90 protein-coding genes, 1 tRNA gene and 1 riboswitch (1 of these 92 running past the window's edge) are annotated in these 108,013 nt (G+C 52.1%); of the genes, 46 read left to right on the forward strand and 45 right to left on the reverse strand.

Annotated features, from left to right (window positions below; translation table 11 throughout):
* Positions 1-66: the 3' portion of a DUF1972 domain-containing protein gene (locus ABD949_RS05815; RefSeq protein ID WP_345241510.1), read on the forward strand. Its footprint begins 1,071 nt before the window's first position; only the last 66 of its 1,137 coding nucleotides appear in the window; its start codon lies beyond the left edge, outside the window; the stop codon is at positions 64-66.
* 29 nt (positions 67-95) lie between these two features.
* On the opposite strand, the gene ABD949_RS05820 is transcribed toward ABD949_RS05815, so the two are convergent.
* On the reverse strand, positions 96-785 hold the full coding sequence (locus tag ABD949_RS05820) for a GAF domain-containing protein (RefSeq protein WP_345241511.1): 690 nt from the start codon (positions 783-785) through the stop codon (positions 96-98).
* A 148-nt stretch (positions 786-933) separates the two neighbouring features.
* Positions 934-1,641, reverse strand: coding sequence for a GAF domain-containing protein (locus tag ABD949_RS05825; protein ID WP_345241512.1), 708 nt, complete (start codon positions 1,639-1,641; stop codon positions 934-936).
* Positions 1,642-1,881: 240 nt separating this feature from the next.
* Here ABD949_RS05825 and ABD949_RS05830 point away from each other — a divergent pair, with 240 nt between their 5' ends.
* Positions 1,882-3,279 (forward strand): undecaprenyl-phosphate glucose phosphotransferase, encoded by a 1,398-nt coding sequence (locus ABD949_RS05830; protein ID WP_345241513.1) that lies wholly within the window; start codon positions 1,882-1,884, stop codon positions 3,277-3,279.
* Between the two features lie 64 nt (positions 3,280-3,343).
* On the opposite strand, the gene ABD949_RS05835 is transcribed toward ABD949_RS05830, so the two are convergent.
* From ABD949_RS05835 to ABD949_RS05850, 4 genes are all read right to left on the reverse strand, one after another.
* Positions 3,344-4,336: a glycoside hydrolase family 16 protein gene (locus ABD949_RS05835; protein WP_345241514.1), complete on the reverse strand. Its 993-nt coding sequence runs from the start codon at positions 4,334-4,336 to the stop codon at positions 3,344-3,346.
* A 322-nt stretch (positions 4,337-4,658) separates the two neighbouring features.
* Positions 4,659-5,138, reverse strand: coding sequence for a low affinity iron permease family protein (locus tag ABD949_RS05840; RefSeq protein WP_345241516.1), 480 nt, complete (start codon positions 5,136-5,138; stop codon positions 4,659-4,661).
* A 363-nt stretch (positions 5,139-5,501) separates the two neighbouring features.
* Positions 5,502-5,906: a response regulator gene (locus ABD949_RS05845; protein ID WP_345241517.1), complete on the reverse strand. Its 405-nt coding sequence runs from the start codon at positions 5,904-5,906 to the stop codon at positions 5,502-5,504.
* 222 nt (positions 5,907-6,128) lie between these two features.
* Positions 6,129-6,202, reverse strand: a tRNA-Met gene (locus ABD949_RS05850).
* 108 nt (positions 6,203-6,310) lie between these two features.
* On the opposite strand from ABD949_RS05850, the gene ABD949_RS05855 reads away from it, so the two are divergent.
* From ABD949_RS05855 to menD, 6 genes are all read left to right on the forward strand, one after another.
* Positions 6,311-6,703 carry an START-like domain-containing protein gene (locus ABD949_RS05855; RefSeq protein WP_345241519.1) on the forward strand — a complete coding sequence of 131 codons (393 nt, stop codon included), beginning with the start codon at positions 6,311-6,313 and terminating at the stop codon, positions 6,701-6,703.
* On the forward strand, positions 6,704-8,212 hold the full coding sequence (locus ABD949_RS05860; RefSeq protein WP_345241521.1) for an LptF/LptG family permease: 1,509 nt from the start codon (positions 6,704-6,706) through the stop codon (positions 8,210-8,212).
* 72 nt (positions 8,213-8,284) lie between these two features.
* Positions 8,285-8,560, forward strand: coding sequence for a 30S ribosomal protein S15 (gene rpsO / locus ABD949_RS05865; RefSeq protein WP_345241522.1), 276 nt, complete (start codon positions 8,285-8,287; stop codon positions 8,558-8,560).
* Positions 8,561-8,712: 152 nt separating this feature from the next.
* Entirely contained in the window at positions 8,713-10,848 is a 2,136-nt protein-coding gene (gene pnp / locus ABD949_RS05870) for a polyribonucleotide nucleotidyltransferase (RefSeq protein ID WP_345241523.1), read from the forward strand.
* A gap of 71 nt (positions 10,849-10,919) precedes the next feature.
* On the forward strand, positions 10,920-11,783 hold the full coding sequence (locus ABD949_RS05875) for a sigma-70 family RNA polymerase sigma factor (RefSeq protein WP_345241526.1): 864 nt from the start codon (positions 10,920-10,922) through the stop codon (positions 11,781-11,783).
* 69 nt (positions 11,784-11,852) lie between these two features.
* Positions 11,853-13,616, forward strand: a complete 1,764-nt coding sequence (gene menD, locus ABD949_RS05880) for a 2-succinyl-5-enolpyruvyl-6-hydroxy-3-cyclohexene-1-carboxylic-acid synthase (RefSeq protein WP_345241528.1) — start codon at positions 11,853-11,855, stop codon at positions 13,614-13,616.
* On the opposite strand, the gene ABD949_RS05885 is transcribed toward menD, so the two are convergent.
* Positions 13,613-14,671, reverse strand: a complete 1,059-nt coding sequence (locus ABD949_RS05885; protein ID WP_345241530.1) for a tetratricopeptide repeat protein — start codon at positions 14,669-14,671, stop codon at positions 13,613-13,615. The two genes, menD and ABD949_RS05885, sit on opposite strands and share 4 nt — an antisense overlap.
* 15 nt (positions 14,672-14,686) lie before the next feature.
* Here ABD949_RS05885 and ABD949_RS05890 point away from each other — a divergent pair, with 15 nt between their 5' ends.
* Positions 14,687-14,935: a hypothetical protein gene (locus ABD949_RS05890; protein WP_345241531.1), complete on the forward strand. Its 249-nt coding sequence runs from the start codon at positions 14,687-14,689 to the stop codon at positions 14,933-14,935.
* A 95-nt stretch (positions 14,936-15,030) separates the two neighbouring features.
* On the opposite strand, the gene ABD949_RS05895 is transcribed toward ABD949_RS05890, so the two are convergent.
* Entirely contained in the window at positions 15,031-16,899 is a 1,869-nt protein-coding gene (locus tag ABD949_RS05895; protein WP_345241532.1) for a M61 family metallopeptidase, read from the reverse strand.
* Between the two features lie 118 nt (positions 16,900-17,017).
* On the opposite strand from ABD949_RS05895, the gene ABD949_RS05900 reads away from it, so the two are divergent.
* The 7 genes from ABD949_RS05900 (at position 17,018) to trmB (ending at position 27,083) form a co-directional block, all read left to right on the forward strand.
* Entirely contained in the window at positions 17,018-20,035 is a 3,018-nt protein-coding gene (locus tag ABD949_RS05900; RefSeq protein ID WP_345241533.1) for a tetratricopeptide repeat protein, read from the forward strand.
* Between the two features lie 26 nt (positions 20,036-20,061).
* On the forward strand, positions 20,062-21,759 hold the full coding sequence (locus ABD949_RS05905) for a TonB-dependent receptor (protein WP_345241535.1): 1,698 nt from the start codon (positions 20,062-20,064) through the stop codon (positions 21,757-21,759).
* A 25-nt stretch (positions 21,760-21,784) separates the two neighbouring features.
* On the forward strand, positions 21,785-22,912 hold the full coding sequence (locus ABD949_RS05910) for an HU domain-containing protein (RefSeq protein ID WP_345241536.1): 1,128 nt from the start codon (positions 21,785-21,787) through the stop codon (positions 22,910-22,912).
* Positions 22,913-22,923: 11 nt separating this feature from the next.
* Positions 22,924-24,066, forward strand: coding sequence for a serine hydrolase domain-containing protein (locus ABD949_RS05915; protein WP_345241537.1), 1,143 nt, complete (start codon positions 22,924-22,926; stop codon positions 24,064-24,066).
* A gap of 124 nt (positions 24,067-24,190) precedes the next feature.
* A complete protein-coding gene (locus ABD949_RS05920) occupies positions 24,191-25,129 on the forward strand; it encodes an energy transducer TonB (protein WP_345241539.1) in 939 nt (312 codons plus the stop codon).
* Positions 25,130-26,422 (forward strand): bifunctional folylpolyglutamate synthase/dihydrofolate synthase, encoded by a 1,293-nt coding sequence (locus ABD949_RS05925; RefSeq protein ID WP_345241541.1) that lies wholly within the window; start codon positions 25,130-25,132, stop codon positions 26,420-26,422.
* A 4-nt stretch (positions 26,423-26,426) separates the two neighbouring features.
* Positions 26,427-27,083, forward strand: coding sequence for a tRNA (guanosine(46)-N7)-methyltransferase TrmB (trmB, locus tag ABD949_RS05930; protein ID WP_345241543.1), 657 nt, complete (start codon positions 26,427-26,429; stop codon positions 27,081-27,083).
* 63 nt (positions 27,084-27,146) lie between these two features.
* Here the strand turns inward: trmB and gap are convergent, their stop codons facing one another.
* A complete protein-coding gene (gene gap, locus ABD949_RS05935) occupies positions 27,147-28,154 on the reverse strand; it encodes a type I glyceraldehyde-3-phosphate dehydrogenase (protein WP_345241545.1) in 1,008 nt (335 codons plus the stop codon).
* A gap of 877 nt (positions 28,155-29,031) precedes the next feature.
* On the opposite strand from gap, the gene ABD949_RS05940 reads away from it, so the two are divergent.
* From ABD949_RS05940 to ABD949_RS05955, 4 genes are all read left to right on the forward strand, one after another.
* Positions 29,032-29,853: a 2,3,4,5-tetrahydropyridine-2,6-dicarboxylate N-succinyltransferase gene (locus ABD949_RS05940; protein WP_345241547.1), complete on the forward strand. Its 822-nt coding sequence runs from the start codon at positions 29,032-29,034 to the stop codon at positions 29,851-29,853.
* Between the two features lie 176 nt (positions 29,854-30,029).
* The gene (locus ABD949_RS05945; protein WP_345241549.1) at positions 30,030-30,476 is read left to right on the forward strand and encodes a helix-turn-helix transcriptional regulator; all 447 of its coding nucleotides are present in this window, start codon (positions 30,030-30,032) and stop codon (positions 30,474-30,476) included.
* Positions 30,477-30,496: 20 nt separating this feature from the next.
* Positions 30,497-30,695: riboswitch (cobalamin riboswitch) on the forward strand.
* A gap of 143 nt (positions 30,696-30,838) precedes the next feature.
* Positions 30,839-32,731 (forward strand): TonB-dependent receptor plug domain-containing protein, encoded by a 1,893-nt coding sequence (locus ABD949_RS05950; RefSeq protein ID WP_345241551.1) that lies wholly within the window; start codon positions 30,839-30,841, stop codon positions 32,729-32,731.
* A 100-nt stretch (positions 32,732-32,831) separates the two neighbouring features.
* Positions 32,832-33,824: a YncE family protein gene (locus tag ABD949_RS05955; RefSeq protein WP_345241552.1), complete on the forward strand. Its 993-nt coding sequence runs from the start codon at positions 32,832-32,834 to the stop codon at positions 33,822-33,824.
* Between the two features lie 329 nt (positions 33,825-34,153).
* Here the strand turns inward: ABD949_RS05955 and ABD949_RS05960 are convergent, their stop codons facing one another.
* The 5 genes from ABD949_RS05960 to ABD949_RS05980 form a co-directional block, all read right to left on the reverse strand.
* Positions 34,154-35,590, reverse strand: a complete 1,437-nt coding sequence (locus tag ABD949_RS05960; protein ID WP_345241554.1) for a tetratricopeptide repeat protein — start codon at positions 35,588-35,590, stop codon at positions 34,154-34,156.
* Positions 35,591-35,661: 71 nt separating this feature from the next.
* Positions 35,662-38,229 carry a DNA gyrase subunit A gene (gene gyrA / locus ABD949_RS05965; RefSeq protein WP_345241556.1) on the reverse strand — a complete coding sequence of 856 codons (2,568 nt, stop codon included), beginning with the start codon at positions 38,227-38,229 and terminating at the stop codon, positions 35,662-35,664.
* 226 nt (positions 38,230-38,455) lie between these two features.
* Positions 38,456-39,316: an alpha/beta fold hydrolase gene (locus ABD949_RS05970; RefSeq protein ID WP_345241558.1), complete on the reverse strand. Its 861-nt coding sequence runs from the start codon at positions 39,314-39,316 to the stop codon at positions 38,456-38,458.
* Between the two features lie 483 nt (positions 39,317-39,799).
* Entirely contained in the window at positions 39,800-41,740 is a 1,941-nt protein-coding gene (gene dnaK / locus ABD949_RS05975) for a molecular chaperone DnaK (RefSeq protein ID WP_345241560.1), read from the reverse strand.
* A gap of 240 nt (positions 41,741-41,980) precedes the next feature.
* Complete coding sequence (locus tag ABD949_RS05980) at positions 41,981-42,562, reverse strand: hypothetical protein (RefSeq protein WP_345241561.1); 582 nt, start codon at positions 42,560-42,562, stop codon at positions 41,981-41,983.
* A 147-nt stretch (positions 42,563-42,709) separates the two neighbouring features.
* On the opposite strand from ABD949_RS05980, the gene ABD949_RS05985 reads away from it, so the two are divergent.
* Positions 42,710-43,156 (forward strand): nuclease A inhibitor family protein, encoded by a 447-nt coding sequence (locus tag ABD949_RS05985; protein WP_345241562.1) that lies wholly within the window; start codon positions 42,710-42,712, stop codon positions 43,154-43,156.
* Positions 43,157-43,184: 28 nt separating this feature from the next.
* Here ABD949_RS05985 and ABD949_RS05990 read toward each other — a convergent pair whose 3' ends face one another.
* From ABD949_RS05990 to ABD949_RS06030, 9 genes are all read right to left on the reverse strand, one after another.
* The gene (locus ABD949_RS05990; protein ID WP_345241564.1) at positions 43,185-45,602 is read right to left on the reverse strand and encodes a patatin-like phospholipase family protein; all 2,418 of its coding nucleotides are present in this window, start codon (positions 45,600-45,602) and stop codon (positions 43,185-43,187) included.
* A gap of 164 nt (positions 45,603-45,766) precedes the next feature.
* Positions 45,767-46,111 carry a 50S ribosomal protein L20 gene (rplT, locus tag ABD949_RS05995; protein ID WP_345241566.1) on the reverse strand — a complete coding sequence of 115 codons (345 nt, stop codon included), beginning with the start codon at positions 46,109-46,111 and terminating at the stop codon, positions 45,767-45,769.
* Between the two features lie 210 nt (positions 46,112-46,321).
* The gene (gene rpmI / locus ABD949_RS06000) at positions 46,322-46,516 is read right to left on the reverse strand and encodes a 50S ribosomal protein L35 (RefSeq protein ID WP_345241568.1); all 195 of its coding nucleotides are present in this window, start codon (positions 46,514-46,516) and stop codon (positions 46,322-46,324) included.
* Positions 46,517-46,644: 128 nt separating this feature from the next.
* Positions 46,645-47,196, reverse strand: coding sequence for a translation initiation factor IF-3 (gene infC / locus ABD949_RS06005; RefSeq protein WP_345241570.1), 552 nt, complete (start codon positions 47,194-47,196; stop codon positions 46,645-46,647).
* A gap of 174 nt (positions 47,197-47,370) precedes the next feature.
* Positions 47,371-49,317, reverse strand: coding sequence for a threonine--tRNA ligase (gene thrS, locus ABD949_RS06010; protein WP_345241573.1), 1,947 nt, complete (start codon positions 49,315-49,317; stop codon positions 47,371-47,373).
* Between the two features lie 104 nt (positions 49,318-49,421).
* Positions 49,422-50,624, reverse strand: a complete 1,203-nt coding sequence (locus tag ABD949_RS06015; protein WP_345241575.1) for a tetratricopeptide repeat protein — start codon at positions 50,622-50,624, stop codon at positions 49,422-49,424.
* Positions 50,625-50,654: 30 nt separating this feature from the next.
* Positions 50,655-51,545 carry a class I SAM-dependent methyltransferase gene (locus tag ABD949_RS06020; RefSeq protein ID WP_345241577.1) on the reverse strand — a complete coding sequence of 297 codons (891 nt, stop codon included), beginning with the start codon at positions 51,543-51,545 and terminating at the stop codon, positions 50,655-50,657.
* 56 nt (positions 51,546-51,601) lie between these two features.
* On the reverse strand, positions 51,602-52,021 hold the full coding sequence (locus ABD949_RS06025; RefSeq protein WP_345241578.1) for an EVE domain-containing protein: 420 nt from the start codon (positions 52,019-52,021) through the stop codon (positions 51,602-51,604).
* A gap of 64 nt (positions 52,022-52,085) precedes the next feature.
* Positions 52,086-52,664 carry a DinB family protein gene (locus ABD949_RS06030; protein ID WP_345241579.1) on the reverse strand — a complete coding sequence of 193 codons (579 nt, stop codon included), beginning with the start codon at positions 52,662-52,664 and terminating at the stop codon, positions 52,086-52,088.
* Between the two features lie 275 nt (positions 52,665-52,939).
* Here ABD949_RS06030 and ABD949_RS06035 point away from each other — a divergent pair, with 275 nt between their 5' ends.
* Entirely contained in the window at positions 52,940-53,488 is a 549-nt protein-coding gene (locus tag ABD949_RS06035; RefSeq protein WP_345241581.1) for an RNA polymerase sigma factor, read from the forward strand.
* Positions 53,489-53,496: 8 nt separating this feature from the next.
* On the opposite strand, the gene ABD949_RS06040 is transcribed toward ABD949_RS06035, so the two are convergent.
* Positions 53,497-54,291, reverse strand: a complete 795-nt coding sequence (locus tag ABD949_RS06040; protein ID WP_345241583.1) for a hypothetical protein — start codon at positions 54,289-54,291, stop codon at positions 53,497-53,499.
* A gap of 237 nt (positions 54,292-54,528) precedes the next feature.
* On the opposite strand from ABD949_RS06040, the gene ABD949_RS06045 reads away from it, so the two are divergent.
* Positions 54,529-57,729, forward strand: coding sequence for a WD40/YVTN/BNR-like repeat-containing protein (locus ABD949_RS06045; RefSeq protein ID WP_425576731.1), 3,201 nt, complete (start codon positions 54,529-54,531; stop codon positions 57,727-57,729).
* Between the two features lie 125 nt (positions 57,730-57,854).
* Here ABD949_RS06045 and ABD949_RS06050 read toward each other — a convergent pair whose 3' ends face one another.
* Positions 57,855-58,127, reverse strand: coding sequence for an acylphosphatase (locus ABD949_RS06050; protein ID WP_345241586.1), 273 nt, complete (start codon positions 58,125-58,127; stop codon positions 57,855-57,857).
* 204 nt (positions 58,128-58,331) lie between these two features.
* On the opposite strand from ABD949_RS06050, the gene ABD949_RS06055 reads away from it, so the two are divergent.
* Positions 58,332-58,916 (forward strand): hypothetical protein, encoded by a 585-nt coding sequence (locus ABD949_RS06055; RefSeq protein ID WP_345241588.1) that lies wholly within the window; start codon positions 58,332-58,334, stop codon positions 58,914-58,916.
* Positions 58,917-58,974: 58 nt separating this feature from the next.
* On the opposite strand, the gene ABD949_RS06060 is transcribed toward ABD949_RS06055, so the two are convergent.
* The 9 genes from ABD949_RS06060 to ABD949_RS06100 form a co-directional block, all read right to left on the reverse strand.
* A complete protein-coding gene (locus ABD949_RS06060; protein ID WP_345241589.1) occupies positions 58,975-59,913 on the reverse strand; it encodes a sugar phosphate isomerase/epimerase family protein in 939 nt (312 codons plus the stop codon).
* A 39-nt stretch (positions 59,914-59,952) separates the two neighbouring features.
* Entirely contained in the window at positions 59,953-61,617 is a 1,665-nt protein-coding gene (locus ABD949_RS06065) for an SMP-30/gluconolactonase/LRE family protein (RefSeq protein ID WP_345241591.1), read from the reverse strand.
* Between the two features lie 22 nt (positions 61,618-61,639).
* Complete coding sequence (locus tag ABD949_RS06070; RefSeq protein WP_345241593.1) at positions 61,640-63,226, reverse strand: serine hydrolase; 1,587 nt, start codon at positions 63,224-63,226, stop codon at positions 61,640-61,642.
* A 36-nt stretch (positions 63,227-63,262) separates the two neighbouring features.
* Complete coding sequence (locus tag ABD949_RS06075; protein ID WP_345241595.1) at positions 63,263-63,718, reverse strand: hypothetical protein; 456 nt, start codon at positions 63,716-63,718, stop codon at positions 63,263-63,265.
* A gap of 30 nt (positions 63,719-63,748) precedes the next feature.
* Positions 63,749-65,914 (reverse strand): polysaccharide lyase family 8 super-sandwich domain-containing protein, encoded by a 2,166-nt coding sequence (locus tag ABD949_RS06080; RefSeq protein ID WP_345241597.1) that lies wholly within the window; start codon positions 65,912-65,914, stop codon positions 63,749-63,751.
* A 65-nt stretch (positions 65,915-65,979) separates the two neighbouring features.
* Complete coding sequence (locus ABD949_RS06085) at positions 65,980-66,282, reverse strand: DUF1330 domain-containing protein (RefSeq protein ID WP_345241599.1); 303 nt, start codon at positions 66,280-66,282, stop codon at positions 65,980-65,982.
* A gap of 76 nt (positions 66,283-66,358) precedes the next feature.
* Positions 66,359-67,240 (reverse strand): sugar phosphate isomerase/epimerase family protein, encoded by an 882-nt coding sequence (locus tag ABD949_RS06090; RefSeq protein ID WP_345241602.1) that lies wholly within the window; start codon positions 67,238-67,240, stop codon positions 66,359-66,361.
* An 84-nt stretch (positions 67,241-67,324) separates the two neighbouring features.
* Positions 67,325-67,915, reverse strand: coding sequence for a DUF1572 domain-containing protein (locus ABD949_RS06095; RefSeq protein WP_345241604.1), 591 nt, complete (start codon positions 67,913-67,915; stop codon positions 67,325-67,327).
* Between the two features lie 383 nt (positions 67,916-68,298).
* Positions 68,299-68,859, reverse strand: coding sequence for a cupin domain-containing protein (locus tag ABD949_RS06100; RefSeq protein ID WP_345241606.1), 561 nt, complete (start codon positions 68,857-68,859; stop codon positions 68,299-68,301).
* Positions 68,860-69,495: 636 nt separating this feature from the next.
* Between ABD949_RS06100 and ABD949_RS06105 the strand changes: the two genes are divergently transcribed.
* On the forward strand, positions 69,496-70,752 hold the full coding sequence (locus ABD949_RS06105; RefSeq protein ID WP_345241608.1) for a PA2928 family protein: 1,257 nt from the start codon (positions 69,496-69,498) through the stop codon (positions 70,750-70,752).
* Between the two features lie 63 nt (positions 70,753-70,815).
* Here ABD949_RS06105 and ABD949_RS06110 read toward each other — a convergent pair whose 3' ends face one another.
* Positions 70,816-73,038, reverse strand: coding sequence for a DNA/RNA non-specific endonuclease (locus ABD949_RS06110; protein ID WP_345241610.1), 2,223 nt, complete (start codon positions 73,036-73,038; stop codon positions 70,816-70,818).
* Positions 73,039-73,234: 196 nt separating this feature from the next.
* Here ABD949_RS06110 and ABD949_RS06115 point away from each other — a divergent pair, with 196 nt between their 5' ends.
* The gene (locus ABD949_RS06115; RefSeq protein WP_345241611.1) at positions 73,235-74,086 is read left to right on the forward strand and encodes a Vgb family protein; all 852 of its coding nucleotides are present in this window, start codon (positions 73,235-73,237) and stop codon (positions 74,084-74,086) included.
* Positions 74,087-74,107: 21 nt separating this feature from the next.
* Here ABD949_RS06115 and ABD949_RS06120 read toward each other — a convergent pair whose 3' ends face one another.
* Positions 74,108-74,818, reverse strand: coding sequence for a DUF2461 domain-containing protein (locus ABD949_RS06120; protein ID WP_345241613.1), 711 nt, complete (start codon positions 74,816-74,818; stop codon positions 74,108-74,110).
* Positions 74,819-74,974: 156 nt separating this feature from the next.
* Here ABD949_RS06120 and ABD949_RS06125 point away from each other — a divergent pair, with 156 nt between their 5' ends.
* The 10 genes from ABD949_RS06125 to ABD949_RS06165 all read left to right on the forward strand — a co-directional run bounded on the left by ABD949_RS06125 (position 74,975) and on the right by ABD949_RS06165 (position 82,851).
* Positions 74,975-77,107, forward strand: a complete 2,133-nt coding sequence (locus tag ABD949_RS06125; protein WP_345241615.1) for a tetratricopeptide repeat protein — start codon at positions 74,975-74,977, stop codon at positions 77,105-77,107.
* 50 nt (positions 77,108-77,157) lie between these two features.
* Entirely contained in the window at positions 77,158-77,403 is a 246-nt protein-coding gene (locus ABD949_RS06130; RefSeq protein WP_345241617.1) for a c-type cytochrome, read from the forward strand.
* Between the two features lie 137 nt (positions 77,404-77,540).
* A complete protein-coding gene (locus ABD949_RS06135) occupies positions 77,541-78,449 on the forward strand; it encodes a helix-turn-helix domain-containing protein (protein WP_425576730.1) in 909 nt (302 codons plus the stop codon).
* Positions 78,450-78,703: 254 nt separating this feature from the next.
* Positions 78,704-80,077, forward strand: coding sequence for an FAD-binding oxidoreductase (locus ABD949_RS06140; protein ID WP_345241621.1), 1,374 nt, complete (start codon positions 78,704-78,706; stop codon positions 80,075-80,077).
* A 181-nt stretch (positions 80,078-80,258) separates the two neighbouring features.
* On the forward strand, positions 80,259-80,405 hold the full coding sequence (locus ABD949_RS30780; protein WP_425576732.1) for a c-type cytochrome: 147 nt from the start codon (positions 80,259-80,261) through the stop codon (positions 80,403-80,405).
* Between the two features lie 60 nt (positions 80,406-80,465).
* Positions 80,466-80,789, forward strand: coding sequence for a hypothetical protein (locus ABD949_RS06145; RefSeq protein ID WP_345241623.1), 324 nt, complete (start codon positions 80,466-80,468; stop codon positions 80,787-80,789).
* The gene (locus ABD949_RS06150; protein ID WP_345241626.1) at positions 80,756-81,745 is read left to right on the forward strand and encodes an endonuclease/exonuclease/phosphatase family protein; all 990 of its coding nucleotides are present in this window, start codon (positions 80,756-80,758) and stop codon (positions 81,743-81,745) included. The genes ABD949_RS06145 and ABD949_RS06150 overlap by 34 nt, the downstream gene beginning before the upstream one ends.
* A 74-nt stretch (positions 81,746-81,819) precedes the next feature.
* A complete protein-coding gene (locus ABD949_RS06155) occupies positions 81,820-82,254 on the forward strand; it encodes a DoxX family protein (protein ID WP_345241628.1) in 435 nt (144 codons plus the stop codon).
* Positions 82,255-82,363: 109 nt separating this feature from the next.
* Complete coding sequence (locus tag ABD949_RS06160) at positions 82,364-82,561, forward strand: hypothetical protein (RefSeq protein WP_345241630.1); 198 nt, start codon at positions 82,364-82,366, stop codon at positions 82,559-82,561.
* A gap of 32 nt (positions 82,562-82,593) precedes the next feature.
* Positions 82,594-82,851, forward strand: coding sequence for a hypothetical protein (locus tag ABD949_RS06165; RefSeq protein ID WP_345241632.1), 258 nt, complete (start codon positions 82,594-82,596; stop codon positions 82,849-82,851).
* Between the two features lie 39 nt (positions 82,852-82,890).
* Here the strand turns inward: ABD949_RS06165 and ABD949_RS06170 are convergent, their stop codons facing one another.
* Positions 82,891-83,928: a spore photoproduct lyase family protein gene (locus ABD949_RS06170; protein WP_345241634.1), complete on the reverse strand. Its 1,038-nt coding sequence runs from the start codon at positions 83,926-83,928 to the stop codon at positions 82,891-82,893.
* A gap of 341 nt (positions 83,929-84,269) precedes the next feature.
* On the opposite strand from ABD949_RS06170, the gene ABD949_RS06175 reads away from it, so the two are divergent.
* The 4 genes from ABD949_RS06175 (at position 84,270) to ABD949_RS06190 (ending at position 86,213) form a co-directional block, all read left to right on the forward strand.
* A complete protein-coding gene (locus ABD949_RS06175) occupies positions 84,270-84,707 on the forward strand; it encodes a GNAT family N-acetyltransferase (RefSeq protein WP_345241636.1) in 438 nt (145 codons plus the stop codon).
* A 97-nt stretch (positions 84,708-84,804) separates the two neighbouring features.
* Entirely contained in the window at positions 84,805-85,053 is a 249-nt protein-coding gene (locus ABD949_RS06180) for a hypothetical protein (RefSeq protein ID WP_345241638.1), read from the forward strand.
* 102 nt (positions 85,054-85,155) lie between these two features.
* Positions 85,156-85,509 (forward strand): PadR family transcriptional regulator, encoded by a 354-nt coding sequence (locus ABD949_RS06185; RefSeq protein WP_345241640.1) that lies wholly within the window; start codon positions 85,156-85,158, stop codon positions 85,507-85,509.
* A 14-nt stretch (positions 85,510-85,523) separates the two neighbouring features.
* On the forward strand, positions 85,524-86,213 hold the full coding sequence (locus ABD949_RS06190; protein WP_345241642.1) for a hypothetical protein: 690 nt from the start codon (positions 85,524-85,526) through the stop codon (positions 86,211-86,213).
* Between the two features lie 7 nt (positions 86,214-86,220).
* On the opposite strand, the gene ABD949_RS06195 is transcribed toward ABD949_RS06190, so the two are convergent.
* The 4 genes from ABD949_RS06195 to ABD949_RS06210 form a co-directional block, all read right to left on the reverse strand.
* Entirely contained in the window at positions 86,221-87,387 is a 1,167-nt protein-coding gene (locus tag ABD949_RS06195; RefSeq protein ID WP_345241644.1) for a glycoside hydrolase family 43 protein, read from the reverse strand.
* Positions 87,388-87,419: 32 nt separating this feature from the next.
* Positions 87,420-90,620 (reverse strand): efflux RND transporter permease subunit, encoded by a 3,201-nt coding sequence (locus ABD949_RS06200; RefSeq protein ID WP_345241646.1) that lies wholly within the window; start codon positions 90,618-90,620, stop codon positions 87,420-87,422.
* 90 nt (positions 90,621-90,710) lie between these two features.
* The gene (locus tag ABD949_RS06205) at positions 90,711-91,820 is read right to left on the reverse strand and encodes an efflux RND transporter periplasmic adaptor subunit (protein WP_345241648.1); all 1,110 of its coding nucleotides are present in this window, start codon (positions 91,818-91,820) and stop codon (positions 90,711-90,713) included.
* 38 nt (positions 91,821-91,858) lie between these two features.
* The gene (locus ABD949_RS06210) at positions 91,859-93,193 is read right to left on the reverse strand and encodes a TolC family protein (protein ID WP_345241650.1); all 1,335 of its coding nucleotides are present in this window, start codon (positions 93,191-93,193) and stop codon (positions 91,859-91,861) included.
* A gap of 185 nt (positions 93,194-93,378) precedes the next feature.
* Between ABD949_RS06210 and ABD949_RS06215 the strand changes: the two genes are divergently transcribed.
* From ABD949_RS06215 to ABD949_RS06230, 4 genes are all read left to right on the forward strand, one after another.
* Complete coding sequence (locus ABD949_RS06215; protein WP_345241672.1) at positions 93,379-95,091, forward strand: glutamine--tRNA ligase/YqeY domain fusion protein; 1,713 nt, start codon at positions 93,379-93,381, stop codon at positions 95,089-95,091.
* A 519-nt stretch (positions 95,092-95,610) separates the two neighbouring features.
* On the forward strand, positions 95,611-98,655 hold the full coding sequence (locus ABD949_RS06220) for a SusC/RagA family TonB-linked outer membrane protein (RefSeq protein WP_345241652.1): 3,045 nt from the start codon (positions 95,611-95,613) through the stop codon (positions 98,653-98,655).
* A 44-nt stretch (positions 98,656-98,699) separates the two neighbouring features.
* Complete coding sequence (locus ABD949_RS06225; protein ID WP_345241654.1) at positions 98,700-100,382, forward strand: RagB/SusD family nutrient uptake outer membrane protein; 1,683 nt, start codon at positions 98,700-98,702, stop codon at positions 100,380-100,382.
* Positions 100,383-100,618: 236 nt separating this feature from the next.
* Positions 100,619-102,106, forward strand: a complete 1,488-nt coding sequence (locus tag ABD949_RS06230; protein WP_345241656.1) for a flavin-containing monooxygenase — start codon at positions 100,619-100,621, stop codon at positions 102,104-102,106.
* Positions 102,107-102,155: 49 nt separating this feature from the next.
* Here the strand turns inward: ABD949_RS06230 and ABD949_RS06235 are convergent, their stop codons facing one another.
* A complete protein-coding gene (locus ABD949_RS06235; RefSeq protein ID WP_345241658.1) occupies positions 102,156-102,695 on the reverse strand; it encodes a hypothetical protein in 540 nt (179 codons plus the stop codon).
* A gap of 388 nt (positions 102,696-103,083) precedes the next feature.
* Between ABD949_RS06235 and ABD949_RS06240 the strand changes: the two genes are divergently transcribed.
* On the forward strand, positions 103,084-103,431 hold the full coding sequence (locus ABD949_RS06240; protein WP_345241660.1) for a hypothetical protein: 348 nt from the start codon (positions 103,084-103,086) through the stop codon (positions 103,429-103,431).
* 114 nt (positions 103,432-103,545) lie between these two features.
* Here the strand turns inward: ABD949_RS06240 and ABD949_RS06245 are convergent, their stop codons facing one another.
* The 3 genes from ABD949_RS06245 to ABD949_RS06255 form a co-directional block, all read right to left on the reverse strand.
* On the reverse strand, positions 103,546-104,016 hold the full coding sequence (locus tag ABD949_RS06245) for a hypothetical protein (RefSeq protein WP_345241662.1): 471 nt from the start codon (positions 104,014-104,016) through the stop codon (positions 103,546-103,548).
* A 223-nt stretch (positions 104,017-104,239) separates the two neighbouring features.
* Positions 104,240-105,439: a DUF2382 domain-containing protein gene (locus ABD949_RS06250; RefSeq protein ID WP_345241664.1), complete on the reverse strand. Its 1,200-nt coding sequence runs from the start codon at positions 105,437-105,439 to the stop codon at positions 104,240-104,242.
* 54 nt (positions 105,440-105,493) lie between these two features.
* The gene (locus ABD949_RS06255) at positions 105,494-105,928 is read right to left on the reverse strand and encodes a YsnF/AvaK domain-containing protein (protein WP_345241666.1); all 435 of its coding nucleotides are present in this window, start codon (positions 105,926-105,928) and stop codon (positions 105,494-105,496) included.
* Positions 105,929-106,248: 320 nt separating this feature from the next.
* Between ABD949_RS06255 and ABD949_RS06260 the strand changes: the two genes are divergently transcribed.
* Positions 106,249-107,418 carry an alpha/beta hydrolase family protein gene (locus ABD949_RS06260; protein ID WP_345241668.1) on the forward strand — a complete coding sequence of 390 codons (1,170 nt, stop codon included), beginning with the start codon at positions 106,249-106,251 and terminating at the stop codon, positions 107,416-107,418.
* Positions 107,419-108,013 lie beyond the last annotated feature (595 nt).

Below are 108,013 nucleotides of genomic sequence, written 5' to 3' on the forward strand. Positions count from 1 at the left end.
GACCACTTCCGAGATATTTACGCCCGGAAAACCGGTAAAGCTGTATCGCAAAATAAAGTCCGCTAAACGGAAGAATTGATTGAAGTCAGTTGTTCTTACAAAGTTGATTTTAGTGACTGTATGGCTTCCTGAATGGAGGTAAGCTGAGGAGCCTGTTCGGGACGGTAGTTGCCGGCTAGCAACGGCTGCAAATTTGTTTCCAACTTGTTGATAAGGAGTTTAGACTGGTCAGGTACCTCTGTGCCTACCGGTGTTGTTGGACCTGTGCTTTGCAGCTCTTCCAGATCAATCCGTGCTTTTCTTAATTCAAGATGAACATTAACGAGGTTGGCAAGTGCCTTTAGCGCTTGTAATTTATTGTCGGGCAGATTTCTGGGCCGGTTGTCGATCACGCATAACGTTCCAAAGGCATGCCCAAGCGGATCAACAATCGGGACACCCGCGTAGAAAATAACTTTAGGATCGGTTAAGATAAGCGGATTGTCATGAAAGCGTTCATCATAGCGAGCATCTTCCACGATCAACATCTCATCCGGGTTGAGAATGGCATGGGAGCAGAATGTAAGCTCTCTGGGTGTATTTGTTACATCCATCCCGTACCTGGATTTTGTCCATTGCCGGTTTTCTTCAACCAAGTTTAGCAGGGCAATTGGCGTACCGGTTATTTCGGCAGCAATCCGTGTTATATCATCATAGGCTTCTTCCGGTAAAGTATCCAAAATCTGGTACTCTCTTAAAGCTCTAAGACGCTCAGCTTCATTGTCGGGTTTTGCAGCGTATTTCATGTACTGATGCTTATCTATTTGTAGTACCTAGAATAACCGATCTGAGAGATGACTGTTTTCCTATTGCGCAATTCGCGTTGAAAACTGCAACATAACAAAATACAGAAGTATCTAAGCACAAGAGCTTTTTACGTGACTTTCCTATTTGTTATCTCGATGAATTCAATACACTTTTAAGCGTAGTTACAGTCTGCTGGAGTTTAGTTAACTGAGAGAGTTGTTCAGGTTCGGGATTGTTGTCAAGTAGGGACCGAAGGTTTGTTTCAATCTGGCTGATCAGGGAAGAGGCTACGACGGGAGCCGCGGAGGTGGTTACCGGAGGGACCTGGTTTACGCCCGAGCGTGTTTGATCAAGTTCGAGTTTAGTCTTTCTCAACTCGAAATGCGCGTTCACCAGTTTCGCCAGTGCTTTAAGTCCTAACAGCTTGTTCTCAGGTAGCGACCGTGGCCTGTTATCAATCACGCACAGACTTCCTAATGCATGGCCACCTGCATCTACAATCGGGACACCTGCGTAAAAAACTATGTGAGGATCACCCGTTGTCAGCGGGTTATCATGAAAGCGTTCGTCGTATCGGGCATCTTCCACTACCATTATTTCATCCGGATTCAGAATGGAATGGGCGCAGAAAGCCTGATCCCTTGGTATTTCGGTAAGATCTATTCCCTGCTTTGACTTAGTCCATTGCCGGTTTTCATCAACCAAATTTAAAAGGGCAATGGGAGTACCGGTAATTTCGGAAGCTATGCGGGTAATATCATCGTAGACCTCCTCAGGTAAGGTGTCCAGAATCTTATATTGAGCCAAGGCTTTCAGACGCTCAGCCTCATTAGGAGGTAAAGGTGCAGGCTTCATACAAAAATTAAGTCTATGTTGTTCTGTAGTACGGTTTACAAGTTTCTAAATAAGGAGTTTACAAAACTCTTATAGAATAGAATGGGCACCAATAGCCCTGCAATAAGCTTTTTTCTGTCTTTGCAAAGATTTAAAACTTGTTAAAATACGATTAGAAGATTGTTATAGAGAGGGATAACAATTTGTTTCATAAGATGGTTAAATCCATTAATATTGAAAGCTAGTTACATCAGTCATCATATGAACAGATCGTTCCTGCGCTCCCTCCAAATCTTTTTTATTATTCTAGATCTATTTGTACTAAACATTATCTATTTAGTCGCAGAGGGAATCTACGAGGAGAGTGCCGAATCAAAAGAGTTTTATCGGTATGTCCAATTTTGGATATTAGCTAACTGGTTCTGGATTACACTAACGGCAATTGGGGGAGTATATGCTGCCCGGAATATTCTGTATTTTGAGCCTTTTATGCGGAGGACCATGCGAATGTTCGCAATATGGGCTCTTCTATCCTTAGCTTACCTTTTTCTGCCCCGGCGTGTAGAACTCTCACAGCCTCTGGTTTTTACAACGGTTGGTTTTTTTCTTTTGGGACTTATTTTTAACCGGTTTCTCTATTTAGGTATCCGCATCTGGATTAAACGAGAGGTGCATTTAAGCCGAAAAATCCTGATCCTTGGTTTTAACGATCTAGCCAGGAGCGTGGCTAAATTTCTGGAAGAGGAACAATTTGGCATTAAGGTAGTAGGCTTTATCGACGAAACCGGCAGAATCAGGAGTGCTGAAACGGCCAGCCATCCAGTATACCCAAATCTTGACGACACTCTACGAGTTTCCAGGCAATTGCGGGTAAATGAGATTTACTCCACCATTATGCCGGAAAACAACGCTAAGGTTTATAAAATTATGGAGCAGGCCGAAAAAGATTTGATTCGGTTCCGGGTAGTGGCTGATTTTCAAAGTTTTATAAATAAGCCTGTCTATGTTGATTTCCTGAGGGATGTGCCTATTCTTTCTGTTCGGCGGGAACCTTTGGAAGAAGTCATCAACCGGTTTAACAAACGCTTATTTGATATAGTCTTTAGTTTATTTGTCACCATATTTATACTCTCCTGGCTCGTACCAATATTGGGCTTGTTAATCTACCTCGAATCACCAGGACCTATTTTATTTGTGCAGATCCGGGGTGGCAAAAACAATAAACCGTTCGGCTGCTACAAGTTCAGGAGTATGACAGTAAATAAGGCAGCCGAAGCTGTACAGGCAACTAAGGGGGATAAGCGAGTCACTAAAATTGGCCGGATTATCCGAAAAACCAGCCTGGATGAGTTTCCGCAGTTTATTAACGTATTAAAAGGGGAGATGAGCATTGTGGGGCCGCGTCCGCATATGCTGAAACATAACAAAGGTTTTGCCCTTATGGAGGAGCAGTACATGATCCGGCAGTTTCTGAAACCCGGAATCACCGGCTGGGCGCAGGTGAACGGCTACCGGGGCGAGATCACCCAACTTGAGCACATCAAAAAACGGGTGGAATACGACCTTTATTACTTAGAGAACTGGAGCCTGTGGCTTGACTTCAAAATTGTGTTCTTAACGGTTTACAATGTCTTCAAAGGGGAGGAAATGGCCTATTAAGAATTTGAGGTCTCAAGTTGTCGCAACTTGAGACCTCAAAAACAAAATCTTTTGATACAGCTAATTATCTGGTATATACTTTCACCCAATCCACCAGCATAGTGTAATTATCAGTGGCTAGACGTCGGTCTTCGATTTCTTGCACTGTTGGGTTGGCGTTAGTGCCGGTAAAATTGTAATAGAAGTTTCCACCAACGGCTAAGTTCAGGGTTACTTTCTGCTTTTTACCAAAAAGGTTTGGTACATAACTCCCGGTATTTTTGGCAACCTGAACACCATCAAGGTAAAAGGTAAGAGCATCTTTTGTCCAGATTACCTCATAGATATGCCAGCAGTCGGTCAGGCTTGATCCAGTGGTGATATACGTTTCCTGATCCCGAACCAGGTTTTGATTAGCCCGTCGACCGTAGAAATAGTTAGTCTGAAACTTAGTTGGCTCATGACCACGGGCTTCCAGGATATCAATTTCGCCATTAGTTGGCCAGTTGTCGCCATATGACCAGAAAGCCGGCCACATCCCAAAACCACTCGGTAGCTTTATACGGGCAACCATCCGGACCTGAGTTTTAGTGGTGTTCGGTCCAACCATTAGTTTTGATTCGATGCGAGCTGCGGTGTAACTAAAGCTAGTAGGAGTCGCGTCTATATCCTGGCGGTATTTAGGTCCTGTAACATTTTCCCGAATCGCCTTTATTTGAAGATAACTGTTTTCTCCATCCTGCGTTACTGTCAAATTTTCCGGATCGGAGGTAAACATCTGCAGTTCATTGTTAAAAGCTCCACCAACCCAGACATTCCAGGGAGAATTTGGATCTTCATTTTTGGGGCTAGTAGTAAAATCATCATTGATTATTGGAGTACCCCAGCCTGTTAGATCGACAGTTTGGATGTCACAACTACCAGGAATAGTAGCGACAAAAGCGTTAGCCTTTGATTTAGGAGTTATTACAGTTGGTTGCACAAGCTCAGGTAGCGGCTCACAACCGATAAGTACTGTACTGATTAAAAAAGGAAATAGCAAAGTTTTCAGAGATTGGGTAAAACGTACAAGGTTCATTACGTATTTGGGTTAAAAAGTTGTTAACCCAAATTTATGGGCCTTTAACCTCGTTTTAATCGAAGTTTTGAGCGAACGGTCCAAATTTGTTTTTTTAACAATATGTTATAAAATATTTTGTGGTTTGCCATTTAGTAAATAAGATATTTTGTTAAATTGCTTGTTTTTCGTTTTAATTAAATTTTAATCGATTCTCAAATTTTTAACTGCTCTATAATCTGGATGATGGCTGTAGCCCACAGCGGACTCCAGAAAATTTGAGGCATACTGCGTTGGGCGAGTTTGTTTACTATAAGTAAATAATACTACTTATTCGGTCTCATTAAACTGGTTTCGCAGATCCATTGGCTGCCTCCTCTTTCAGTTTATCCGCCGTATCCTTAATGGCTTCTTCAACCGAGTGCGACTTGCGCAGGTCGGTGGCTTTTTGGGTGAGCTCCGCCATAGCGCAGTAGTGTTTATAAAGAATATCTAGTTCCTCTTCGGTCAAAGTCTCGGCCGCCACCAGGCGGTTGCTGGCTCCCTTAGTAGCCGCGATCAGCTCATTTAGTTTTAGCTGGACGGATTTGGATTCTTTATTCTGCGCTTTCTGAATGACAAACACCATCAGAAAGGTTACTATGGTCGTACCAGTATTAATGACCAGTTGCCAGCTTTCCGAGTAGCCAAAAAATGGGCCTGTCAACGCCCAGATAATAACAGCCAGCAGGGCTAAAACAAATGCGGTTGAGGTGCCAGTCGCTTTGGCTACCGCTGAGGCAAATCGTTCAAAGAAAGACGATGCCTGATGTTCTCCTTCCATAATGCACAAACGTTAAGTCAACTTTTACATATAACAATTCTTGTGCTAATATGTCCTGTTCTTTTATGTACGGACCCTAATTTGGCCATGTTTCCATATAGACCCGGTGGGAAGGGCTATAAAAAAAACAAACCCGCTGTCAGGCGACGGCGGGTTGTAAGGCATATACTCAACGTTATGAAAACACTATATCTTATCTGTTACGGGGGGTAGAGAAATCAGTTTTTGTTTCCTCTGATTGTCTATGACAAAGGTACGGCCGGAAACCGGACCCGGCATTGAAACGTCATTAAAAATGAAGCCGTTGAAGTTAAAAGGCTATGAAAAGAGGAAGATAGTACCCGCAGAAAAGGGATAGCAGGGCTAAACCTGGTCATCCAGGAAGGAAAACGCCAGTCGCTCCACCAGCTGATTCCACTCCGTGAAGTTGGCAGGTTTGATCAGAAAGCCGGTGGCTCCGTTGTCCAGGGCTTTGAAGTGGCCGGTCGGGTTCAAATCAGAGGACAGCAGGAAGACTGGTACGGGAAAGAGCCGGGGACTCCGGCGAACTTCTTCGACTACCTGTATGCCGTCCAGATCCGGCATGTGCCAGTCTACCAGAATCAGGGAAGGCAGCTGATCAGATTGGCGGAGAAACGTAATCAGGCTTCGGCTGTCGTTGAACGTTTCGACCCGACAGGATGGCCTGAGTAGTCCAAATACCTGCCGGATCAGGTACAAATCATGATCGTTATCGTCCACAGCCAAAATAAGCGGGGGCTGGGCCATAGTCAAAATAGATTACTTAAAGGCGTAAAGGTAGGTATTTTCAGGAAACGCAATAAAGCGGGTCATTATCTTACTAGCTGGTCCTGCGTATAGTAGCTTGCCTGACATAGTATTTTAGTTTGTCCAGATGCGAAAAATTATACATCTATTTTTCAGGATACGCCAGTTAGCTGACAACTGACTGGATACAAATGAAAAAAGCCCTGACCAGAGGGCTTGCAGTAGCGGGGAGCAGGATCGAACTGCCGACCTTAGGGTTATGAATCCTACGCTCTAACCATCTGAGCTACCCCGCCGTTTTGTAGTGCAAATGTAGTAAAAAATAGCGCTCACGCAACGAGAGAGCGTTGATTTTCGTTTTTTTTTTGCTTTACCTTTGCTGCATACCCATTAAATGCCCTGACATGGAGAAGTATAAGTTTGTTGCGGAATATGAGCTTCGAGCCTCCCCTAAAATGCTTTTCCCGTACATTAGTACGGCATCCGGCTTATCGCAGTGGTTTGCTACCAAGGTCAACGTCCTGCCCGATCACCAGTATGACTTTTACTGGGACAATGAAAGTCACCCGGCCCGGCAGGTTTCCCTGCGCCAGAACAAAAGCGTTCGATTCGAATTCCTGGATACAGGGGAGAACGGCTCCGATAACAATTACGTAGACTTCCGGGTCGATGTCAGTGAATTAACCCAATCGACCTTTCTGCGGGTTACCGACTATTCCGCCAACAACGACGCCGATGAACTCAAATCGCTCTGGAACGGTTTGTTAGAAAAGCTGAAAGAGATTGTTGGGAGTTAAATGAAGAAGGTAGATAAACTGGTCATAAAGTCGTTTTGGGGGCCTTTTGTGCTCACACTCTGCGTGGTGATCTTTATTTTCCTCATGCGGCTTTTGATGTTTTATGTCGATCAGTTTGTCTCCAAGGATATTGATCTGATTACATTTGGTCAAATACTGTTTTACTTCTCCCTGAACACCATTCCGGTAGCGCTGCCGCTGGCTGTGCTGTTGTCGTCATTGATGACGTACGGCAACCTGGGCGAATTCTTTGAACTGACAGCGCTTAAAAGTGCCGGCATCTCGCTGACCAGGGCTATGCGGCCGTTGCTGATCGTTGCTTTCGGTATCAGTATTTTTTCGTTCTGGTTTAATAATAAAGTAGCCCCCTGGGCCAATCTCAAAGGGTATAGCCTGCTATATGATATCAAAATGGCCAAGGCTTCCCTGAACCTGAAGGAAGGAATATTCTATAACGATCTGCCCGGCTACAGTATTAAGGTGGAAAAGAAAATGCCCGACGGCGTCACGCTGAAAGGCCTGGTCATCTACAAACATCCAACATCGGGGATCGAAACCGGAAACCGTGAGATCATTCTGGCCGATTCGGGTAAGATGTTTACCGATCCCGACAAAACCTACCTGGTATTTGAGCTGTACAACGGGAATGATTATCAGGAGTACGGGGAGCCTGGCCGGATGTCGTATACAAGTACCGGTACCCAGAGTCAGGCATCCCAGTTTATGCGGAATACGTTTAATCATTATAAGCTTGTGGTTAGTCTGGAATCCTTTGGGCTGAAACGCACGGAAGAGGATCAATTCCAGTACCATGAGTACATGAAGAACCTGAATGAGCTGGCTATGCTCACCGATTCGCTTAAAAAAGATTTCAAGCAGTCAAGCCTGAATGTAGCTAATACCTCGCGGCAGTATTTTACGTACCAGTTCAAGCCCGATGCCGTTACGCAGGCAAAAAAGGTAACGGAGGGGGCCTGGGTTGATTCGCTTCTGGCAAAGCACCGCTTCCGGCCTATGGAACTGAAGCAAACGGCTCTCGGTCAGGCGCAGAATATGCTGTCCCATGCCTCTTCCAACGCACTCTATCTTGTAGAAAAAGAAAAGACGGTTTTCCGGTATGAACTGGAAAGCCACCATAAATTTACGCAGGCTATTTCGGTCTTTATTATGTTTCTGATCGGAGCACCCCTGGGCGCGATTATCCGGAAAGGGGGCTTTGGTCTGCCTGTACTGGTTTCGATCATATTCTTTATCCTCTTATACGTGCTGACGCTGACCGGCGACAAATACGCCAAAGACGGTCTGGTATGGGTGCCGGTGGGAGCTTGGATGGCCAACGTGGTCCTGTTTCCCATTGGCCTTTACTTTATGCGGCAGGCCCGGCATGATTCCCGCCTGTTTGACAAAGACGTATATACCATTGCGCTGGAGCGGCTAAAAAAGAAGTGGCGGGCGCGTTTCGCTTCTGCCCCTGTGGAGACCGCTACGGAAGATAATTTAGTGGAATAAACCTGGCATTTGGCTGCGAAATTTGCTATCTTTGCGGCTGCTAAATTTTTTTGTAACAAACGCTGTCTGCAGATGTATTTAACGACCGAAAAAAAACAGGAAATTTTTTCTAACCAGGGTTTCCAGAAACAAGCAGGAGACACTGGTTCGGCCGAATCCCAGATTGCGCTGTTCACGTACCGGATCAATCACCTGACCGAACATTTAAAAGTTCATAAGCATGATTACAGCACCCGTCAGGGCCTGCTGAAACTGGTAGGTAAGCGCAGAAGACTGTTGGATTACCTGATCAAGAAGGATATTACCCGGTACCGCACTATTATTGCCGAGCTGGGCATCCGGAAATAACCAGCCATTCGTATCGGGGAACTCTGCACTGGGGTTCCCCGATTTTTACATTGCCACGCGGGTGGTGAAAGCGGACACACAGAGAGAACACAAGTAAGTAAGCCGGCTTGCCGGTGCGGTATAAAGCTGTAGAAGGGCGTAAAAACGACACTATGTTTCAAATCACCACACAAACTGTTACCCTCCCCGACGGACGAGAAATTACTATAGAAACCGGCAAACTGGCCCGTCAGGCCGACGGTGCCGTGGTAGTCCGTCTGGGTGATACGATGCTGCTGGCCACGGTGGTAACCAACAAGGACGCCAAAGAAGGCGTTGATTTTCTACCCTTATCCGTTGACTATCAGGAGAAATTTGCCGCTGCTGGTCGCATTCCGGGCAGCTTCCAGCGTCGTGAAGGCAAACTTTCCGATCACGAAGTCCTAATCAGCCGGCTGGTTGACCGGGCCCTGCGGCCGATCTTCCCCGAGGATTACCATGCCGATACACAGGTAAACATTAACCTGATCTCGGCCGATGCCGAGGTATTACCGGATGCGCTGGCTGCGCTGGCTGCTTCAGCGGCCTTAGCCGTTTCGGACATTCCGTTCAACGGGCCAATCTCCGAAGTGCGGGTGGCTAAAATTGACGGGGAATACAAAATCAACCCGCTGACCTCCGAACTGGAGCGGGCGACGCTGGACCTGATCGTCGGCGCTACCGAGCGCGACATCTGTATGGTGGAGGGCGAAATGGAGGAGTGCTCCGAATCCGAGGTGGTCGAGGCTCTCCGCATTGCGCACGAGGTCATTAAGCTACAGTGCCAGGCGCAGAAAGAGCTGGGCGCTAAGGTAGGTAAAACTGAAAAGCGGACCTACAGCCACGAAACGCATGACGAAGAACTTCGTGCGCAGGTGCGGGCGTTCTGCTACGATAAGATCTATGCCGCTGTTCGTCAGGGACAGGCAAATAAAAAAGCCCGCCGGGACGCTGCCAAGGCGGTTCTGGAAGAATTCATGGCCACGTTCCCCGAAGGAACTTTGGTAAACGAAACACTGGTTAAAACTTATTTCCATGATCTCGAATGGGAGGCCTCCCGCCGGCTGGTGCTGGATGAGCGCTACCGCCTGGATGGCCGGAAACTGGATGAAATTCGCCAGATAAACTGCGAAGTGAACTTCCTGCCCATGGCGCACGGTTCAGCCGTGTTTACCCGCGGGGAAACGCAGTCGCTGACAACGGTAACCCTGGGAACCAAGCTGGACGAGCAGATCGTGGACCAGGCCATGCGTCAGGGTTATTCAAAGTTCCTGCTTCATTACAACTTCCCCGGTTACTCAACCGGCGAGGTAAAGCCAAACCGCGGACCTGGTCGTCGCGAAATTGGTCACGGTAATCTGGCGCACCGGTCTATCAAGAAAGTGTTGCCGACGGACGCGGATAACCCGTATACCATCCGGATTGTATCGGATATTCTGGAATCGAACGGTTCTTCGTCTATGGCTACCGTTTGCGCTGGTATTCTGGCTTTAATGGATGCCGGGGTGAAAATAAAAGCACCCGTAGCCGGTATTGCCATGGGTCTTATCACTGACGAGAATTCTGATAAATACGCCGTTCTGTCTGATATCCTCGGTGATGAAGATCACCTGGGCGATATGGACTTTAAGGTGACGGGTACCGAGAAAGGGATTACGGCCTGCCAGATGGATATGAAGGTAAACGGACTCTCCTTTGAGGTGCTGACGCAGGCCCTCGAACAGGCGCGTGCCGGTCGTTTGCACATCCTGGGCGAGATGAAGAAGGCCCTGGAGGCACCACGGACCGATCTGAAGCCGTTTGCGCCACGGGCTACCGTCCTGAAGATTGATCAGAGCATGATCGGTGCCGTAATCGGACCAGGCGGTAAGGTAGTGCAGGAGATTCAGAAAGAGTCGGGTACGACCATTATCATCGAGGAGCGTGATAATTCTGGTTGGGTAAGTATTTTCTCAACCAATAAAGAAGGCATGGATAAAGCCCTGAGCCGCGTGAAAGGCATTGTGGCTGTTCCCGAGATCGGTGAGATTTATGATGGTAAAGTCAAGACTATTATGCCGTTCGGTGCGTTTGTCGAGTTCCTCCCAGGTAAAGATGGACTTTTGCACATTTCCGAGATCAAGTGGGAGCGACTGGAGAACATGGAAGGGGTATTGGAAGTAGGTGAAGAAGTGCGCGTAAAACTCGTAGATGTCGATAAAAAGACCGGAAAATATCGTTTGTCGCGCAAAGTGCTTCTGCCAAAGCCAGTGAACAAAAATCCAGAGTGATTTGTTACTTTTCTGTGTATTGCCGCGTTACCACAATACGTTATATAGCCATAAATCCGGTGTAACGTCCCATGAGACAGCTAAAGATTAGTAAACAAATTACCAACCGCGAGAGCCAATCGCTGGACAAGTATTTACAAGAAATTGGCAAAGTAGATCTGCTTACGCCCGACGAGGAAGTGATGCTGGCCCAAAAGATTCGGGAAGGGGATCAGTTATCTCTGGAGCGTCTGACCAAAGCCAACCTGCGCTTCGTGGTGTCGGTAGCCAAGCAGTACCAGAACCAGGGGCTTTCGCTGGGTGACCTGATCAACGAAGGAAACTTAGGTTTGATCAAAGCGGCACAGCGTTTCGACGAGACCCGGGGTTTTAAATTTATCTCCTACGCTGTCTGGTGGATTCGTCAGTCGATTCTGCAGGCTTTGGCTGAGCAGTCGCGGATTGTGCGCCTGCCGCTGAACCGGGTAGGGTCATTGAACAAGATTTCGAAGACGTTCTCGGATCTGGAACAGAAATTTGAGCGGGAGCCGTCACCGGAAGAATTGGCCGCCGTACTGGATATTACTGCCGCTGAGGTTGTGGATACCCTGAAAATTTCGGGTCGTCACGTATCGATGGACGCTCCGTTCGTGCAGGGTGAAGAAAACAGCCTGCTGGACGTATTGGAAAACGATGGTGAAGACAAACCGGATTCTGGCCTGATCAATGATTCGCTGCGCAAAGAAGTACAGCGGGCGTTGTCGACGCTGACCCAACGCGAAGCCGACGTGATTGCCCTGTACTTTGGCCTTAACGGCGAACACGCTATGACGCTGGAAGAAATTGGCGAGAAGTTTAATCTGACCCGCGAGCGCGTACGTCAGATTAAAGAGAAAGCCATTCGTCGCCTGCGCCATACGTCCCGCTCCAAAGCGTTGAAGACCTATTTAGGTTAATAACCATACAAACGTTTATAGAAAGCCCCCGTCACTGGGGGCTTTTTTGATTTAAAATCAAAAAAGCCCGTGCCCGTCCTGCAACCGATTGTTAATCTGGCCGAACTGCTGTACCAGAAAGGTGTCACTGACGTCATTGTTTCTCCCGGCTCGCGGTCGGCCCCGCTGACGCTGGCCGTTGCCCGGCATCCAAAGCTGCGGGTGCGGGTCATTGCCGACGAACGGTCCGCCGGCTTTATCGCGCTTGGCCTGGCGCAGCAGTGCATCAATAACCGACAACCTCGGCCGGTCGCTATTATCTGTACCTCCGGCAGTGCGGTGTATAATCTGGCACCCGCCATAGCCGAAGCGTACTTTCAGGAGATACCGCTTGTGCTCCTGACCGCCGACCGGCCGCGGGAGTGGGTGCATCAGCAGGACGGCCAAACCATTTTTCAGGCAGGTATTTTTGGTCAGCACGTCAAGCGGAGCTATGATTTGCCGGCCGATTATGGGCATCCGGACGCCCGATGGTATATTGAACGGTCCGTTAACGAAGCGCTGAACCTGAGTGGGTTAACACCGTTAGGCCCGGTCCATGTCAATGTTCCGTTGCGGGAACCCTTCTATCCCAAGGAAGGGGAGACGTTCCACTACGAGCCGGTACGGATCATTGACGCCCTACCCGTTCAGCCGGAACTGCCGGCTTCTGTTTGGCACCAGTTGCTCAGGGAGTGGGAGGGGGCTGAGCGAAAGCTGATCGCGGTGGGGCAGATGTCGTACCATCCGGAGTTGACGGCTATCCTACAGAAAATCAGTGATGAACTGGCCGTACCTGTGGTCGGCGAAATCATCAGTAACCTGCACCAGAATGGGGTTTTTATCACCCAATCGGATACCTTTCTGAGCAGCGCGGCTGGGGAAGACTGGCTACAGAAACTGCGTCCGGAATTGCTGATTACCTGTGGGCATTCGTTTCTGACCCGAAATTTAAAGACATTCCTGCGGAAGAATTCGGCCCCGCAGCACTGGCACATTCAGCCATCGGCCGACCGGATTGTTGATTCGTTTCAGTCCCTAACAAAACTTATCCCCACCGGGCCGCTTTACTTTTTTGAGAAGCTATTTGCTGATCTGGATTACCAGCGGTTTTTGCAGGGGGATGAGGACGAAGAGGAACAGGAATTTTTACAGCGCTGGCAGAATGCCGACCGGCGGGCCGGAAAGCTGGTACAGGATGCTTTACGTCCGGCGGAACCCTTTGTCGAATGGGCGGCTGTGCAGACTATCCTGGAGCAACTGCCGCAGCATTCGATTTTGCACCTGGCTAACAGCATGCCGGTGCGGTACGCGAACCTGTGCGGCATTCGCGCCGACCAGCAAATAGCCGTGTCGGCGAACCGGGGCACGAGCGGCATTGATGGTTGTCTGAGTACCGCCGTGGGGGCCGCCCTGGCTACCGACCAGATCGTAACGATCTTTGTTGGCGATGTTGCCTTTTTTTATGACCGGAATGCCCTCTGGAATCCTTACCTACCCGCCAATCTGCGGATCGTCCTGTTCAATAACCATGGCGGGCATATCTTCCGCATGATCGACGGCTCTGCCCAGCAGCCCGAACTGGAAACCTACTTTGAAACGGAGCAGCCGCTATCCGGACGTGCCTCCGCCGAAGAAGCCGGTATTGACTACCGGAGTTGCCGGACCACCGACGAACTGCTGGCGGCACTAACGGGCTTCTTTGACAAAGGGTCAACCGCCAGGCTCCTGGAAGTCTTTACTGATAAGCGGGTAAACGCCGATATGTTTCAGCCATACAAAGCACAGGTGAAGCAGCAGTTTGGCGGCCGTTAGCGGGCGGAGCAGAAAATAGTCCGTTGTTGTTTAGCCAGGTTATCGCCGGCAATTTCGCCGGTTCGCCAGGCTTCGCAGGCTTTGGTCAGATTGCCGGTTCCCTGGTACGCTTCGCCCAGATGGAAATAAACCTGTTCCACTGCCGGGTCTAGCTGTTCCGCTTTTTTCAGGGCGTCCAGCGCCGGGGCTGGTTGCTTTTGCCGGAGGTAGTAGATACCCAGGTTGCGGTGCGCCCAGCCGTTTTGGTTGTCAAGCCGGATGGATTCCTGCATCAGCGGTAACGCTTCTTTATCCTGGTTGAGCATCATCAGGTAATACGCCTTATTGTTGAGGTAATAAGGCTGATTGGGTTTCTGCTCCAGCGCCCGGTTCACATGGGCCAGCGCCGATTCAAAATTCTTGGTCCGGGCCAAGATCATGCTGAGGTTGTTCAGGGCTTCGTGCTGTTTCGGGTTGAGTTGCAGCGCCCGCTCCAGGTCCAGTTGCGATTGCTCGAAGGCTTTCTGCTGAAAAAGCAGGACACCCCGGTTGGTCAGGGCTTCGGCATTGTTGGGGTCCAACTGAATAGCGCGGTCATAAGCGGCCTGAGCGGGAGCGAGGTTGTTTAACCGGGTATAGGTATCGCCGAGCCGGGACTGGTAAAATGCCGAATCTTTGTAGGTTTTCTCAATGCGCTGGAGGTCAGCCAGGCTGCTCCGGGCGTCGTTCAGGTCGTTTTTTATATCGGCGCGGTTCAGGTAAGCAGATTCAAAGTCGGGATCGATCTCAATGGCTTTGTTAAAATCAGCCAGTGCGCCCTGTGCATCGCCGTTCCGGTATTTGGCTAGCCCCCGGTTATTAAAGGCATCGGCAAAATCCGGCTTTTTTTCGATGGCTTCCGAATAGAAACGGATAGCTTCGCGGTATTCCCGCTTGCTAAGCTGTACATTGCCCTTCAGAAAAAACTGGGCGGCTTCGGCCTGTTTATTATCGGAGCAGCCCGAAACCAGACAAAGGCCCAAAGCCAGCAGGCATTTTAGGGCGAAAAGTGGTTTAGCTTTGAGGAACCATCCCATACGATTACTACTGCTATGCGTCATTTGCGAGATATTGCTCATCCACAGTTCCGGATTTCGGTGTTTGCCTGGAACAACAAGTTTATTGTCAAATTTGAAAACGGGATGCTGGAACAAACCTATAAAATAAGCGAGCTGGACGTTGCCGGCCCGGAAGACGTCGATACCTTGCTGGACCCGCCTTTCCTGGAGCAGGTTTCCCGGCGCTTCCAGGAAATGGATGCGGATTGGGGGGCCAGTATGGAACGGAATGGGGTATCTTGACATTTTTTGTCATCCCGACGCAGGAGGGATCTTAGGCGAAAGCTACCAGCAAGATCCCTCCTGCGTCGGGATGACAAAAAACGCAATGACAAACATTACCTTCCCTCCGTAGCTGAGCCGACCTGATTCTGAATGTTTAGCCAACGATTGAGGAGCGCCCGCTGCTGTTGGGTAGGATTCGGAACCATTTCGAACCGGTAGCTGAGGAGCGGGTTCTCCGCTAAGGTAATGTTCAGTTCACGCTGGATACCATCGCGGTTGACCATAACCCGGATTTTATCACCGGTTCGTTTACCCGCTAATGCGTTGTTCAGGTCTGCACCGACACGAACGCTGTCGACAAACAGAATTTCATCACCGGTATTGAGTCCTCCGTTCCAGGCGGCTGAGTTCCGGCGAACCGAAGACACTGTGAGTTTACCGTTAGCGAACGTGGTAGCCGCTCCCAGGTATCCCTGATTGTTGGGAATTACCGTATTGGCCAGTTGCAGGCCGAAAGGCAGAACGAATGCGTTGTAGTCGATCACCTCGGTGCCGTAGACGTATTTGCGGAAGAAGTCATCCAGATTTCGGTTGGCTACCTGCTCGGCGGCTTTTTTGAATTCTTCGTCGGTGAAACCCCGCTGCCGTTTCTTGTAATATTCGTTCCATAAGAAACGCATCAGGTCATCCAGGTTGCGGGTGCCGTTGGTGTTCGCCAGAATCGTCAGGTTCAGCAGATTGGCCAGCACACTGCCTTTGGTGTAATAGGAAATGGTGCTGTTGGTGGAATTCTCATTAGGCCGGTACGCTTTGATCCAGGCATCAAAGCTGGACTCCGCCACCGACTGTACCCGCGAGCCGGGCTGATTCTCAATGCTATTGATGTCACCGGCTAGAATGTTCAGGTACTGGTCGGGGGTAAAGTACCCGGCCCGGCGCAGGATGTAGTCTTCGTAAAAAGACGTAAAGCCTTCGGACACCCATAGCATACTGGTGTAATTCTCGTTATCGTAGTCAAACGGACCTAAGGCGACAGGCCGAATCCGCTTTACATTCCAAAGGTGAAAATACTCGTGCGCGACCAGCGTCAGGAAGCGCTTGTAATTCGTCTCGTTTTTATACGCTTCCCGTGTGGTCTGTAGCGTAGTGGAGTTCTGGTGTTCAAGGCCACCGCTGGGGTTCCCGAAATGATGCACAATAAAAGTATATGACTGGCAGGGGTGTTCGCCGATAACCGTGGCTGCAGCTTCGCAGACCTTTTTATAATCAGCCGCCAGTTTAGTGGCATCATACTCTACCTCGCCGTACATGGCTACGGTATGGGGTATGCCGGATGCGGTAAAGGTAAATGTTCGGTGATTGCCGATTTCGATGGGTGAATCCACCAGGATATCGTAATTCAAGGCACGGAACGTAAACGGTTGCCCGTTGACCGGCTCCAGGCCGGTGCTGACTTTGTTCCAGCCGGTAAAGGGCTGAATGACTACCTGATGCGGATACCCCTTCAGGTCATTCTGGTACAGAAAAATGCTGGCTCCGTTCAGGTACCCATGGGTGGCATCGAGGTGACTGGTTCGCACCGACAGTTCGTTGGCGTATACGCGGTAGCGGAGTGTTATATTATCGTCAGCCGTAGTAATCCGCCAGGTATTTTTGTTAATCTTCTGAGCCGGTAACGCTTTACCGCCCGATTGAGCCGTAAAGCCTTCGACGTTCCTGGCGTACTCCCGGATCAGGTACGAACCCGGGGTCCAGACCGGCATCTTAACATCGACATAGCCATTTTTTTTGAGACTGGTCAGGCCGGCAAAATTGCTCAGGCGCATTTCTACCTCGAAAAAATGCGTTTGTGGCTGAGGCATGGATAAGGTATAGACGATGGATGGTGCAGGGGCCGTTTCGTTTTCGGCCTGTACCGTTGCTAAGATTCCGACCAGCAGCCAGACCCAGAGTAAAAACACCTCACAGGATTTTTTTTTCATACGGAAATAAGAGTACTTTCGTTTTTAACGTAATCCGACAGGGCTGGCTTACGCAGTCTGTTCAAAATGTCGGCGAAACTACAATGCTTTCAAAGGATTCACAACCTTTGTGTAATCTATGCAACTATCCTCCTTGATTCAGTTACGACGAACTTTCCTGATTGCCGGGACGCTTATTGCTCCCTTTACCGTATCGGCCCAGCGCACCCTTAGTTATACCGAGCCTGATTATCATTACCGAACAGGCGTTGAATTGTTTGAAAAAGATAACTATGCCGCAGCCCGGTACGAGTTCCAGCAATTCCTCGACCGCCGGAAAAATGTGCTGAACACCAACGACCAGAATACCGTTTCGGCCGAGTACTACATCGCCCTCACCAGCCTGTACATTGATGAGCCGGGAGCCGAGGTAATGGTCGACAGGTTTGTGAAGAACCACAGCGAGCACCCCAGAGCCGGGCAGCTTTATGCTGACCTGGGTAATTACTATTTTAACAAGGAAGATTACGGCCGGGCCATCAGTTTCCTGGAGAAGGCCGTTCAGCAGAATAATAACTACACCCAGCAGGCGGAGAACAAGTTTAAACTGGCCATGGCGTATTACAATACGCAGAACTTGCCGAAAGCGTTGCCTTTGCTGAATACGATCAAACAGGATTCTCAGTTGTCGGTGGCCCCGGCAGCATCCTATTATGCCGGTGTCATAAATTTCCGGCAGAACAACTTCCGGGAAGCGGTCAGCGATTTCCGTCGGGTAGAGAAAAATCCCACCTACCAGAACGAGGTGCCCGGCTGGATTGCGCAGGCCTTATATAAGGAACAGCGGTTCGACGAATTGCTGGCGTATACGGAACCGCTGCTTCGTCGCGGAGGGGCCGGTGCTCTGCCGGAGGTCGCCCTGTTTACGGCGGAGGTATTTTATCAGCAGGGGAATTATGCCAAAGCCATTCCTTACTACCGGCAGTATCTCTCCGCGAAAAATGTACGGGTGCCGGCCGCGGTCCGGTTCCGGTACGGTCAGTCTCTGTTTAAAACCGGAGCTTACCCCGATGCCATTGCTCAATTGAAGCAGGTATCCAGCGGAAAAGACACTACGGCGCAATACGCGGCCTATACGTTAGGAATCAGCTACCTGCAAACGCAGAATCCGCAGTACGCGCTAACGTCTTTCGACCAGGCGAGCCGGTTGCCGTTCAACCCGGCCATTCAGGAGGAGGCTGCTTTCAACCACGCCAAGCTACAGCTGGATCTGAACAATGGGGGTGATGCGGCTAAATTATTGACCGAGTTCCTGCGCCGGTATCCGAATAGCAAATTCGAGAACGAAGCCAACGAACTTATCAGCGAAGCGTACTTTGCTTCAAATAACTACCCGGCCGCTATTTCCTACATTGAAGGGCTGAAGCGCCGGACGCCAAAGATCAACGCGACCTACCAGCGGCTGACGTTCAACCAGGCCGTGAATGACTTTAATGCCGAGCGATACGCCCAGGCCATTCAGAACTTTGACAAATCGCTGCAAAACCCGACGGATGCTGAACTTCGCACCGCGGCTACGTTCTGGAAAGCAGAATCATTTTCGGCCCAGAAAAAATACGATGAAGCCATTCCGTTATACAGTCAGGTAGCGCGTAGCGGTGATTTCGGTGCTAAAAGCCAGTATGCGCTGGGCTATGCCTACTATAATAAGAAGGATTACACGCGAGCGCTTCAATATTTCAAAGATTTTATCAGCAGGGGAAACGCTGAAGATCCAAGCATGATTGGCGATGCCGTGGTGCGGATTGCCGATTCTTACCTGGCCAACAAGCAGTATAACGAAGCTATGCGGTATTACGACCAGGCCATAGCGCAGGGTCGGGTTGATAAAGAATATGCTACCTACCAACAAGCCCGAATCCTTAGCTTTATGGATCGGACGGAGGAGGCAAAGGCCATGTTTGATAAACTTCAGCGGCAGTATCCCAACTCCCGATATTCCGACGATGCGTTGTTTCAGGCGGCAAATGTTGATTTCGAAAAAGGATCGTATCAGGTGGCCATCCGCGGATTTACCCGGCTGATCCAGGATAAGCCAAAGAGTGACCTGGTTCCACAGGCGCTTTTAAAACGAGCCATTGCCTACAGTAACCTGCAAACGTACGATCAGGCTGTGGCTGATTACCGCCGGATTCTGAACGAATACGGAAACAGCCCGGAAGCGCAGAGCGCCTTGCTGGGTCTGCAAAATGCCCTGAGCGATGCCGGCCGGGCGGAGGAATTCAGCCGGGAACTGGCGCAGTACAAGAAGGCCAATCCAGGGAGTACCGATGTAGAAAAGGTTGAGTTTGAGAACGCTAAAAGTCTATATTTCAGTGAGAAGTATCCTCAGGCTGTCCAGGCACTCTCTGGTTTTATGCAGGAGTATCCGGCTAGCCCAAGTACCAGCGAAGCCCGCTATTACCTGGCCGACTCGTACAACCGAACTAATGATGCAGCCAATGCACTTCGGTACTACTACCTGATTATTAATGATCGGAATTCAGACTTCACCGTGCGGGCAGCCAGCCGGGCGGCCGAAATCGAATTGGCACAGCGAAACTATGCGCGGGCGGTACGGAACTATCAGGTCGTGCTGGGACAGGCCCGGACCAAGAACGATCAGGTATCGGCCATGCTGGGGCTGATGGATACCTACATGGCTGGAGCTAAGCCGGACTCGGTAACCTATTACGCCCGCGAAATTTTAACGGCGGGTAGTGTGGTACCGGGAGCGCAGAACCGGGCTCAACTGGCCTTGGGTAAGGCCGCGCTTCAGAAGGGGGACCAGAAAAAAGCGCAGGAGGAATTTGAGCGAACCATTGCCCTGGCGAAAGACGTAAACGGTGCCGAAGCGAATTACCTGATTGGGGATATCCAGTACAAACAAAAGAAGTATAAGGAGTCGATTGCAACGCTGCTGAAGTTTAACGAGCAGTTTGGCGAGTTTGAGTACTGGAAAGGGAAAGCGTTTTTGCTGGTCGCGGACAACAATGTAGGCCTGAACGAGATTGCCCAGGCCAGGGCAGTATTGAGTTCCATCATTGAAAATGCTACCCAACCGGAAATTGTCGACGAAGCCCGTCAGAAGTTAAAAGCAATCGAAGAACGAAACTAACCACACGATTGACCGTATATAACCCTATGCCTCGAAGCATCCGGACTGTCCGGCTGACCCAGTTAACCCTGGCGGCTGGTCTCCTTTCTGCCTCTATTATCGCTGAAGCGCAGCAACAACCCCGGCCTACGCGTCCACCCGTGCGGGAAGGGGAAGTCGAAAACCAGGAAATCACGGTGGAGAAAAGCCGGCGCATCGAACTGCCGCCGGCCAACCGGATTTTCAATAAGGTGCCGTCGGTGAAGCAGTCGAATGAGCAGCGGAAGCTGACGTATGAATTTCAGGATCGGAAGCTGTCCGTTGGTGACCCACGAATAAACCTGAATGCGCTGCCGGTATCGGCTACCCAGCCGGAGCAGAATCCGGTGTATAATAACTACGTGAAAGTGGGAGCCGGTAATTACGGGACCTTTTACGGTGAAGGCTTTGTGGGTATCCACAACCAGCCAAACTATGGCGTGGAAGGATCGCTGCGGCACCTGTCCTCCTCCATTGGCCCCGTTGATGGTAAGAACTCTGCCCAGAGCGATACCCGCTTTAAGCTAACCGGTAAGTACCTGACCGACCAGTTTAAGCTGAACGGAACGCTGGGTTATAACCGGGATCAGTATTATTTCTACGGCCGTCGGTTACCCGAAGGCGTTGACCGGGAAACGATCCGGCAGCGCCTGAATACGTATAATGTCAGCGTCGGTATCGAAAACGTAGATCCCGAGAACCTGATCGATTATTCGCTTAAGACGGGGATTCACTCCCTGCGCGACGCCTATAACGCCAGTGAGTTTGATTGGGGAACAAACTTCAACGGGTCTGTGGGCATCACCGATAATTTTGTAGCCCTCGTTGGGGCGGACGCCTATGTGACCCAACGCACCGACGGGCCGGTCGATAACCGGAATGTTTACCGGGTAAAGCCGGCCTTCAAGTACACCTCGCCCCGGTTTACCGCCATGATCGGCCTGACGGCTGCCAACGAGACTGATAAGCGGCAGGGCATCAACAAGACCTATGGCTTTCCGGTGGGCGAAATTGATTTCGTCCCAACGGGAAATATCCACTTTTATATAGGGCATGACGGTGATGTGATCCGAAACACGTTACGCACGTTTTTAGGAGAAAACAGATGGATAGGACCACAAGCCTTACTATCTAACACTGTTAAGCTGTCGGATATCTACGGTGGAACCAAAGGAGATTTGGGGGGAGGCTTCACCTACGAAGGTAAGGTATCGTATGCGCAGTACCGGAATTTCTACGTCTACAACAATACCTGGCCCGATACGTCTAAGTTCTTTCCGCTGTACGATGGCGGTACCGCCAGGGTGCTGACAATCTCTGCCCAATTGGGGTACAACCAGAAAGACAAGTTCCGTTCCATCCTGAAAGGCGATGTGTTCCGGTACGGCCTCGACCGGCTGGAGGAAGCCTGGCACCGGCCGCGCATCGCAGGGCAGTGGTCAAACTCCTACATTCTCAACAAAAAATTATTCATCACCTCCGACTTGTATTTTTACGAGGGTATCCGGGCTAAGAACTTTGTGTCTGGAGAAGCGATAACGCTGAAACCCATCGTTGACCTGAATTTCAAAATTGACTATTTCTTAGGCAAGCAGTTCTCCGCGTTCGTGTCGTTAAATAATGTCTTTGGTCAGAATTACGAACGGTATTTGTATTATAAGGTCCAAGGCCTTAACTTTCTCGGAGGAATTTCATATTCGTTCTAAACCATAACCGGTTGCTGTACCTGCCATGACACCTGTAAGCGCTTACGTCAAAAAACTGCTGTACCAGTACGACTGTATTGTCGTACCGGAGTTGGGGGCTTTTCTGACCCACCAGCTGCCGGCCACCTTTGTGGAAGCAACCGGCCTGTATATGCCTCCGCGTAAGAAGCTGGCTTTTAACGAAGCCCTGCGGCTCGACGATGGCATCCTGACCAATTACGTAATGCTGCACGAAGGCTGTAGCCGGGAGGATGCTCAGCGGCATATCGCAGCGTTTGTGTCTGAACTCAAGCTGGAGGTACGGCAGAGTGGTAGTTTATCGCTGGAGGGTATCGGCTTGTTCACCCAGAACGATGAAGGAAAGCTTCAGTTTGATCCGGAATTGCGCCACAACTTCCTCGGAGAGGTGTATGGGATGCAACCGCTTCAGGTAGGCGAGTGGGTAAAGCAGACAACGACCGAACCTGTATCGCTCGTTCCTGTTGTTACCACGTCCGAGTCCGATGCTATCGAGACCGAAGAAGTTATACGTACAGTGCAGGATGAGCAGCCCCGTCGTGTATACTGGCCATGGGTTGCCGCTGCGGTTTTTGTGGGCGCACTGGCGGGGATTAGTTATTTCTCGGTAATACAGACAAAGGGACCATTGCAGAGCAGTCTGAGTCCGTCTTCGTTGTTCCAGATGTCCTTTATTTTTAACAAACCGGTAGAAGAACCCGTAAAGACAGTGGTGCCCCCAACGACAGAGGCAGATGTTTCATCGGATAAGCTGCTAGCGATGGCCGAACCCCATGAAACGGTCCCTCCGGTAGTTCCGTCTGTTGCCGCAGAAGTTAAGAAACCGGCACCTGTAGCAGCTAAAACGGTACCGGTGACAAACGTTAGCGAAAATGAGGTTAAGACAAAATCGGCTATTGTCCGGCCTCATTTTATAGTGATTGCCGGTAGCTTCTCCAACCGTTTAAATGCCGGCCGTTTTCAGCGGCAGATGCGGAAAGAAGGATATACTGATGCCTACGTTATAAAACCGATGCGCAAAGGTCAGCTTTTTAAAGTCGGTGTCTACAGCAGTGCCAACCGGTTCGATGCTGTAGGAAAACTTGATGAGGTTTCTGAAATTACCGGATTGGAAGCCTGGATTATGGAATACTAGACGCCACATGAATGGCAGATATCCACGGTAGTTGCGACTCCCGATTCAGCGCAATCGCTGAGCGACTAAGTGCCAACGTTGATTCAGGAGCCGATGTTGGTGCTTCGGTGGCGGTCACGTTGGATGGCAATATGGTCGTCGATATATGGGCTGGCTGGGCCGACTCAGATAAAACTATTCCCTGGCAATCCGATACTATTACCAACGTCTGGTCGAGCACAAAGACGGTCACCAGTCTTGCTGCTTTGGTGCTCGTAGACCGGGGAGACCTCGATGTCTACAAGCCAGTAGCCTACTACTGGCCCGAGTTTGGGGTTAACGGCAAAGAGAAAATTCAGATTCGTCACATCTTGTCACACACCTCTGGTGTGCCCGGTTGGGAAAAACCGGTCGAGGTCGCAGACCTTTACGATTGGGAAAAGTCTACCGCCATGCTGGCGACTCAGGCACCATGGTGGGAACCGGGTACTGCATCAGGGTATCACGACCGGGATTTTGGTCATCTGATAGGCGAGGTGATACGTCGCATCACCGGCCGGAAGTTGGGGGAGTTCCTCGCCAGTGAAATAGCCGGACCCTTGGGTGCCGATTTCCACATCGGCCTTAAGCCATCCCAGTTCCACCGGGTGGCGAATGTGATTCCCTTCGAAGGCCCTCTACCGGCCGATATTCATGCGGTAAATCCTGACAGTATAGCATACCGGACAGTTACTGGACCCGCCTGGGAGCCCACAATATCGTGGACACCCGAGTGGCGACAAGCCGACATTGGTGCCGCTAATGGACATGGTCATGCCCGTTCTCTTGCCCGCCTAACGTCGGTCATTGCATGTGGTGGTGAAGTAGATGGTATCCAGCTTCTAAGGCCGGGTACGTGCGACCTGATATTTCAGGAGCAGTCCAACGGGATAGACCTGGTGCTTGGTGCCCCGCTTCGTTTTGGTATTGGCTATGCCCTAAAAAATGAGAGCATCCCTTACCTGCCCGACGGACGCGTGTGTACCTGGGGTGGATGGGGTGGCTCGATTGTCGTAGTTGATGTTGACCGCCGGATGAGTATCAGCTACGTGATGAACCGCATGGAAGGTGGTATGGGTGGGAATCGTGGTCCGGAGTTCGTGGAGGCCGCCTATTCAGCCCTTGGAGTATTGTGATACCACTTGTCTTTTGCTAGATTCACCTTTACATTTTCCTTTTCACGTTTATTTCCCCTTTCCCTTGTTTCATAAACGAAAAAGCCGATTTTCGCGTTAGTACTGCAAGACCCATGTGTACTTAATGAACCGCACTGCATTTGAAAACGAAAAAGAAGTTCGCATCATGGCGCTGGCCGGCTCGTTTGCCTTCAACCTGCTCCTGGTGGCGATCCTGTTGTTTGTAAAACTTTCGTTTATAAAACCACAACCGCCACCGATTGATCTGGTGGAGGTTAATTTCGGGACGGATGCAGTGGGTAGCGGCAATGTGCAGACGTTTAATAAGCCCAGTCCCTCGCCCAGAGCGGTTGATGTAAAGCGGGCGGAGAACAAGCCTAACCCTAAAATTACAACCACGCCCCGTGTTGAAAAAACGCCAATTACGCCCGTGCCTAAAGTGGAGCAGGCAAAACCCAGCAAAGTCGTTTCCGAAAAGCCGGTAATCGCCAGTAAATTGGAGAGTCCCGTCAGTGTACCGGAAAAAGCTGAGCCCAAAAAAGCAGAAGCAACGGCCCCGAAGCCAACCCCGGCTCCTCCAAAAACTGAACCAGCCAAGAAGGTAGAAAGCGTAGACCCAAATGCGCTATTTAAGCGTACCTCTGGGGGAGGAGGGTCAAACGGTACGGTGGGGCGGGCTGCTGGTGAGGGCGGTAACAATAACGGTGATGACGCCAGTGGTGTCGGAGATAAGGGAAATCCCAACGGTAAAGTGGATGCCAAAGGGCTTTACGGAACACCGGGGGGGACCGGTTCAGGGGTAGCATTCGATGTGTCGGGTTGGTCACTGGCGGGACGTCCAAACGTAAATGATAACTCCGACGAGACCGGTAAAATTGTCTTTCAACTAAAGGTCGATCAGAGCGGAGATATTATTTCGGTACGGACGATGCAGACGACCGTAAGTCCGTCGGTCGTTGAAGTATACCGTAAAGCGGTAGAGCGGCTGCGCCTGATACCTAAATCGTCAGTGACGCCACCGGTTTCTACCGGAACCATAACGTTTATTATTAAATCCAGATAAATGCAGTATTCGGAAGCGCTGGCTTATCTGTACGATAGGCTGCCGGTATTCCACCGTATAGGGGCCAGGGCTATAAAACCAGGCCTGGATAATATCGAGAAACTGTGTGCGGCTCTGGGACAGCCGCACACGCGTTTTAAGGCCATTCATGTGGCAGGTACCAATGGTAAAGGCAGTACCTCTCATATGCTGGCAGCCATTTACCAGACTGCCGGGTACACTGTTGGGCTCTATACTTCCCCCCATTTAAAATCCTTTACCGAGCGTATACGATTAAACGGACACCCTATCCCGGAGGAGGACGTTGCTCAGTTTGTGACCCGGTACCAAAACCTGATTGAAGAAGTAAACCCATCGTTCTTTGAGGTTACCGTTGCCATGACCTTCGAGTATTTCGCCCGGCAGGCTGTCGACATCGCCGTAATTGAAGTGGGCCTGGGCGGGCGGCTTGATTCGACCAATATTATCAAGCCAGTGCTATCGGTCATTACCAATATCGGTTGGGATCACATGGATCTTTTAGGCGACACGCTGGGACAGATTGCTTTCGAGAAGGCAGGCATTATAAAGGCGCAAGTACCGGTAGTAATAGGAGAGAAGCATTCGGAAACGGAAGCCGTTTTTCGTAGTAAAGCGGAGCAGGAGCAGGCAGCTGTTTATTTTGCCCAGGAGCGCTACGATATAACCGATCAGGGTATACAAGCAGGTAAGCGGCAGATTCAGGTTCTTGAGCGATCAACGTATGGGCAACCAATGCGGTTTGAGCTTGATTTGTTGGGCCACTACCAATTGCATAATCTGCCGGCCGTGCTGCAATCCGTTTCTCTTTTACAGCATACGTTTCCGGTTACGGATGAGCAACTACAAACGGCTTTGGGTTCAGTGACCAGGCTAACCGGACTAAAGGGCCGCTGGCAGGTATTGCGGCAACACCCGTATGTAGTAGCAGATACCGCCCATAATAAGCCGGGTATTCAGAGCCTGCTGGAGATGATCCAGGGAATTCCTCACCGGCAGCTACACCTGGTTATTGGTTTTGTGCAGGATAAGGATATAGAATCGGTATTGGCGCTCCTACCTAAAACGGCAAAGTACTATCTTTGCCAGGCGCATACACCCCGCGCCCTTAGTGCCGATGACCTTTACCAGAAAGCTACAGGAGCCGCGTTGCAGGGGCAGGTTTTTCCTGATGTGAATGACGCCCTGGCAGCAGCGGTAGCAGCAGCTTCGGCTGAGGATCTAATAATAGTGACAGGCAGCACCTATGTGGTAGCTGAACTGCAAGATTTGTAAGTAGGTGAGAAGAAAGTTATTTCGTTTTCAGCAGAATTGGGAAAGCCCCAACGTCATAGAAACCGGTAAGCCGCTGTATACGACCATTAAGGGCAACTGGCGTACCGTTTATTTTCAGAATAATAATCCAATTGTGTTGGAACTGGCCTGTGGTAAAGGGGAGTACACGGTTGGACTTGCCAAAGCCTATCCTGACAAAAACTTTATCGGCGTGGACGTAAAAGGCGATCGGATCGCCCGTGGATCACAGGCTGCTCTGGCAGAAGGGCTTACCAACGTTGCTTTTTTACGGGCTGATATCCGGTATTTGCTGGAGTTTTTTGCCGCCGGCGAAGTGAACGAGATCTGGATTACGTTTCCTGATCCTCAGCCCCGCGCCAAACAGGAAAAACATCGCCTGACATTTCCCTCGTTTCTGGCGCTTTACCGCACGATACTGGCACGGGAGGGACGTTTGCACCTGAAGACGGATAATACCGATTTCTTCGACTATAGCTTATCGGTACTACCGGAAAATGGGTTTACTGGCCTGGTCTATACCTATGACCTGTATAACTCTTCGCTGAACAATATTCATCTCGGTATCAAGACCAAGTATGAAGAGATGTTCTTCAACAAAGGCTTCTCCATTAAATACTTGCAGACTAAGATTAGCCGGTAGCGTTGGCTTTGGGTGTTTATAAGCAAAAAGGGCGGCCTCGATGGCCGCCCTTTTTGCTGTACTTTACGCAGGTTGTGTCTGCATCAGTCGGGTCATCAGATCAGCGATCCGGCTTGAGTAGCCGTACTCGTTATCATACCAACCTACCACCTTAGCAAAGTTACCATTCGCTGCCGTCAGCTTTGAATCGAATATGCAGGAATGCGGATTACCCACTATATCAGCCGACACAATAGGATCGACACAATACTCCAGAATACCTTTTAACTGATTGTCGGCAGCAGCTTTCACCGCGTTATTGATTTCTTCTACGGTTACTTCGCGCTTCAGAATAACGGTGAAATCCGTAAGTGACCCATCGGGTACAGGAACACGCATCGCGTTGCCGTCCAGTTTACCTTTCAGGTGAGGTAAGACAAGACCTACTGCTTTCGCTGCACCAGTGGACGTCGGTACAATCGACAAGGCAGCAGCACGGGCTCTGCGCAAGTCGGAGTGTGGGGCATCCTGGAGATTCTGGTCAGCGGTATAGGCATGGATTGTAGTCATGTATCCTTTTTCAATGCCGAAAGCATCGTCCAGAATTTTTGCCATTGGAGCCAGGCAGTTCGTTGTACACGAAGCATTGGAAACGATAGTTTCTTCCCCGGTCAGGGTATCTTCATTGACGCCTAATACAACAGTAGGTATATTGCCTTTAGCAGGGGCGGAGATCACCACCTTTTTAGCCCCTGCCTGAAGGTGCATACCGGCACCGACCTCATCAACAAAACGTCCGGTTGATTCCAGTACTACATCGATATTTAAATCTTTCCAGGGCAGATTTTTGGGATCGCGTTCTGCGTAAGCGTTAATACGGATGCCATTTACAGTAAGACTATCGTTATCCGAAGAAATGTCTCCGTTAAACCGGCCATGCACTGAATCATATTTTAAAAGGTGCGCCAACGTGGCATTATCCGTTAAATCATTGATGGCAACTACCTCGATATTTTCTTTTTCGAGTAGAGCTCTGAATGATAAGCGGCCGATTCTGCCGAATCCATTAATGGCAACTCTTATTTTGTCCATTCCGATAATATAGTTTGGTTCTACGGCTCAAAGATAGTAAAGGCTGTAGTACCAGAATACTGTTTATTGTTAGTATTTTACTAATGTTTAAACCATTAATTTTAGTAAATCTTAGTATTTATACTAAATAAGTTAACATATTTTGCTAAAAATTACTAATTATAATGGTATTAGTATATAGTTTTACTAAAATTATTTTTATTGCTCTACCTTAAGGATCGGAGAGAAGTGTTCTTCTGAAATAAGTAAAGCTAAAGGCTTGAATTAAGGTTTCTGTAAAGACTTAATGTATCACAAACCACTTCGCTAACCTATAAGCTCGGAAGCCCGGCATCGAGCCGGGCTTCCGAGCTTTACAAGTAATCCAACTAATACTATTTAATACCGAAACCAACTCTAGCCGGTTATAGGCACGTCCTTCAACTTCTTTGCCACGAGCTTAATACTCGGTCCATTTCGCTCAACCGACCGTTCAACGGCACAGCTGCGTTAAGTACCAGGACAGTTTCATAACCATACCTGCTAATCGGTTCGATTATCTGGTACACTCTCTGATCAACCTTATATATTCATTTGACTTTGCTTGACCTTCGAACTACGCCTAATTCGCCAGACAATCACTGCACTCAATATTAATTGACATATTGTCAACTTACATCGACCTTATAAATTCATTAAGAAACAGCCCACTTCCAATAAACCCCTTATTATTGCACTCAAAACCAAAACAAGCGTACTAATTCTAACTGCTCCTAATGTCTTTATGGGGGTCCAAATAAAATTCTGTTTATTTTAAGGCCGCTTTTTTTCATAAGGTTAACAGCTGTGATTTTGAATCAGTTAGCATTAGTTACCTACACTTTTTCTTTATCTTATTATGTCTTACCAAAGCACAATCGAGCAAGTCTGGACCGACAGAAATTTGCTTTCTGCACCCTCATCACTGACTGCAATCCGCGAGGTGGTCAGCCTATTGAACAATGGGGAAATTCGCGTTGCCACACCACCTGCCAGTGAAGGCGATAGCTGGGTGGTGAATGAATGGGTGAAGAAAGCCATCCTGCTTTATTTCATCAGTCAGCAGATGAATCCTGAGGAAGTGGGTATCTTCACCTTCCACGACAAGATTCCGCTAAAGCGCGACTTCCAGGAAAAGAAGGTCCGTGTAGTGCCGCCGGCCGTTGCCCGGTTTGGTTCGTTCCTGGCGCCTGGCGTAATTCTGATGCCGTCGTATGTTAACATCGGAGCCTACGTTGATGAGCGGACAATGGTTGATACCTGGGCTACCGTAGGCAGTTGCGCACAGATTGGAAAAGACGTTCACCTGAGCGGTGGCGTTGGAATAGGGGGGGTTTTAGAGCCACCACAGGCAGCTCCCGTTATTATTGAGGACGGAGCCTTTATAGGCTCCCGCTGTATTGTTGTAGAAGGCGCACACATTGGTAAACGCGCCGTACTTGGAGCAGGGGTAACGATCACCGGCTCGTCTAAAATTATTGATGTGACAGGATCAACTCCCACGGAGTACAAGGGATTTGTGCCTGCTAATTCAGTCGTAATTCCGGGCAGTTATACTAAAGAATTCGCAGCTGGTTCCTTCCAGGTGCCCTGCGCGCTGATTATCGGCCAACGGAAAGAATCCACAGATCTAAAAACATCTCTTAATGATGCGCTCCGCGAGAACCAGGTGGCTGTATAAAACTTCCAAATAATTACAAATGTAATTTACATTAATATTATGCATTTAAAGCCGTGATTTATCTTGTTAAATCACGGCTTTTTAATTTTGTAATCTAATTTAACATTATAATAAATTTATGTTTGTAATTTAATATCATAAATTTACTTTTGTTTCAAAACATAAAATTTACAAGCATGAACATCAATGACAAAATTAAACAGATCCTGATTGACAAGCACTTATCTCCTTCATACTTTGCCGATGAGATCGGTGTACAACGGTCAAGTATCTCACATATTCTTTCCGGGCGGAACAGACCCAGTTTCGATATAATTCAGAAAATAATCCGCCGTTTTCCTGATCTGGGTTATGATTGGATACTCGAAGACGATTCACAATCGTCAACTAACACGGCAAATCCTGCACCAAAACCGGTTTCCAGACGCGAAGAAACAGCCTCAGTATCGCCCTGGGAAAACAATTTATCCGCTGCCATTCCGCGGCAACGTCGGGTTGAAATCACACCCGTTAGTACGCCACCACCTGCGGCCGAAACCACAACCCCCAGGCAGGATAAGAAAATTGAGCGTATTTTGATATTTTACACCGACGGAACCTTTCGTGAATTTTCTCCGGAATAAAACCTGCTAAAGTTTCCTTACTTTTGTGTTGTCAGTACGGTGTCCGGAATCTATCATGTTTTCCGGGCTTAATAGGGAAACCGGTGCAAGACCGGTGCTGTCCCCGCAACTGTATGCTAGTAACTGTCGGCTTCTGACACTTCATGCCACTGCCCGTTTGGGTGGGAAGGCACCAGCCGATATGCAAGCCAGGAGACCTGCCGTATAGATTCCGACGTTCGATTGTTTCGGGTGTAGACCAACGAACTGTATGCTTTATTACTTTATATATGGTAGTAGCCGGCAATAACCGGGATAAGCTACGGCATGGCCGGACAATTCGATTGCATTCCTTAATCCCGGTCTGGCTGACCTCAGCAGGAATGGCTTTCGGACAGGAAATGATTTCTGATCGTACGTTGGATACCGTCCGTATTACCGAACGCGCCCAGAAAACGTTTACCGTTGGTCGATCCGTGACGGTACTGGATTCAGCACAATTACACCTTGCGACCCTTACTCACCTGGGTCAGGCGCTGGAGCAATTCTCGGCTATACCCATCCGGAATTACGGAAACGGCATGTTGAGTGTTCTGTCTGTTCGGGGAACCGGCTCCGGTCATACAGCTGTTAACTGGAACGGACTATCCATCAATTCGCCCATGCTCGGGCAGCAGGATTTATCCCTTATCCAATCCATTTCCTTCGACCAAGCTTCCATTCAGTGGGGCGCTACCAGTACATTAGTGGGCACCGACGCCGTTTCGGGAGCGGTTTTACTAAGTTCAAAACCGCACTGGCAATCCGGCCTCAACGCTCAGGCATCGGTGCAGGCGGGCAGCTTTGGCCGGAAAGGTGTACAAGTTGCGGCCCGGTATGGCAACAATCTGGCTCGGCTGACCGGTCGAACCGGCTTTGCCTGGCTGGATATACAGAATAATTTCCCTTACCGGAACACCTCGCGTTTTGGGCAGCCGGTGGAGCGCCAAAAACACGCTGGTATACGCCAGTTCTCGGCCGTTCAGGATCTTTATAGCAAGCTTGGCGACCGGTACTATGTATCCCTGAACAGCTGGTACACCGGTGCCGACCGGCAACTGCAGCCAGGAATTGGCATAACGGGCCAGGAAACCCAGAAGGACGATGCCCTCCGCCTGGTTGTATCCCTGGTAGGCAGCCACAACCGGCGCAGTTCGCTTATACAGATAGGGCACACAACCGAATCCATTCATTATACTAACCCCATTGTCCGCACCAACGACCACTCCGTAGCCAACCAGACCCAGTTACGGCTGGAAGAACAATGGCAGCTGCGGGATCACGTAGCAATATGGCAAGTCAAAGCCGGCGTAGAAGGAGCAGCTGCAACAGCTAACGTTCCGGCCTATCAGGTTAAACAGAATCAGTGGCGGGCTGATGGCTATGGTATGGCCACCTATGAGAACAACCGCCTGAGGGTATCCGGTCAATTGCGTAAAGGCTGGGTTACCGGTTTTGATCCACCGGTCGTCCCCTCATTGGGGGCAGATTATCAGCTGGTATCCGGTGATAAACTAACTTTGCTGGCTAAAGTTCATCTGTCACGGGTATACCGGGTCCCTACGTTGAACGATCGATACTGGCGACCGGGTGGAAATTCAAATTTACGTCCCGAAACCGGCTGGAGTCAGGAGGGAGGAGTGTTGCTTTCCAGTAAATCAGCGCTATCAACTACCTCCGCATCTGATTGGGAAGCGTCTGCTACCGTTTATCATGCCCTGGTTTATGACTGGATACTCTGGAGACCCAATGCTAATGAAGGTTACTGGTCGGCGCAGAACCTCCAGACGGTACGTAGCCGGGGGGTAGAAACGTTCTTTTCTGTCAGGCAGCGTACAGGCAAGGGACATCTCACTAGCCGACTCCACATCAACTACAACCGGATCAGCCAGGCGCATAATACTGGAGCGGCACACGCACCTGCAGCGGGTAATCAATTATTGTATGCCCCCCTGGTTACTATAAACCAGCAAAATCGCTTCGTATACAAGGCTTGGGAAGCAGGCATCCAGACCAACTATACTAGCCGCCGGTATACATTAACAGATAACAGTACTTTTTTACCGGGCTTTATGATGGTAAACGCTCAGTTGAGTCGGGAAATATACTGGGGTAAAAAGTTACTACGATTGTTTTTCTCAGGCTATAACCTGACTAATGTAACATACCAGACTGTTGAAAACCGGGCTATGCCGGGCTTGAATTATAACATCACACTTTTCGCTAATTTTAATTAGATTAATTCTAAATATAATAATGAAGAAAATATCCATACACCACATTTTAGTTATTACAGCTTTCCTGGGTAGCCTATCTGCCTGTAAAGTGAATACAGAAGTGACAGTAGAACCTTATGAGAGCGGAGTTCTGGTGCTCGAAGAAGGCGGCTTTACCAAGGGCAATGCCTCAGTTAGCTTTATTAATCGACAAACGGGTCAGATTACTCCTGACATTTTCAAAAAGGTGAATAGCCGGGCTATTGGTGATGTGTTGCAATCGTATACCGAACTGGCCGGACGAGGGTACCTGGTTGTAAACAACAGCAACAAGGTTGAAATTGTCGATGCAAATACGTTTAAATCTGTTGGATCCATTGAAGCCGGAGTAGATCAATGCCGGTATATAGTACCGGTGTCAAACGAAAAAGCATACGTAAGTTGCTGGGGAAATTCTCCGAATGGATCCGTAGCTGTCGTGGATCTGGCTAATAAGGTAGTAGTAAAACAAGTTATGACCGGAGTCGGGCCGGAGGGGATGCTTGTCAAGGGATCGGATTTATACGTTGCCAATTCGGGGGGATTTGACACCGACAATACGGTTAGTATCATAAATACCCAAACCGATGCCGTAACCTCAACCATTACGGTAGGAGATGTGCCCACGCATTTGGTCATCGATCGGAATCAGGACATTTGGGTCTTGTGCAGCGGCAAGCCAACCTGGAACAGTCCTGATAGATTGACAAAAGCAGAGCTGATCCGGATCAATTCAAGCACCAAACAGATTGTCGGACGGATAACCATTGGGGGCAAAAACATTAACGGAAACCCCGACAATCTCATCATCAACGGCGACGGGACGATGCTGTATTTTACGCTCAACAATGCCGTTTACAGCATGCCGGTTTCTGCTGCAACGGCACCCATTGACACGCCACTGATCCGGAAAAATCTGTACGGCCTTGGCTACGACAATGCGACCAACACCATTTATGGTGCGTATGCCGGTGACTTTTCCCAAAACGGCTACGTGTACCGGTACCGCACGGGTGGCCAGGTTATTGACTCGTTGCGGGTTGGCTTGATTCCGTCGGGCTTTTACTTTAAATAAAAAATCCACACCTAATGCACACTGTGGAAAAAAGAAACGATAACCAGTAGTGTGTGCACAGGTACCTATCCACAAGCCATTGATAAGGCAAAAAAGACCGGCTCGATGCCGGTCTTTTTTGCTGTTATTCCGCTGGTATTAGGTAAAAATAAGGCCTAAAAATGCCTATTTCAGCCTAAATCCTTATATATGAATACTTTAGTGTTCCACGTGGATAACGTGTGAATTAGTTGTGGATAAAAAGAACTACTTTAGTTGTATAATTTATATTATGTTAAGTAGATTTTGTAAAAATAAGGCAGCCTGTTTATTGGCTGCCCTACTATTCGTTACTTAGACTCTACACAAACAACCTTCTTCTCCTCAAACTGCTTCAGGATATCCCGAAGGCTATTCAGGTTTTCGTTCAGGTCTTCTTCGGTATCTTTGATCGACTTGGCTTTCTCCAGGTACGGCAGCGCCTGCTTGAAACGACCACAAGCCCGGCCTTCAACTTCTTTACCTTTCGCCTGATACTCCTTCATGTCCATGTTGCTCAACTGACGGTTCATCGCAACCGCTTCGTTAAAGTACAGCGCACCCATGTTGAAGTTAGCATCGTAGTTGTTCGGGTCTACCTGCAACGCACGGGTATAATAGTCTTTCGCTGACGTACGATACTCTTGCTGACGCTTGGTCAGATCAGCCAATTTCTGCTCCGGATTATCAACACCCGTCTTGGGCTGATTCTGCTGCGCCTGGATGTCTTTCTCTGTTTGGGCGATCTCAGCCTTCTTATCGGTAATCATCTGATTCACCTGCGTAAGTTGCCGCTTCACATCAGCGTTCTTCGGCTCCTTCTTGGCACGGGCGCTCAACCGGGTCACTTCACCCTGCATGGCCGATAACGCATCTTTCTGAGTAGTCAGCTGCTTGTTCAGATCCGGACCTTTCTTTACGCTCTCACTCACCTTCTGGATCTCTTTCTCGGCCTCATTCGCTGAGTTGTCGTACAGGATACCCAGGTTCAGCAAATTCTGCGCGTTGTTGGGCTCACGCTCTACCAGCTGCTTCATACTGGCGATAGCCTCATCCATCCGACCGGCGGCCAACATGATGTTTACCCGCTCCGCCTGAAGATCCTTGTTCGTCGGTAATACCTGCAAACCCTTCTCCAGCGTAGCCAGTGCCTTATCTACGTTCTTCTCCTGGCGGTAAATATTGGACAGTGTATAAATAACACTGGGGTCTTTACCGCCAGCCGTCATGTAACGCTCAAACTGCTCTTTCGCCACAGCCATATTCTGAGCCTGCTGGGCTGCAATACCAGCATACAGCGCTGCGGTGGTATCTTTTGGCATTACCTCACCGGCCAATGCCATCAGTTTGGTCGCGTCGGCAAAATTTTTAGCCTGGTACTTAGCGGCACCGGTCTGCATAAACGCATTGTACATACCCTGCCCCTTCATGGCTGTCTCCGCTTCCTTTGCCAGCTTACCAGGGCCGCCCTTCTTATCTTTATCTAACTCAATTACTTTCTTATAGGCGTCATAGGCTACCATGGCGGCATTTGAATCCAGCTTTACAAACTGAACGGCAATACTTTCGTACGTTTTAGCCCGATCCATCCAGGTACTTGCTTTGCCCGAGGCCTTCGCATCGGTAATCGCCTTATCACTCTTTTCTTTGTCCTTTGCTACGCTCTGCTCAAGTGCAGCATCAAGGCCCTGAGCATACACTCCCGCCGAAAACATACTCGCCAGCAGGAAGAACGAAAGTTTTTTCATGTGTTAATCTTTTGGTTGACTTTTGATATAAAAACGAAATTTCGGAAAGTACCGTATATTTTACGGGAATATCAAGCGGTTAACTCAGATGTCGGCTCGTCGCCGGTCTCCCCATCAGCAGCCCCGGCAGCCGTTGCTACCTCACTGGCCGGCAGACTTCCCTCCTCGTCGTCCCGTTCAATTTTGGTCACCGATGATATCTCATCGCCTTCGTTCAGCCTGATCAGCTTTACACCCTGCGTATTCCGGCCAATGACCCGGACCTCTTCGACCGGCATCCGGATAATGATGCCTGATTTATTAATGATCATCAGGTCATCGTTATCGCCTACTTCGAGAATGCCCACCAGCTTACCAACCTTTTCGGTTACCTTAAGAGTTCCCACACCCTTGGCTCCGCGATTGGTGACGCGGTACTCTTCCACATCGGAACGCTTGCCGTAGCCTTTCTCCGATACAACCAGCAACTGGGCATCTTCACGGCTAATGCACACCATGCCGATCACCTTGTCGTCCTTGTCATCCTCACTTAGGGTAATACCGCGCACCCCGGCCGCCGTCCGGCCCATCGGCCGCACCCGGTTTTCGTTGAAACGCACCGCCCGGCCCGAACTCGACGCAATGACCAGGTCATTGTTGCCGCTGGTCAGCGCCACATCCAGCAACCGGTCTTCCTCATCGATGGAAATAGCGATAATACCGTTCTGACGCGGACGTGAGAAGGCTTCGAGCATGGTCTTCTTAATGGTGCCCTGCTCGGTACACATCACAATAAAGTTATTGTTGATGTAGTCGGCATCCTCCAGCGTCTTCACGTTGATAACTGCCCGTACCTTATCGTCCGACTCAATGTTGATCAGGTTCTGGATGGGCCGGCCTTTCGACACCTTGCTGCCTTCCGGGATCTGATGCACGCGCAGCCAGTATAGCCGCCCTTTCTGCGTAAAGATCAGCAGGTAGTTGTGCATGGTGGCCGGGAACAGGTGCTCGGTAAAGTCGGCGTCTTTGGTGGCAACGCCCCGTGAACCAACTCCTCCCCTGCCCTGTGACCGGTACTCGGTCAGCGGAGTCCGCTTCACGTACCCTTCGTGCGAAATGGTAATTAGCATCTCATCGTCCGGGATCAGATCCAGGTCGTCAATGTCTCCGTCGGCAAACATCTCGATCTTGGTCCGGCGCGGGTCACCATACCGGGCCTTCAGGTCAATCAGTTCGTCTTTGATGATCTGCCGCTTCCGCTCTTCACGGGCCAGAATGTCTTTGTAGTCGGCGATTTCGCGCATCAGCTCGTCGTACTCCCCTTGGATCTTATCGCGCTCCAGGCCGGTCAATCGCTGCAGACGCATATCCAGAATGGCCTTGGCCTGCACCTCGCTCAGCTCGAAACGGCTGATCAGACCGGCTTTGGCCGCATCCGGATCTTTGGCACCGCGAATCAGTTTAATCACCTCATCGATATGATCCAGCGCAATGAGCAGACCCAGCAAAATATGCGCCCGCTTTTCGGCTTCGCGCAGTTCGTACTGGGTACGGCGCGTGATAACCTCAAAGCGGTGATCGACATAATGCCGGATCATGTCTTTCAGGTTCAGCATCATCGGCCGGCCTTTCACCAGCGCCACGTTGTTGATCCCGAACGACGACTGTAGCGCCGTGTATTTATAGAGGTTGTTCAGGACAACGTTGGGAATGGCGTCCTTTTTCAGGTCGTACACCACCCGCATACCGTCGCGGTCCGACTCGTCGCGGATCGCCGAGATCCCTTCCAGTCTCTTCTCATTGATCAGCGCGGCCGTTTTCTCCAGCATCATGGCTTTGTTGACCATGTACGGAATCTCGGTCACGATGATCTGCTCCTTGCCGGATTTGGTGGTCTCGAAGGTAGCGTTGGCCCGCATGATCACGCGCCCCCGGCCGGTCCGGAACGCCGAGCGTACGCCGGTCATGCCGTAGATGGTACCGCCCGTCGGGAAATCGGGAGCCTGAATGATCTCCATCAATTCCTCGACGTCGACATCCTGATTGTCCAGGTACGCCACGATACCGTCAACCACCTCCGACAGGTTATGCGGAGCCATATTGGTCGCCATCCCTACCGCAATACCCGACGAGCCGTTGAGCAGCAGGTTGGGCAGTTTAGCCGGCATGACGCTTGGCTCTTCGAGCGAGTCGTCGAAGTTCGGCTGGAAGTCAACCGTTTCTTTATAAATGTCATTCAGAATTTCTTCGGCAATCCGCTTCAGCCGCGCTTCGGTGTAGCGCATGGCGGCCGGTGAGTCGCCGTCGACTGAGCCGAAGTTACCCTGACCGTCAACCAGCGGGTAACGCAGTGACCAGTCCTGGGCCATCCGCACCATGGTGTCATACACCGATGAATCGCCGTGGGGGTGATACTTACCCAACACCTCCCCTACAATACGGGCCGATTTCTTATAAGGCTTGTTGTAGTTGACGCCCAGTTCGGCCATACCGAACAGTACCCGCCGATGCACCGGCTTCAGACCGTCGCGTACGTCGGGTAATGCGCGGGAAATAATTACCGACATCGAATAATCGATGTAGGCACCGCGCATTTCGTCCTCAATGTTAATGGGAATGATGTTGTTAGGCACCTCCGTGCCGTTGGTTTCTTCCGTCATATAAGAGAGGGGAGTTTCACAAAATTTTCCTATTTAGCACAACCTCTTCGGTAAGTGGTAGCGCTAGTATACAAATATACAAAATTTTTAGGAAAAAGTAAAATAAAGGCTGGAAATGGCCTTTATGGTCGGTACATTCCACGCAGGCAGCACCTTGCGTTAACCCCTCTCCCCTACCCGGCCCGCAGCTGACAGAAAAAAAACGGCCTATATTTTATACAATTCATTAGACCCTTCCAGCATCGAAAAAATCAACTATCGCGATATTCACCCCTGCCGCTTCTTCATGCTGTACCCAATGGGTTGCCTCCTCAAAATAAACCAGTTGTCCGTCGGTGCAGTAATTCAAACTCAATTGCGCCATTTCGGCCATCAGAAAACGGTCCTGCTTTCCCCAGAGAACTAGTACCGGTACTTGGATAACCGAATTAACTCGTTCCACTGGGCGTTTCTGTATGGCTGCCCGATACCAGTTCACCATCGACCGAAAGGCGTTTGGCTGCGCCCAAGCCTGTTTGTACTGCGCCAGATCCTCCCGCCTGAATGTACCCGGCCGGCTGGTGCCTAACAGGGTCTGAACCATAAACCCGTACTGCTTCCATTTAATCAATGTCTCGGGCAACCAGGGTAGTTGAAAAAAGAAGATATACCAGCTACGGGCCAGCTGTCGCGGCTGCCGCAACGCAAACCGCTTCATCACCCGCCAGTGCGGTACATTCAGGATTACCAGCTTATGCAGTCGTTCCGGATACCTAGCCGCCAGCCGCCAGGCAACCATAGCGCCCCAGTCGTGCCCCACCAGGAACACCTGCTGCCGGCCGGAGGCATCGATCAGCCCCAGTATATCATCAACCAGGGTATCGGTCTGGTACGCTCCTACTCCATCCGGCTTGTCGCTCAGGTTGTAGCCGCGCTGGTCCGGTGCCCATACCCGGTAGCCGGCCTCTGCCAGAAACGTTATCTGTTTTCTCCAGCCGTACCAGAATTCCGGAAAACCGTGCAGTAAAATCACCAGCAGCCCATCGACCGGACCGGCCTGTACCACATGCAGCCGGACGCCGTTGGTGGTCGTGAAATGGTGCTCCATAAGCTTATAATTAGCTATAACAGACAAAGGTAATTTTAAAGAATCTTTATAACTATCTCTCTATTTACGGACTAATCAGAAGTAGCATTTGTACTTTTTCAATAAAGCGAAATTTTTTAAATAAAAATCAATGTTACTTTACCGAAAACAATTAATCTGATCCTGTATTTTCATTACTTGGTTTTCAGCTTATTAAAGAACGTTATGCAAACACTGAATTTTAAAACAAAAGCATTCACCAAGGCAAACCGAACTATGCCGATTTGGACAGTTGTAAGAATTTCTGCTATCCGATTCCTGAAGCGCAACGCGCCGGTCTTTGAAGCGCTGCTCCGCAATGCTACTCCTTACGGAGCTAATGTATTACATCGCTAAAAAATAATCCCTACTTTAAAACAGAGTATTTACTAAACATACCTACCAAACGCCAAAAGCCCCTGCCGTTACTGGCAGGGGCTTTTGGTTTACTATCTATTGTGTTATTTATTTTACTTCTTCGTAAGGGACATCCGATACGTTCCCATCGGTGCTGCCCGTCTGCTGATCGGCCTGACTGTTCCCGCTGGCACCGTTGCCACCGAAACCGGCTGCACCATCGGCCGGGTTGGCCTGGGCGTTGGTCGCGTTGTACAGATCCTGCGAAGCAGCCTGCCACGCATTATTCAGTTGCTCCATAGCCGTGTCGATAGCCGCTACGTCGCGGGAACCGTGGGCGGTGCGCAGTTGCGCCAGGGCGTCTTCAATGGCCGATTTGTTGGTCGAAGACAGTTTATCGCCGTACTCCTTCAACTGCTTCTCGGTCTGGAACACCATCGAGTCGGCCTGATTTACCTTCTCGACCTTCTCCCGCTCAGCTTTGTCGGCTTCTTCGTTCGCTTTGGCTTCCTGCCGCATCCGTTCGATTTCGGCGTCGCTCAGACCGCTGGAGGCTTCAATCCGGATCTTCTGCTCTTTGCCGGTCCCTTTGTCGCGGGCCGTTACGTGCAGAATACCGTTAGCATCCACGTCGAAGGTTACTTCAATCTGCGGCACACCCCGCGGAGCCGGCGGAATACCATCCAGGATAAAGCGGCCAAGCTGGCGGTTCTGCTGCGCCATCGGGCGCTCACCCTGCAGGACGTTGATCTCTACGCTCGGCTGACTGTCGGAGGCCGTTGAGAACACTTCCGATTTCTTGGTCGGAATCGTCGTGTTCGATTCGATCAGCTTGGTGAATACGCCACCCATGGTTTCAATACCCAGTGACAACGGAATCACGTCGAGCAGCAGGACGTCTTTTACCTCGCCGGTCAGGACACCACCCTGGATCGCAGCCCCCACGGCCACAGCCTCATCGGGGTTTACGTTCTTGGACGGCTTCTTACCGAACAGTTTCTCTACCTCATCCTGCACCCGCGGAATACGGGTTGAGCCACCTACCAGAATCACCTCGTCGATCTGACCAGCCGACAAACCTGAGTTCTTCAGGGCCCGGCGGCAAGGCTCAAGGCTCCGCTGAATCAGCGAATCAGCCAGTTGCTCAAACTTCGCCCGGCTCAGCGACCGCACGAGGTGCTTCGGAATACCGTTTACCGGCATGATGTACGGCAGGTTAATCTCCGTAGACGATGAACTCGACAACTCGATTTTAGCTTTCTCAGCCGCTTCTTTCAACCGCTGCAGCGCCATCGGGTCCTGACGCAGGTCAATGCCTTCGTCGCTCTTGAACTCCTGAGCCAGCCAGTCGATGATTACCTGGTCGAAGTCGTCACCACCCAGGTGGGTATCCCCATCGGTAGCTTTTACTTCGAATACGCCATCGCCCAGTTCCAGAATCGAGATATCAAACGTACCCCCACCCAGGTCGAAGACGGCGATCTTCATGTCTTTGTGCGTCTTATCCAGACCGTAGGCCAGGGCAGCGGCTGTCGGCTCGTTGATAATCCGCTTCACATCCAGACCCGCAATCTGACCCGCTTCCTTCGTGGCCTGACGCTCGGCGTCGTTGAAGTAAGCCGGCACCGTAATCACGGCTTCGGTTACGGTCTGGCCGAGGTAATCTTCGGCCGTCTGCTTCATTTTCTGCAGAATCAAGGCGGAGATTTCCTGCGGGGTATATTGGCGATCGCCGATGCGTACGCGGGGCGTATCGTTAGGGCCACGCTCAATGGTGTACGATCCGTTTTTGATTTCGTTCTGTACTTCGTTGTAGCGTTTACCCATGAACCGCTTGATCGACGAAATAGTGTTCTTCGGGTTTGTGATCGCCTGACGTTTCGCAGGGTCACCTACTTTACGCTCGCCGTTGCCGTTGTCCATAAAAGCCACGACAGACGGGGTAGTCCGACGGCCTTCGCTGTTCGGGATCACCACCGGCTCGTTACCTTCCATAACGGCCACGCACGAGTTGGTTGTACCTAAGTCAATGCCTATAATCTTTCCCATACTATTGGTTTAGCTATAATTTCTTTCTGTGGTTAATGCTGCCGGCCATTCTGTGACAGACATCCTGTTTACAACAAGACATATGCCATGCCAGTAATTCCCTGTTTTTTGTGACAGATTGACAGACAAAAAATACCTCACGGGCCAATATGACGGTTTGTTGATAAGAGACTGACAAGGAAACTGACAAAAAATAAGAAGGGGCCAGTTGTGACCCCTTCCTGCTTTTTATCGATTACCTCACTTACCCCCAAACAGGCCACCCAGCATACCGCCCAGACCGCCCCCTGATTGCTGACCAGTGTTGGTATTGCCACTACCCATAAAACCACCGGCAACGCGCATAAGGTCGCTCATGTCCAGCTTGCCATCCGCCATGGCCGATTGTGCCATACCGGCCCAATCCATTCCGGCCGCCTGCTGATTACCGGTCGCCGTAGCCATGATATTACCAACATCTACGCTGGGATCATTCGGGTCAGTTGCTTTGGAGAATAATCGGCTCAGGACCATCGGTACCACAGCAGCCGCTATACTGGAAGCTACCTGGGGCGATATGCCCAAACGCTCCGCCAACTGCCCGGTAACATTGTTCATAACGCCACCGACTACCGGATTCTGCGCCGATGTGCTTTGCTGCCCCATTACGGTACTCAGCAAACCGCCAATATTGCCATCCGAAGCCTGCTGTTTCAAGCCTCCCAAAATCCCGCTCATCACAGAATCCATCGCTACGTTGTTTTGCTCATTGGGAATAGCCGGATTATTGACAATAGCATTGCCGGATTGCTCGCGCACCAGGTTCATTAGCGTATCTAACATGATATAAGCTGGTTTAGAGTGTACATTTAACTGTGTTTAGTGGGCAAGTAAATCAAATTATGCCACATGTGGGTTATCAGATTTAATTAACTTGCCCCGGCTTTTTTTGTTAAGCAGGACACGTGAGTCGGCAAATAATAACCGCACATGGAAGACAAAAAACCAGAAGAAAATACCAAGTCGCCAGACGATAACTCCTCACAGTTGAACGAGCCGCTTGAGCCGCTGCTTACGGATCTCTACTACCCAAGCGAGTCCGATGAGCCTGTTACCTTCATTACCGGCCCAACAGCTGACGAAGGCCCGCTGACAGATAAGCAGATTCGGGAATGGCTTCAGGTTCCGGATGCGACCCCCATTGAGGAAAGACCGGAAGCGGATTTCTGGGCTCCCGTTACCGAAGAGAAAGACTGGTACGGCGAAGAAGAAAAAGCCCGTACAGAAACCTTCAAACAGGTAAAAGCCACCATCGAACAGCACCTCACCGACCGGCAGTTCTTCCGCGTCGGCGAAACGGAGATTGACCTCTACCTCCTCGGCCGCCGTCCGGACGGGACACGCGCCGGCCTGAAAACGATGATCGTAGAAACCTAGCAGTCCAAAAAGCAACCGTTTATCAGCGCTACTGACCAGCACGCCGGGCCGACGATAGATGCTTCAGGTTGTAATCGATGCGCTCCCTATAGGCATTGGTATTGGGCAGACTGTCGGCCTGCGTATCCATGCAAAGCTGCGCCCGCTTGGACAGAAACCATCCCAGCGGCACCAGATCCTGTTTCCGATCCAGATCGAACAGAATCAGCGTAGAGTCAACCTTGATCCGGGCCGAATCGGCAGGGACCGTCTGGTTGGCCGCCAGTTTCAGATACTGACGCGCTATGTTCAATTTGGAGCCAATATGCCGGTCCCAGGAGTGAAAAAACGCCAGCAGAGGAGTTTTAATCTCATACAGACCCTGAACTGGGGCAAGGGCCTCATCGTTTTCCTCAGAATTTTTGATCAGGATCAAATGGACCTCTACCTGCTTCAGCAGTTTCCGCAGCCGATTCGCTTTCAGAGAGTCCTTTTTAGTGTACACCCGATCAATGTAACGGGGAGCGTCGGATATACTGGTCAGGACTGCGATGGCCGTTTCCAGTCCTGAATTATCGATATACCCCCCGTCGACGATATTGAACCAGTCAGCGCGTTTGGCATCATTCGCCTGCACGGTAGCCGGCGGGGTAACAACCGGAAAACGGGCGCTCATAAAGGCAGCCGTGCTGATGGGTATGTGCTTATGAATTTTATCCTGCAGGTCAATTACCTCCTGTCTGTTCACCCCCTGAAAGGCATCTCCCTGAATCAGCAGGTTAGACAATACCATTTTGGCGCCGTCCTCTACGCGGGTGCAGTTCATGAACATCGACGGCACCCGGTAAATATTCTCACCTTCCCAGACGCTCATAAAGGTACTATCCAGTGAATACCGCTCCCGCTCACCCGGTAAAAACCGGATGGCGCCATCAGCGTAGGCCCGGCTCAGCGCATCCTCGATGTATTTCGCCCGGTCGAACGCCCCAACACTGGCGGGTAATAGTTTCTGCACCATATCGGGCACCAGAAAGGCCATGGTCAGCGGGGACAGGTAATCCTGACTCAGTATTCCGGTTGCACTTTTGTAGATCGCACTATCCAGCCTGCGCTGTTCCTCTGCGGTCCGGATCCGCAAAGCCAACCGGCTATCGGCGTACAGCTTCGTATAAACAGCCGCCCCTACCGAACCGCCCGATACCGTACTCAGCGCATAGACCCGGTCATAGAAATGATCTACCCGCTTACTGAGTTGGCCCAGAATGGCCGCCGTCCAGTAAGCAGCCCGTAAGCCACCCCCCTCCGCAGCAATGATGTAGATGGGATACGTTTCCGTCCGTTCTCCGTTAGCCCTGGCGCTGTCTACCCACTGATTGATTGCTGCCTCCCGGTACTCAAGCCATTTGATAAAGTGATGCGGTATGAATCGCTCTGCGGCTTTCTCTTTTAGAAAATAAGGCTTTCGAACCGTCTGGATCTGGTGGTTATTGGTATTCCAGAAAAAAAGGATAATGCCCAGCATCAGAATGGTAATGGGTGCCTTGTACTGATGATCGAGCAACAGCAGGGCGTGCGCCAGAAATACCCACATGCTCATCGCCATGAACATGCCGGCCACTACGCCCACCGACCGCGAAAACCACAGGTTGACCGGAAACACGGTACATACGATGAACAGCAAAATACAGGTTAAGTACATCAGATAGATCAGCAACCGGTACCGGATACGCAATTGCCGGAACGTATGCTTGCGCAACGACAGGTAATCCTGCTTTTCCTCCTTTGGCACCTCAATTACACTGTCGCCGGCGGGTTCTTCGGTTACCTCCTCATCCTGCTCGTTCATAAACCGGGTATTCTGGTTTAAAATCAGAAAGTAAAGCGCAATGAGCACCAGCACGACCAGGATCTGCCTGCTACTGCCGGTATGACCGGATAAACCACCAATGAAGATAAAAAAGGGAAACAAACCGAGCAGGGGCGGAATCCACCGCATCAGGCCCTGTAGCGCGTGTTCCTGCGGCCTGGTAATATACACGCCATTATAGACCCGTTCTTTGATCTTCCCGATGTCGAAAAAGATAAACAGCATCCGGCAGCTGAACCAGACCGTCAGCGCAAAAAACAAGACGGCCGCGTGTGCCCCCACAGTCCAGCCAGGCCGTTCCCCTTCTGCGATTACGCTGAAAACATCCGTTGCCTGGTCCATCGACGACAGCGGCAGGTAAGTCAGAAAGAGCAACAGGATAATCAGCCAGAGGGTCTGCACCATCAGTATGGCAACCTTGAGATAAGGGTGCAGAAACAGGATGGTAAACAGCGTTTTGAACAGGTTCCCTAATTCCGCAACGAATGAGCGGGATAAAGGCATCTGCCAGCGATGAATATATTGGGTTTTCAGGTAATCGTATCCGTTAGCCAGCATTTTATACAGGCTTCGCGGCCGATCCGGCGCTGTATTTTCCATGGAGTTTTCAGGATAAGGGTTTCTGTATCAAATATATACCCGAAACGCATCAGAGAGTAGCGTATAAATACCTGTTCTTACCACCGGCACCGTAGCCGGAATGGATGGACAACAAAAAACCCCAGCCAACTGACTGGGGTTTCTAGCGCTGCCGGTAAGCCGGCTTATTTTACCTTTTCAACAACGGCGGCAAAGGCTGCCGGGTGGTTCATGGCCAGATCGGCCAGCACCTTACGGTTCAGTTCAATGCCTGATTTATGAATAGCGCCCATCAGGGCAGAGTATGACAGACCGTTCTGGCGGGCACCCGCGTTAATACGCTGGATCCAGAGGGCGCGGAAATCCCGCTTCTTCTGACGCCGGTCACGGTAGGCATATACTAAAGCTTTCTCGACGGCATTCTTGGATACCGTCCAGACATTTTTACGCCGGCCGAAAAATCCTTTGGCCAGCTTCATGATTTTTTTCCGACGTGCGCGAGAGGCAACGTGATTGACGGAACGTGGCATATTGTATTAAATTGTTTTTTGACGCTGGCGGCAGGTTTTTAGTCGGCAGTTCTCAGTTGGCAGTTCTCAGTTCTCAATTGGCAACGGTGCCTACTGAATACTGTTCACTCTTTTTCTGCCTACTGTACCCTGCCCACTGCCCACTCTTTAATGGCCAGTTGTCGGGTGAAACTTAAAACCAGAACGCAGACGTTGCGTTCCTAGACGAATTTAGATGGCCAGCATCGCCTTTACCCGGCGCTCGTTGGTAACATCTACCAGCGCAGTGTGAACCAGGTTCCGTTTCTGCTTGGTGGTCTTCTTCGTCAGAATGTGACTGTGGAAGGCGTGCTTCCGTTTGATTTTACCGGTGCCAGTCAGCTTGAACCGCTTCTTGGCCCCTGAGTTAGTCTTTAACTTAGGCATGACTGAATCCCTTAACGTGTTGAAAAAAGTAAAACAGGCCGCAAAGATAGGAAAAAAAGTTGGCAGTTCTCAGTCAGCCGTCAACGGAATTTGTCCTGACGGCTGACTGAGAACTGCCAACTGGCTACTTATTTCTTAACGACCACCTTTGGGGCGATGAACATACTCATACGCTTCCCTTCCAGTTTGGGTTCGGCTTCGATCTTACCGTGCTCTTCCAGGCCTTTGGCAAACCGGTCGAGCAACTGGAACCCGCGCTCTTTGAAGACAATAGCCCGGCCCACAAACTGCACATAGGCTTTCACTTTGGCACCTTCTTTCAGGAAGCTGATGGCGTGCTTCAGTTTGAAATCAAAATCGTGGTCGTCGGTGTTCGGACCGAAACGGATTTCTTTGATAACAACTTTCTGCGCCTTCGCCTTAATTTCTTTCTGCTTCTTCTTCTGTTCGTACTTGAACTTGGAGTAATCGACGATGCGACAAACGGGAGGGACAGCGTTGGGAGAAATTTCTACTAAGTCGAGGTTCTGCGCCTGAGCCAAAGCCCGGGCCTGCTGTATATCGTAAATACCTTGTTCTACATTCTCACCAACAACCCGAACCTGGCGGGCCTGGATACGTTCGTTAATCTTGTAAGGTTCTTCAACCACGCGCCGGGGTGGTCTGCGCTGTAATGCCATAGAGTGTGTTTAGCGTTTCAAAAACGAAAATTTGTTCAAATAACGTAAGGGGTTACCAAAAGTTTCGGGAATCTAAAAAAAATGCTGATACTCTGCAATATATACGTTTAACGATTGAGGTTTAACGGTCGAAGTTTACAAAGCTAATCCACCTTAAACGTTAAACCTCAATCGTTAAACTAATAATTTAACCTCTTCCTGGAATAACTGCACGAACTCCGGAATGCTCATAGCGCCTAAATCGCCCTGGCCTTTCCGGCGGACGGATACTTTGCCTTCGGCCTGCTCTTTCTCGCCCACGATGAGCATAAACGGCACTTTGGTGACCTCCGCATCCCGGATTTTTCGGCCAATCTTTTCATCGCGGTGATCCACAAACCCCCGGATGTCGGTTTCCTGCAGGCTGAAGAACACTTCGTTGGCGTATTCTTCGTACTTCTCCGAAATCGGCAATATAGCTACCTGATCGGGCGATAACCAGAGCGGAAAATTGCCGGCTGAATTTTCGATCAGGATGGCTATGAATCGCTCCAGGGAGCCGAACGGTGCCCGGTGAATCATTACCGGCCGGTACTTCTGATTATCAGAGCCGGTGTATTCCAGCTGAAAGCGCTCCGGCAACTGGTAATCTACCTGAATAGTGCCTAACTGCCACTTCCGGCCGAGCGCATCCTTCACCATAAAGTCGAGCTTTGGTCCGTAAAAGGCGGCTTCGCCCAGTTCAGTCACAGTGCGCAGTCCCCGCTCAGCAGCGGCTTCTACAATGGCGGATTCCGCTTTTTCCCAGGCTTCGTCGCCCCCGATATACTTCTGCTTGTTCTCCGGATCACGCAGCGAAATCTGGGCGCTGAAGTCCTCAAAACCCAGTGATCTGAATACGTACAGCACCAGGTCAATTACCTTGATAAACTCTTCCTTTACCTGGTCGGGCCGGCAGAAGATGTGAGCATCGTCCTGGGTAAAGCCGCGCACCCTGGTCAGGCCGTGCAATTCACCACTCTGCTCGTAGCGGTAAACGGTACCGAACTCAGCCAGCCGCAAGGGCAGGTCGCGGTACGAGCGTGGCTTGGTTTTATAAATCTCGCAGTGGTGCGGACAGTTCATGGGCTTCAGCAGAAACTCCTCGTTCTCGTCGGGGGTATGAATCGGCTGAAACGAGTCTTTACCGTACTTCTCCCAGTGCCCCGAGGTTACGTAGAGCTGCTTACTGCCGATATGCGGAGTTACCACCGGTGAGTAACCAGCCCGGATCTGCGCCTTACGCAGGAAATTCTCCAGCCGCTCGCGCAGCAGCGTCCCTTTTGGTAGCCAGAGCGGCAGCCCCTGCCCTACTTTCTCCGAAAAGGCAAACAGTTCGAGTTCCTTACCCAGCTTGCGGTGGTCGCGTTTTTTGGCTTCCTCCAGCAAGTACAGGTACTCATCCAGTTCCTTCTGCTTCGGGAACGTAATGGCGTAGATGCGGGTCAGCATCTTGTTTTTTTCGTCACCCCGCCAGTACGCACCGGCTACGTTCATGACCTTGGCGGCCTTGATAAAGCCGGTGTTCGGGATGTGTGGTCCCCGGCACAGGTCGGTGAAGTTACCCTGCGAATAAAAGGTAATGGTACCGTCTTCCAAGTCTTTCAGCAAGTCAATCTTGTATGGGTCACCTTTTTCTTCAAAGTAGGCAATAGCCTCGGCTTTCGGCACCGGCTTACGGGCGTATTCGCTCTTCTGCCGGGCCAGTTCCAGCATTTTGTCTTCCACCTTTTTGAAGTCGTCCTGCGAGAAATGCTGGCCGTTCAGGTCGACGTCGTAGTAGAAGCCATTTTCGATGGGAGGGCCGATGCCAAATTTCACACCAGGATACAGGCTTTCGAGCGCTTCGGCCAGCAGGTGAGCGGAGGAGTGCCAGAACGTGGATTTCCCTTCGGTATCGTTCCAGGTCAGCAATTGCACCGTCGCATCGGTATCGATTGGGCGGGTGGCATCCTGCACCACGCCGTTTACTTTAGCGGCCAGCACGTTCCGCGCCAACCCTTCACTGATGCTGGTGGCAATGGCCAAACTACTACTGCCGCTGGGGTACTCCCGAACGCTCCCATCCGGCAGCATTACCCGAATCATGTCCTGTTCACTCATCTTTCTTTTCTTACGGAAATTAGGTTGTTATTCGCTATTCCGACCTGCCTAACAGTGTTAGATCAGATACGGAACCATATTTTCTGCGGTTGGCAGGGTTTTAGTTATTTATTAGGTCCGATCGTTTTCAGCGTCCGGAGGGAGTCTCCGCCCGTCGACAGCCTGGTTTTCGGCTGGATGGTCGAAATCCGCACCCGCGCTGTATCCAGCACCGGCGCCGACGGCTGCTGGTCAGACTCGGTAACCACCGACCGGTCAAGCATGTAGCTGTCGTAAAGCCGTCCTGACTTCCGGCGCTGCACCCGCCAGATACCAACCTGTGCCTCCTGATCCAGGTTGTTCAGCCTGATTGCTATATTATAAGAAGCCAGCGCAGCATCCAGTTGACCGGTCTGTTCGAGGCTGTGACCGATAAAATAATCGACCCGTGGGTATTGGGGCTTCAACTGCTGCACCCGCTGGAAATTCGTCAGCGCCAGTGGATAGTTTCTCAGGTAATGATACACCAGCCCGGCCTGAAAATACGCCTGAAACATGTTAGGCTGCAGGGCAGCCGCCCGCTGGTATGAAACCAATGCGCTGTCGAGCCCGCCCATGTTGTGAAAAATCAGCCCCCGGCGATAATGAAGCTGGGGATTTTCGGGAAAATACACCAGCCCCTGCTCATTATACCGCAGTGCCGTATTCAGATCACCTTTTACCCGGTATACCGACGCCAGTTGGTTGTACGTCTCCAGGTAACGGGGTTTCAGCTTCAGCGACTGCTGATACTGTTTCAGGGCCAGCGTGGTATCGCCCTGCTTGGCGGCCATCAGCCCGGCAAAATAATACGCTTCTCCCTCGTAAGGGGCCATCTGCAGCGCTTTGGTAATGTATAGCTGCGCCCTCTCAAACTGGTTCTGCTGTTGCAGCAGATCACCGAGCAGGGTATACATCGCCGGGGTATCCACCCCGAGAATTTCGGCCCGCTGGGCGCTCTCAAACGCTTTGCCCGGTTGCTGCAGCGCCCGGAGTACCTGAGCCCGCACCAGGTAATACGAGCCGACATTACCGTTCCGGCTGATGGCTTCGTCGATATCCTCCAGCGCTTCCTGCACCTTTCCCATCGACAGGTACAGCGCAGCGCGCTTGGCATAGGCCGATGCCGGCGATGACTGATTGATCGCCCGCGTCAGCGCCACCAGCGTCGCCCGGTTGCGGCTGGTATCGCCCGGTTCGGGAATTTCCGGAATACGCGCCTGCCGGCGGTCTTCACTACCGCAGCTCAGCAGGAGCCAGCAAAAACAGATAAATAACGCAATGCGCATGCACAACCAGTTTCGGGACAAAGATACGGCTTACTGCGAAGAAAACCGATAAAATACCCCCAACGGCAACCGCTTCTGCTGCCGGTCATCCAGATACAGCTCCCCCCACTCGGCATTGGACGGCTGCCCGAAGCATTGCCGCATCAGATTGTCCAGAATCAGGGCCGAAAAACCCAGCGAATACAGGTTGATAATGAAGAAAAAATGCTCCCGGTCCAGCAGCGCCACGCAGGTCTTCAACAAGTCGTTCAAATGCTCTTCCAGCACCCACTTTTCGCCATCGGGACCACGACCATAGGCGGGTGGGTCTAGTATCAATCCGTGGTAGGTATTGCCCCGGCGCTCTTCCCGGCGCACAAATTTGACGGCATCTTCGACCACCCACCGGATGTTATCGAGCCGGCTGGCTTCCATGTTCTCCCGCGACCAGCTGATGACCTGCCGCACCGCATCTACATGCGTGACATCGGCACCGCCCTGCCGTGCCGCCAGCGAAGCCCCGCCGGTATAGGCAAATAAGTTGAGCACTTTCGGCCGCTCGACGGGTAACGCTTTCACTTTATTGTAGATATAGGTCCAGTTAACGGCCTGCTCCGGAAAAATACCAACGTGCTTAAACGACGAGAGCGCTAGTTTGAACCGCAGCGACAAGCCTGCCTGCTGGAAGTCGATCAGCCACGGATCGCGCAGGCCGGGTTTCTTCAGCCACTCACCCCGCTCCGGCGACTGTTTATCGCGCCGGAAGGTAGCGTGTGCCTGCCGTTCCCAATCGGCGTCGGGCAGTGACTTATCCCATATCGCCTGTGGTTCTGGCCGGGCCAGCACGTACGCACCGAACCGCTCAAGCTTTTCGAAGTTACCAGAGTCAATCAACTCATATTCCGGCCAGCCCGCCGGAGTTAACAATTGCAAATCTGCCATGCATGGATAACAAAAAGGGGTTCCCGACCAGGCGAAAAACTTGGTATTAGGGGTAATCAGGCAACGGGCTGCTGCGCCATCGCCAGTATTAATTCAAATTCATCGGGCCGCACCGGCATCACCGACAGCCGCGACTGCCGCAGCAGCGCCATGTGCCCCAACAACGGCTCGGCTTTCAGTTGGGCCAGCGTCACGGGCTTGTCTAACGCCATCACCGGCTCCAGTTCAACCACCACCCAGCGCGGATCATCCGGAACCGTTGGGTCAGGGTATGCCTCCCGCACTACGATAGCCAAACCGACTACGGCCTGTTTGGTAACGCTATGATAAAACAAGACCTGATCGCCCGTTTGCATAGCTTTCAGGTTGTTGCGAGCCTGATAATTGCGTACGCCATCCCACACGGCTTTTCCTTCCCTGACGAACCGGTCCCAGGAGTAGGTATCCGGCTCCGATTTGACTAACCAGTAATTCATGCCGCAAAAGTAAAAAGCCCGGTATTACCCCAGGCTCTTTACGTAAAGATTTATAGAATACCGCCTAATAATCATCCATATCGTACGCGTCGCCGTAGCGTGGGCTGAAATCATCCTCATCATCCCCGTTTTGACTGGAATTACCGCCCACGCCTTTAAAGGTCAGCGCTTTCTTCAGGATCATGATCTGGCCCGCGTGGTACAGGTCGTGGGTGATAATGCCGTGCAGCATATCGTAATAGGTATAATCCCGGCCCGGCACGATGTCTTCCAGGAATTCATCATCATCGCGCTTGTCCAACTCGTTAATCAGTTCCTCCTGGCTGAGACTCAGTTCCATCTGGAGGGCCTCCCACTCAAAAGCGTCGATCTTCTGGTTGGGTGAACCAAAGTTCTTTTCGGGCGTGGTAATGTCAAAGGTAGCGTCGCCCTGCATTTTCTTGACACAGAAGATCCGCCAGCTTGTCATGTGAAAGACCAGTTCGGCAATGGAGTGCGTATTGGGCGTAATTTTACGGCCCGCCATCTCGGGCGAAACGCCCCGCAGGACCTCCACCACCGACGGCCCATGCCAGGCCTCTTCGCCCTCGTAGGTTGTGTTGAGTAGATCTATAATCCGGATTAATTCGTCGTTCTGAACCATAGGTATTGTCTTGCTTAAACGGCCCCAGCCTCCTGGCCGGAACCCAAAAGCAAAGGTAATTCATTCTCTATGTCAATGCGAAAAATTGGGCAAATCATTATCTGATGACCCAACCGGGCCAGTTGGTTTCCCGGCATAAACCCATTAAAAGCCCCGAATTTGCTTTTAATGGCTTGTTAACTAAAGCTTAACTTCAATTTAAGTTGCTCAGATGAGAATTGTTTCACCTTTACAATCAAATCAACCAATGGTCATAACGGAGAACACTACCGCTCATGAATACCCACCCGAAAGACGAAGACCTCATCAGAGCCTATTTGGAGACAAGCCACCACAAATGCTTTGAAATTCTCTACAACCGCTATGCCGGTAAGGTGTACCGGCGCTGCCTGTCGCTGACGAAAGACCCGGAGCAGGCGCAGGACTTCACCCAGGATGTGTTTGTGCGGGTGCTGGCCAATCTGGAACGGTTTAAAGAAAAATCGACCTTTTCGACCTGGCTCTATTCTATTACCTACAACTACTGCATGGACCAGCTCCGGCGCTCAGGCCGTACTACGCTGATACCACTGGAGGAGTATCACTGCGATTCGCTCACCGACACCGATGATGCCTGGATCATTGAAACGAACCACCAGACCCTGAACCAGGCCCTGGAAACCATGCACCCGGAAGAAGTGCAGGTGCTGCGCCTGAAATACGTACAGGGGCTGGAGATTGATGAGATTGCCCGGCAGATAAACGTCCGGAATTCGGCCGTGAAGATGCGGCTCAAGCGCACCCGCGATAAGCTCCGCAAGAAATGCCTGGCGATGGCTGCCTGACCCGCCCGTCAGTTGATGTTCAGACCGACGGTCAAGCCCAGCCAGGGTTTGTTGCGGTACATCCAGAAGCGGTTGTTCCGGTCGGCCAGGTTCTCGAAGCCCAGCGCCAGACCGGCCGTGATGGCCCGGTAGCCCAGAATAGCCGCCACCCCATAATTGACTCCCAGGGCCTCGTACTCGCTCGACACCTGCGCGCCAGTGTTGTAATCATATACCCGCACCGGGTCCATGCTGACAAAGCCTCCCGCCCCGAAGCTGAACGACTGAATCTCGGAGCGTCGCTCGCGCCGGAAATACACGCTGCGGTGCCGCCCCAGATCGTAGCGTATACCGGTGTACAACCCCAAATTGGGGGTGGTTGTGAGCTCACCCGGATTTCCCTGCTGCCCGAACCGGTACTTAAACGGCACCGTAAAGAGGTCGATGTCAAACGAAGTCAGGTGGTAACGGAACCACGGGCTTTTTTCGTCGATACCGTTTGGCCGGGCATGGTAGTGTACCAGCAGCACGGCCAGGGAATCTGACTGGTCGAGCGTACGCGGATTCTGGTCCGGCAACGGCAGGGCAGCCGTCACAAATTCAGCAAACAGGGTATCATTCCGCTCATAAAGCGCGGCTTTGGCCGGCCGGCTGAGTTCTTTGGGCTGCACCGTGCCGTTCCTGTCCTGGGCATATACGGTCTGCCGGCCGCCCACCAGATACACCTGATTCAGGCTGAAAATATCCGAGCGTTTGCGGATCGAGGTGCAGGCCCCCAGGCTTACCGAGAGGCTGATTAGCAGGATGGCGTATGCCTGTTTCATTCGTTTGTTATTCCATATTTCCTTCCACTCTCCGCGCTTCCTGTCTCCACCGCCCGAAAATACAGCCTCGGCACAGAATGCGTTATTTTTTCTTTCCACCGGCAAAATTTTAAACCGCCCGTCAACGGCCATTCGTTTTTTCGGTAATTTGGACAAAAGATCATTCGTTCCTTCTTAACTAATCCTATGAAGCAGTATTTACCTGGCGTATCGGCCGGCCTCTGTTTGCTGACGGGTATGCTATGGCTGACGGCCCCGTCGGATGGCCTTGGGCAGACCCGAAGAGCCGCGCAAAAAGGGAAACCGGCGGCAGCCATCACCTCATCAATGGGCTCACCCCAACTGTACAGCGGCCTTCGGTGGCGCAATATTGGTCCGTTCCGGGCGGGCCGTTCGCTGGCGGTTGCGGGTCACCCGGACCAACCTCTCACCTACTACTTCGGTGCCACTGGCGGGGGCGTCTGGAAAACCATCGACGGCGGCAGCAACTGGTTCCACATTTCCGACAGCACCTTCCAGTCCTCATCCGTGGGGGCGATCACGGTGGCTCCCTCCGACCCCAATATTCTTTATGTGGGTATGGGTGAGGCCGAAATCCGGGGCAATATCTCCTACGGCGATGGCGTCTATAAATCGATCGACGCCGGTAAGACCTGGAAGCACATGGGCCTGAAACTGGCCGACGCCATCGGCAACATTGAGGTGCATCCGCAAAACCCGGATCTGGTGTACCTGGCTGCGCTGGGTAACCCATACGCGCCCAATCCGGACCGGGGGGTGTTCCGCTCCAGAGATGGGGGGAAATCCTGGCAGAAGATCCTGTTTAAGAACGACAGCACCGGAGCGGCTGTGGTGAAGATGGATCCGAACAACCCCTCTATCCTGTACGCATCCCTCTGGCAGGCTTACCGCACCCCGTATTCGATGAGCAGTGGTGGGCCCGGCTGCGGACTGTATAAATCCACCGACGGGGGCGATACCTGGGTGTCGTTGAACAACCGGCCGGGTATGCCCAAAGGGCTGCTGGGTAAAATCGGCATTACGGTATCACCCGCCAACTCGAACCGACTGTACGCCATGATCGAAAACGCGAAGGGTGGCCTGTACCGCTCCGACGATGCCGGCAATACCTGGCAACTCATCAACGAAGACAAAAACCTCTGGCAGCGGCCCTGGTACTATATGATGCTGGCCGCCGATCCGCAGAACGAAAACGGCCTCATCGTGCTCAACGTCAATGCCCTGAAATCGTACGATGGCGGAAAAACGTTCCAGAATGTACCCGTCCACCACGGTGATACCCACGATATCTGGTGGAACCCCAGAAATCCGCTGAACTTCATCATCGGCGACGATGGCGGGGGCGAAGTAACCTTCAACGGCGGGGCGACCTTCTCCGATATCGACATTCCTACCGCGCAGTTTTACCATGTGGCGCTGGACAACGACTTTCCGTACAATGTCTACGGTGCCCAGCAGGACAACAGTTCGCTGCGCATCGCCAGCCGCAATACCGATTTTGGCATCGGCCCGAACGACTGGTTTCCCGTAGCCGGGGCCGAATCGGGCTACATCACGCCCGACCCGACGAACCCGAATATCACCTATGGCGGTAACTACGACGGCTTCCTGTCCCGCTACGACAAAGCCACCGACCAGAACCAGGTCGTAAACGTTTATCCGGAATATGGGATGGGGGCCCCGGCGTCGCTGCGGAAGTACCGCTTCCAGTGGACCTACCCGATTGTATTTTCCCCTCATGATCCGAAAGTACTGTACGTTACCTCGCAGCACGTACACCGCAGCACCGACAACGGCCACACCTGGGAAGACATCAGCCCCGACCTGACCCGCAATGATCCCAAAACCCAGGGGGAAACCGGTGGCCCCATCACGAAAGACATCACGGGGGCCGAGACCTACCCCACGGTGTTCACCTTTGCCGAATCGCCCGTGGAGAAGAATGTGTTCTGGGCCGGCTCCGACGACGGGCTCATGCACATCAGCCGCGACGGAGGCAAAAACTGGCAGAATATTACCCCGCCCACGTCGCTGATTGCCGCGGGATCGCTGATGAGTATCGTGCACCCCTCCGATCATATGCCCGGCAAAGCGTACCTGGCGGCCAACCGGTACCAGAATGGCGACCGCCGGCCCTACCTGTTCCGCACCACTGACTACGGCAAAACCTGGACACCCATTACCGCCGGTATTCCGGCCGATGAGTATTGCCGGGTCGTGCGCGAAGACCCCAACAAACCAGGGCTACTGTTTTCCGGGACCGAACGGGGCATCTATGTGTCGTTTAACGATGGTGGCTCGTGGCAGAAACTAAACCAGAACCTGCCGATTACGCCCATTCGGGATTTGCAGATCCACAAGCAGGAAAAAGATCTGGTGGTCGCCACGCACGGCCGCTCGTTCTGGATCATGGATGATATTACCCCGCTGCACGAGATCATGGATAAGCAGAAAACCGGTCTGGCCAATATGCACCTGTTCAAGCCCCGCCATGCCTACCGGATGCTGGGCGGTAGTGTGCAGCAGGCCATCCCGACGGTGGGCGAAAATGCACCAAACGGCGTTCTTGTCCGCTATTACCTGAAGAACCAGCCAGCGAAAGAACTGAAGCTACAGTTTGTAACCGCCAACGGCGACAGCATCATTTCCTACTCCAGCCTGAAGGACCGGAAAGGCCAGCCCCTGAAAATCTCGAAAGACTTCTACGAAGATTCGACGCTGGTGCGGCCGGGGCTGATCCCGGCCAAACCGGGGATGAACGTCTTTGTGTGGGATATGCGCTACCCCGACGCCACAGCCGTAGAGGGCACTAATGTGATGTGGACCGGCCGGGGTATCGGCGCGAAAGCCATTCCGGGAACCTACAAAGTACGGCTGCTGCTGGGCGACTCGCTGGTGCAGGAGCAAACGTTCGAGATCCGCAAAGACCCGCGCCTGAAGACCACCGATGCTGAGTACCAGGAGCAGTTTGCGTTTATCCAGAAGATCAACAACAAGCTGTCGGAAACGCACCGGGGCATTAACCAGATCCGCCAGATACGGAATCAGATCAACGGCTACCTGAACGCGATGAAGGATACTGCCATGGTAAGCCGGTTCAAACCCCTGACCAAGCCGATGCTGGACGAACTCGATCAGCTAGAATCTACGCTGATGCAACCCAAAGCGAAAGCGTTCCAGGACCTGCTGGCCTATCCTATCCGGCTAAACGACAAACTGGCGGGGGTAGCCTCGGCGGTAGCTTCGGCGGATACAAAGCCTACGAAGGCATCGTACGTCGTATATGAGTCGCTGGCGGGCCAGATTGACGCAGCCCTCGCCAAGCTGAAAGACCTGGTTAACAAACGCGTTCCGGCCTTTAACCAGATGGTGGCGGAACAAAAAATACCCGCTATTGTGCTGGATAGCAAAGGCTAGAAAAGGGGGTAACCGCAAAACCGGTAACCCTTCGACGAAGCATAAGTCTATACGATGCACGCAAAAGGCGCAGGCTGACCAGCAATTGCTGGTCAGCCTGCGCCTTTTTTGACTGGCTAACGGAATTACCGCATCTCCAGAAAGCGGTCGTATCCCTGAAGCGCCCCTTCCTCCACATCTACCTGGCTGACCCGGGTCCCCTCCGGTCCCTGCTCACACCACTGTAAATAGGCTTCGAGCTGCTCCGGCTCCCCTTCGACCTCTATGTGCAGGTTGCCATCCTCCTCGTATTGGGCCGTACCGTTCAGGCCCAGCTTTTCGGCTTTTTGCCGGGCTTCCTGCCGAAACAGCGTACCCTGCAAATCACCGGCTATGCGAATAATCAGGTTCTTTTTCATCGTATTTGTTTTGGTACAGTAACCCGTTCCGGCCTCAGAAGTTTTTGGTTTCGTTGGGGTTTAAAGGGAATTTTCGGATAGCTGAACAAATCCCCGTACGGTACAGACCTGTCAGCGCCACTGCCATACCGCCGAGGTTATTCTGCAGCCTATGATTCTTTATACAAAAACTTTTAAATTCACAGATTGAAATCCCTAACCGTTATGACACGTACCCTTTCTGCCTTTTTTTACCGCATTGCCTCCTGGAAGACGCTGCTGGTGGCCATCCCCTTCTATATGGTTTTTCCGGCGTACTTTCTTAAAACAATTGAGGAGAATCTGAACGCCTATGCGGGTAAGGCCATCGGCCCCGTTGACCTGCTGATTGCCAATACGGATCCCGATAAGATTCTGGAAATGGTTGCTATGTACGGACCGGAAGGCCGCCCCTACTATGCCTTTGGCGTGTTGACCGCCGATGTAGCGTATCCGGTCATTTATACGTTTCTGCTGGGCGTGGCTTTGTCGCTGCTGTTCCGGTCCAGAACCTATACGCCTTTTTACTGGGTTAATCTGATTCCGGTGGCGGCCATGCTCTTTGACTTACTGGAAAATGCCTGTATCGTGACCCTGCTCAACACCTACCCGGATGCGTCGCGTTCGGTGGCTATCCTGTGCATGGTTTTTTCCAATCTGAAATGGGGCGGCTTTGCGCTATCCCTGGGGTTAATCCTGTACGGCCTGGTTCGGTTGCTGATGAGACAATTCAGTCGCTCCAGCCAATCCAGCCGAACCGAATCCATATAAAAACCCGGCTTACCAGAGGCTGTTGGGCCATAGTGAGATCAAAAGTCAAAAGGTGATATCAGGCCAGCGGGATCTGAGCCTCGGCTGCTTTCTGCATGACATGCTGTCGGGCTTCGGTGTATTCGTCGGCCGTGCGCAAATGCTCCAGCATAAACGGCACCGGCTGCGGCAACGCGGTGACATTGCGCAGGTACGTGATATAATCAAGGCCACCCCGGCCGGGCATGGTCTCGGCCAGATGGGCATCTTTTCCGACTACATCTTTACCGTGTACCGATACGACCCAGCGACCCAGTTTTTTAAATGTCTCGTTGATGAGCGCGGTATTGTTGTAGTAGCGGTCGGGGGAGTTAACGATGTTAGCAATGTCGACATGCGCCCCAAAGGCCGGGCGGTCGATGGCTTTAAGGAATTTCAGGTATGAATCGGGTCCGTCGGGCAGGCTCCAGCCCATCATTTCGAGGGAGAATTTAGCCCGCTTTGGTTTCACGGCATCAATTACTTTCCGGCAGTTTTCGACGGTCGCGTCGAAAAACTCTTTTGACACGTTCCGGGCGTCGGGACCGTCCCATTTTTTTGGGTTGTACGAACCGGCAATGTTCACGCAGGTAAGTGCCCCTACGGCATCAGCCAGCGCCAGCCGTTCGGTCACGTAGGTCAGGTTCTTTGCCCGTTTTTCGGGGTCCAGATCCAGCATGTTGACCCACGCGCCTACTTCGGCAATGACCACGTTTTGCTCCGCAAAGGCTTTTTCGAACGCCCGGATTTTGGCACTATCCTTCCCGTCAACCGCCGGCACATAGGCGGCACTGTAGCCCAGCCGCCGGTGTTCCCGCGCCAGTTCGGCGGGATCGTCGCTTTTCAGGAAGATAGGACCACCCAGCCGCAGGGCATTGGGGGCGGTTTTTGACAAAGCGGTACCGGACACCATCAGACTACCCGTCAGCAGGGCAGTTGATTGCAGAAAGGTACGGCGCGGGAGTGTATTGTCTCTCATGGATTTATCAGCTAATCAGCTATAAGGTTCGTGCAGCGGTTAAAGCCTTGGCGTTGCGGGTTTTACCGGAGCCTCGTACGGCTTCACCCCCTGCATAGTAAGCGTTCGGCTGAATAGTTTGTCTCCACAGCGGATGGTCAGTGTTTTGAAATCGGTACCCTCAAAGGTAATCCGGGTAGGTTGTCCGCCCGGCACCGGCAAAATCGCGTTGACGCGCCCTAGCTGATCCAGCACCTGAATACCGAGTCGGGTGGCGATGTACACGCGCCCCTCCCGGTCGCAGGTAATGGCGCTAGCTCCGGCATTCTCGGCGGTATCAGGAACGTGCAGCCAGCCGTACCGCTGTTTGCTGCCAAGTGTACCATCCGGATTGATCTGATAGATCCAGACCCAATGGGTAGCAGACTCCAGCGCATACAACTGCGTCTGGTCCGGCGTAAGGGCGATGCCGGTTGCGCCATTCAGCCCTTCATCGACCTCTATTTTCTCGCCGGTTGGCCGGATCAGATAAAGTCGGCTGCGATGGTCAGCACGGTCGGCCGCCAGCAGGTAGCCGTTACCGTTGTGTGCCACCACCAGATCAGTACCCGTGATGCCCCGAACCACTACTTTTTCCCTGCCGGATGCGTCATAAGCCAGTACCTGTTTGGTCGTATTTGCCAGCACATAGGTAGTGCCGTTGGGCCCCAGGACGGCGCGGCCGGGTTTTTGCGTTTTAGAGGTGGCTTGCGCGGCTGATCCGGCGGGTTGCCAGCCTTCCCCCGGCAGAAGCATATCACTTAAAAACTGATTTTTGGATTTTCCGGTGGTAACGGGTTTGGGCCAGTCTTTCCAGAGCCAACGCATGGCCTGGGGAAAAACGGCCGTACCGTGTTTACCATTATGGCCGCCCTCGCCCCATACATGCTCGACCTCATAGCCCGCAAACATCAGGGCCCGTTCCATGGCTTCGTTGGCTTTCCACCAGTCGCCGGCGTAAATGTTCAGATCATTGGCGCCATCCTGCAAAAACACGCGAATGGGTTTAGGCTCCGTTTTCCGGACCAGCGTCGAATACCGGTCCCCGCCCCGCAGCCCCACGTATGTACCAATGGCGCTAAACACTCTCGAAAAAGCATCTGGACGCTCCCAGGCCGCCGTAAACGCACAAACGGCTCCGCTGCTGGAACCCCCAATGGCGCGGTCATTGCCGTTTTTCGACAGCCGGATCGACCGGCCATCGCTGGTTTTTTGCGTCTCGACGGCGGGCAAAATCTCCTCCAGGATAAACCGGGCGTAGGCATCGCCCAGACCATCATACTCAAAACTGCGGTTGTAGCGATCCAGGGCTTTGTCCGGATTGGCCGCCCGCACCCGACCCGGTGCCACAAAAACGCTAATGGTCACGGGCATCTGTCCCTGATGAATCAGGTTATCGAACACGGTAGGCGCTTTCCACTGGATACCGTCCTGGTTGACGTAGACACAAGCCGGTTTATCGGATCGATACTGAGCCGGAACATAGACCCAATATTCGCGCCAGGTGCCGGGGAAGATTTTCGACTGGTCGAACGTGAACTTCAGCACCTCGCCTTTGGGAACGCCGGGTTGTTCGATGGAAGCCGGATCGTCGGGGTAGTTCTCGGCTGCGGACTGACCCAGCGCAACCGTTGCCCGGCAAAGTATTGCCCAGCAAAGCAAAGCAATGGGAATAAGGTTCTTCATAATGGGTTAGGGCGGGTACACCTTAGGGCTTCACCCGTTGCAAATCCAGATCCTGAAAATCGAAACTAAAATCGGTAAGCGGAGAAATCGGCTTCATTTTAATGGAGGCCGGGTGCATCGATTCATCCACCAGAAACGTCACGTAGGCATCGGCGTCGAAGCTCCGGTCGTTCCATTTCACCACAAAGGTGTTGCCTTTGTAATAGAATAACTCACCCGTCAGTTTAGGCGAGCGCAGGGAACGAAACCACCACTTTCCTCCCTGCTGGTTGATAACTACGTCGCCAAACCACCGGTCCCGGTATGTACCGGCGAATCTGGTAAAATCAACCGGCGTGGTATTGGCTCTCTGCTCGCGGGCAATGCCGTCCCAGATGTCTTTGGTAAGCTTATCGGCATCGGCCTGCCCTTTTTTTACCTGCTCGCTGTACCGGCGAACCCAATCCATGGGCGGTAGCCCAAGATAACTGTCCTTGATGGTGTTGGTCACCGCGCTAAAAGCAGCGCCGGATTGCTGGTTCGTGAAGACAATAATGCCCAACTGAAGCTCGGGAAGCATTGTTACCTGCGTCACCATGCCGGCCAGGCCACCCGTATGCGTTACCTGCTTATAGCCTTTGACATCGCTCAGCCTCCAACCCAGGCCATACGCGGCAAAGTGCGTGTTGTATGGTGGCATGGGCGCATCGGACACCGGCAGAATCGTTTGCGGCTTCCACATCTCCGCGTGTATTTTCTCGCTGAATAGCTGTTGGCGGCCATTAGGCCCATATTTACCCTTGTTGAGCTGCGTAATTACCCATCGGCTCATATCCGCCACGCTGGAATTGATACCCCCCGCCGAATACCCAAACCGAAAATTATCCCGGTCGATGACCTGCACCCTGCCGTTTACCGGCGCGTGGGCATCAATGACATTGTCTTTATCGGCCAGACGCTCATAGGAACCCGCGCTGCGATTCATACCCAGCGGTTTCATCATCCGGTCTTCCACAAACTCCGGCCAGCTTTTTCCGCTCACCCGCTCAATCACCTCACCCGCGACCATATAGAGCAGGTTATCATAGTCGTATTTCGTCCGGAAGCCCGAAACCGGTTTCAGGTAGCGCAGATTATGGATAACATCCTTCATGGTGAAGTTGCTGGAATCGGGCCAGAACATTAGGTCGCCGGCACCCAGGCCCAGGCCGCTGCGGTGGGTCAGCAAATCACGGAGGGTAAATTCTTCGGTCACGTAGGCATTGTACATCCGGAATTCGGGGATGTAATCGATCACCTTATCATCCCAGGTCAGTTTGCCTTCATCCATCAGCATACCCAGGGCCGCAGCCGTAAACGCCTTACTGTTCGACGCAATGCCGAATAGGGTATGCTCGTCCACCTTAGCGCCTGTTCGCAGCGAGCGTACGCCATAGCCTTTCTGATGAACTACCTGTCCGTCCTTAACCACCGCCACGGCAATACCCGGCACATCAAACGTGGTTAAGGTACGCTGCACCAGCGCATCAATTTGCGGAGAGGTAATTACCTGCGCCAGGGCGGAGAAGGCATGTCCGCACCAGACGAAGACCCACCCAATCAGGATAACAGTCAGCAGTCGCTTTTTCATACAAGACTCGTTCAGCCGTCGCCGTTTACCAATGCGTTATTGCTTCACTCGTTTATATTTTTCAATAATGACGTGGTCAATACCCAGCTTTTCCAGCTTTTCGACACCTTTCTGGATCAGCGTATCCTGCACGATTTTTACCACAAACTGAAATTGATGATTCTCCCAGTTTTTATCGCTAAAGTATTCCAAATTCTCCGTGTATACACTGTCACTCGCTAAGGTATACGTTCCGCCACCGGCGGTAAAGGCAGTTGCAGACGTGTCTTTTTCGCGGTTCGTTGCATGATTCAGGAAGGCAAAATGGGTGGGGTTGATGATCTTGATCATTTTGCGGGTCGGATCGAACGTAGAGAACGTCGAATCTTTTTCCGTCGTTGTGGCCGAGATCAGTTCCCAGGTTCCGATAATCGGCACATCCGGCTGTTTTGAGCGACAGCCAATCAAGGCAAAAAGGGCGGCTATAGCCGTAAGGACAAGGTGAGGTTTCATGGTTCTGATCGATTGAGCATTAAAGATGGCTCATTCTACCTTCAGGTGAACACTTTTGCCTGAATAAACACGTTGCGGCAAATCCACGATAAACAGCGTGCTGTTATGCTCTTCATCGACCAGCGTTCGGTAGTTGTCTCCTTTTGCTTTATAGGTACCGGTTACCGAAAGCATAATCCGGTTCAACTTTCTCGACGGATCGGCAACGGTCAGCTCTTTTAGCCGGCCGCCCTGCATCTTCAGCATGGCCATGCCCTGGCTATCCATACTTACGTTTACGCCTTTCTCGATCTCCATTGTACCTGCCTTGTAAAAAGCCAGTTGGGTGATCCCTAATTTACTGTGTCTTACCGCCTGTACCTCAGCGTTGTTGGCCAGAATTTCGATGGAACGATTGGTACTGGCGCTCTCTGCCAGTTGTTGCTCCGACACATCGGGCACCACAATGTACTGATAGGAAGCCCCGGTGGGTTTGTTGCCGTGATTGAACCACAACGCAAACACTTCCTCGCTGACCAACTCCCTGCTGATATTTTTCTGGTCGGTAATATCCGACCAGCGGCCCGTTTCGGTCTGGTTTGACAGGCCGACGGTAGCTGGCTGTGGGAAAATATAGCCGATTCGATCATGATGCACCCATTTTACCTTATCGAGAGTACGGCTGCCCTTCGGGACGCTTTTCCGGGCGCCCTCCTGCATCATGCGCACATCGCTCCTCATCAACACCTGATTGACGGTAGTCACGACCGGCATATCCGGCTTAGACTTGATATCCGTCCCGAGACAAACGAACTCTTCGTCAAAGAAGAACCACGATTTTTTAGCCTCTACCAGATCGTGTGGACTTTTGAAGTCAAAGACGACGGCACCGTATACCCCATCGGTCACCGCGCCCACAAAATCAGTGAGTCCTTCTTTCTGAATATCGTTAGGCCCTGGCAACTGCGGCTTCTGCAGGATGGTGGTACCCGATATTTTCTGCCAGTTGTATACCGGCCAGATGTTGTGGTATTCGTCGCCCTTCAGCATGAGGTAATTGGTGCCGTCGGCGCGGTGGTGGGTCAGCTTACCGGGACCGTTATACGGTTCCTCCATGTTCCGGTTGCGGGTCGAGAACATCCGGACCGTGGTGTAAAACCTCGGGCGCTGAAACACAAAATGCTCAGTCTGCCAGAAGAACTTAGCAAAAGAGGCAGACGGTTTGGCTTCTCCCCTGCGCAGCCGGATAATGTCGGCCAGTTCCGCTTTCCGGTAATCCGTACTGACCAGCAGCCGTTCGATTTCGAGCGTGCTTTGCGGCTGAAAGGTAGCCTTGCCGGAAATACTGCGGTTCTTGACGCTGATGTCTTCGTAGATCCCGTACACCATCTGCTTATAGATGCCGTCCAGGTAGTAGTCGACCAGATGATTTATCTTTTCTTTGGCGAAGGCATACCTGGTCCCGGCCACGTAGTACGACCACTCACCGTAGGCGTTGGCGTATTTTCCGTAGCCGTAAGACGAGGTATTGTTGACGCGGTCGACCCGGTGGTGAAAGCTGTAATCATGCTGCATGCCCCGCTCACCGGTGGCAAACTTCATCTCCCCTTCTATGATCTTTATGATCTTGTCAAACGCCTGATAATCATTTTGAAAAAGCAGGTTCTTGGCCAGGATTCCGGCAATTACAATCCGGTCACCGCTCGGTCGGGCCCCCGACGCGTTCATATTGGCCCGGCCAATCATGGGCTGGGCTTTGGCAACGAGGTCTTTGGGCAATTCGTCGCCGATCACCAGCATCAGATTGCCCAGGTTAGTGGGCGTGGTAATCTGATTGTCGTGCCAGTTGTCGCCCACAAAATCGTTCTTCACCCAGTAGTTCAGCCCGCTGATGATCTGCTCTTTTACCTGCTTATTGCGGTAATACTTCGATGACTTGTTCTTGTACGCCTTAGCCAGATACACCAGATCGCGTGTGTGCCCGCCATGCGGAAAACTGGCCGTCCGGCTAAGGTCTGCGTAGTTGATGCCCTGAAAGCTGCCGTCGTCGTTCATTTTAGCCAGGATACTTTCTACCTGACTGTCAACGCTCTTCGTCGTCATCAGGTCAGCCACGATGCGTTCCCTGATGAGTTTCAGGTCATTCTGTGCCAGGCAGAAAGAGACCGATAGTATAAGGATTGGCACAGCCAACAGCCATCGATGAATTGCTTTCATGGGGAGTAGAGATGTTTCGGGTTTAGCTACTGTATAAAGCTAACCGCGTTCGTTTTCTATCGGCCTTAAAGTCTTACCCCCTGAATCAAAATGGATTCTTTGACGGCCTGCTCTTTTAAGTGCAGAAACTGCCTGCGGCTTTCATCCTGGCTGAAGGCGACAAAGTCCTGCTCATTGTCAAACGCCACCAAATGGATTTCGTAAGGTTTGGTGATCTGTTGCTCAATAAAAGAATCATCCGTAGGCCGAATGCGTAGCAACAACTGACCGTTATATTTCTCAATAAGCGGAATAGCAATATTCTCGAATTGATGAAAAACCTCTTCCTGCCCTTCTTTTATGTAAATCAACTGAGTAAAGTAGATCATATATATCTATACGTTAATTGAAAAAATAGCAGGCCTCCTGCTTTCACCCTTTCAGCAGGTAAACAGGTAGTGAGGCTTAAACCTTACTGATCATCCGGTCAAAAACGGCTCGTTGCGCCTTCATGGAAGCGATCTTATCGGCCGGGTTCGTATGGCATTCCAGCAGGACCCATCCATCGTATTTCATGTTGACCAGGTTGGTCAGCAGTTCGGTATAGGGGTAGTCGGTCCGGTCGAGTTCGCGTACGTGACAGGTAGCCCCAAAGCGGTCTTTTACCAGATTAAAATTATAGGCAAAGCCCTTGCCGTTCAGGTCCTGGGGGTTACAGTTCCAGCAGATAGCGGCATTCGGGTGGCTGGCAATGTCCATGATCCGCTTGGTTATGGGCAGTTCCTGGGTTTCTTCGCCGTGCACTTCCAGCCGGATCTGCTGCCCGAATTCGGCGCCGTACCGGGCCAGTTCGTTCAGCGATTCGCCGATCTGGGTCAGCGTTTTTTCGACCGGTACCTCTTTATGCAGGCCGTTGGGTTTCACTTTCACACCCGAGCCGCCCACATCGGCGCTTAACCGGACAAAAGCCTTTGCCCGCTCAATAGACGCCCTGACCCGCTCCTGATCCACAAAATCGAACTGCTGATTGGTGCCGAAACCTACTAGTTGAACGGGGCTGTCGGCAAATCGCTTTTTAACCTCCCGGCGCTGGACCGCAGTTAGTTCGGGCGTCACGTTATGGGCGTGGTCCACCCGGAGTTCAACGCCCTGCATGCCGGTATCGGCACAGTTTTTCAGCAGCGTAGGCAGGTCCCAGTCTTTGCCCCACAAATAGGTAACCAGCCCGAGTTTGATGGCCGGCTTCTTCAGGGTTGGCTCATGGGCAAAAGCCGGTGCCGACAGGAACGAAGCGCCGGTCAGCAGGGAAATTTCCTTGAGGAATGTTTTTCGGTCGATAACCGCCATGTTCGGAAGGATTAGGAGGTGAAGAAAACCGCAGGTCCGTTAAGACCTTCCTGGCTGTAGAAAAAAGACTCGTATGGAGGTTTATTACTTATTGGGTGAGGAAGCAGGCGTATCGGGGTTCAGAAAATCATCGGTAAAATGGCCTTTCTGCTTTGGTTTTGAAAACTTCTCCACGTTAAATGCCTGCGAATTTCCTTTGGGTATGGATAACGATGTCCAGCCGTTTTCAGCACACATTTTTCCGATGAAAACAATTTGCCCGACATGATACGGGTAATGGGCAAGCTGCCTGTTGATCGCTTCCAACACGGTATGCCCCTGATTTCTGATATAGATTAGCCGATCTAAATCGTCAACGGTCAAAGCATTGAGCGCTTCGAATAAACACGCCCAGCCTTCGTCCCACTTTTCCAGTAACGCCTGTCTGGACGTAATATCATTATCAAACTCAGCATCCCGGTTTCGCCACTCCTTTTCTCCATCGGTGGTCAAAAAATCTGTCCAGCGCGATAACATATTACCCCATAAGTGTTTCACAATGGTTGCTATGCTGTTGCTATCGTCGTTAAACTGCCAAAACAGTTTATCGTCCGGGAGTTGAACAAACGTCTTGTCTCCCAGCATCTTATAATACAGAAATTGCTTTTTTACACTATCCAGATAGTCATTGAGCATAGCGAGGTCTCGTTTAAAGTCAGATCAGCATTTACGCACTTTAATCCTGATCTTCCTACTAAAGGTAATCCATCGTTAGTGGTTTTGGTAACCAAATCCGTTGAGATGACTCCGGCGATTTTGATATCGTTTCGTTTGTGAGTTTCAATTCGCGTAGCGAAGGTGGGATAGTGCCTACCACTACGTTACTGGCTGTTTGCTTCACCCAACGATCACTGGGGTTGATGGTGAGCGAGGGACGCCCTGAACAGACATAGCTTATGTCTTTATACCCCTGTTTGAGTTGGGCTGCCATTGCCCACTTCGGGACGTGTTGCCTGTCGCTGGAGACCAACCTACGCGAAGCGAAACAACGCAACAAACAGAAAAACTCGCAGAATATTTTAACCCTTCTTTGCTGAAATCACAACTGCGGCAGCCTTACACGGTTCGTCACCAACAACACGCCAAGCATGATTAGTCCCTCGTTGAACTACACTATCACCGGAAGCGAGAATGGTTGATCCCCCCTCTACCAGTAATTCGAGCTTACCGGAGATAATAAATATGAAATCGATTGTGTCCGTTTTGTGAAAATCGGGTTTGTAACCAGGCTCAAAAGTGATAAAATACGCCTTAAATCCCCCGTAAGATGGCTCAAGCGTAAAAGCATATCCGTCAAGGGTTTCAGCTTGTTTGTCAAAGGCAACAGGAACTTGATTTTCAACCCATAGGGTGTTTATTTCTAAGTGTCCCGGGTCAGAGTATGTTGCATTCTTTGGAACAAATCCATCACTAATAATACTTGATTTACCATTAGCATTAACGCCTGTAACAACACGACGCTTTAGCTTATTTTGGCTTTGTTTTGAAAAGGCCCGAAGTGGATTACAGGAAGCTAAGAAAGGAACTATCCAATAAAGCGACAAAAAACGTTTCCGATTGTATTTTGGTAGTAGGCTCATAAATTTATTGAATTTTAAACCATTCGCTTACCCCAACTTGCCTTACCGGGGCGTTCACCCTGTCAGCCGCGACCCGGAAATGGAGACCTAAAGCCTTACCTCTGGGACGGGCTGTTTATCGACCGCAACCCACCTAACGGACCACGCACAAGCCCATCGCTGCACCTGCACCCAACATATCATTGTGCGCGAATTTACAGAACTACTTATATCGGACTATCAGTACTTTATAGGTCCGTGGCCTTTTTACGACGTAGCTTGGGCTGCGTTAAAACAAATGAATAGATTTACCTCTACATTTCCAAAAATAGCAACGCGATTGTTTAATCGGTATGATTGCTCCCTGTGCTGCGGGCCCGGAATATTGAAAGCTACCCTATATACTTTTTGGCGATCGTCGCCAACATACCGCATTACATATAAAACTGGGGTAACTCAAACGCATCCGGCGTAGCCTGAAGTGCCACAAATAGGGCTACGTATTGAAGATTTGTGGCCGTCTTGTGGATACCGGCATACCATACCGTTGCGCTGTAACCCCGTTGAATGATCTTTTTGATTAATACGGACGGAAATCATAGTTTTTTTTGATCGTATCAGACATTTGCTTTACTTTTTCGGTAAAACCTCACTCCTATGCGAAAGGCAGGTACTGGTCGGGTGGTATTAATCGGGTTAGCCGGGTTGTTTGTTACGTTGGTAGTGGGTTCACTCCTGCAGCCCAGAGACTGGCAGACGTACCCGCCCGCGATAAGCGGTGCCTTGTGGAAGGCTGATAGCGATGGGCAGCCAACGATCTATTACCTGACCGAAGAACAGTGGGAGAAACAGTACTTCAGCAGACGCAGCTCGTTTACCTCCCCGTTTGCCCGCTATGTCCTGATAGCCCGTCATGCCGAGACCGGCGAGGTGCTGCACAGGCAACGGATTCGGGATATTAAAAATGCGCTGATCGGGCGCGGCCCATCCATGCTGGGGCCGGTACCGGGCGGATTCTGGCTGTGGAATGAGGGGCTGGAAGTCCGCGATCCGAAGTCGCTGGCGATTACCCTGACGGGCGAACAGATCCGGGAGCGTAATCCGGACCTGGCCGACAACATACCCACCGAAGAACGCTTCTATAAAGTATCCGAGCCGCATCAGGCGTTGCTGTTCAAAGGTTTAGATGCCCGTTTCTTCCAGATTGATGCCCGCACCGGAAAAATTTCACCCGCGCAGGAATCGCTGCTGGAGCAGGTAACCTGGCAAAAAACCGCCGAAAGCGGCTTTACCTACGTTCGGCCACCCGGTCTTTTCCCCTTTTATCAGGACCTGGAGGGATATGTCATTAACTCATTCATGACGCGTCCGGAAAGGGACCGGACCGGTGGGCCCCGGACTGGCCAGTGGTATGGTCTGCTCACCCAAAGCGAGCGGACAGCCCTCAGTAAATGGTCAGTCAGGCCGTCAAAACCCTACGGCGAAGTCTCCCGGTTCCTGTACCGGGTTGCCTACCAACTCGACGACCGTAACCAACCGGAGATTGACCCCGCCCGGGTTGAGCAGCTTAGCGAGGAACGATTTCTGGAGGGAGGCTTCCTGAAACGCGGTGCGCGGTCGATCTGGGATGTGCCCGACCCCAGTTCAAGTCTGGTGTTGTGCCGGGATAAACTGGGGACCGACAGCCCATGGGTGGTGGTGCGAATTGGCCGCGACGGCAAAAGTCTCTGGCGGCAACCGACCGGTATCGCCGACCTGGATCAGATCGCCGACGGCGGCACCCACCTCATTATGGCCGGCTACGCTACTAAAAACGAGCCGACCCGCCTGCGTAAAGAATTGCTGGTCTGGATTGACACCAGGACAGGCAAACGACGGGAATTTTCGGTAGGTGCTACCAGCAGTTCCATCTGACAAAATTAAATCGCCTGCTGCGGCCACACCCGATGTCGGGCGACAGGCCGAAAGGGTTGCTCGTTAATCCTCCAGAATCATGTCGTCGAGACTCTCCAGCGGGATAGCTTCCGTACCGGACTCAAAGAAGCGCTCAGTAAGCTCATTATTGAGGGGATCGAACGTCCGAAGCAAACCAAAATCCAGTTTGGTTCTGCTCTCCAGCTCCCGAATCTTTACCTGAAACGGCTTATACTCTCCCACGACAAATTCCTCTTGTGGCAGGTCTTTAATGAACGACTCCTGACTCAGGATAAACGCCAGGGCAGCCGGTTTGCCGTTATCTTTCTCCATCACGACCAGTTTCCAGAATTCACGCGGCAGCTGCACACCCCGGTAAAGCCGGTCGTCGTTACGGAAGATCGGGCCATTAAAGACGGTCAGCTTTTTCTGGTTGCGGAGGGCTTGTCTAGTAATGTGGTTTTCGATATTACCCCACAGCGACAATCCTTTCTGACTGGCCTTCTGGCTCTGGTTAAAGATTTCATGCTGAGGGGAGCAGTTCGTAAAGTGGAAGGTATCGTCATTGGCCTGTTTAGCTTCAATCGCCGTATTACCCCAGGCGGCATCATCGCGTCGGGTCAGGTGCCCCCGATCAAGCGGGTTCGCCCGGTACAGGTCTTCGTCGGTCTGAGCGGCCGATCCAATACGCGGATCAGTAAACCATTTATCCTTATCCGTTCGGCCTTGCTTAAAGGGTGCATCCGCCCAACTATTTACGGCCGACACAAAGGCGATGCGTCGCCGGCGATTCATAATCACGCTGTAATGGTAATACTTCAGTTCAAACTTATTGGCACCATTGCCGCCGGGTACCTCCAGGGCCTGACTGCGGATGCTGTTGGTCAGTTTTGGTAACGGCACATTGAACCCTAGAAAGTCAGGATCATAGCCAGGGCGGTTCGAGTAATCCGGATCAGGCCGAATCGCTTCCAGCCCCAATTCATCAGAAGCCGGCTGACCCGCCACAATTGGAGTCCCCAGGCTAATGGTAATGGTGAGGGGAATGGTGAGGGTAATAGACCCGTTGTTTATGCTGATCGGGATGTTGAGGGTGGCCGACCCTTCTGTATGTTTGACCGTTGGAGGCTGGGGAGCAGGCGACTCTGTTTCGTTGCCGGGGGTAATAATGGGGTCAGTATTGGGCGTGGGAGTAGCCTGCATACCGAGCGTCAGCAACTGGTCCTGGAGGGTCTTTTGCTGACCGTTGATACTGGCTTTTGAGATGAAGTCAACCAGGCGCGATACCCGTATCCCTTCGTTGGCGACCCACACCAGCCGGCTGGGGTCGTCGCCTGGCCGCCAGATATTGCCGTTTATGTCGATGAAGTTACCTTCACCGTCCATCTTTGGCACTCCGGAATGGTGCAGGGCTACCACCTCCCACTGGTCGTTGAAAGCGGGTGAGCCCGACGAGCCCGGTTCGGTATCCCCCTTGTAATGGGCAAACCCGGAATCCAGCAAATCGACCAGTTCGTTTTCCCGAATCACCACCTGCTTCATTTCACCCCTCGGGTGTTGAATGATATTGACGCAGTCCTTCAGAATAATCTTACCCTCCTCCCGCATCAGCGGCAGAAAACCATACGCACTTAGGGGTTTATTCAGCTTGGACGTTTCGGCTACGGCTACCAGGCTAAAATCCAGCCCTTTGTCCGTCAGAAAAAACGCATCCGGCAGCAGCGTAAAGCGCTGGACGGTTAAGGCATTCCCCAAAATATCCGGTTGAAAATCGAATTCCACCAGACTGATTGCCGCCAGTTCGGCGGAAGGCAATACGTGGTTGTTGGTCAACAGCAGTCGGGGTGATACCAGAAAGCCGGTGCCAAAGCTTTTTCTTCCCCGCCCTAATTCGGTAACAATACGACCTACGCACCGACTGGCCTTCATGGCTTTTTCGAGAAACTCGATCGACAGAAAATCGCGGGTTTCGCCAATGACCCGCTCCATAAGGTCGTTGCTGATTTCGTCTTCCCTGATGGGTCCGCGCTCAACTAATTCCTTCAGGCCTTCGGATATCGTTTCGGCCGTATCCGGTTCGGCATTATGGGATAGCGTTTCTTTCACCTGGGCGATAAGCCGGTTAGCCCGTTTGGCCAGCCGCTGCCTGGATTCTGCCAGCACATAATGGTTTTCCTTCAATGAAGCTGTTTTTTGCTCCCGTGACTCTTTATGTTGCTGCCAGTGGCTGGCAGCCTGTCGCATAACCTCATAGTCAAAGGCATATTCGTTAACGGGTGCAGCCATAATCACGTTTGGTTAAAGGGTATCCAATAGTACACTATTAAGTTACAGAAAAGCCGTATCCAGTCAGTAAACTCTTTATCAAGCGGTTGAGAGTGGCATAAACGGTAACCCTCTGGGGGCGCATCTCCCTCCTACCTGTTTAGTTCTTTATTTTACCTTGTGCGGTAGTGCTGTCGGTTAAGCGTACTTTTAAACCATGAAAACCTTTTTTCTCCTTGTGCTTTTTGGCCTGTTCTGCCCTGCCATCCACGCCCATCCCGGCGTAGGAATTGTGATGGACAGCCAGGGAAATGTCTATTATACAGACCTGACGCATGTCTGGAAGATCAATCCGCTAACCAGGGAAAAATCGGTTGCGGTCAAAAACGTACATACCCATGAGTTATACCTCGATGCGCAGGATAACCTCTATGGCGAAAACCTCTGGTACGAAGGCGAGCGCACCAATAAGTGGGGCCACCGGGTGTGGTGCCTGCGACCCGACGGCACCCGCGTGACCATTATCCCAGCCACCCAAGGGTTTCTGACCAACTACAGCTTTGTTCGCGATAAGACAGGCACCATGTACTGGGCCGACCGGAGCGCCAAAACCGTGATCCGCAAGCGCCTGCCCGACGGCACCATCGGCACCCATGCGACCGGCCCCTTCGCCGACGTTCGCTGGATGACCTGCACGCCCGACGGCATTCTGTACCTGACCGACGGACCGGACGTAAAACGCATTCTGCCCGACGGCAAGGTGCAGATCCTGGCCCGGAACGTGCGGGAAAACCGCCTGACCAAGCCGCCCGTCGGTAACCAGCACGCGCTGATGGGCCTGAGCTACGACCCGGCCGGAAACGTGTACGTGGCCGTATTTGGTGGCCGGAAGGTGAAGAAAATCAGCCCAACCGGCCAGGTAACCGTGGTCGCCCAGTCGGCGTCACCCTGGTCACCGGCGGGGGTGCTGGCCGATAAGACCGGTAACCTCTGGCTGCTGGAGTATTCGGCCGCCAACCAGGCCCGGGTCCGGCGCATTTACCCCGACGGCTCCGATACGGTGTACTAAGTACAGCAGACAGGGACGGACTTACAGATCGACGGGCTCGTCCTGCTCCTCAAAGAACAGATAGTTCAGAAAATCGCAGTACGGTTTAATCACCTGACAGGCCTTGACGACTTCAGCGGCAAAGCCGGGTTTCAGGACTTCCTTATCGGTAAAGCGGTGCATAAAAAACAGTTGCTTCCGGCGGAGCAGGTCAATCTCCGGGTGATCGGCTGAATAGCCTTTCGGGGCCGTTTTCATCACTTCACCCCAGATTTCGGGGAAATATGCCCGGAATTCGTCAGCCTCAATGATGCGTTTCAGCTCGGCTGCGTTATAATCGATCTCCTGCCGGTACTTGGCCAGTTGCGTGGGCGTGGGGTTCCACATCCCCGCTCCCAGAAACGATTCGTTACCCGGCTGAATATGCAGGTAGTAGTCGGTTCGTCCGGAATGCCGCCCACCCGGCCCGATCGCTGCCGCAAAATTCAGCTTGTAGGGCGATTTGTCTTTAGAGAAACGGATGTCGCGATTAATCCGGAAGATGCAGTCTTTGACCTCTGTATTGGGCAACGGTTCAATGGCGGTAAGCTGCAGAAGCACCTGCCCGATCAGGGCTTCAAATTCCTGCCGGGCTGCTTCATACCGTTTCCGGTTCATGTGAAACCACTCGCGCTGGTTGTTCTGAGCCAGATCCCGCAGAAAGTAGAGCGTAGCAACCGTCAGGGTCGCTTTCTTGGTTGGATTGGTTGTCATTATATCCCAAAAATACACAGAAAAGCAGGAGATGCCGATAATCAGGGCCGTTTACTATTCTTTTTATTCAATTTTCGCGTACAGGCTCGTTTTTCTTGCAGCTTACCGGGATTGGTCATATATTGACGACAGCTTTAATGACCATTTCTATTCCCCATGAAGCAGTTGCTGACCGCGTTTATCTTTTTCTGGCTGGTAACTGGTTTCCGTTTCTCCGTCTCACTGTCTCCACCCAAAAGCCCACAGGCTGGCCGGGACACCATCAAGGGTCTCAACAATACGGCCATCAAACTGGCTGAGCGCAGCAATTTTGGGGTATCGCTCCAGCTCCTCGACCGCGCCGACGCGGGGCGGCCCAGCGATACGCTCCGGTACAACCGCGCACTGGTACTCGGACGCGCCAGACGGTACGAAGAAGCCGCCCACCTGATGTCGCAACTGAACTTCCAGCACTCGCAACTCAACGAAGGTATTTTCCGCTGCCTGATGGGCGATGTCCGCCAGGGAGTCCGGTTGCTGGAGACCGCCACATCGCATCCGGACCGTGCCAGTCAGTTGCTGTACAACCGGGCCCAGGCTCATCTGCTGGACGATAACCCCGCCGATGCCGAACGGACCATCGAAGCGGCCATTCGCCAGAAAAACAATCCCCGGTACAAAATCCTGAAAGGCGATATTCTGCTGGCGCGGGAACGCTACTCCGAAGCCCTCCACATCTACGAAGTTTTATACCGGAAAGAAGAGCAGCACAATCCGGGCCTGCTGGTGCGGCTGGGCAAAGCGCTGCTGGGTCTGAAAAAGTACCCGGAAGCGCAGGTGTATTACCAGCGGTATCTGTCGCTGCTGCATCCCGACTACCATTTTGAAGCCCGCTACGGCCTGGCCAGTGCGTTTTACGGCCAGCGCGATTACCGCCGGGCGGCCAGCGAGTTCCGCAGTGCTGTTTCGCTGAAACCCACCTCCGTACCCGCGCACGTGGGCCTGGGGAATGCCCTTTGCAGCCTCAAGAACTATAAAGAAGCCCGCACGGCGTTCGAATCGGCGGTTGCGCTGGATGTCTGCCACCCCCTGGCCCAACTCGGCCTGGGCGTGGTCAGCTACCGGCAGGGGAATTTTGAAGCGGCACTCGAAGCGCTCACGCAGGCCGATGCCGCCTTTGACGACAAAGATCCGGACCTTGCCGATGCGTTTCTTAGCCGGGGCATGGTGCTGCTGACCTTTAACCGGCTTGACGAAGCGCTGGCCGACCTTCACAAATCGGCCCGGCTGAACCGCACCGCTGCCGCCTACGCCGGTATCAGCGAGATTTACCGCAAGAAAGACAGCTACCGCTACGCCGTCGAGTTTCTGGAAAAAGCCATCCGGCTGTCGCCACAGAACGATAAGCTGCTGACCAACATTGGCAACATGCACCTGATGGTCAACAAAATTCACGAAGCGCACCCGAGCTTTTCGTGGGCCATCCGGCACAACCGGCACAATGTAAACGCCCTGAACGGCATGGGCATTACCCTGCTGGAGATGGATAACCTGCCGGCGGCCATGGCCCTGTACGACAGCCTGATTGCCCACGGGCAGCACCGCTCCTTTTTATTTAACAACCGGGGCATCGTTTACGCCTACATGGCGCTCCGGATGGAAAAAGAAAAGCAGCCTCATAAGGCAAAGCAGTTCTACCACCGCGCCCTGCGGGATTTTGAGATGGCCCGCGAGGCCGACTCGACCCGGAAGCAGTATTTCAACAACATGGGCAATGTCTATAAAAACACCGGTGAGTTCGGAAAAGCCTTTGCCAGCTACGAAGGGCATCTCGACCGCAGTGCACTCAACAACATGGGGGTTGCCTTTGCCGTACAAAACAAAGGAGACATTGCCCGGTATTACCTGAATCTAGCCATTCAGCTCGATTCCGCCAACGTAGTTTATCAGTATAACCGGTACAAAGTCTACCAGCGTTATTTCAACGATGACCTGGAGCGCCGGCCGGACATCGCGCGCAGCCAGCAACTGCTCCCGACCAATTCCATCAGCGCCCGGTACAGTAAAGATGGGTACATCAATGTGTACCTGTACGATTTCGAGTTTGATCCCTATACGTTCCCCGGCGAACACCATTTTCCCATTCAGCCCGCCCCCCTGCGGCCCGCCGAACTGACCATGGTCGACGATTTTCTGTTTATGGTGGAAGAAACGCCGGAGTCTCCGAAACCCCAACGCGACAAACCCGGCAAAATGCCGAAACAAAAGCGGCCACGCAATCTCGGCAGCACCAGTTGCCCCGTCATCTGATGCCCGGCATCCTGTAGACGTTCGCCATCGACGCCATCCCACATAGGCAGTTGCTGCATTCTCAGTGCTGTTCGCACTATCACGGCCAGGTGACCGGCGGGGGCGGTGTCCTGCCCGATCTGGGTCGATCGGCCGAGGGTATCCACGATATTTTCCAGAAGATTGTCCGGGAAGGCCTGCAGTCTGGGAACGACATGCCTAATTTTGGTAAGCGACTGAGCAAAAAAGACGTCACCGATATTAAGCAGTATATTTTCTCGATGGCGCAGGAGCAGATTGCCAGGCAGGGAAAATAAAGCCAGCCTACATGGATGCCTGCTTGAGAAAATGCAAATTTGAACACCACAGCAAAAAGTTGAGCCGCACAGCAAAGTCACAAGCAAATAACTTTCCTACCTTTGATTAAGTCAGTAATATTCAGAAGCTTATTGCTATGACAAATATTTATGACTTTCTAAAGTTCCAACCAAACGTATATAGGCAATTTGTTTGTAAGGATTTGTTAATCGCCTATTATGATTGTACGCAAGCCAGCAAACAGGAGGAATTTTTCTCTCATTTCAGCTATATAACGTTTGTGGTAAACGGAGAGCGATGCGTGCACCGCAGGGGAAAGTCATGGCTGCTCAGACCAAATGCCTGCCTGTTCTTCAAAAAGGGTGCCCTGATGCAGGATATGTATTTCAGCGACAATTTCCGCTCGTTAAATCTGTATTTGCCGGACAGCTATCTTCAGCAACAATTTAAAGAATACCTAAAATCGCGAAAGACCCGGAATCTGATTAACCAACCCAGTGAGCAGGTATTTGAACTGGCCGTAAACCAGACCACAGAAGGTTTTATTCAGGCGCTGCTTGCCCTTTTTGAGCAGCAGCCCGCTCCCACAGACGATATTATTGAACAACGAGCCAGGGAGTTGCTTTTTTCCTTCCTGCTGGACCAGGATAACAAACCCCTGACTACTTACCTCAACAGCCTGATCAACCGCCGGCAAACGTCGCTGTATGAGGTAATGGAAGCTAACTATATGTTTAACTTGTCTCTGGAGCAATTTTCCCGCATTGCAAACCGGAGTCTGGCTACGTTTAAGCGGGAGTTTACGAGGCTGTTCCATACGACACCTGCCCGGTGGCTGATGCAAAAAAGACTGACCTACGCTAAAACCTTACTCGAAACCACTGAATTGCCGGTTAACGACGTGGCCTACGAAAGCGGCTTTGAAAATACTTCGCACTTCAGCCGGGTTTTCAAAGAGCGGTTTGGCTTATCGCCCCTGTTTTACCGAAAGCAACATCACACTGTTTTAATACCAGAACCTCAACCCGCATTGGCTATTTATTAGCCTCTTTGCCCTCTCACCTGCTCCATGGATGAGGGAAAAGTGACTGATCTACCGGAGTATTTACCAGACCACACAGAGGCCCCTAGTGGAATAGGCTGGTCCTGTGCTATTGCACCCACATCTCATTTCAGCCCGGTATTGGAGAAACGAGCCGACAGAAGCCCCGGCTTTGCATACAATTTGTGCATTCGTATACATAAGTCCGTAAGCAATTACCGGACAATCGTTTTCATTAAACCAATTATCCTGTATTTATGGAAACTATCAACACGTCTCAACTGCTGTTCCGGTTGCAAGGACAGCTTATTACCCCAAACGATTCCGAGTACGATACCGCCCGTAAGGTATATAACGGAATGATCGATAAACGCCCGGCCCTGATTGCCAGATGCGCTACGGTCGAGGATGTAGTCACGATGGTGAACTTTGCCACCAAAAACAATTTACTGGTCTCCGTACGGGGAGGTGGTCATAACGGCGCGGGCTTTGGGGTTAACGACGGCGGCCTGGTCATTGACCTCTCGCTGATGAAGCGCATCGACGTAAACGCCGAAGCACAAACCGTTCGCGTAGAAGGCGGGTGTCTGCTGAGGGAAGTCGATGCCGCCACGCATCCCCATGGGCTGGCCGTACCATCAGGCATTAACGGCACTACGGGTATTGCCGGCTTAACGCTGGGTGGTGGTTTAGGCTACCTGACCCGAAAATTTGGTCTGACCATCGACAACCTGCTCGAAGCGGAGGTAGTGCTGGCGAACGGAGCGGTAATAACCGCGTCGGCAACCGAAAACCCGGAACTGTTCTGGGCAATCCGCGGAGGTGGCGGCAACTTTGGCGTGGTCACTTCGTTTCTGTTCCGGGGTAACGCCATCCGTACCGTTGTGGGTGGGCCAATGCTGTGGGAGATAGATGATGCCCGCGAAATCATGCAATGGTACCGGACCTTTATTAAACAGGCACCGGATGACATTAACGGCTGGTTTGCCTTCCTGACGGTGCCGCCCGGACCACCTTTCCCCGAGCCTTTACAACTCAGGAAAATGTGCGGTATTGTGTGGACCTATACCGGCCCGACCGCCGATGCCGATCAGGTATTTGAGTCCATCCGACAGATAAAAACGCCGGCCTTCGAAATGGTGGGTGAAATGCCGGTACCCGTGTTGCAGGGAATGTTCGATGCCCTGTATCCTCCGGGACTTCAGTGGTACTGGAAAGGTGATTATGTGAATGAATTAAGCGATGAGGCCATTGATATTCATATATCCTATGGAAACGCCCTGCCGAACGCCTTGTCGACCATGCATCTATACCCCATCAACGGGGCAGCCTCCAGGGTAAGCAATGACGCAACTGCCTGGAACTACCGGGATGCAACCTGGGCTATGGTGATAGCGGGCATTGATGATGACCCTGCGCACAAAGATCTCATTACCAACTGGGCTCGCTCCTATTGGCAGGACCTCCACCCCTACAGTGCCGGTGGGTCGTACATTAATTTTATGATGGACGAAGGCAGCGAGCGGGTTCAAGCCACGTATGGCGATAATTATGAGCGGCTGGTTGCTGTAAAACGCCAATACGATCCCGATAATCTTTTCCGCGTAAACCAGAATATTAAACCAGACTAATTTTTTTATTACCGGTTTGCGGTCCGCCCGTGGTTACGACTAACCTGTTAACTACCCGGACCGCATTCCTATTACTATTTAGTACCCAACAAGCGAACTACTTTTTAATACTCTGTCTCTAAACCGTGTTGATTTATGGAACTTCAATCAAATGCTCGTCGTAAGTTTTTAAGTTCATTAGCTGCACCGGGCCGCCAATCCGTCTAAAGGTGAAATAGTTTACCAGCAAAAATGCGTTACCTGCCACGGACCTGGCGGACAGGGACAGTTCAAACCCGATCAATCCGGCTACAATTTCCCGCCTTTATGGGGTGATCACAATGTATAACAATGGAGCGGGCCTGTATCGGCTAACGCTGTTCGCTGGTTTTATTAAAGCCAAGCCAATATGCCTTTGGGTGCAACCTGGCTCAACCCACAACTGACCGAAGAAGCCTGGGACCTGGCCGCCTACATTGACTCACGCCCAAGGCCTACCAAAGAGTTCAGTCACGACTGGCCAAACCTCAATACCAAAGCTATCGATCATCCATACGGTCCCTATGCCCAAATCGAAATGTTCAGGAGAACAAAAGCGGCCATGCAATCCCGGCAGTACCAGTTGCCCAGTCATCTGATGCTGGAACCATTGGACCGGAGGGGGTTGTTCATGAAGCAAGTAAACCACGCTTTTCCGACGTGCATTCTGTTCATACCGACGGCTCACCCGTAGCCGCTAACCGCACTTACCGCCGGGCACCGGCCTACAAAACGCTTTCATTCTGGGCTAAGCTAGCCACCACCGGCCTGGCAACCGTTACGGCAATGGCCCTGCTGGGGCGATGGTTCTTCCTGTTTGAGCTGTTCAGTCACTTCGTGGTTCAGTATACGGTAGCCGCATCGGTATTAGTCGTTTACTGGTTCGTGCATCGCAGCAGATGGGTCCTCCTGGCTGCGGCCTGCCTGATCTGGCAGGGCTATCAGGCTTATCCCTGGTTCTTGGTCCGACAACCCGTTACGCCCGCTGCGCACGATGTCCGAGTGTTACACGCCAACATTTTATACACCCGGCAGGACTTCGCTCCTATCCAGCGACTTATCGAACAGGAGAATCCCGACTTTTTCGTGCTGCAGGAAATCACCCCGACGGGTATCAAGGCGATGGAAGCGCTCGCCGGTGAATACCCCTACCGTTTCAGCATCTGGTCCAAAGGGCCGTGCTATACGCTGGTAGGCAGCCGGACACCCTTTGTGGCGGATATGGCAGCGGCTGCAGAGCAACGGGTAATCTCTATTCAGACAACCATTCAGGGCCGGCCATTATCGCTGGTGACGGTGCATCCGCGTACGCCCCTTTCGCCTTCCTGGGCCCGCGAACGAAATCAGCAACTGGCCTTTGTGTCGCAGTTGGCCAGCGGTCAGGCCCGCCCGACGGTGCTGCTGGGGGACCTGAACGTTACCATGTGGTCGCCGGTGTATAAAGACTACCTGGACGTGCCGGAACTCACGGCCTGCCGGCAGGGCTTTGGCTGGCAGCCTACCTGGCCGGGCTACTTCCCGCCGGCGTACCTGCCCCTCGACCACGCCTTTGTCAACGGAGGCTTCCAGACTACCCATTTTCGCACCCTGGCCGTGCCCGAATCCGATCATAAAGCCCTCGTGGCCGACCTGCGCTTTACCGGCCATTGATAATTTATTGATCATCCTCTTGCACTCTTCCCGGAAATAGTTGTATCTTTCTTTTGTTCCAAACAGAAACAGCTATGAACGTCTTACACCGGATTGAGCACTGGGGCGATACGCATCACCCCGTGTGGATGGACGCGCTACGCATTATGCTGGGAGTAATTTTATTCCTGAAAGGAGTTAGTTTTATCGGTGATACCGATTACCTGATGCGCCTGGTGGGGGGTGTGCGTTTTGATATTCTTCCCGTCGTCCTGGTGCATTATGTAGCGTTTGCGCATCTGGTGGGTGGCCTGCTGATTGCGCTCGGTGCCCTGACCCGCTTCGCCATTCTGCTTCAGTTGCCGATCCTGATCGGTGCGGTTTTCTTCGTCAATATCTCCCGTGGTTTTTCAGCCCTCAACTCCGAACTCTGGCTGTCGGTCCTGGTGCTGATGCTGATGATCGTTTTTCTGATCATAGGCTCGGGCCGGTACTCCGTTGATACCTACATGCGCGAACACGAACGGTAAGGGGTTTATTGGTTGATTAGTTAATTGGTTATCTAGTGGGTTGCCTGATTTTACAAAACCAATTAACCAGTTAACCAGTTAACCACTCAACCAACAAACAGACAACGTTATGGCAGATAAAGATTTGCAGAAAGCCGCCGAAAAGCTGACTGGTCCCGCAGTGAACGGCCAGGGCGAAATGAATACCGGTACGCAGCACGGCTCAAAAGGAACCGGCCGGGGAGGTACCTCAAAAAGCAGCGGCAGCAAAGGCTCGAAAAGTGCGGGTGGCTCCACCGGCGGTAACAAAGGCGGACACAGTAATTAATCACTGTTTTTTCACCCAAACCTATAAGGACTATGAAGCGGCTTATTTATTTCGCCCCGGAGAAGAATGACGGAGGGGGTATCACGGATAAAGGCGAGAAGAAAGACCATCGGAACTCCGATACGGGTCAACGCACCGGCACCAACAGCAAAAGCACCGATACCGATAAACTGGACTTACCGGAGGATGCCGATAAGATTCACAAAGGTACCGGTAACCGGAAGGCCGATGGAAACACCAAAATTGGTGAAACGCCCGGTCAGGGAAAACAACAATCTAATAGTGTATAGGTAACAAAAAGGCTCTTTCCGGTGGAAAGAGCCTTTTTGTTAAAAGATATATCGTATTTCACACCACGGAATCTCCTCCGCAATCAGGCGCTGAAAAATGTCGATCATTTTCGACTTCAACTGGTGATCGTAGCGGATGTTCCACCCGCCAAACTGACTGCGTTTGTTCTCCTGCAACTCCGGCACCCACAGCAGTTCCTCAGCCTTTGGATTAATAGCCAGATTAGCCTGATGCTGCCACTGGTTATGGGTCAGAAAGATCACCTCACTCTTGAGTTGCGCTTTTACTTCGGACCGCAACGCTTCATCCAATTGCCGGAACAACGCCCGGTAGTCGTCTCTCCACTGCTTACCCCCGTACACGATTACCGGCGAGAAATTAACGTGAACCTCGTAACCGGCCTCGTAAAAGTCATTGATAGCAGCAATGCGCTTCTCAATGGAATCGGTCCGTACGTCCACCAGCTTACTTACGTGCGCCGGCATCAGGCTAAACCGGATACGCACCTTGCCCCGCGGGTCAACGTCGAGCAGGTCGGGGTTCACAAACTTGGTGGCAAACGTCGCCTTGGCGCGGGGATGGTCGCGGAAGAAGGCAAACACCTTCTGGATACCATCCGATAAGCTGTAATCGATGGATAGATCGGAGTTACAGCCGATGTCGTAGGTGTAATAAACCGGGTCGGTCTGGTTTGGCTCTTTGGGCCATGGCAGACTCATCACGTGGGCATCGATGGTTGCCAGAATCTCCTCTACGTTGGTAAACAGGGTGATGGGGTTTACCTTCTTGTGCCGGTCTACGTAGCAGTAAGCGCAGCCGCCAAAGCAACCGTTGGCCAGACTTGGCGCAATGTAGTCGGAACTCCGGCCACTCCACTTACACTCCAGCGTTTTAAGCCGGCCCAGCACCAGCACATCCGACTTCACCTTGAAATGGTTCAAACCCAGTTCGGGCAGGCGGTTATGCTGACGCACTTCCAGCATTTCCGCCTGGGGGTATTGCTCCAGCACCGCTTCGCCCCGTTCGTTCATTGCATCGGCGGTATAGAGGATAATCGATGGATTAAATTCAGGCATGGGTTTCGTTGAGTAACTGCTTGTGTTGTCTGATAAAATAACAGTAGACCTAACCGGAAAGTTCATACCTTTTTCTTCACAATACATTGAACTACAGCATCTTACAAATTAAATTTTCACTTAAAAATTCACCAGGAGCAGCCCCAAAAAGGTGGTATCGGGACGACAATAGCTACCAGATCCGGCTTACCAATGGTAGCTTCGGCGAAACCAAAGGCTAATGAGCGGTATCCTTACATTTGACCAGCAGTTTCCTAAATTTGCATCCGTTGCCCGGCTAGCGAACCACGCACTATCGCCACAGCCGCTTCATTCACTGGCAGGAACACAGATTGCAAAGCATGCAAATTGAGATACACCCATACAACGAAACCTACCGGGAGCCAATCATTTCGGTTTGGGAAAAATCGGTCAGAGCGACTCACGATTTCCTTACCCCGGATGACATTGCTTTTTACAAAAAACTGGTCAGCGAAATTGACTTCCGGGCGTTTTCGGTGTACTGCCTGACGTCGTCCCAAAACGTACTTGGCTTTCTGGGCGTTCTGGACAACAAAATAGAGATGTTGTTTGTGGACCCGGCTTATATTGGTCAGGGTCTTGGCAGAACGCTCATGCTGTTTGCGTTGGATAATCTACATGCGGATAAGGTGGATGTGAATGAGGAAAATACTAAAGCCATAGCGTTTTACACCAAATTCGGGTTCATCCCCTACGAACGGCTGGAGAAAGACTCCGAGGGGAAAGATCACCCTATTCTGAAGATGAAACGTCCGTAAGCGCTGACACAATGCGCAAATTTTTCTCGAACTGTTATGCGAAAAGTCATTCTACAGGCCGGCAAGCCTTTGTATCGTCAATGGGCAATTATCCTGCGTGGTTGACTTTGGGGATGCCGACACCGGCGATGTTCACCGGGAGTTCACCCGCTACGCCCAGGATTATCCTGATTACGCCGAGTTCATTCTTATGTCATATGAGACGCTGTCAGGCCGAAAACTGTCGAGGCCGCACATCGTTGCCCTGGCAATTCAGGATGCGGTTTACGACTTAAGAGAGGAGTATTTCGGGACCGGAAAAATAGAGCTGATCGACCAGAACAGCCACTGGTTCAGCCAAACTTGATTTTACGGAAGTACAGAGGCTATCAACCCTAATAGACGTATAATGAGAATATAAAATTATACCTAAGACTTAGTAGTATATAAATATTAATTATATTTGTGTATGGATACTTCTCCTCAACTCCTTAAGGGCAGTCTCAGTGCAATCATCCTGAAGCTTCTTTCCGATTCACAGTGGATGTACGGCTATGAAATTTGCCAAAAAGTCAAGGAGCTAACCAGTGGTCAGCTTAAAATCACAGAGGGGGCGCTTTATCCGGCTTTATACAAACTCGAAGCAGAAGGAATCCTGATTACTAAAACTCAGGTAGTGGAGGGCCGCGCCCGAAAATACTATTCAATTGCCCAGGATCAGCAAGGCAACGCCCAGGATAAACTGGCTCAGATCGGGCATTTCCTTTATCAACTGCAACGCATACTAACCCCCGACGATTTCATTAAGCTTCCCGCTACCTAATCGACCTTATGGCTATGACACAGACCCAACATGCCGACATCGTTACCTTCCTGACCCAAACATGTCAGTTGGTTGAAACCGCCTTTATCGAAGAGATGACCGACCACTTTGTTGTCTCCGTGGAAGCCCGGCTGGCCGATTCTCTTTCCTTTGAACAGGCACTAGCGCTGACGATTGATGACTTTGGCGGACGAAAGAACATCCAGAAGATGGAATGGACCTACCGGAAAGTGTTTCTGAAAAGCCTGGTTCGGGATTGGTGGGCTCTGGTAGAAAGTCAATTCGCTAAGGCCAAACGACTCCGGACAATGATGGTCGTCGGCCTGGTTACGTTTGTAAGCCTCTATTTTGGTTTGATGACCGATTTTACCGGGGTCATTGAACGGAACGTTCTATGGATCTCAGTGCAGTGGGGCGGTGTTATATGGGTTACCATGCTAACCTTGTTTTTCCTACAACGTATTGCTCCCCGGTTTAAGAAAGTAGGGGTCGTCCGGTTCCCTACCTTGTTGAGGAGACTACTCTCCTATCTGCTGTGGGTTGGGGCTTTGTTGCTCTACTTAGGCATTAGTACCCTGGAAATGCCCCTGCTCCTTAAAGGCTTTTGTTATTCCGGCTTATGGTCTGCGTTTGCGGTTTTGTATCTGGCGCTTCTGGATTACTCGATGAAAACTGACCCCGACTCGTGGTACCAAACCAGATAGAACAGTGTCAATTGCTGCTGGCTTCCTTTACGCCCGAGGGAAGCTTTTGCGGAGTGGTCGTGGGGCCGAAAACGGTTATGCGTCCGTCTTTTACCTCCATACGATCGATAAAAACCACTCGCTCGTCGCCGGTTTTGGTGGTTCTGCCGTGGTAGACACAAAACATTTCCTTGCCGTCCGGCGAGTAGGTAATGCTGTTATGGCCCGTGCCTGTGACCGTACCTCCTTTAGCCGTATTGCGCTGGAGCACCGGATTGTTGGCCGCTTTTTTATACGGCCCCAACGGCGACGCTGCGGTAGCGTACCCAACGGCATAATGCTGCCCTCCGAAATAATTAGCCGAATACATGATGTAATACGTGCCGCCTTTTTTAAAGGTAACCGATCCCTCCGTCCACCTGCGGTTCACCTCTTTAGCCGTTACTGACCGGCTTTCCCATTCGGCCTGCTTGTCGTTCAGGCGTACCGGTGGCCGCAGCACTAACACTGGTTGATCAATAGTACCGGAAAAATCGGGCTTCAGTTCAACACCGTATACCCAGCTTTCCTCAATCCCTTTAAACCAGCCTTTCTTTCTGGCCCAGTCTGCCACTTCACTTTCAACTGGATGCTTGTAGGCGGCCCGGGAGTAGTACAAGTAGACCTGCCCGTTGGTATCGAAAAACACATTAGCATCAATGATAGGATAGCCGGGATCGAAAATCGGGCGGTTTGTCAGATCGATAAACGGCCCGGTAGGCTTGTCGGCGACTGCCACCCCAATGCGAAAATTCTCCACTTCTTTGGCTGGGTTCTCTTTCCATTGGGCACTGTAAAACAAATAAAACTTTCCCTTCACCTCGTACACTTCAGGGGCCCAGTACGCACCACCCCAACTGGCGTTCGGATCGCTCCAGCCGTTTTTGTTGTCGTGAAAATACACCTGACCTTCCCGCTTCCAGTTCACCAGGTCTTTTGACGAATAAGCAGCAAACCCTTTATTGGCTCCGGCCCCCGTGCCATACATGTAATAGGTACCCCCGGTGTACAGGACGTAAGGGTCACCAAATTGTACGTTCAGTGGATTTGAGTAGGTAGCCGCCGGGGCCGTTGCAACAGTTGGTGCTGGTTGAACCCCGGCGAGGCACAATGACAGACCAGTGACGAAGAAACATGAAAGCAGGCTGTTTTTCATGGTAACAAGGTGGAAATTAAAGCCACTGCCGCTTATTTATCGACAGTCTGGGGCTGAGGTTCCGGCTGGTTCGCGGGCTTTCGCTCCTCCGCCCGCTTCCGTAATTCGGCCAGTCCTTTTTTGCCGTAGGCGAGCCGGGTAATGCCCACGTAAAGCACCGGCACTACGAAAATGGCCAGCGAGGTAGCGGCCAGCATACCCCCGAAAACGGTGCGGCCAATGGTCATCCGGGCTACGGCTCCGGCCCCACCGGCCAGGGCCAGCGGAATCACGCCGAGGATAAATGCCAGCGAGGTCATCAGGATCGGGCGTAGCCGCAGCCGGACGGCTTCAATAGTCGCTTCCAGCAAATCCTCTCCACTGTCCACGCGCTCTTTGGCGTATTCTACAATCAGAATGGCGTTTTTGGCGGCCAGTCCAATGAGGGTAATGAGTCCGATCTGTGCGTATACGTTGTTGCTCAGGTACGGAAACAGCAGCAGGGTCAGAATGGCACCCAGGGCACCCGTAGGCACCGACAGCAGCACCGAAAACGGAATGGACCAGCTCTCGTACAGAGCCGCCAGGAACAGAAAGACGAAGCCGATGCTCAGCGCAAAAATGTACGTCGAACTGTTGCCCGCGTTGATTTCTTCCCGGCTCAATCCCGAAAAATCGTACGAGTAGCCGGCCGGCAGGGCTTTTACGGCTACCTCGCGCAGGGCCTCAATGGCCTGCCCGCTACTATATCCTTCTTTGGCACCGCCGTTGAGTTCAACCGAGCGGAACAGGTTAAAATGCGAGATCAACGGTGCGTTTTCAATGACACGGGTGGTAATTACGGTACTCAGGGGGAGCATTTGCCCGGACTGGTTGCGGACGTAAAACTGCCCTACATTCTGCACATCGCTCCGGTAATTCGTGTCGGCCTGCGCCACCACGCGGAATTTGCGGCCGTAGATGATGAAGTCATTCACGTACTGACTGCCCAGGTAGGTTTGCAGCGTTCGGTAGGCATTGCTGACGGAGATACCCAGCTTTTTAGCCTTTTCCCGGTCTACCTCGACGCGGTACGCCGGACTTTTGGCGGTGAAATACGAAAAGATCCGGCCGATTTCGGGTCGCTTCATGGCCTCGGCCTGGAAATTCTGCACTACGGCATCAAACGCCCGCACATCGTCGTTGGTCTGACGCTGCTGGATCTGGATCGTAAAGCCCGAGCTTTGCCCCAGACCAGGAATAGCCGGTGGCTGAACAACCTGTACCCTGGCGTCATACAGGCCCGCAAACGCCCGCTGCAGTTTGCCAACCAGAGAGTCGGCCACCATACCGGGATCTTTCCGTTCGCTCCAGGGTGTGAGCTGAATGAAGATAGTGCCGCTGTTTGATTTAGAGGCAAACGTTATGACGTTCAGACCGCCCAGGGCGGAGAAGTGACTGACATACGGCTGCTGTTTCAGAATCGTCATCATCCGGTTCAGCACCTCCAGACTGCGGGAGGTAGAAGCGGCTTCCGGAATCTCGTAGGTAACAAAGATCCGGCCTTCGTCCTCCGTCGGGATAAAACCCGTTGGCTTGGCCTGGAACAAAAAAACCGTTCCGACGTAGAGAACCACCAGCCCGATTACCACGTGCGGAGTCCGCCGGATGAGCCGCTTAACACTGTTAGAATACGAATCGGTCACCCGCCCGAACCAGTTATTGAACCGGTAAAAGAACCCGTTCAGACCCATCGACTTTTCGCTAAAGTGCATCGGCTTCAGCAGCAGCATACAAAGTGCCGGTGTCAAGGACAAGGCCACCAGCGTCGACAGCAAAACCGATACGGCGATGGTGATGGCAAACTGCTGGTACAGCCGCCCGACAATGCCGGGGATAAATCCGACCGGCACAAACACGGCCGCCAGAATGAGCGATGTCGCTACCACCGGTGCCGCAATCTGCTGCATGGCGTTCAGGGTGGCTTCTTTGTTGGACATACCGTCGTCGATGTTCTTCTGCACCGCTTCTACCACCACAATGGCGTCATCCACCACAATACCAATGGCCAGCACGAAGCCAAACAGGGTCAGGGTGTTGATGGTAAAACCGAGTGGGGTGAACACCGCAAACGTACCGATGATGGAAACGGGTATGGCTAACAGCGTTATCAGGGTTGCCCGCCAGCTTTGCAGAAACAGAAAGACCACCAGAATCACCAGCGCGATGGCCTCCAGCAGGGTTTTGACTACCTCGCTGATCGACACCTGAATCACCGATACCGATTCAAACGGAACTACATACGCCACATCGTTCGGAAACGTTTTTTTCAACTCCTCCATGGCGGCATACACGCCTTTGGCCGTTGCCAGCGCATTGCTGCCCGGCAACTGGTAGAGCAGCAGATAGGCCGCCCGGTTGCCGTCGACAAACGAGTTGCTGGTGTAGGAGAACTTACCTAACTGCACCCGCGCTACGTCTTTCAGGTAGACCAGTGAACCACGGGACGGATCGCTCCGGACAATGATGTTGCGAAACTCTTCTTCCGAACTGAGCCGGCTGTTGGTAAAAACCGTGTATTCGAACGCCTGCGACTGGGGCTGCGGAGGTCCACCGATGGAACCGCCCGCTATCTGCAGGTTTTGTTCCTGCAGAGCGGCCGTAACTTCGTCGGCGGTGAGGCCGAGTTGGGCCAGCCGGTCAGGTTTGAGCCAGATGCGCATACTGAAATCATCGGCCCGGCTGAAAATATCACCCACCCCCTGAACCCGCAGCAGGGCATCGCGGATGTAGATGTTGGCGTAGTTGTCCAGGAACGATACATTGTGGGTGCCCTTGGGTGAATAGATGGCCACCAGCATAAACAGCGAGGGGTTCCGCTTCCGCACCGTAACGCCCAGTCGGTTCACCTCCTCCGGCAACTGCGGCTGCGCAATGCCCACGCGGTTCTGCACGTCGAGGGCGGCAATGTTCACATCCGTCCCCACGTCGAAGGTCACGTTCATGCTCATGCGGCCGTCGTTGGTGGCGTTAGTCTGCACATAGCTCATGCCGGGGGTACCATTTACCTGCGTTTCAATGGGCGTCGCCACGGTCTGCTCCACCGTCTGCGCATCGGCCCCGATGTACGAAGCCGTAACCTGCACCACCGGCGGGGTAATGTTGGGGTACTGGCTGACCGGCAATCCCAGCATAGACAGCAGGCCCAGCGCCACAATCACGATGGACAGTACAATAGCCGATACCGGGCGTTCGATGAATAGTTTAGTGAACATATCTATTTATTGAGTGAATGAGTGATTGAATGATTGAGTGATGGCATACCGGTAAATCACTCAATCACTCATTCATTCAAACACTCATTTTTAATTTACCTTCACCACCGCTCCCTCCCGAATCTTCTGCGTGCCTTCGGTGACGACCAGGTCGCCTTCGGTCAGGCCGTCTTTGACGATGACCTTATCGCTGATGCGGGTACCCAGGGTAACTTTTTTCTGCGTCACCTTGCTGCTGTCGCCCACTACATACACAAAATATTCGCTCATCTGCTCGGTCACGGCCTTGTACGGAATCAGCAGTTGCTGACTGCCGGTATTGTTCTTTACCCGCACGTTGCCGTTCAGGCCTGCCTTTAACTGACCTTCCGGATTGGGGAAGTTCAGCCGCACGCGGAGCGTACCCGTCTGCGGATCAACGGCCCGGTCGATGGTCTGGATGGTACCGGGGTAAGAGTACAGGTTACCATTCGGCAATTCCAGCGTAAAGAGGGAATCACGCGGAGCGGCCGGCCGGCGCTGCAACTGGGTAAAGCGGGATATCTGGGATTCATCAACGGAAATATCCACGGCAATCGGGTCGTCCGACGAAATGGTGTTCAGCAAGGTCTGACCGGGTGTTACGGCCGCGCCAAGCCGGACCTGCGAGATCCCGATGGTGCCGTCGAAGGGCGCGTAAATGGTGGTGTAGCGCAGGGTCGTCTGCACCTGCCGGACGTTTGCCTGGGCGGCCGCTACCTGCTGCTCCGCCGACGCCAGCGTGGCTTGGGCGTTGTCGACCAGCTGCCGCGCAACGGCATCCTGCTGCGCCAGGGTATTATACCGCTCGGCATCTTTTTGCGCCCGTACCAGATTAGCTTTCGTTGCGTTCAGGTTGGCAATGGCCTGGTCGTAAGACGCCTGGTACTGCTGCTGGTCGATGGAGTACAGCTTCTGCCCCCGGCGCACCCGGCTCCCCTCCTGAAAGTGCATACCTGTGATGTAGCCGGCTACCTGCGGCCGCAACTCAACCTCTTTCACGGCTGTAACGTTGGCCGGAAACTGATCGAAGTAAACCGCATTTTCCCGGCTCGCTTTCACCGCCGTAACGGGCGTGGGGGGCGGAGGTCCCTGCTGTTGCTGCCCGGCTTTTTTATCGCCACAGCCCGTCAGCAACAGGATGATCCCCCATAACCCCAGTGCTTTAATACACATATTCATCAGCCAATTTCTTTTCACTCAACAATTAACCAGAATAACTAGAACCGTATAGTCCCCAGCGCCCGCTGCACTTCAAGCTTACTCGCCAGCACCTGATACAAGGCGTTGTAAACCGATAATCGTGCGGTGCGCAAATCCGCTTCCGCAATCACCACATCAAGATACGCTTTGATGCCAGCCCGATACTGCAAACTTAAAATGCGGTACACATCCTGGGCCAGCAGCAGGTTTTCGCGCAGGGCGTTGTAATTAGCCAGATTGCCCTTGTAATCGGCCAGCGCCTGGGCGTACTCGGCATCAACGGCGCTGGTCAGGGCCGCCAGATCCCACTGCAACCGTCGGACCTGCAACTCGGCCCGCCGGATTTCCTGCACCCGGCGCCCACCCTGAAAAATCGGTACGCCCAGGGTCACCCCAATCAATGAATTCGGAAAGCTCCGTGAATACAGTTGTGAAAAATCATTGTTCTGGTACAGGAAATTGTAATTGGCAATAGCCGCCACCGTAGGCAGGTACGCCTGTTTGTTATAGAGCACGTTGGCATCCAGCAACTGCCCCTGCGTTTGCAGCAACTGGTACTCGATCCGGTTCTGCGGATTCACCACCTGGCTGGTATCCAGCAGGACCTCGTTTGCCAGTTGCAGGGTATCGTATTCCACCGCCAGACCGGCCGTGGGTGGGTAGCCCATAAACTGCTTCAGGGTCTGGTATTTGCTGCCCACCTGCTCCCGGTATTGCTTAAGCTGCGCCCTGGCGTTGTTCAGGGCGATGGTTGCCCGCTGCACATCCGTTTTGTCGACCAGCCCGCTCTCGTACTGGTTGCGGGTGTCCTGCTGACTGCGCAGCAGCCGGGCAATATCCTGGTCCAGAATCGTAACCTGCCACTGGGTCGTAATCAGGTCGTAAAAAGCGCGGCTGACGTTGACCACCACATCAATTTTGTTGCTGGCGGTGGTCTGCGTAGCCTGCGCCCGATATACCTCCGCCGTGCGGTTGGCTAACAGCAGATCGCGGCTAAAAATGTTCTGGTTGAGGGTGAACTGAAACGCCGACGTGTTTCTGGCCCCCAGGGCTACCGGCCGCCGTTCGCCGGTGGCCTGGTCGGGAATGAGCGTAACGGGCAGTTTCAGAAAATGCTGGAGGTTGTAGCCGAAACCGATCTGCGGATACCAGGCGGCCAGGGCACTGCGTACCGTCCGCTCCGTAATCTCCTGGTCGATCAGCGCCCGGCGCACGTTCGGCTGGTTTTGCAGGGCGTACTGGATACATTCGGTGAGATCGGCCGGCTCGTTCAGGGGCGGGGCGGGCGTTTGTGCGTAGGTTAACGTGGTCAGTATCCGCAGGAGCGCCAAGATAAAAACGCAGTGTCTCATAATGGGGTTTGGTCACCGTACAGATCCTGACAGAGTAACCAACGGTGTGTCTTCTGCAAACTACGAAACTTAGCCACTTTGTTCAAAAAGAATGATGTTAATACACATAAAGACTTATCCTGCGTCATTTGTCATTGCCACCCAATCCCCGTAATTTCGCGGTACTACAACCTGTGACGTTACTCATGACGGAAGCCCCTAAAGAATCCGGAGAACGAGCGCCGGAAGAACGCTCGCTGAATTTTATTGAACAACTAGTTGAAGAAGACATTGCCGGCGGCAAAAACGGCGGCCGCGTCCATACGCGCTTTCCGCCCGAACCGAACGGCTACCTGCATATCGGTCACGCCAAATCCATCTGCCTCAACTTCGGGCTGGCGGATAAGTACGGCGGACAGACCAACCTCCGCTTTGATGATACCAACCCCGTTACGGAAGATGTGGAGTATGTTGACTCCATCAAAGCCGACGTGCGCTGGCTGGGCTTCGAGTGGGAAAATGAATTTTATGCTTCCGATTATTTCGATCAGCTCTACGAATTTGCCGAGAAGCTGATTCAGGCGGGGCTGGCGTATGTCGACGACTCCACCGCCGAACAGATTGCCGCCCAAAAGGGAACCCCTACCGAACCCGGCAAAAACAGCCCATTCCGCGACCGCTCCGTGGAGGAGAATCTGGACCTGTTCCGGCGGATGAAAGCGGGTGAGTTCCCGGACGGTGCCAAGGTGTTGCGGGCTAAAGTGGATATGGCCTCGCCCAATATGCACCTGCGCGACCCGCTGATGTACCGCATCAAACACGCGCATCACCACCGCACCGGCGACAAATGGTGCATTTACCCGATGTATGACTTTGCCCACGGGCAGTCCGACGCCATCGAGCACATTACCCACTCGCTCTGTACGCTGGAGTTTGTGGTTCACCGGCCGCTGTACGACTGGTTTATCGAGAAACTGGCGATCTTCCCCTCGCAGCAAATCGAGTTTGCCCGACTGAACCTGACCTATACGGTGATGAGTAAGCGGAAACTGCTGCAACTGGTCAACGAAGGCCACGTTACCGGCTGGGATGATCCGCGCATGCCGACGATCTCCGGGCTGCGTCGCCGGGGCTATACGCCTTCAGCCATCCGGGAGTTCTGCGACCGCATCGGTATTGCCCGGCGGGAGAACCTCATCGATGTAGGGCTGTTGGAGTTCTGTATCCGCGAGGAACTGAACAAAACCGCTCCCCGCGTCATGGCCGTGCTGGACGAGAAGCCGCTGAAGGTAGTCCTCACCAACTACCCGGAAGACAAAAACGAGATCCTGAAGATTGAGAACAACCCTGAAGATCCGGCTGCCGGCGAGCGTGAGGTGCCGTTCAGCCGCGAGGTCTGGATCGAGCGGGAAGATTTTATGGAGAACCCGCCGAAGAAATTCTTCCGGCTGTTCCCCGGTGGTATGGTGCGTCTGAAAGGAGCCTATATCATCAAATGCGACGAAGTGGTAAAGGATGATGCCGGCGAGGTAACCGAACTCCGCTGCACCTATATTCCTGAAAGCCGCTCCGGCTCCGATACCTCGGGCATTAATGTAAAAGGGACCATCCACTGGGTATCGGTACCCCACGCCGTAGAAGCCGAAGTCCGGCTGTACGACCGGCTGCTGACCGTTGAGGACCCATCAGCCGAAGATGGGGACTTCAAAGAATTCATTAATCCAAACTCCCTGCAGGTGGTGCGCGGACTGGTGGAGCCTTCGCTGAAGAACATCAAAACCGATGCGCAGGAAGGCCGGATTCAGTTCATGCGCAAGGGCTACTTCTGCCTCGATGCAGATTCAACCGCCGACAAGCTCGTCTTTAACCGGACGGTAACGCTAAAGGATAGCTGGGCTAAGGAGCAGAAGAAGTCGTAATTCTGAACTAACCGGTCCCATCGAATTGTGAGAGACTGGATTATAAGAGTACCTCCGGTTGGGGTGTTGGAGAGTTTTATCATATATCGTTATAAAAAGGGGTCGGCATGGGTCGGCCCCTTTTGTTTTGGGATACGTATAGGGTACGCTGTTCAAAACAGGGTGGGCCATTCATTTGCCCCAGAGAATTCTCGGAAAATTACCATTTATCACGACCTCTCCTTTTATACTCACCTTCAGCTACATACGGCATGAAGCTTACCATATGTCTGGTATAGCCTGGCTTTTGTCAACTTTGGCATCGTTCCCGGTAACGATTGCGTAAATAAACTTCCCTGCTTGCTAGGTATTCTCCGGCTATTAAGAGAACCTTTTCAGGTAGTTAGCGCTGAACAGGTCATCGGACTGAACAGACAATCTCGAAAAAGTATAATTTTTTGTCAGGGTTTTTCAACAATACCCTAGCCAAAGCAACCAGATGTTCTCCACCCTTTAACCCATTGCAAATCATTTATGCAGATGCTAAAACTTTTACAGACAACCTCCGCGTTCTGTCTGCTGGCCCTGTCGGGGTATGCGCAGGGCAGCGATACAGCCCCGGTTCTGCTGGCCCGAAACACAGCCGCCACCGCTGATCCCCTTGCCTCGAAGCCCCGTACGCTGAACAACCTGGGCGTGTTTGCCATCACGGGTAAAGTAATCGACGACACCAACCAGCCTATACCAGGGGTCAGTATTGTATTGAAAGGCACCACCACCGGTACCAGTTCGGCGGCCGACGGTTCCTACAAACTGACGATACCTGACGGAAACGGTACCCTCGTCTACTCGTTTGTAGGCTATAAAAGCCAGGAAGTTGCGGTGAGCAACCGCTCTGTCATTGACATCAGGCTGGAGACCGATACCAAAGCGCTGCAGGAAGTGGTAGTAGTCGGCTACGGCACCATGAAAAAGAGCGACGTTACCGGCGCTATCACGTCAGTAAAAACGAAAGAGCTGCTCGCTATCCCGAGTACCAACGCCCTGCGTTCCCTCCAGGGTAAAGTAGCGGGTCTGGACATTACCCAAAACTCGGGCCAGCCGGGTTCCAGCGTCAGCATCGTGCTGCGCGGTAACCGATCGCTGCGGGCCGATAACCAGCCGCTGGTGCTGGTAGATGGTATCCAGTACGGCTCGTTTGTCGATATTAACCCGACAGATATTGAGTCGGTCGAAGTGCTGAAAGATATTGCCTCGACAGCCATCTACGGAACGCGGGGTGCCAACGGGGTCATTATCATTACCACCAAAAAAGGCTCGACAGGCGGCCGGTCGACCCTCTCATTCAACGCCTACGTATCCAGCTACCAGAAAGGCAAATACCCCCGGATGATGAACGGCGACGAGTATGCCCAACTGAAGCGGGAAGCCTATCGCACTACCAACGGGGACGTGTACAGGGCCGACAAAGACATTTTCCAGGTAACCGAACTAGACTACTTACAGAACCGGCAGTTTGAAGACTGGCAACGCTACGTGTTCCACAACGGGCTGCTGCAGAACTACGAAGTTAACCTGACGGGCGGCAATGAGAAGACGGCCTTCTCCGTATCCGGCGGGTATCAGCGCGACAGAGGGCTGTTGCTGGACGATGTGTTCCGGCGGGTGAACGGCAAGGTAAGCGTCGACCACAAAATCTCCAGCCGCTTCAAGGTGGGCGTCAACGCGATCTATACCTTCAAGAACCAGGACAAGCGGGACAACCCGCTGAACATGGCCAATAAAATCCTGCCCATTGCCAAAGCTTTTGATGACAACGGCAAACTAAACATCTACCCGGCTCCGGGCTACAGTGCGCAGTTTAATCCGCTGGCCGACGAGCAGCCGGGCGTGTTTGTCAACAATATTGTTGATAAGCGCCTGTTCTCGTCTGCCTACCTTGACGTTAACCTTTACGAAGGTCTGCTCTTCAAATCAACCATCGGTCTAGACATCCGGGATTACCGCAACGGGTATTACCGGGGGCACAATACCCTGGCTAACGTCGGCAGAAACTCAACGTCGGGCGTTAACCTCAACAACACCTTTAACTATACCTGGGAGAACACGCTGAACTACAACAAGACGGTTGGCAATCACAGTCTGCAGGGGTTACTGGGTACCAGTACGCTCGGCACCAATTACGAAGAGTTTACCACGGCCGGCAACAACCAGGCGTCTCCCATCACCGGCTTCTATGACCTGAACTCCAACACAGCCTCGAAGGCCATTGCCAGCCGGTTACGGCAGACGCGCATAGCCTCGTTCTTCGGGCGGGTCAATTATAAATTCATGGATCGCTATAGCCTGCAGGCATCCCTGCGGACGGATGGCTCCTCGGTACTGGCACAGGGCCACAAATGGGGGTACTTCCCGTCGGTATCGGCCGCCTGGCGCGTTGTAGAAGAGCCGTTCATGCAGAACTCGAACCTGTTCAGCGACCTGAAAGTGCGGGCGAGCTGGGGTAAATCCGGCAACAGTGCTATTGATCCATACGCTACCCTGGGCGGACTGTCCCTCTCGGCCTATGCGTTTGGCACCACGGCGGCTTACGGCTACTGGCCCAGCGTCATTCCGAACCCGAACCTGACCTGGGAAACCACCGCAACGTACAACGCGGGTATCGACTTCGGCCTGCTGAACAACCGGATTGCCGGTAGCCTGGATATGTACCTGTCGCGCACCACCGATCTGCTGCTGCCCAGCCTGCTGCCACCGGCAACCGGCTACACGGAAGTAATGGAAAACATCGGCCAGACGCAGAACAAAGGCGTTGAGCTGACGCTGACCACGCAGAACATCGCCAGCCCGGCCCTGAAATGGTCGACCGACTGGACCGTCTCCCTGAACCGTGAAAAGATCGTCGCCCTGAACAACGGCGTAACCCGCAACGAGGCCAACAGCTGGTTTGTGGGCTCCCCTACCCGCGTGTTCTACGATTACAAAAAGATTGGTATCTGGCAACTAGGCGAAGAAGAAGCCGCCAAAGCCATGGGCGGCTACAAGCCGGGCGACGTTAAGGTAGCCGACCTGAACGGCAACGGCAAAATTGATCCGGGCGACCGTACGACCTTCTCCCGTGTGCCGAAGTTCACGTTCGGGGTCAACAACTCCTTTGAGTTTCAGAACTTCGACCTGAGTGTCTTTGTGTACGGGCGGATGGGGCAGTTTCTCAACTACGAATACAACACGGCCTACAAGCCCAGTGCCCTGGAAAATGCGTCGAACGTGGACTACTGGACACCCGAAAACCCGACTAATGCCTTCCCCCGTCCGAACAGCTCGTATTCGACCAACAACTACCTGTTCCAGTCGACGCTTGGCTACGTAGACGGCTCGTTCCTGAAGATCCGGGATATATCGCTGGGTTATAACCTGCCGAAAGCATTATCCAGCAAAATCGGGGTTGGCAAGTTGCGGGTTTACGGCACGGCACAAAACCAGTTTGTGTTCAGCAACCTTAAGGATTACGATCCCGAGCGTGGTGGTGATCTGAGTTTCCCCTTGTATAAGCAACTGATCTTCGGTGTCAACGCTAGCTTCTAATCGAAACAGGCAGTGATTCCCCTCCCTATAAAACAAGACATTCGATGAAGACCAACCTAATTACCTTAGTCATGCTGGTGTTTGCCCTGGGGCTGACATCCTGCGAGGATTTTCTCTCCGAAACCAACAAGAGCGGCCTGACGGAAGATCCGTTCTACAAAACCGAACTGGGTATCACCAGTGCCGTCAATGCCAGTTATTCGGGAACACGGCTGTGGTACGGCAAAGAACACCCGTTTGGCTTTACCGAATCAGGGACTGACCTGTATCTGCGCGGTGGCGACAACAAGGCCAACCAGATCTCCGATTATTCGGTGGATCTGAACGGAGCACAGACCAACCTGAAAGATTACTGGGTTCACCTGTACAAAGCGCTGAACGTCACCAACACGGCTATTTCGCTGTTGCCCAGCCCGCTGCTGAGCGAAAGTCTGAATAAGCAGTACGATGGCGAAACCAGATTTTTACGGGCCCTGTACCTGTCGCTGATCGCCGAGACCTGGGGTGGGGTGGTGCTGTACACCAAGCCGACCATTGGCGTGGTGACTACCGCCCAGCGTTCGTCGGTCGACGATTTTTACAAGGTCATTTTTGCGGACCTCGACGCAGCCATTGCCAGCCTGCCGGCCAGAAAATCAACCGACGGGCGCATTACGCAGGATGTGGCGAAGGCGCTTAAGGCCCGGCTGGCCCTGACCCGCGCCAGTCAGACCAACAATACCGCCCTTTACGCCGAAGCGGCTACGCTGGCCAGGGACGTCATCAACAGTGGCCGGTATGCACTCTTCAGCGATTTTGCTTCGCTATGGGACATGAAGAACAGCGAAGGCGGTTCAAACTCGGAAGTAGTTTATTACGTCAACTACACCAGCGACGATACCATGAACGGCGACTATGATGCCACCGCAGGCAAAGGCAACAACGGCCACCTGTACTTTATTATGGTGTACGACAAGCAGCCGGGCATGGAACGTTCTGTGGCTTATGGCCGGCCGTTTCAGCGGTTTATGCCGACGCTCCGGCTGCTGGACCTGTATAACCAAAACGCCGACCAGCGGTATGCTGGCAGTTTCCAGACCGTGTGGAAAGCCAATATCCCCAACCTGAAAGCAGGTAGTGTTACCGGCTATCCGCAGATGAGCCTGGGCGACACCTCGATCTACTTCCTGAAAAACAATGCCACCGCCAGTCAGATCGCACGGGCCAGCGGCCGGTACAAGATCTTCGACCGGAAGGCCATGTACAAAGAAGATGGTACACCGCTGGTTCGTTCGCAGTATATTCAGTTGAAGAAGTTCATGGACCCGACGCGCCTGACGGCCAATCAGGAGTGGAGTCCCCGGGATGCGTTTGTGATCCGTCTTTCCGAGCTGTACCTGATTGCCGCCGAAGCCCTGATGAAAACCAACCCGGCCGAAGCCGTTCAGTATGTTAATACGTTACGCACGAAGCGGGCCATTGCGGGCAAGGAAGAAGCCATGAAGATAACAGCCGCCGATCTATCCATCGATTTTATTCTGGACGAACGCGCCCGCGAACTGGCCGGCGAGCAGATCCGCTGGTATGATCTGAAGCGGACGGGCAAGCTGGTTGAGTACGTGCAGAAATACAACCCGGATGCCAAAGCCAATATCAAAGAATTCCACCTGGTGCGCCCGATTCCGCAGCTCCAGTTGGATGCGGTCACCAACAAGGATGAGTTCAAACAAAACCCCGGCTACAACTAAGCCGGTCAATCAATTTTAATTAAATCTTCCTCTCCAAAAACCGGCACGCATCCTGTGTGCCGGTTTCTTTTTGTATCATCCGCTGGTATAGAAGAACTCAACCAGGTAGCCAATCAGGAGTAATTTCTCCGAAACCGGCAAACGCAACGCTATACTTTAAACGTTGGCATTGTATCTTGTCGGTCCAACGGTGATCCAGCCCTTTGGCATCATTCTGTTCCAGCGTTTTCAGTGCCATGTCTACTGCTTTATTCGCCCTCGATGATAAACCGCTTGATGTGCTGATTGTGGGGGCCGGCTTATCCGGTATCGGTACCGCTTACTGGCTGCAAAAAAAGTGCCCCACTAAACTATACGCCATTCTGGAAGCCCGTGATACACTTGGGGGTACCTGGGATTTTTTTCGATACCCCGGCATTCGGTCCGATTCCGATATGCATACGCTGGGCTACGCGTTCAAACCCTGGAGAAACCCCAGGGCCATTGCCGATGGCCCCTCCATCCGGCAATACATCGAGGAAACGGCTCACGAAAACGGCATTACTCAGCACATCCATTTTGGTTATAAGGTGGTCAGCGCTGCCTGGTCGAGTCAGGAGGCCTGCTGGCAGGTAGAAGCGGAGCATCGGTCCACAGGTACGCGCCATACCGTACGTACCCGGTTCCTGTACATGTGCAGTGGGTACTACAGCTACGAGGAGGCTTACCGGCCTGCGTTCGCCGGGGAGCAGGAATTCCAGGGGCAGGTTGTGTTACCGCAGTTCTGGCCCAAAGACCTGGATTACTCGGGTAAGCGGATCGTGGTGGTCGGTAGTGGAGCCACGGCGGTGACCCTGGTACCCGCCATGGCGGAGTCGGCCGCGCACGTGACCATGCTGCAGCGCTCGCCTACGTACATCATTACCCTGCCGGGACAGGATGTGATTGCCCAGGGACTCCGGCGGTTTCTGCCCGAGCGCGTGGCGTATGGCATTACCCGCTGGAAGAACCTGACCCTTAGTATGCTCATGTACCGGTTAGCCCGGAGCCTCCCCCGACAAACCCGGAAGCGAATTATGAAACTGGCGGCCGACCAGCTTGGTCCCGGCCATGACGTGCATACCCACTTCAACCCCCGTTACAAGCCCTGGGATCAACGACTTTGTATTGTGCCGGACGGCGACTTGTTTGAGGCTATTCGCGCAGGGCGGGCATCGGTGGTTACCGACGAAATAGACCACTTTACAGCCAATGGGCTGCGGCTCAGGTCGGGGCAGGAGCTTCCGACCGATATTGTGGTCCTGGCAACGGGCCTGAAGATTAAGCTATTGGGTGGTATACAGGTGACGGTCGACGGTCAGCCTCTCCAGCCCAATCAGTTGATGGCTTATAAGGGAATGATGCTCAGCGATGTGCCTAATCTGGCCATTGCCTTTGGTTACACAAATGCCTCATGGACGCTGAAGACGGACCTGACCGCAGGCTACATATGCCGGCTGCTCAACTACATGGACCGCCACGGCCACGCCATTGCCGTACCCCGCCGGGAAGCCGACGTGCAACCGGAGCCGTTTCTGAACATAAACTCCGGCTACGTACAGCGCGCTCAGGATATACTTCCCCGGCAGGGCTCACGGCGGCCGTGGCGGGTACACCAGAACTATTTACAGGATATGCTTACCATCCGCTTTGGTCGTATCAACGACGGCGTATTGCATTTCGGTCAAAAAGGCGTCATGCCATGAGCCGAACAAATGGGGTGCCGAAGGACCGGGGCTGGCAGCAGGCTAAAGCCTACGCGGCCTGCTGCATCCCTTTCAGTTCCAGGATCAGGGTCCACTGCTCAGAGTCGAACCACTGGCGGATGGTCATATCGATCATGCCTTTATCAACGGCGTAGTACAGGGCTTCCATGACCTGCTGGTGCTTTTCGTCGGAGTGGCCGATCCGTAGAAAGTAATCCGCCAGAAAGCGCTGCTTATTAGTCTTCACCAGCGAATAGATCTGGCCAGTATCGGGGTCGCGGAGTTGGACCGGGTAGGCATTCCAGAACTCCAGCCCGGCTTTCTCCCGGTCGGTTTCGAAAAGGTCTTTCCCTACTTCATCGGTCACCACAAAGAAATCGACGTAATAATACCCGTCTTTGTTCAGATCGATGATAAAACCGCGGTCAATCAGGTCCTGAATCTCCTCCGCCGAAAACCCATTGCCTTCCTGTCCGTATTTATACAAAGCGGCATACTGCCGGCCATGGGTCAGAAACAGGAAAACATACTGCGACGGCGTAATCCGGTAACGGATCAGCGCATCCAGGTTTATTTCTATATTCTTCATCACTATTCAGTTAAAGTTACGGTACAACTCTTTTACAGCAAGTTAAAACGCAAAGCGGCAAATACAAATTATATCGCTGCTATTGTTTGTTTTTTAAAACAAAAAACCGGCAGAATACAAATACCCGGTAGTTACTTTGGCTTTCCTGGTATAAAACAATTTATGGATGAGTATAATTCACATTCCTGCTGGAACTTTAAATACCCCTCCAGCCGGCCACCCTAAAGGTGTCTACCAGCCGATCTTCGTAGCCGGCCGACACGGTTCAGCCGGTAAATCTGTCGGTTCGTCAGGCCGTTTTACCACCTGGAACGCCTGCCTGTTTTGTTTTACCGGGTTCTGCGACAACTTTGTAGCGTTACTTTTCCACACCACACACAGAAAGAAAATGAAAACGTTATCCCGGCAACTGCTGTATGTGAGCCTGCTGGCAGCCAGCATCGTCTCGTGTAAGCACAACAATGATCCCGAACCGCAGAAGATCAGTAAGATCGTGTTCTGGACAAGCAACGACGCCGTCAAGAACATTAAGGTTGATTGCTACGTAGACGGCAGAAAAATCGGTACGCTCTCAAGAATAACCGATGACGCTCCTGGCTGCAGCGATACCAAATCACCCGTGGCTACGGTAGAGCCAGGCAGCCACTATTGCGAGTTCCGGGCCGCCAACGGTCAGACCATTGAAGTTGACCTCGATACGGAAGCCAATCAGTGCTATGATGTAGAATTATTCTAATCCCACCATTCAACTCTCCACGAAGGCGACCGGGAATCCGGCCGCCTTCTTTTTTTACCGGCTGGGCTATCAACAAAAAATGCCGGCCATTGCCGGCACTGATGGAGAGAGTTTTTACTTTTTAGCAACAAACGTGAGGGTAATCCTCTCCTTTGTCCGCTGATCATAATCGCTCATATCAAAAATAATGTTGCTGCCGTCGGCATCGGCGATGTGGTCGCCTTCGAGATATATGCCGTACACTTTACCGACGGCTTTCACATCTAGCGCATCCAGCGTAAAGTCGATGTCCTCGTAGCCTTCCCGTTTCAGGGAGAAGAGCAAATCGACTTGTTTGGTTTTGTACTGCTTAAGCACAACCGTGCCGGATGCCACCGTTTTACCGCCCTGCACCATTGGGAGCGTCGGCAGGCTCAGCTCCACGCTCTTGTTGGCAAACCGGAAGGAACTTATTTTGTAGGAACCGATTACGTTGGTCGCGGCCGGTTTCTCCGGCGCTGGTTCAGGCTGCGGATCAATTGGGGTGGTTTCTTTACACGCGCCCAGCGACAGGGCGACAAACAGGAGTACAACTAATTTTTTCATGGTGTGAATCGTGTTTTTGTTTCGGAAGCAAAGGTACCCCGCCGTTGCTCCGCCAACAATCACCAAACGCCCCACTCGTCGGGATGCCTGTCTCAGTCGTAGAAAACCGATACCCGTATGTATTGAGTACCCGGTAAGCCGGCGCGACTGACGTTTTCCTTCAACAGAAAAGCGGTAGCCCCTTTTGGAGACTACCGCTTTTGGTCAGGGGCTTCAGCCTGGTTTAGAAATTATCCGTCCGGCGATTGGTATCGTCCCGGTACGTATCATCCCTTTTGGTAATATCATCCGACCGGAAGGTGTCATCAGACGTACCCGTATTGTAGGTATCTCCCGACCGGTACGAATCCGTTGTCCGGTTGGCATCATCCGTCCACCGGGTATCTTTCCCTGGAATCTGATCCACATCCACTTCAGTCTTCCGAACCGTATCCCGCACGGTTTCCTGGCGTTCTTCAACATCCTTGGTCAGCCGGACTTCTTCAACCACCCGTGCTTCTTTGTTCACAACCGGAACTTCAGCCCGCTCGGTTAATTCGATCTGCTCTTCTTTGAACGTGTTCAGATCGGATTCAGACGTCGGCCGGTCAACCGGATTGCGCTCTACATGAACATGTTCGGTACGCAGACGCAGGTTTTCCTCTACCGGGCGCTCTACGATCCGACTCCGGATGCGGGCGCCACCCGTCTCTACTTCGCGCTTACCGACGTTCATCTGCTCTTCAATAATTGGAATCGAGCGGTCGGTATGATCCGAATCCCGGTTGGTCCGGTCAAAATCCCGGTTGGTCACGTCGGTATCGGCAAAGGCATTGGTTGTCATACCGCTACCGGCGGTGTAGCCGCTGCCGGTCGTCATATCACTACCGCTGGTTGAACCGCTCCAATATTGGCCAGCCCGTTCATCAACGTTTACGGCTCCGCAGTCGTCCAGAATGTCAGCGACGCGTTCGGCTTCATCCATCGAACTAACGTGAACGGCTACCACGCAACCGCGACGACCTACTTCATTGTACTTCTTGTAATCATCATTATCGTCGCTACCGCCGAACAGCGAGCGGAAAAAGTCGCCGATCCCGCTACCTACATCTTTGGTATCGTCAGCCACTTCTTCACCCCAGGTACCGCTTGTATTTTTGTGCCGATCCCGGAAATGATCGCCGGTATGGTCAATCGTATCTTTGGTATCGTCTGCTACTTCTTCACCCCAGGTTCCCGAGGTGTTACGGTGACGGTCCGGAATCCCACTGGTCGAATCGGAGTAATCGGAGGTACCCGAATAATTAGTTCCGCCGGAATAGCTGCTGTCGCTTTGCGCAGACATATCAATGTCACTCCGGTTATAGCCTTTGTCAACTAGTTTTTCTACTGCGTGCTGTGCATCGCTGGCATTGTCAAAAATGCCGACTACGGTCTGTGCCATGGTTTACTTGTGTCTTTTAGTTGAGTAATAGATTGCTTGTTTGTGAATCATACCCTATGCCTGGTCGGTTGTGTTATGGGGAATGCGGTCAACCGTCACCTCTTCTTTCCGAAGAGTAACCCGTTGCGTTTCTGTGGTTTCTACCTGGCGCTTCGTTACGTGCAGTTCTTCCACCAGCACCAGCCGTTTTTCAACAACCAGTACTTCTTTCAGAACCGGAATAATCATGGTCTCACCTTCGTAGCGAACCGCCGGGGGCGTATCAACGTACTGGTTAACGGCAACTCGCTCCACATTCATTTCCTCACTGACAAGGGGTATGTCCACCGTTTGTTCTTCTTCCCGCACCCGCTTCGAAATAACGACCCGACCCGTTTCCACAACATCTTTACCAATGTGAATCTGCTCTTCAATGACGGGTATGATCCTGGATTGGTCCGTTCCCTCACTTCCGGAGGTATTGAGGTTATGGGGGTGGTCGGCGGTCATACGTTACAGGTTTTGAGGTGAAGACTGAACACGCCCAATCGATCAATAACTATACCGTTGCTGATACTCTGAGAGTTACCTAAATTAACACATCAAACCTGTTTCCGATTTCCTACAGAACAACTAGGATATTATTCCACAGCCGCTACACCGGCAAAAACCATACCTTTTGCTGCTTCGACTGTATTAATAAACTATAATTTTTTCTCACAAAAGTTTAACATAGCTGCATATCGGTATCGCTGCGCTTCTCTTTCTGATTAGATTCTATTCTGCTATGTCTTTGCCTCGTATATCTCGTTCCTTAAACCTGATCTTTTATGCTCGTCCGGTCCGCCTTACTGGCTTCTGCCTTACTCCTGTCAACCATAGTAGCGGCCCAAACCAATCCTGCACGACCTGACCTGCGCCAGGGTGCTTTTTTTACCGAAGCCGAAGGGGCTAAAGCCCTGCAGGAGTACGGACAGATGCACCACGATAAAGCCAGTTGGGAGAAACGGGCTGCGCTGATCCGGCAGGGTATTCTCGACGGCATGGGTTTACAAAAGATGCCGGCCTTTGCACCGCTGAAGCCGATGCGGCACAGCCTGCGAACGATGAACGGCTATACGGTCGAGAATGTAGCGTTTGAAAGCGTACCCGGCTTTTTTGTGACAGGGAATCTGTACCGGCCCGTGGGCATGAAGGGAAAAACGGCGGCTATCCTCTGCCCGCACGGCCATACGCCTAAACAGGATGCACGCTTTGTGGAACAGACCCAGCAACGCTGCGCTACCATGGCCCGCATGGGCGCGGTGGTATTCGTGTACGATATGATTGGCTACGGCGACTCCAAACAGTGTGACCACAAAATGCCGGAAGCCCTGAAGCTGCAAACGCTCAACAGTATACGGGCGCTGGACTTTCTGACCAGCCTGCCTGAGGTTGACGCCAACCGCGTGGCCGTATCGGGTGAGTCGGGTGGCGGCACCCAAACGTTTTTGCTGGCGGCTTTGGACCAGCGGGTAAAAGTGGTGGTACCGGTAGTCATGGTGTCGGCGCACTTCTTCGGCGGCTGCGTCTGCGAAAGCGGTATGCCCATTCACGTGCGGCCTACGCACCAGACCAACAACACCGAGATTGCCGCGCTGGCCGCTCCCCGCCCGCTGCTGCTGGTCTCTGACGGGAAAGATTGGACCAAGAACACCCCCGACGTAGAATTTCCCTACATCCGGAACATCTACCGGTATTACAAAGCCGAAGACCGGGTCGAAAATGTACACCTGCCGACCGAAGGCCACGACTACGGCCCCAGCAAGCGCGAAGCCGCTTACCGCTTCCTGGCCAAACATCTGAAGCTGGACCTCAACCGGGTGCTGAAAGACAACAAAATCGACGAAAGCCCCAATACACTACTCTCCCCCACGGAACTGAGTGTCTTCAATGCCGAACACCCCCGTCCGGCCAGCGCAGTGACGGGCGACGATGCAGTGTTATCATTGCTTAAATAGTCAGATACTGTTGGTGTAGCTTCGGCTCCTCACGCCGGGATGGTGGCAGGGAATACCAACACAATACACAATCTGAATCTACCCTTTTAGAGAATTACAAGGCACGACCTCCGCTCTTTTATCACCAAGCGCGAAGCCAAAAATCCCAGCAAAATCTACGAGTAAAAAGCTTGAATATCTTTTATCGTTATTCAATAACTCTCATTTTCTTGTACCAGCGTTCATTTCGTTCATCCTCCCATAGATATAATAAGAAATTTTGGGTAGCGAAATCGTTATAGGTAACCTCAAAGCCATCAAAATTACATTTGATTATTAGAAAATTGTAGTGATCTTGCTCGATCCAAATAATACTCTCGTAACTAATAGTAAGCATTTGGTTCTACGTTAATGTATAACCTGTAAAAATAGTGTGTTTAGATAAAAAATTTATTTCCTTCGCTTGAACAACACCCGTATACTCCCTGCCAAATAGGTAGATGCGATTGGGCTTAGAACCTGTTTAAATTTTACGGCTAATGCGATAAATGTTCGCCAGATACACAAAGGATTCGGCCGATGAACAGTCACATTCATAATCTTTGCTGAGTCGGCG

It is taken from the genome of Nibrella saemangeumensis, assembly GCF_039541915.1.
Taxonomy (GTDB): Bacteria; Bacteroidota; Bacteroidia; order Cytophagales; family Spirosomataceae; genus Nibrella; species Nibrella saemangeumensis.

Bases quoted from the DNA above. Each gene is read 5' to 3' on its own strand.
- ABD949_RS05820 (WP_345241511.1), bottom strand. From the start codon at position 785: ATGAAATACGCTGCAAAACCCGACAATGAAGCTGAGCGTCTTAGAGCT.
- ABD949_RS05825 (WP_345241512.1), bottom strand. From the start codon at position 1,641: ATGAAGCCTGCACCTTTACCTCCTAATGAGGCTGAGCGTCTGAAAGCC.
- ABD949_RS05830 (WP_345241513.1), top strand. From the start codon at position 1,882: ATGAACAGATCGTTCCTGCGCTCCCTCCAAATCTTTTTTATTATTCTA.
- ABD949_RS05835 (WP_345241514.1), bottom strand. From the start codon at position 4,336: ATGAACCTTGTACGTTTTACCCAATCTCTGAAAACTTTGCTATTTCCT.
- ABD949_RS05840 (WP_345241516.1), bottom strand. From the start codon at position 5,138: ATGGAAGGAGAACATCAGGCATCGTCTTTCTTTGAACGATTTGCCTCA.
- ABD949_RS05845 (WP_345241517.1), bottom strand. From the start codon at position 5,906: ATGGCCCAGCCCCCGCTTATTTTGGCTGTGGACGATAACGATCATGAT.
- ABD949_RS05855 (WP_345241519.1), top strand. From the start codon at position 6,311: ATGGAGAAGTATAAGTTTGTTGCGGAATATGAGCTTCGAGCCTCCCCT.
- ABD949_RS05860 (WP_345241521.1), top strand. From the start codon at position 6,704: ATGAAGAAGGTAGATAAACTGGTCATAAAGTCGTTTTGGGGGCCTTTT.
- rpsO (WP_345241522.1), top strand. From the start codon at position 8,285: ATGTATTTAACGACCGAAAAAAAACAGGAAATTTTTTCTAACCAGGGT.
- pnp (WP_345241523.1), top strand. From the start codon at position 8,713: ATGTTTCAAATCACCACACAAACTGTTACCCTCCCCGACGGACGAGAA.
- ABD949_RS05875 (WP_345241526.1), top strand. From the start codon at position 10,920: ATGAGACAGCTAAAGATTAGTAAACAAATTACCAACCGCGAGAGCCAA.
- ABD949_RS05885 (WP_345241530.1), bottom strand. From the start codon at position 14,671: ATGGGATGGTTCCTCAAAGCTAAACCACTTTTCGCCCTAAAATGCCTG.
- ABD949_RS05890 (WP_345241531.1), top strand. From the start codon at position 14,687: ATGCGTCATTTGCGAGATATTGCTCATCCACAGTTCCGGATTTCGGTG.
- ABD949_RS05895 (WP_345241532.1), bottom strand. From the start codon at position 16,899: ATGAAAAAAAAATCCTGTGAGGTGTTTTTACTCTGGGTCTGGCTGCTG.
- ABD949_RS05900 (WP_345241533.1), top strand. From the start codon at position 17,018: ATGCAACTATCCTCCTTGATTCAGTTACGACGAACTTTCCTGATTGCC.
- ABD949_RS05905 (WP_345241535.1), top strand. From the start codon at position 20,062: ATGCCTCGAAGCATCCGGACTGTCCGGCTGACCCAGTTAACCCTGGCG.
- ABD949_RS05910 (WP_345241536.1), top strand. From the start codon at position 21,785: ATGACACCTGTAAGCGCTTACGTCAAAAAACTGCTGTACCAGTACGAC.
- ABD949_RS05915 (WP_345241537.1), top strand. From the start codon at position 22,924: ATGGCAGATATCCACGGTAGTTGCGACTCCCGATTCAGCGCAATCGCT.
- ABD949_RS05920 (WP_345241539.1), top strand. From the start codon at position 24,191: ATGAACCGCACTGCATTTGAAAACGAAAAAGAAGTTCGCATCATGGCG.
- ABD949_RS05925 (WP_345241541.1), top strand. From the start codon at position 25,130: ATGCAGTATTCGGAAGCGCTGGCTTATCTGTACGATAGGCTGCCGGTA.
- gap (WP_345241545.1), bottom strand. From the start codon at position 28,154: ATGGACAAAATAAGAGTTGCCATTAATGGATTCGGCAGAATCGGCCGC.
- ABD949_RS05940 (WP_345241547.1), top strand. From the start codon at position 29,032: ATGTCTTACCAAAGCACAATCGAGCAAGTCTGGACCGACAGAAATTTG.
- ABD949_RS05945 (WP_345241549.1), top strand. From the start codon at position 30,030: ATGAACATCAATGACAAAATTAAACAGATCCTGATTGACAAGCACTTA.
- ABD949_RS05950 (WP_345241551.1), top strand. From the start codon at position 30,839: ATGGCTTTCGGACAGGAAATGATTTCTGATCGTACGTTGGATACCGTC.
- ABD949_RS05960 (WP_345241554.1), bottom strand. From the start codon at position 35,590: ATGAAAAAACTTTCGTTCTTCCTGCTGGCGAGTATGTTTTCGGCGGGA.
- gyrA (WP_345241556.1), bottom strand. From the start codon at position 38,229: ATGACGGAAGAAACCAACGGCACGGAGGTGCCTAACAACATCATTCCC.
- ABD949_RS05970 (WP_345241558.1), bottom strand. From the start codon at position 39,316: ATGGAGCACCATTTCACGACCACCAACGGCGTCCGGCTGCATGTGGTA.
- dnaK (WP_345241560.1), bottom strand. From the start codon at position 41,740: ATGGGAAAGATTATAGGCATTGACTTAGGTACAACCAACTCGTGCGTG.
- ABD949_RS05980 (WP_345241561.1), bottom strand. From the start codon at position 42,562: ATGTTAGATACGCTAATGAACCTGGTGCGCGAGCAATCCGGCAATGCT.
- ABD949_RS05985 (WP_345241562.1), top strand. From the start codon at position 42,710: ATGGAAGACAAAAAACCAGAAGAAAATACCAAGTCGCCAGACGATAAC.
- ABD949_RS05990 (WP_345241564.1), bottom strand. From the start codon at position 45,602: ATGGAAAATACAGCGCCGGATCGGCCGCGAAGCCTGTATAAAATGCTG.
- rplT (WP_345241566.1), bottom strand. From the start codon at position 46,111: ATGCCACGTTCCGTCAATCACGTTGCCTCTCGCGCACGTCGGAAAAAA.
- rpmI (WP_345241568.1), bottom strand. From the start codon at position 46,516: ATGCCTAAGTTAAAGACTAACTCAGGGGCCAAGAAGCGGTTCAAGCTG.
- infC (WP_345241570.1), bottom strand. From the start codon at position 47,196: ATGGCATTACAGCGCAGACCACCCCGGCGCGTGGTTGAAGAACCTTAC.
- thrS (WP_345241573.1), bottom strand. From the start codon at position 49,317: ATGAGTGAACAGGACATGATTCGGGTAATGCTGCCGGATGGGAGCGTT.
- ABD949_RS06015 (WP_345241575.1), bottom strand. From the start codon at position 50,624: ATGCGCATTGCGTTATTTATCTGTTTTTGCTGGCTCCTGCTGAGCTGC.
- ABD949_RS06020 (WP_345241577.1), bottom strand. From the start codon at position 51,545: ATGGCAGATTTGCAATTGTTAACTCCGGCGGGCTGGCCGGAATATGAG.
- ABD949_RS06025 (WP_345241578.1), bottom strand. From the start codon at position 52,021: ATGAATTACTGGTTAGTCAAATCGGAGCCGGATACCTACTCCTGGGAC.
- ABD949_RS06030 (WP_345241579.1), bottom strand. From the start codon at position 52,664: ATGGTTCAGAACGACGAATTAATCCGGATTATAGATCTACTCAACACA.
- ABD949_RS06035 (WP_345241581.1), top strand. From the start codon at position 52,940: ATGAATACCCACCCGAAAGACGAAGACCTCATCAGAGCCTATTTGGAG.
- ABD949_RS06040 (WP_345241583.1), bottom strand. From the start codon at position 54,291: ATGAAACAGGCATACGCCATCCTGCTAATCAGCCTCTCGGTAAGCCTG.
- ABD949_RS06045 (WP_425576731.1), top strand. From the start codon at position 54,529: ATGCTATGGCTGACGGCCCCGTCGGATGGCCTTGGGCAGACCCGAAGA.
- ABD949_RS06050 (WP_345241586.1), bottom strand. From the start codon at position 58,127: ATGAAAAAGAACCTGATTATTCGCATAGCCGGTGATTTGCAGGGTACG.
- ABD949_RS06055 (WP_345241588.1), top strand. From the start codon at position 58,332: ATGACACGTACCCTTTCTGCCTTTTTTTACCGCATTGCCTCCTGGAAG.
- ABD949_RS06060 (WP_345241589.1), bottom strand. From the start codon at position 59,913: ATGAGAGACAATACACTCCCGCGCCGTACCTTTCTGCAATCAACTGCC.
- ABD949_RS06065 (WP_345241591.1), bottom strand. From the start codon at position 61,617: ATGAAGAACCTTATTCCCATTGCTTTGCTTTGCTGGGCAATACTTTGC.
- ABD949_RS06070 (WP_345241593.1), bottom strand. From the start codon at position 63,226: ATGAAAAAGCGACTGCTGACTGTTATCCTGATTGGGTGGGTCTTCGTC.
- ABD949_RS06075 (WP_345241595.1), bottom strand. From the start codon at position 63,718: ATGAAACCTCACCTTGTCCTTACGGCTATAGCCGCCCTTTTTGCCTTG.
- ABD949_RS06080 (WP_345241597.1), bottom strand. From the start codon at position 65,914: ATGAAAGCAATTCATCGATGGCTGTTGGCTGTGCCAATCCTTATACTA.
- ABD949_RS06085 (WP_345241599.1), bottom strand. From the start codon at position 66,282: ATGATCTACTTTACTCAGTTGATTTACATAAAAGAAGGGCAGGAAGAG.
- ABD949_RS06090 (WP_345241602.1), bottom strand. From the start codon at position 67,240: ATGGCGGTTATCGACCGAAAAACATTCCTCAAGGAAATTTCCCTGCTG.
- ABD949_RS06095 (WP_345241604.1), bottom strand. From the start codon at position 67,915: ATGCTCAATGACTATCTGGATAGTGTAAAAAAGCAATTTCTGTATTAT.
- ABD949_RS06100 (WP_345241606.1), bottom strand. From the start codon at position 68,859: ATGAGCCTACTACCAAAATACAATCGGAAACGTTTTTTGTCGCTTTAT.
- ABD949_RS06105 (WP_345241608.1), top strand. From the start codon at position 69,496: ATGCGAAAGGCAGGTACTGGTCGGGTGGTATTAATCGGGTTAGCCGGG.
- ABD949_RS06110 (WP_345241610.1), bottom strand. From the start codon at position 73,038: ATGGCTGCACCCGTTAACGAATATGCCTTTGACTATGAGGTTATGCGA.
- ABD949_RS06115 (WP_345241611.1), top strand. From the start codon at position 73,235: ATGAAAACCTTTTTTCTCCTTGTGCTTTTTGGCCTGTTCTGCCCTGCC.
- ABD949_RS06120 (WP_345241613.1), bottom strand. From the start codon at position 74,818: ATGACAACCAATCCAACCAAGAAAGCGACCCTGACGGTTGCTACGCTC.
- ABD949_RS06125 (WP_345241615.1), top strand. From the start codon at position 74,975: ATGAAGCAGTTGCTGACCGCGTTTATCTTTTTCTGGCTGGTAACTGGT.
- ABD949_RS06135 (WP_425576730.1), top strand. From the start codon at position 77,541: ATGACAAATATTTATGACTTTCTAAAGTTCCAACCAAACGTATATAGG.
- ABD949_RS06140 (WP_345241621.1), top strand. From the start codon at position 78,704: ATGGAAACTATCAACACGTCTCAACTGCTGTTCCGGTTGCAAGGACAG.
- ABD949_RS06145 (WP_345241623.1), top strand. From the start codon at position 80,466: ATGCCTTTGGGTGCAACCTGGCTCAACCCACAACTGACCGAAGAAGCC.
- ABD949_RS06155 (WP_345241628.1), top strand. From the start codon at position 81,820: ATGAACGTCTTACACCGGATTGAGCACTGGGGCGATACGCATCACCCC.
- ABD949_RS06160 (WP_345241630.1), top strand. From the start codon at position 82,364: ATGGCAGATAAAGATTTGCAGAAAGCCGCCGAAAAGCTGACTGGTCCC.
- ABD949_RS06165 (WP_345241632.1), top strand. From the start codon at position 82,594: ATGAAGCGGCTTATTTATTTCGCCCCGGAGAAGAATGACGGAGGGGGT.
- ABD949_RS06170 (WP_345241634.1), bottom strand. From the start codon at position 83,928: ATGCCTGAATTTAATCCATCGATTATCCTCTATACCGCCGATGCAATG.
- ABD949_RS06175 (WP_345241636.1), top strand. From the start codon at position 84,270: ATGCAAATTGAGATACACCCATACAACGAAACCTACCGGGAGCCAATC.
- ABD949_RS06185 (WP_345241640.1), top strand. From the start codon at position 85,156: ATGGATACTTCTCCTCAACTCCTTAAGGGCAGTCTCAGTGCAATCATC.
- ABD949_RS06190 (WP_345241642.1), top strand. From the start codon at position 85,524: ATGACACAGACCCAACATGCCGACATCGTTACCTTCCTGACCCAAACA.
- ABD949_RS06195 (WP_345241644.1), bottom strand. From the start codon at position 87,387: ATGAAAAACAGCCTGCTTTCATGTTTCTTCGTCACTGGTCTGTCATTG.
- ABD949_RS06200 (WP_345241646.1), bottom strand. From the start codon at position 90,620: ATGTTCACTAAACTATTCATCGAACGCCCGGTATCGGCTATTGTACTG.
- ABD949_RS06205 (WP_345241648.1), bottom strand. From the start codon at position 91,820: ATGAATATGTGTATTAAAGCACTGGGGTTATGGGGGATCATCCTGTTG.
- ABD949_RS06210 (WP_345241650.1), bottom strand. From the start codon at position 93,193: ATGAGACACTGCGTTTTTATCTTGGCGCTCCTGCGGATACTGACCACG.
- ABD949_RS06215 (WP_345241672.1), top strand. From the start codon at position 93,379: ATGACGGAAGCCCCTAAAGAATCCGGAGAACGAGCGCCGGAAGAACGC.
- ABD949_RS06220 (WP_345241652.1), top strand. From the start codon at position 95,611: ATGCTAAAACTTTTACAGACAACCTCCGCGTTCTGTCTGCTGGCCCTG.
- ABD949_RS06225 (WP_345241654.1), top strand. From the start codon at position 98,700: ATGAAGACCAACCTAATTACCTTAGTCATGCTGGTGTTTGCCCTGGGG.
- ABD949_RS06230 (WP_345241656.1), top strand. From the start codon at position 100,619: ATGTCTACTGCTTTATTCGCCCTCGATGATAAACCGCTTGATGTGCTG.
- ABD949_RS06235 (WP_345241658.1), bottom strand. From the start codon at position 102,695: ATGAAGAATATAGAAATAAACCTGGATGCGCTGATCCGTTACCGGATT.
- ABD949_RS06240 (WP_345241660.1), top strand. From the start codon at position 103,084: ATGAAAACGTTATCCCGGCAACTGCTGTATGTGAGCCTGCTGGCAGCC.
- ABD949_RS06245 (WP_345241662.1), bottom strand. From the start codon at position 104,016: ATGAAAAAATTAGTTGTACTCCTGTTTGTCGCCCTGTCGCTGGGCGCG.
- ABD949_RS06250 (WP_345241664.1), bottom strand. From the start codon at position 105,439: ATGGCACAGACCGTAGTCGGCATTTTTGACAATGCCAGCGATGCACAG.
- ABD949_RS06255 (WP_345241666.1), bottom strand. From the start codon at position 105,928: ATGACCGCCGACCACCCCCATAACCTCAATACCTCCGGAAGTGAGGGA.
- ABD949_RS06260 (WP_345241668.1), top strand. From the start codon at position 106,249: ATGCTCGTCCGGTCCGCCTTACTGGCTTCTGCCTTACTCCTGTCAACC.